Annotated in this window: 84 protein-coding genes; 36 read left to right on the top strand and 48 right to left on the bottom strand. The window is 64.2% G+C overall.

Going from position 1 to position 102,458, the window contains the following annotated elements:
- On the bottom strand, positions 1-2,155 hold a 2,155-nt coding region (locus HYH07_RS27575), incomplete at its 3' end, for an efflux RND transporter permease subunit (RefSeq protein WP_220005431.1).
- The gene (locus HYH07_RS27570; protein ID WP_220005430.1) at positions 2,152-3,417 is read right to left on the bottom strand and encodes an efflux RND transporter periplasmic adaptor subunit; all 1,266 of its coding nucleotides are present in this window, start codon (positions 3,415-3,417) and stop codon (positions 2,152-2,154) included. The genes HYH07_RS27575 and HYH07_RS27570, both read right to left, overlap by 4 nt.
- 272 nt (positions 3,418-3,689) lie before the next feature.
- On the opposite strand from HYH07_RS27570, the gene HYH07_RS27565 reads away from it, so the two are divergent.
- From HYH07_RS27565 to HYH07_RS27535, 7 genes are all read left to right on the top strand, one after another.
- Positions 3,690-4,844: an iron-containing alcohol dehydrogenase gene (locus tag HYH07_RS27565; protein ID WP_220005429.1), complete on the top strand. Its 1,155-nt coding sequence runs from the start codon at positions 3,690-3,692 to the stop codon at positions 4,842-4,844.
- 19 nt (positions 4,845-4,863) lie between these two features.
- Positions 4,864-6,414 carry an AMP-binding protein gene (locus HYH07_RS27560; protein ID WP_220005428.1) on the top strand — a complete coding sequence of 517 codons (1,551 nt, stop codon included), beginning with the start codon at positions 4,864-4,866 and terminating at the stop codon, positions 6,412-6,414.
- A 273-nt stretch (positions 6,415-6,687) separates the two neighbouring features.
- Positions 6,688-8,286: an ABC transporter substrate-binding protein gene (locus HYH07_RS27555; protein ID WP_220005427.1), complete on the top strand. Its 1,599-nt coding sequence runs from the start codon at positions 6,688-6,690 to the stop codon at positions 8,284-8,286.
- 41 nt (positions 8,287-8,327) lie between these two features.
- On the top strand, positions 8,328-9,275 hold the full coding sequence (locus HYH07_RS27550; RefSeq protein ID WP_220005426.1) for an ABC transporter permease: 948 nt from the start codon (positions 8,328-8,330) through the stop codon (positions 9,273-9,275).
- A 9-nt stretch (positions 9,276-9,284) separates the two neighbouring features.
- Positions 9,285-10,178: an ABC transporter permease gene (locus tag HYH07_RS27545; protein ID WP_220005425.1), complete on the top strand. Its 894-nt coding sequence runs from the start codon at positions 9,285-9,287 to the stop codon at positions 10,176-10,178.
- Positions 10,178-11,185, top strand: a complete 1,008-nt coding sequence (locus HYH07_RS27540; RefSeq protein ID WP_220005424.1) for an ABC transporter ATP-binding protein — start codon at positions 10,178-10,180, stop codon at positions 11,183-11,185. Before HYH07_RS27545 ends, HYH07_RS27540 begins: the two co-directional genes overlap by 1 nt.
- Positions 11,182-12,177, top strand: coding sequence for an ABC transporter ATP-binding protein (locus HYH07_RS27535; RefSeq protein WP_220005423.1), 996 nt, complete (start codon positions 11,182-11,184; stop codon positions 12,175-12,177). The genes HYH07_RS27540 and HYH07_RS27535 overlap by 4 nt, the downstream gene beginning before the upstream one ends.
- A gap of 77 nt (positions 12,178-12,254) precedes the next feature.
- On the opposite strand, the gene HYH07_RS27530 is transcribed toward HYH07_RS27535, so the two are convergent.
- The 6 genes from HYH07_RS27530 to HYH07_RS27505 form a co-directional block, all read right to left on the bottom strand.
- A complete protein-coding gene (locus tag HYH07_RS27530; RefSeq protein ID WP_220005422.1) occupies positions 12,255-14,246 on the bottom strand; it encodes an acetyl-CoA carboxylase biotin carboxylase subunit in 1,992 nt (663 codons plus the stop codon).
- Positions 14,243-15,859, bottom strand: a complete 1,617-nt coding sequence (locus HYH07_RS27525) for an acyl-CoA carboxylase subunit beta (RefSeq protein ID WP_220005421.1) — start codon at positions 15,857-15,859, stop codon at positions 14,243-14,245. Before HYH07_RS27525 ends, HYH07_RS27530 begins: the two co-directional genes overlap by 4 nt.
- Before the next feature lie 113 nt (positions 15,860-15,972).
- On the bottom strand, positions 15,973-16,839 hold the full coding sequence (locus HYH07_RS27520; protein ID WP_220005420.1) for a 3-keto-5-aminohexanoate cleavage protein: 867 nt from the start codon (positions 16,837-16,839) through the stop codon (positions 15,973-15,975).
- A gap of 200 nt (positions 16,840-17,039) precedes the next feature.
- Entirely contained in the window at positions 17,040-17,843 is an 804-nt protein-coding gene (locus HYH07_RS27515; protein ID WP_220005419.1) for a helix-turn-helix domain-containing protein, read from the bottom strand.
- A gap of 181 nt (positions 17,844-18,024) precedes the next feature.
- Complete coding sequence (locus tag HYH07_RS27510) at positions 18,025-18,681, bottom strand: glutathione S-transferase family protein (protein WP_220005418.1); 657 nt, start codon at positions 18,679-18,681, stop codon at positions 18,025-18,027.
- Positions 18,682-18,818: 137 nt separating this feature from the next.
- Positions 18,819-19,955, bottom strand: a complete 1,137-nt coding sequence (locus tag HYH07_RS27505) for an acyl-CoA dehydrogenase family protein (RefSeq protein ID WP_220005417.1) — start codon at positions 19,953-19,955, stop codon at positions 18,819-18,821.
- Positions 19,956-20,219: 264 nt separating this feature from the next.
- Between HYH07_RS27505 and HYH07_RS27500 the strand changes: the two genes are divergently transcribed.
- Entirely contained in the window at positions 20,220-21,770 is a 1,551-nt protein-coding gene (locus tag HYH07_RS27500) for a long-chain fatty acid--CoA ligase (protein ID WP_220005416.1), read from the top strand.
- Positions 21,771-21,822: 52 nt separating this feature from the next.
- On the opposite strand, the gene HYH07_RS27495 is transcribed toward HYH07_RS27500, so the two are convergent.
- Both HYH07_RS27495 and HYH07_RS27490 read right to left on the bottom strand, forming a co-directional pair.
- Complete coding sequence (locus HYH07_RS27495; protein ID WP_312016696.1) at positions 21,823-23,277, bottom strand: hypothetical protein; 1,455 nt, start codon at positions 23,275-23,277, stop codon at positions 21,823-21,825.
- 3 nt (positions 23,278-23,280) lie between these two features.
- A complete protein-coding gene (locus HYH07_RS27490) occupies positions 23,281-24,051 on the bottom strand; it encodes a helix-turn-helix transcriptional regulator (RefSeq protein WP_220005415.1) in 771 nt (256 codons plus the stop codon).
- A gap of 186 nt (positions 24,052-24,237) precedes the next feature.
- Here HYH07_RS27490 and HYH07_RS27485 point away from each other — a divergent pair, with 186 nt between their 5' ends.
- The 5 genes from HYH07_RS27485 to HYH07_RS27465 all read left to right on the top strand — a co-directional run bounded on the left by HYH07_RS27485 (position 24,238) and on the right by HYH07_RS27465 (position 31,686).
- The gene (locus tag HYH07_RS27485; protein ID WP_220005414.1) at positions 24,238-26,511 is read left to right on the top strand and encodes a marine proteobacterial sortase target protein; all 2,274 of its coding nucleotides are present in this window, start codon (positions 24,238-24,240) and stop codon (positions 26,509-26,511) included.
- A 103-nt stretch (positions 26,512-26,614) separates the two neighbouring features.
- Positions 26,615-27,196: a class GN sortase gene (locus HYH07_RS27480; RefSeq protein WP_220005413.1), complete on the top strand. Its 582-nt coding sequence runs from the start codon at positions 26,615-26,617 to the stop codon at positions 27,194-27,196.
- Between the two features lie 160 nt (positions 27,197-27,356).
- Entirely contained in the window at positions 27,357-28,349 is a 993-nt protein-coding gene (locus HYH07_RS27475; protein WP_220005412.1) for a glycosyltransferase family 2 protein, read from the top strand.
- Positions 28,350-28,482: 133 nt separating this feature from the next.
- On the top strand, positions 28,483-30,702 hold the full coding sequence (locus HYH07_RS27470) for an acetate--CoA ligase family protein (protein ID WP_220005411.1): 2,220 nt from the start codon (positions 28,483-28,485) through the stop codon (positions 30,700-30,702).
- A gap of 153 nt (positions 30,703-30,855) precedes the next feature.
- Positions 30,856-31,686, top strand: coding sequence for an MlaD family protein (locus tag HYH07_RS27465; protein ID WP_220005410.1), 831 nt, complete (start codon positions 30,856-30,858; stop codon positions 31,684-31,686).
- An 8-nt stretch (positions 31,687-31,694) separates the two neighbouring features.
- On the opposite strand, the gene HYH07_RS27460 is transcribed toward HYH07_RS27465, so the two are convergent.
- The 8 genes from HYH07_RS27460 to urtA form a co-directional block, all read right to left on the bottom strand.
- Positions 31,695-32,735, bottom strand: coding sequence for an aliphatic amidase (locus HYH07_RS27460; RefSeq protein WP_220005409.1), 1,041 nt, complete (start codon positions 32,733-32,735; stop codon positions 31,695-31,697).
- Between the two features lie 43 nt (positions 32,736-32,778).
- Complete coding sequence (locus HYH07_RS27455) at positions 32,779-33,156, bottom strand: zinc ribbon domain-containing protein (protein ID WP_220005408.1); 378 nt, start codon at positions 33,154-33,156, stop codon at positions 32,779-32,781.
- Between the two features lie 176 nt (positions 33,157-33,332).
- Positions 33,333-34,562: a formamidase gene (gene fmdA, locus HYH07_RS27450; protein WP_220005407.1), complete on the bottom strand. Its 1,230-nt coding sequence runs from the start codon at positions 34,560-34,562 to the stop codon at positions 33,333-33,335.
- A 26-nt stretch (positions 34,563-34,588) separates the two neighbouring features.
- Positions 34,589-35,278: an urea ABC transporter ATP-binding subunit UrtE gene (gene urtE / locus HYH07_RS27445; protein ID WP_220005406.1), complete on the bottom strand. Its 690-nt coding sequence runs from the start codon at positions 35,276-35,278 to the stop codon at positions 34,589-34,591.
- 12 nt (positions 35,279-35,290) lie between these two features.
- Positions 35,291-36,046 (bottom strand): urea ABC transporter ATP-binding protein UrtD, encoded by a 756-nt coding sequence (gene urtD, locus HYH07_RS27440; RefSeq protein ID WP_057749908.1) that lies wholly within the window; start codon positions 36,044-36,046, stop codon positions 35,291-35,293.
- Between the two features lie 10 nt (positions 36,047-36,056).
- A complete protein-coding gene (urtC, locus tag HYH07_RS27435; protein ID WP_220005405.1) occupies positions 36,057-37,199 on the bottom strand; it encodes an urea ABC transporter permease subunit UrtC in 1,143 nt (380 codons plus the stop codon).
- Positions 37,200-37,217: 18 nt separating this feature from the next.
- Positions 37,218-38,144, bottom strand: coding sequence for an urea ABC transporter permease subunit UrtB (gene urtB / locus HYH07_RS27430; protein WP_057749914.1), 927 nt, complete (start codon positions 38,142-38,144; stop codon positions 37,218-37,220).
- A 131-nt stretch (positions 38,145-38,275) separates the two neighbouring features.
- On the bottom strand, positions 38,276-39,535 hold the full coding sequence (urtA, locus tag HYH07_RS27425; protein ID WP_057749917.1) for an urea ABC transporter substrate-binding protein: 1,260 nt from the start codon (positions 39,533-39,535) through the stop codon (positions 38,276-38,278).
- A 171-nt stretch (positions 39,536-39,706) separates the two neighbouring features.
- On the opposite strand from urtA, the gene HYH07_RS27420 reads away from it, so the two are divergent.
- Positions 39,707-43,078 carry an ATP-binding protein gene (locus HYH07_RS27420; RefSeq protein ID WP_220005404.1) on the top strand — a complete coding sequence of 1,124 codons (3,372 nt, stop codon included), beginning with the start codon at positions 39,707-39,709 and terminating at the stop codon, positions 43,076-43,078.
- Positions 43,062-43,988: a response regulator gene (locus HYH07_RS27415; protein WP_409363918.1), complete on the top strand. Its 927-nt coding sequence runs from the start codon at positions 43,062-43,064 to the stop codon at positions 43,986-43,988. Before HYH07_RS27420 ends, HYH07_RS27415 begins: the two co-directional genes overlap by 17 nt.
- Positions 43,989-44,098: 110 nt before the next feature.
- Here the strand turns inward: HYH07_RS27415 and HYH07_RS27410 are convergent, their stop codons facing one another.
- Both HYH07_RS27410 and HYH07_RS27405 read right to left on the bottom strand, forming a co-directional pair.
- Positions 44,099-45,601 (bottom strand): NAD(P)/FAD-dependent oxidoreductase, encoded by a 1,503-nt coding sequence (locus tag HYH07_RS27410; RefSeq protein WP_220005403.1) that lies wholly within the window; start codon positions 45,599-45,601, stop codon positions 44,099-44,101.
- 124 nt (positions 45,602-45,725) lie between these two features.
- Positions 45,726-46,484, bottom strand: coding sequence for a trypsin-like serine protease (locus HYH07_RS27405; RefSeq protein ID WP_220005402.1), 759 nt, complete (start codon positions 46,482-46,484; stop codon positions 45,726-45,728).
- Between the two features lie 85 nt (positions 46,485-46,569).
- Between HYH07_RS27405 and HYH07_RS27400 the strand changes: the two genes are divergently transcribed.
- Positions 46,570-47,205 carry an HAD-IA family hydrolase gene (locus HYH07_RS27400; RefSeq protein ID WP_220005401.1) on the top strand — a complete coding sequence of 212 codons (636 nt, stop codon included), beginning with the start codon at positions 46,570-46,572 and terminating at the stop codon, positions 47,203-47,205.
- A 95-nt stretch (positions 47,206-47,300) separates the two neighbouring features.
- Here the strand turns inward: HYH07_RS27400 and mtnA are convergent, their stop codons facing one another.
- The 3 genes from mtnA to HYH07_RS27385 all read right to left on the bottom strand — a co-directional run bounded on the left by mtnA (position 47,301) and on the right by HYH07_RS27385 (position 49,857).
- Positions 47,301-48,410, bottom strand: a complete 1,110-nt coding sequence (gene mtnA, locus HYH07_RS27395; RefSeq protein WP_220005400.1) for an S-methyl-5-thioribose-1-phosphate isomerase — start codon at positions 48,408-48,410, stop codon at positions 47,301-47,303.
- Between the two features lie 30 nt (positions 48,411-48,440).
- Positions 48,441-49,316, bottom strand: coding sequence for an S-methyl-5'-thioadenosine phosphorylase (locus HYH07_RS27390; RefSeq protein ID WP_220005399.1), 876 nt, complete (start codon positions 49,314-49,316; stop codon positions 48,441-48,443).
- Positions 49,317-49,584: 268 nt separating this feature from the next.
- Complete coding sequence (locus HYH07_RS27385; RefSeq protein WP_220005398.1) at positions 49,585-49,857, bottom strand: phosphopantetheine-binding protein; 273 nt, start codon at positions 49,855-49,857, stop codon at positions 49,585-49,587.
- Positions 49,858-50,217: 360 nt separating this feature from the next.
- On the opposite strand from HYH07_RS27385, the gene HYH07_RS27380 reads away from it, so the two are divergent.
- From HYH07_RS27380 to HYH07_RS27365, 4 genes are all read left to right on the top strand, one after another.
- A complete protein-coding gene (locus HYH07_RS27380; RefSeq protein WP_057749948.1) occupies positions 50,218-51,435 on the top strand; it encodes an acyl-CoA dehydrogenase family protein in 1,218 nt (405 codons plus the stop codon).
- Between the two features lie 36 nt (positions 51,436-51,471).
- On the top strand, positions 51,472-52,452 hold the full coding sequence (locus tag HYH07_RS27375) for an amino acid--[acyl-carrier-protein] ligase (RefSeq protein ID WP_220005397.1): 981 nt from the start codon (positions 51,472-51,474) through the stop codon (positions 52,450-52,452).
- 36 nt (positions 52,453-52,488) lie between these two features.
- Positions 52,489-53,364 carry an acyl-CoA acyltransferase gene (locus HYH07_RS27370; RefSeq protein WP_220005396.1) on the top strand — a complete coding sequence of 292 codons (876 nt, stop codon included), beginning with the start codon at positions 52,489-52,491 and terminating at the stop codon, positions 53,362-53,364.
- A gap of 177 nt (positions 53,365-53,541) precedes the next feature.
- Complete coding sequence (locus HYH07_RS27365; RefSeq protein ID WP_220005395.1) at positions 53,542-56,409, top strand: PAS-domain containing protein; 2,868 nt, start codon at positions 53,542-53,544, stop codon at positions 56,407-56,409.
- Positions 56,410-56,548: 139 nt separating this feature from the next.
- On the opposite strand, the gene HYH07_RS27360 is transcribed toward HYH07_RS27365, so the two are convergent.
- Complete coding sequence (locus HYH07_RS27360) at positions 56,549-58,243, bottom strand: bifunctional diguanylate cyclase/phosphodiesterase (protein WP_220005394.1); 1,695 nt, start codon at positions 58,241-58,243, stop codon at positions 56,549-56,551.
- Between the two features lie 220 nt (positions 58,244-58,463).
- Between HYH07_RS27360 and HYH07_RS27355 the strand changes: the two genes are divergently transcribed.
- The gene (locus tag HYH07_RS27355; protein ID WP_220005437.1) at positions 58,464-58,724 is read left to right on the top strand and encodes a hypothetical protein; all 261 of its coding nucleotides are present in this window, start codon (positions 58,464-58,466) and stop codon (positions 58,722-58,724) included.
- Positions 58,725-58,915: 191 nt separating this feature from the next.
- On the opposite strand, the gene HYH07_RS27350 is transcribed toward HYH07_RS27355, so the two are convergent.
- From HYH07_RS27350 to mtgA, 3 genes are all read right to left on the bottom strand, one after another.
- Complete coding sequence (locus HYH07_RS27350) at positions 58,916-59,554, bottom strand: hypothetical protein (protein WP_220005393.1); 639 nt, start codon at positions 59,552-59,554, stop codon at positions 58,916-58,918.
- Positions 59,555-59,693: 139 nt separating this feature from the next.
- Positions 59,694-59,876 (bottom strand): 50S ribosomal protein L32, encoded by a 183-nt coding sequence (rpmF, locus tag HYH07_RS27345; protein ID WP_007598106.1) that lies wholly within the window; start codon positions 59,874-59,876, stop codon positions 59,694-59,696.
- A gap of 169 nt (positions 59,877-60,045) precedes the next feature.
- A complete protein-coding gene (gene mtgA, locus HYH07_RS27340; protein WP_220005392.1) occupies positions 60,046-60,720 on the bottom strand; it encodes a monofunctional biosynthetic peptidoglycan transglycosylase in 675 nt (224 codons plus the stop codon).
- 161 nt (positions 60,721-60,881) lie between these two features.
- On the opposite strand from mtgA, the gene HYH07_RS27335 reads away from it, so the two are divergent.
- The gene (locus tag HYH07_RS27335) at positions 60,882-61,805 is read left to right on the top strand and encodes a polyprenyl synthetase family protein (RefSeq protein WP_220005391.1); all 924 of its coding nucleotides are present in this window, start codon (positions 60,882-60,884) and stop codon (positions 61,803-61,805) included.
- A gap of 182 nt (positions 61,806-61,987) precedes the next feature.
- A complete protein-coding gene (locus tag HYH07_RS27330; RefSeq protein WP_220005390.1) occupies positions 61,988-62,674 on the top strand; it encodes a DUF1345 domain-containing protein in 687 nt (228 codons plus the stop codon).
- 51 nt (positions 62,675-62,725) lie between these two features.
- Here HYH07_RS27330 and HYH07_RS27325 read toward each other — a convergent pair whose 3' ends face one another.
- Together HYH07_RS27325 and HYH07_RS27320 are read right to left on the bottom strand one after the other, a co-directional pair.
- Positions 62,726-64,579 (bottom strand): caspase family protein, encoded by a 1,854-nt coding sequence (locus HYH07_RS27325; RefSeq protein WP_220005389.1) that lies wholly within the window; start codon positions 64,577-64,579, stop codon positions 62,726-62,728.
- Positions 64,580-64,854: 275 nt separating this feature from the next.
- Positions 64,855-65,283, bottom strand: coding sequence for a GFA family protein (locus tag HYH07_RS27320; RefSeq protein WP_220005436.1), 429 nt, complete (start codon positions 65,281-65,283; stop codon positions 64,855-64,857).
- 97 nt (positions 65,284-65,380) lie between these two features.
- On the opposite strand from HYH07_RS27320, the gene HYH07_RS27315 reads away from it, so the two are divergent.
- Together HYH07_RS27315 and HYH07_RS27310 are read left to right on the top strand one after the other, a co-directional pair.
- Positions 65,381-65,755, top strand: coding sequence for a nuclear transport factor 2 family protein (locus HYH07_RS27315; protein WP_057749970.1), 375 nt, complete (start codon positions 65,381-65,383; stop codon positions 65,753-65,755).
- Between the two features lie 296 nt (positions 65,756-66,051).
- Positions 66,052-67,662 (top strand): Na+/H+ antiporter, encoded by a 1,611-nt coding sequence (locus HYH07_RS27310; RefSeq protein WP_228749795.1) that lies wholly within the window; start codon positions 66,052-66,054, stop codon positions 67,660-67,662.
- A 79-nt stretch (positions 67,663-67,741) separates the two neighbouring features.
- Here the strand turns inward: HYH07_RS27310 and HYH07_RS27305 are convergent, their stop codons facing one another.
- From HYH07_RS27305 to HYH07_RS27285, 5 genes are all read right to left on the bottom strand, one after another.
- Positions 67,742-68,557 (bottom strand): N-acetylmuramoyl-L-alanine amidase, encoded by an 816-nt coding sequence (locus tag HYH07_RS27305; protein WP_312016695.1) that lies wholly within the window; start codon positions 68,555-68,557, stop codon positions 67,742-67,744.
- Complete coding sequence (locus HYH07_RS27300; RefSeq protein WP_220005388.1) at positions 68,554-69,450, bottom strand: TauD/TfdA family dioxygenase; 897 nt, start codon at positions 69,448-69,450, stop codon at positions 68,554-68,556. The genes HYH07_RS27305 and HYH07_RS27300 overlap by 4 nt, the downstream gene beginning before the upstream one ends.
- A 147-nt stretch (positions 69,451-69,597) precedes the next feature.
- Positions 69,598-70,881: a flavodoxin-dependent (E)-4-hydroxy-3-methylbut-2-enyl-diphosphate synthase gene (gene ispG / locus HYH07_RS27295; protein WP_220005387.1), complete on the bottom strand. Its 1,284-nt coding sequence runs from the start codon at positions 70,879-70,881 to the stop codon at positions 69,598-69,600.
- A gap of 12 nt (positions 70,882-70,893) precedes the next feature.
- Positions 70,894-71,847, bottom strand: coding sequence for a DMT family transporter (locus HYH07_RS27290; protein ID WP_220005386.1), 954 nt, complete (start codon positions 71,845-71,847; stop codon positions 70,894-70,896).
- Between the two features lie 35 nt (positions 71,848-71,882).
- Positions 71,883-72,377 (bottom strand): Fur family transcriptional regulator, encoded by a 495-nt coding sequence (locus HYH07_RS27285; RefSeq protein ID WP_057749983.1) that lies wholly within the window; start codon positions 72,375-72,377, stop codon positions 71,883-71,885.
- Positions 72,378-72,534: 157 nt separating this feature from the next.
- On the opposite strand from HYH07_RS27285, the gene HYH07_RS27280 reads away from it, so the two are divergent.
- The 3 genes from HYH07_RS27280 to HYH07_RS27270 are packed head-to-tail and all read left to right on the top strand — an operon-like array spanning position 72,535 to position 75,763.
- Complete coding sequence (locus HYH07_RS27280; protein WP_057749986.1) at positions 72,535-73,020, top strand: MarR family winged helix-turn-helix transcriptional regulator; 486 nt, start codon at positions 72,535-72,537, stop codon at positions 73,018-73,020.
- Positions 73,013-74,176, top strand: a complete 1,164-nt coding sequence (locus HYH07_RS27275; protein ID WP_220005385.1) for an HlyD family secretion protein — start codon at positions 73,013-73,015, stop codon at positions 74,174-74,176. The genes HYH07_RS27280 and HYH07_RS27275 overlap by 8 nt, the downstream gene beginning before the upstream one ends.
- Positions 74,177-74,206: 30 nt before the next feature.
- A complete protein-coding gene (locus tag HYH07_RS27270) occupies positions 74,207-75,763 on the top strand; it encodes an MDR family MFS transporter (protein ID WP_220005384.1) in 1,557 nt (518 codons plus the stop codon).
- A 131-nt stretch (positions 75,764-75,894) separates the two neighbouring features.
- Here HYH07_RS27270 and HYH07_RS27265 read toward each other — a convergent pair whose 3' ends face one another.
- The 6 genes from HYH07_RS27265 to pcaF all read right to left on the bottom strand — a co-directional run bounded on the left by HYH07_RS27265 (position 75,895) and on the right by pcaF (position 82,604).
- Entirely contained in the window at positions 75,895-76,983 is a 1,089-nt protein-coding gene (locus HYH07_RS27265; RefSeq protein WP_220005383.1) for a phosphotransferase, read from the bottom strand.
- A 49-nt stretch (positions 76,984-77,032) separates the two neighbouring features.
- Positions 77,033-78,724, bottom strand: a complete 1,692-nt coding sequence (locus HYH07_RS27260; protein ID WP_220005382.1) for a methyl-accepting chemotaxis protein — start codon at positions 78,722-78,724, stop codon at positions 77,033-77,035.
- Positions 78,725-78,953: 229 nt separating this feature from the next.
- A complete protein-coding gene (gene pcaG / locus HYH07_RS27255; RefSeq protein WP_220005381.1) occupies positions 78,954-79,556 on the bottom strand; it encodes a protocatechuate 3,4-dioxygenase subunit alpha in 603 nt (200 codons plus the stop codon).
- A 1-nt stretch (position 79,557) separates the two neighbouring features.
- Positions 79,558-80,259 carry a protocatechuate 3,4-dioxygenase subunit beta gene (gene pcaH, locus HYH07_RS27250; protein ID WP_220005380.1) on the bottom strand — a complete coding sequence of 234 codons (702 nt, stop codon included), beginning with the start codon at positions 80,257-80,259 and terminating at the stop codon, positions 79,558-79,560.
- Positions 80,260-80,384: 125 nt separating this feature from the next.
- Positions 80,385-81,278, bottom strand: a complete 894-nt coding sequence (locus HYH07_RS27245) for a dioxygenase (RefSeq protein ID WP_220005379.1) — start codon at positions 81,276-81,278, stop codon at positions 80,385-80,387.
- A gap of 117 nt (positions 81,279-81,395) precedes the next feature.
- Positions 81,396-82,604: a 3-oxoadipyl-CoA thiolase gene (gene pcaF, locus HYH07_RS27240; protein ID WP_220005378.1), complete on the bottom strand. Its 1,209-nt coding sequence runs from the start codon at positions 82,602-82,604 to the stop codon at positions 81,396-81,398.
- Positions 82,605-82,932: 328 nt separating this feature from the next.
- On the opposite strand from pcaF, the gene mutS reads away from it, so the two are divergent.
- The gene (gene mutS, locus HYH07_RS27235) at positions 82,933-85,671 is read left to right on the top strand and encodes a DNA mismatch repair protein MutS (RefSeq protein ID WP_220005377.1); all 2,739 of its coding nucleotides are present in this window, start codon (positions 82,933-82,935) and stop codon (positions 85,669-85,671) included.
- Between the two features lie 148 nt (positions 85,672-85,819).
- Here mutS and HYH07_RS27230 read toward each other — a convergent pair whose 3' ends face one another.
- The 6 genes from HYH07_RS27230 to HYH07_RS27205 form a co-directional block, all read right to left on the bottom strand.
- The gene (locus tag HYH07_RS27230; protein WP_220005376.1) at positions 85,820-87,496 is read right to left on the bottom strand and encodes a PAS domain-containing methyl-accepting chemotaxis protein; all 1,677 of its coding nucleotides are present in this window, start codon (positions 87,494-87,496) and stop codon (positions 85,820-85,822) included.
- Positions 87,497-87,749: 253 nt separating this feature from the next.
- Entirely contained in the window at positions 87,750-88,550 is an 801-nt protein-coding gene (locus tag HYH07_RS27225) for a hypothetical protein (RefSeq protein WP_220005375.1), read from the bottom strand.
- A 178-nt stretch (positions 88,551-88,728) separates the two neighbouring features.
- Entirely contained in the window at positions 88,729-89,238 is a 510-nt protein-coding gene (locus HYH07_RS27220) for an OsmC family protein (RefSeq protein ID WP_220005374.1), read from the bottom strand.
- 54 nt (positions 89,239-89,292) lie between these two features.
- Positions 89,293-90,078 (bottom strand): ABC transporter ATP-binding protein, encoded by a 786-nt coding sequence (locus HYH07_RS27215; RefSeq protein WP_220005373.1) that lies wholly within the window; start codon positions 90,076-90,078, stop codon positions 89,293-89,295.
- A gap of 4 nt (positions 90,079-90,082) precedes the next feature.
- The gene (locus HYH07_RS27210; protein WP_220005433.1) at positions 90,083-90,928 is read right to left on the bottom strand and encodes an ABC transporter permease; all 846 of its coding nucleotides are present in this window, start codon (positions 90,926-90,928) and stop codon (positions 90,083-90,085) included.
- 207 nt (positions 90,929-91,135) lie between these two features.
- Positions 91,136-92,107: an aliphatic sulfonate ABC transporter substrate-binding protein gene (locus HYH07_RS27205; RefSeq protein WP_220005372.1), complete on the bottom strand. Its 972-nt coding sequence runs from the start codon at positions 92,105-92,107 to the stop codon at positions 91,136-91,138.
- A 189-nt stretch (positions 92,108-92,296) separates the two neighbouring features.
- Here HYH07_RS27205 and HYH07_RS27200 point away from each other — a divergent pair, with 189 nt between their 5' ends.
- Positions 92,297-95,086: a [protein-PII] uridylyltransferase gene (locus HYH07_RS27200; protein WP_220005371.1), complete on the top strand. Its 2,790-nt coding sequence runs from the start codon at positions 92,297-92,299 to the stop codon at positions 95,084-95,086.
- A gap of 164 nt (positions 95,087-95,250) precedes the next feature.
- Here HYH07_RS27200 and HYH07_RS27195 read toward each other — a convergent pair whose 3' ends face one another.
- Positions 95,251-95,781, bottom strand: a complete 531-nt coding sequence (locus HYH07_RS27195; protein ID WP_220005370.1) for a methylated-DNA--[protein]-cysteine S-methyltransferase — start codon at positions 95,779-95,781, stop codon at positions 95,251-95,253.
- A 96-nt stretch (positions 95,782-95,877) separates the two neighbouring features.
- Between HYH07_RS27195 and HYH07_RS27190 the strand changes: the two genes are divergently transcribed.
- The 3 genes from HYH07_RS27190 (at position 95,878) to HYH07_RS27180 (ending at position 97,885) form a co-directional block, all read left to right on the top strand.
- A complete protein-coding gene (locus tag HYH07_RS27190) occupies positions 95,878-96,234 on the top strand; it encodes a DUF1304 domain-containing protein (RefSeq protein WP_220005432.1) in 357 nt (118 codons plus the stop codon).
- Positions 96,235-96,382: 148 nt separating this feature from the next.
- Complete coding sequence (locus HYH07_RS27185) at positions 96,383-96,550, top strand: hypothetical protein (RefSeq protein WP_409363917.1); 168 nt, start codon at positions 96,383-96,385, stop codon at positions 96,548-96,550.
- 108 nt (positions 96,551-96,658) lie between these two features.
- On the top strand, positions 96,659-97,885 hold the full coding sequence (locus HYH07_RS27180; RefSeq protein WP_220005369.1) for an ABC transporter substrate-binding protein: 1,227 nt from the start codon (positions 96,659-96,661) through the stop codon (positions 97,883-97,885).
- 56 nt (positions 97,886-97,941) lie between these two features.
- Here HYH07_RS27180 and HYH07_RS27175 read toward each other — a convergent pair whose 3' ends face one another.
- Positions 97,942-98,367, bottom strand: coding sequence for a DUF1330 domain-containing protein (locus HYH07_RS27175; protein ID WP_220005368.1), 426 nt, complete (start codon positions 98,365-98,367; stop codon positions 97,942-97,944).
- Positions 98,368-98,533: 166 nt separating this feature from the next.
- Between HYH07_RS27175 and HYH07_RS27170 the strand changes: the two genes are divergently transcribed.
- The 3 genes from HYH07_RS27170 (at position 98,534) to HYH07_RS27160 (ending at position 102,256) form a co-directional block, all read left to right on the top strand.
- Positions 98,534-100,756: a transglycosylase domain-containing protein gene (locus tag HYH07_RS27170; protein ID WP_220005367.1), complete on the top strand. Its 2,223-nt coding sequence runs from the start codon at positions 98,534-98,536 to the stop codon at positions 100,754-100,756.
- A gap of 356 nt (positions 100,757-101,112) precedes the next feature.
- On the top strand, positions 101,113-101,775 hold the full coding sequence (locus HYH07_RS27165; RefSeq protein WP_220005366.1) for a hypothetical protein: 663 nt from the start codon (positions 101,113-101,115) through the stop codon (positions 101,773-101,775).
- 160 nt (positions 101,776-101,935) lie between these two features.
- A complete protein-coding gene (locus HYH07_RS27160; protein WP_220005365.1) occupies positions 101,936-102,256 on the top strand; it encodes a hypothetical protein in 321 nt (106 codons plus the stop codon).
- The last annotated feature ends 202 nt before the right edge of the window (positions 102,257-102,458 follow it).

Below are 102,458 nucleotides of genomic sequence, written 5' to 3'. Positions count from 1 at the left end.
CGGGCGATTTGCGCGCGGCGGCGACGAGCTCGTCGGTTGCGGAGGCCAGCAGCTGCGGTCCACGGCCCTGCCGGTCCTGGATGCGGATGGCGAAGCCGCCGCCGGTGCCGATGCCGGGCACGGCCGGTGGTGGAATCACGATGATGAAGGCGCCCTGGATCGCGGCGAGGCGCTTGCGCAGCTCGGCCGTGATGGCATTCGCCGTCAGGCCTTTCTTCAGCCGCACCTCGGGCTCATCGAACACAGGGAAGAGCGCGGCCGCATTGCCGGCCTGGGTTCGTGTCGCGCCCGAGAAGCCGGCGAAGGCCGCAACACGGATGATGCCTGGCGTGTCCAGCGAGATCCGCTCGATCTCCCGCACGATCTCGGTGGTTCGCGCCAGCGACGCCGCCCCCGGCAATTGCACCGAGATGATGACGTAGCCTCGGTCCTGGGCCGGGATGAAGCCCTGCGACGTCGTCCCGATCAGCCAGCCTGCGCTGCCGATCAGCACGACATAGATCAGCAGCATCACGACCGCGTGCCGGATGACGAAATTGGCGAGGCCGGCATAGCCATGCGAAAGCCGATCGAACACACGATTGAAGGCGCCGGTGAAGGCGTTCCAACCCCGCGCAAGCAGATTCCAGGCGGCCGGCGGCCGCTTCTCCTCATGCGGGGTGAGGATCTGCGAGGCCAGCGCCGGCGACAGCGTCAGCGAGCAGAAGCAGGAGATCGCGGTCGCAACCGCGATCGTGACGGCGAATTGCTGGAAGAATTGCCCGGAGATACCTCCCAGGAACGCCGTCGGCACGAACACCGCGCAGAGCACCAGCGCAATCGAGACCAGCGCGCCGCCGACCTCCTCCATGGTCTTCAGCGCCGCGTCGCGCCGGCTGAGGCCGTGCTCGAGATGCCGCTCGACATTCTCGACCACGACGATGGCATCGTCGACCACGATGCCGACGGCGAGCACGAGCCCGAACAAAGTGAGGTTATTGATGGAGAAGCCGAGCGCCGCCATCACTGCGAAGGTGCCGACCAGCGACACCGGAATCGCGATGATCGGGATGATCGCCGGCCGCCATCCCTGCAGGAACACCAGCACGACGACGACCACGAGCAGCATGGCCTCGTAGATGGTCTTGATCAGCTCATGGACCGACTGCGCGATGAACTCGGTCGGGTTGTAGCCGATGTTGAAGTCGAGGCCCTTCGGAAAGCTCTGCTTGAGCCTCGCCATGGTGTCGGAGATGTTCCTGGCCGTCGCGAGCGCATTCGATCCCGGCCGCTGCGTCACCAGCATGGCGACGGCGGATTTGCGCAGCAGGAAGCTGTTGGTCGAATAGGCCAAAGCACCGAGCTCGATGCGGGCAACGTCGCGCAGGCGCACCGTGCGGCCGTCCGAGCCGGCCTTGATCAGGATGTCCTCGAACTGCTTCTGGTCTTTCAGACGGCCGGTGAACACGAGGTTGGGCTGGAAGGCGCGGTCGGCAATCGGCGGCTCGGCGATCTGGCCGCCGGCGATCTGCACGTTCTGGGCGCGGATCGCGGCCAGCACCTCGGCCGAGGTCAGGCCGAGATTGGCGATGCGATCCGGATCGAGCCAGAGCCGCATCGAATAGTCGCGCGCACCAAAGATCTGGATGTCGCCGACGCCGTCGATGCGCAGCAGCTGGTCGCGGACCTGGAGCAGCGCATAGTTGGAGATATAGAGCTGGTCGAACGTGTCGTCGGGCGACAGCATGAACACGACCATCAGGATGTCGGGCGAGTTCTTGCGGGTGACGACGCCGTTGCGCTGCACCTCGTCCGGCAGCTGCGGCTGCGCGATCGCGACGCGGTTCTGCACCAGCACCTGCGCCTTGTCGAGATCGGTGCCGAGCTTGAAGGTGACGGTGATGGTGAGCTGGCCGTTCGAGGTCGCCTGGCTGTAGAGATACAACATGTCCTCGACGCCGTTGATCTGCTGCTCGATCGGAGCGGCAACGGTGTCGGACACGGTCTGCGCCGAGGCGCCGGGATATTGCGTGGTGACGACGACGGTCGGCGGCACCACTTGCGGATATTCGGAGATCGGCAGCGTCGAATAAGCGAGCGTACCGACGATCAGGAGCACGATCGACAGCACCATCGCGAGGATGGGCTGGTTGATGGACAGACGGCCAAGATTCATGACTTGTCACCAGCCTTGCCACCGGCCGGGGCTTGAGCGGTCTGCGGGCTGACCTTGGCGCCAACACGGGCGCGCTGGATGCCATTGACGATGACGCGGTCCTCGGCCTTCAACCCTTCGCGGATCACGCGCAGGCCGTCATCGAGGGGCCCGAGCACCACCGGGCGCGCTTCCACAGTATCGTCGGGCTTCACCACGAACACGATCTTGCGCGACTGGTCGGTCGCGACTGCTGTATCCGGAATCAGCAGCGCTTCGTACGGCGCGCTGCCGATCAGGCGAACGCGGCCGAACTGGCCGGGCAGGATCGAGAGATCGGTGTTCTTGACCACCGCGCGGCTGCGCAGCGTTCCCGTGGAAACATCGAGGCGGTTATCGAGGAAGTTGACGGCGCCCTCATGCGACGGTTTTGTTTCGCCTGCGAGCGTCACCTGCACCGGGTTCGCGGTATCGCGCGAGCTCGGGCGCTTACCCTCGAACCACAGCTTGCTGTATTTGATGAAGGTCGTCTCATCCATGTCGAAATAGATGTAGATCGGGTCGAGCGCGACGATCGAGGTCAGCAGCGTCGAGGTGCCGGTATCGCTGCCCTGCACGAGGTTGCCGGGGCTGACGAGGTGGCGGCTGGCGCGGCCGGTGAGCGGCGCGGTGACATGGGTGAACTCGATGTTTAGCCGGGCAGCCTTCAGTGCGCCTTCGGCCTGGGTTTCCGCCGCGTGCGCGGCCTGCAAGGCCTGGCGCCGCTGGTCGACGACCTGCTCGGAGACCGCGCTGGTCTGCACCAGGTTCAGGCCACGATCGAGCTCGCGCTTAGCCAGCTCCACCTTGGCGCGGGCGTCGGAGAGCTGGCCGTCGGCCTGCGCCGCCACCGCCTCGAACGGCCGGGGGTCGATGACGTAAAGCAGATCACCCTGGTGCACGATGGCACCGTCCTGGAATTCGACCGAGTTGACGAAGCCGCCGACACGCGGACGCACCTGCACCTCCTCGACCGCCTCGAAGCGACCGGTGAACTCATCCCAATCAGTGACGGTGCGCTTGACCGGCTGGGCGACAGTCACCGCTGGAGGCGGCGGCGCAGCCGCTTGCGAGGTCGGCTGGCCACAGCCGCTGAGTGCGAAGGCGGCGACGAGAAGGCCGGCTATGGCGCAAGGCTTGGTGTAGGGCTTGGCGTAGGGCTTGTCATGAGGCTTGTCATAAGGCTTGGGCCGAACGAAATCGTGCGTTTTGACAAATTGCTCGCTTCCGTCCGATCCACTCATCCCAGGTCCTCGCATGAAAGCCGCGGAAAATGCAGCGTAGTCCTCTACCCGCGGGCGCCACAAGATGGGTGTCGATGATGAAATCTTCAAGACTACGTCACGCGCAATGCTCCGCCGGATGTCCTAGCCTGATGACGGGTTGACATTGCCTTCGCCTCTCCCCGCACGCGGGCGAGGGAGACGAGCAATCAGCGTCTTCGCACATGACGGAGGCGGCCGGCTTGGCTAGACTACCCCCAACAAAGAAGACAAATTGTCCGGGGAGGACAGGCGTGCACCAGGGACGTGTCGTTTACGGCGCGATCGAGGAGGTCGTGTTCGGCCATCCGGCGGCCGAGGCCGTCCCTGCGCAGATGGACCGGCTGGGAACCCGCCGCGCCTTCCTGATGGTGTCAGGGACGCTGAACCGAGAGACTGGCGAAATCGCGAAGATCGTCGGGGCGCTGGGCTCGCGCTGTGCCGGGCTGTTCGATGCGATGCCCGCGCACACGCCGCGCGAGGCGGTGATCGCGGCCACCAATGCGGCACGCGAGGCCGGCGCAGATCTCATCGTCACTGTCGGCGGCGGCTCGATCACCGACGGCGCCAAGGCGGTGCAGCTCTGCCTTGCCAATGGGATCGACGATATCGCAGGCATCGACCGCATCCGCGTGCGCAAGGGCGTCGCGCCCGAGATGACCGCGCCGACCGTGCGCCAGATCAGCGTGCCGACCACGATTGCCGGCGGCGAGTTCTCCTCGATCGCCGGCGTGACCGACAGCAGCACGCATGTGAAGCAGATGCTGCGGCATCCGCTCACTGTGCCGCGCGCGACCATTCTCGACCCCGCGATCACCGTGCACACGCCGGAATGGCTGTTTCTCTCCACCGGCATTCGCGCCATCGACCATTGCGTCGAGGCGATCTGCTCGCACGAGACCCACCCTTACGCCGACGCGCAATCGGTGAAGGGCCTCGCCATGCTCGCCGACGCGTTGCCGCGGGTGAAGGCCGACCCCAGAGATCTCGACGCGCGGATGGACGCGCAGATCGGCACCTGGCTGTCGATGGGTGCGCTCGCGGCCGGGGTGCCGATGGGCGCAAGCCACGGCATCGGTTACGTGCTGGGCGCGGCCTTCGGCGTGCCGCATGGCCACACCTCCTGCATCATGCTGCCGGCGGTGATGCGCTGGAACGCGAGCGCCAATGCCGAGCGCCAGATGATCGTCGCCGCCGCGATGGGCTTTCCCGGGCACAACGCCGCCGACGTGCTCGACGCCTTCATCCGCTCGCTGGGCATGCCGCGCAGCCTCGCTGAGGTGCGTGTCTCGCCCGAGCATTTCGATGCCATCGCCGAGCAGGCGATGCGCACGAACTGGATTCCGCATAATCCGCGCAAGATCGAGAGCCCGGCGCAGATACGCGAAATCCTGGATCTCGCTGCATGATATTAAGGCAGGAGGACTGATGTACCCTGGTCTGCATGCCCGCCTGCGCCCGCTGCAGCCCGCCTTCATCATGGCGGCCACAGGCGAGGCCGTCACCTATCGCGAGCTGGACGCGCGAAGCAATCGGCTGGCGCATCTGTTTCGCAAGCACGGATTGAAGCGGCTCGATCACTACTCGATCTTCATGGAGAACAACTCCCGATATCTCGAAGCCTGCGGCGCGGGCGAGCGGTCCGGGCTGTACTATACCTGCATCAACTCGTTCCTGACGCCGGGCGAGCTCGCCTATCTCCTCGTCAACAGCCAGTCCAAGATCCTGATCACGTCTGCGGCAAAGCTCGACATCGCGCGCGAGGCGATCCAGGCCTGCCCCGATGTCAAGCTCTGCATCGTCGCCGACGGTCCGGGCGAGAGCGACCGCATCGTGGGCCTTGCCGACGTGACCGCTGACCTGCCGAAGACGCCGATCGCGGATGAATGGCTCGGCACGGCCATGCTCTATTCGTCCGGCACGACGGGGCGGCCGAAAGGCATCTTGCGGCCGTTGCCGGAAGAGCCGCCAAGGCACAATCTGCCGCTGTTCGATTTCCTGACAAGACTTTGGCACTATCGCGAGGGCATGGTCTATCTGTCGCCGGCGCCGCTCTACCACTCCGCGCCGCAGGCCGCCGTCAATCTCACGATCCGGATGGGCGGCACCGTGGTCATCATGGAGACGTTCGATCCCGAGCGTTACCTTCAACTCGTCCAGCAATGGGGCATCACCCACACCCAGCTGGTGCCGACGATGTTCTCACGGATGTTGAAGCTGCCGGAAGAGGTGCGCAAGCGCTACGACCTGTCAACGCTGGAGATCGCGATCCACGCCGCGGCGCCCTGCCCGGCGCTGGTCAAGGATGACATCATCAAATGGTGGGGCCCGATCATCCACGAATATTACGGCGCGACCGAAGGCCTCGGCTTCACCGCCTGCAACAGCGAGGAATGGCTGGCGCATCGCGGCACCGTCGGCAAGGTGCTGCTGGGCGACCTCCACATTCTCGACGAGAATATGCGGGAGTGCCCGACCGGCACGCCGGGCCAAGTCTGGTTCAAGACGGCCTCGCCGTTTGAATATTTCAACGAGCCCGAGAAGACCAAGGAGGCGCGCTCGGCCGACGGCAGCATGAGCACGGTCGGCGATGTCGGCTATATCGACGAAGACCGGTTCCTCTATCTCACCGACCGCGCCACCTTCATGATCATCTCCGGCGGCGTGAACATCTATCCGCAGGAATGCGAGAACTTGCTGATCACCCATCCGAAGGTCGCCGACGCCGCGGTGTTCGGCGTGCCCAATGCCGATCTCGGCGAGGAGGTGAAGGCCGTGGTGCAGCCGATGCCCGGCGTGATGCCTGGCGAGGCGCTTGCGGAGGAGCTGATTGCCTTCTGCGCAAAATCGCTGTCGCGGCAGAAGGTGCCGCGCTCGGTGGATTTCGAGAAGGAATTGCCGCGGCTGCCGACGGGAAAGCTGTACAAGCGGCTGCTGAGGGATCGGTATTGGGGCAACAAGACGTCAAGGATCGTGTGAAGCGTTTGGTGTGCGGGTCTTTGGCACGCACGTGGCCACAAATCGATGTCCTCCCGGCGCAGTTTGTGGAGGCGGCTGCGCGCGACACGCGCTTCGGAACCGTTCGCACCTGCACTCTAACATTGTGAGAGAGTGAAACCTGCGACCTTCCGTCATCCGAATTGCCGAGAGCGCGGCCGCCCTTGCCCGTTGCCTCGCTGCACCTGCCTCGCTATCGTCCTGACAAACAGGCCAGAAAAGGCCCAGAAGACTAAAGTCCAGGGAGGACCGAGGATGCGGAGCGTACGGGCGCTCGCCGCAATGGCGGCGCTATCTTTGCTAGCGTTTTCGACCACGACGTTCGCGGGCGAGCCCAAAGAGGGCGGAATCCTGCGGATGTATCACCGTGACAGCCCGGCCAATGCGTCCATCCTCGAAGGCGCGACCTATTCGGTCAACGTGCCCTTCATGGGGGTCTTCAACAATCTCGTCATCTATGATCAGCACATCGCGCAGAACAGCCCTGATACGCTGAGGCCTGAGCTGGCCGAGAGCTGGTCCTGGGGCAGTGACAACAAGAAACTGACGTTCAAGCTGCGCCAGGGCGTCAAATGGCATGACGGCAAGCCGTTCACGTCGGCCGACGTCAAATGCACATTCGACCTCCTGATGGGCAAGTCGCAGCAGAAGCTGCGGCAGAATCCGCGCAAGGCCTGGTACAGCGAGGTCGAGGACGTCACAGCAAACGGCGACTTCGAGGTCTCCTTCAGCCTGAAGCGGCCGCAGCCCTCGCTGCTGGCGATGCTCGCCTCCGGCTATACGCCTGTTTATCCCTGCCATGTCTCGCCGGCGGACATGCGCACCCACCCGATCGGGACCGGCCCCTACAAATTCGTCGAGTTCAAGGCCAATGAATCGGTCAAGCTGACGCGGAATCCGGACTATTGGAAAAAGGGCCTGCCCTATCTCGATGGCATCGAATACACCATCATCACGAACCGCTCGACCGCGATCCTCGCCTTCGTCGCCGGCAAGTTCGACATGACGTTCCCGACGCATATCACCATCCCGCTGCTGAAGGACATCAAGTCGCAGGCGCCGAACGCGGTCTGCGTCGTCGAACCGACCAACGTCTCGACCAACATCATCGTCAATTCGGCCTCGGCCCCGTTCGACAACATCGATATCCGCCGCGCGATGTCGCTGGCGCTCGATCGGAGGGCGTTCGTCGATATCCTGTTCGAAGGTCAGGCCGACATCGGCGGCACCATGCTGCCGCCGCCGCAAGGCATCTGGGGCATGCCCAAGGACAAGCTCCAGACCATTCCGGGTTACGGTCCGGACGTGAACGCGAACCGCGAGGAAGCGAAGAAGCTGATGCAGAAGGCGGGTTACGGCCCCGACAAGCATCTGGCCGTAAAGGTTTCGACGCGCAATCTGGCGGAATATCGCGATCCCGCGGTGATCCTGATCGACCAGCTCAAGAGCATCTATATCGACGGTGAACTCGATGTGGTGGAGACCGCAAACTGGTTCCCGAAAGTCGCGCGCAAGGACTACATGCTCGGCCTCAATCTGACCGGCAATTCCGTCGACGATCCGGACCAGTCCTTCTACGAGAACTATTCCTGCGGTTCGGAGCGGAATTACACCAATTACTGCAACAAGGAGATCGAGAAGCTGTTCGACCTGCAGTCGCAGGAGATCGACATCAACAAGCGCAAGCAACTGGTCTGGGACATCGACAAGAAGCTGCAGGAGGACGTCGCCCGTCCGATCATCTTCCATGCGCGGGCCGGCACCTGCTGGCAGCCTTATGTCAAGGGGATCACGATCATGTCGAACAGCTCCTATAACGGATTTCGCTACGAGGATGTGTGGCTCGACAAATAAAGCGGCAGGCTGAAGATTAGCAGTTTCGGCGGAGGGCGCGAATGTTTGCCTATCTGGTGCGGCGCCTGTTCCTGATGCTCGTGACCCTGTTCGGGATCTCGATCGTCATCTTCTTCCTGCTGCGTATCGTGCCCGGCAACATCGTCGACATCCTGTTCGCCGCGGCCGGCTACGTCGATCCCTCCGACAAGGTCGATCTCGAGAAGCAGCTCGGCATCGACCAGCCGCTGGTGGTGCAATATCTGCACTGGATCGGCGGTTTGCTGCGCGGCGATCTCGGCTACTCCTACGTCTCGGAGAAGCCGGCGCTGCAGGAGATCCTGCCGCGGATCCCGATCACCGCCCGGCTCGCCGGGCTCGCGCTGCTGTTTTCGGCGTCGATCGGCATTCCGCTCGGCGTCATCAGCGCGGTGAAGCAGGGGACGCGGATCGACTACGCGCTGCGCGTGGTGAGCCTGAGCGGATTGTCGCTGCCCTCGTTCTGGCTCGGTCTCTTGGTTCTGACCGCGTCCGTCGCCATGTTCGGGCAGATGCCGATCTTCAATCCCAATCCTCAGAGTTTTGCCGAGGCCTTCGCAACCTATTGCATCCCGGCGATGGTGGTCGGCTTCCGCAGTTCGGCGCTGACCATGCGCATCACGCGATCGTCCATGCTGGAAGTGCTGCGGCAGGATTATATCCGCACCGCACGCGCCAAGGGCGCATCTGACGCGGCCGTGAACTATCACCATGCGCTGAAGAACGCGATCCTGCCCGTGATCACCGTGATCGGCATCGAGGCGGCGTTCCTGATCGGCGGCCTCATCGTCACCGAGACCGTGTTCAACATCCCCGGCGTCGCCCGCTTCCTGGTCGAGGCGATCCGCTGGCGCGATTATCCGATCGTGCAGAACCTCGTGATGTTCATCGCGGTCGTGGTGGTGTTCGCGAATTTCACCGTCGACATGCTCTACGCGGTGTTCGACCCGCGGATCCGGTATACGGATTAGGAGATCAGCTTGGCTGCGATCGACTTCGACGTTGAACTGAGGCGGGCGGGCGCGCATGCGACCGGCGGCTGGCGGCGCGTGCTGTTTTTGGCGCAACGGCATGTGCTGGGCGCCGCCGGGCTGACCATCATGACGGTGTTCGTGCTGACCGCGATCTTCGCCGATTTCATCGCGCGCTATGACCCCTTGAGCGTCGATGCCGCGCATGCGCTGGCGCGCCCGAGCTGGGCACACTGGATGGGCACGGATTCCTTTGGTCGCGACGTGTTCAGCCGTATCATCCACGGCGCGCGGATCTCGCTCGCGGTCGGAATCGGCTCGACCGCGCTCGGCGGCACCATCGGCGTGATCGTCGGGCTGACGTCCGGCTATCTCTCGGGCTGGGTCGATCTCATGTTCCAGCGCGTCTCCGACATCCTGCAGGCGCTGCCGCTGCTGGTGCTGGCCCTGATCATGACGGCCGCGCTCGGCCCGTCGCTGCCGAACGTCATCCTGGCCATCGCCATTCCGCTGATTCCAACCGTGTCGCGCGTCACCCGCGCCAACACGCTGGCGCTGCGCGAGCAGCCGTTCGTCGAGGCGGCGAAATCGATCGGCATGAGCGAGATACGGATCGCGCTGCGTCATGTGCTGCCGAACACGCTGGCGCCGCTGATCGTGCTGGCGACCGCGCAGCTCGGCTCAACCATTTTGACCGAGGCTTCGCTCTCTTTCCTCGGCCTCGGTATCCCCGAGCCGTACCCGTCATGGGGCCGTATGCTCTCCGAATCCGCCGCCGAATATGTCCGCACCGCACCGTGGCTGGTGATCTTCCCGGGCATCGCCATCAGCCTCGCCGTGTTCGGCGCCAATCTTTTTGGTGACGCCCTGCGCGACATCCTCGATCCCCGGCAGCGCGGCTAATGGCTGATTCCTCCGATCTCGTGCTCGAGGTGAAGAACCTGAAGACGGTGTTCTTCACCAATTCCGGCCTGTTCAAGGCCGTCGACGACGTCTCCTTCACCGTGAGCCGCGGCGAGACGCTCGCGATTGTCGGCGAATCCGGCTGCGGCAAGAGCGTCACCGCCTTGTCCTTGATGCGGCTCGTGCCCGATCCGCCCGGGCGGATCGTCGGTGGCTCCGTCTCACTGGAAGCCACCGATCTCTTGGCCCTGAGCGAGGCCGAGATGCGCAAGGTCAGGGGCAATCGCATCTCCATGATCTTCCAGGAGCCGATGACATCGCTCAATCCCGTTATCAGGATCGGCGACCAGATCGTCGAGGCGGTGCGGCTGCATCGGAATCAGTCATCGAAACAGGCCCGCGACATCGCCGTCGAGATGCTGCGGCTGGTACGTATCCCGGAGCCGGCGCGGCGCGCGCGCGAATATCCGCACCAACTCTCAGGCGGCATGCGCCAGCGCGCGATGATCGCAATGGCACTGGCGTGCCGGCCGGCGCTGCTGATCGCGGACGAGCCGACCACCGCGCTCGACGTCACCATCCAGGCGCAGATCCTGGCGCTGATCCTCGATCTGCAGAAGGAGCTAGGGACCGGCCTCGTGCTGATCACGCACGATCTCGGCGTCGTCGCACAGACCGCGCAGCGCGTCATCGTGATGTATGCGGGACGGAAGGTCGAGGAAGCCAGTGTCGAGGCGCTGTTCGCTGCGCCAAAGCATCCCTACACGCGCGGGCTGATGGCCTCGATTCCCGCCGTGCCTGCGCCCGGCGTTGCCGCGCAGGAACGGCTGAACGAAATTCCGGGGACCGTCCCCTCGCTGGTGCGGCTTCCCGCGGGCTGCGCTTTCGCCCCACGATGCAAGCTCGCGATCAAGCGCTGCGAAGCCGAATATCCGCCGCTGATCGATTGGGGCGGCGGCCATCTTGCCGCCTGCTGGCGCGCGGCTGACGTGGCGGAAGTGGCATGAGCAAGGTTCTGCTCGAGGTCACCGACCTCAAGAAATATTATCCGGTGCGTGCCGGCGTGCTGCGCCGGCAGGTCGGCACCGTGCATTCGGTCGACGGCGTCTCGTTCTCCCTTGGTGCCGGCGAAACGCTCGGCCTTGTCGGCGAGTCCGGCTGCGGCAAGTCGACGGTGGCACGCAGCGTGCTGCGGCTGGTCGAGCCGACCTCAGGCCGGATCCGTCTCGACGGTGAGGACATCACGCATCTGTCCAAATCGGCGCTGCGCCCGCATCGCCGTTCGATGCAGATCGTGTTCCAGGACCCGTTCGCCTCGCTCAATCCGCGCATGACCGCCGGCGATATTGTCGGCGAGCCGATCGCGGTCCATGGTCTCGCAACTGGCAAAGAGCTGGAGACGCGGGTCGCCAAACTGTTCGAGCAGGTCGGTCTCCGCCCCGACCAGATGGGCAACTTCCCGCATCAATTCTCCGGCGGCCAGCGCCAGCGCATCTGCATCGCGCGCGCGCTCGCGCTGGAGCCGCGCCTGATCGTCTGCGACGAACCGGTGTCCGCGCTCGACGTATCGATCCAGGCCCAGGTGATCAATCTGCTGATCGATCTGCAGAAGCGGCACGGCTTCTCCTATCTCTTCATCGCCCACGACCTCGCCGTGGTCGCCCATATCAGCCACCGCGTCGCGGTGATGTATCTCGGCCGCATCGTCGAGATCGCCGACAAGGATGAGCTGTTCAGCAATCCGCGCCATCCCTACACGCAGGCGCTGCTCGCCTCGGTGCCGGTCGCCAATCCGCTGGCCAAGAAGCTCGCGCCGCTGGTCGACGGCGACGTGCCGAGCCCGGTCAATCCGCCGCCCGGCTGCGCGTTTCACACCCGCTGCCGGTTTGCGATGGAGCGATGCAGGACGGAGCGGCCGGTGCTGATGGATGCAGGTGACAGGCACCAGGTGGCGTGCTTGTTGAACGAAGGTACGGGGCGGCCGGCCCAGGTGCCGTAGGGTGGCAAAGCGGAGCGTGCCCACGATCCCTCAATCATGGAAAGATGGTGGGCACGGCGCTTTGCCCTTTGCCCACCCTACGAGACTGGATTCGCCGCGCTAGCGATCTCCGCGATGATCCTGCCCGTAGTCACCTGCTCGCCCTCGACCACATCGATCGCAGCGACAACACCATCGATGCCAGCCTTGTGGACGTGCTCCATCTTCATCGCTTCCAGCGTCAGCACCGGCTGGCCTGATGTGACGCGGTCACCCGGCTTGACCAGGACGGCAACGACGCGGCCGTTCATCGCGGCGCGGACTTTGCCATCGCCGCCATTGGTTGCCGCCGCCTTGGGAGCCGCGAGGGTGAGATCGGCGACCGCAACCGGGATGCCGCGGTGCTGGAGGTACAACCGGTCGCCCTCGCGCAGGAATTTTGCGCTGTCCATCACGCCATCGTGGCGGAAGCGGATTGCGTCCACATCGAGCTGCTCGATCTCGAACTTGTCCTGTTGACCATTGGAGACAACGATGTAGCTGCCATCGCGCTCGCGGGTGGCTTCGAGCTCATGCACGTGACCGGCGATCTCGATCTTCGCGGGCAGAGGAAACGTCGCTGACAGGCTGCGGCCGCGTCGCCATGCCGGCGCGCGCGGATTGGTGACATAGAGCAGCAGGCCCGCCAGCGCCGTGTTGAATGCAGCATTTCCCGACGACGCCAGCAGCTCGTCGCGATGCGCAGCGATGAAGGCCGTCGTCGCCTCGCCCCTGGCAAAGCCGGGATGACGCAGGCACGACATCAGGAATGCCTGGTTGGTGGTCACGCCAAGCGCCGTGAGTTGCTCCAGCCCGACGATCAGCCGCCCCCTCGCCTCCTCGCGCGTCGCGCCGTGGCTGATCACTTTGGCGATCATGGAATCGTAGAACGGCGGGATTTCCGTGCCCGATTGCAGCGCGTGCTCGACGCGGATGCTATCAGGCACCTGCCAGCGCGCGATGCGGCCGGATTGCGGCATGAAATCCTGCGCGGCATCTTCCGAGCAGAGCCGCACCTCGATGGCGTGGCCGGAGAATTTGATGTCCTGCTGCTTCAGCGGCAACGCCTCGCCACGCGCGACGCGCAATTGCAGCTCGACCAGATCGAGACCGGTGATCGCTTCCGTAACGGGATGCTCGACCTGAAGGCGCGTGTTCATCTCCATGAAATAGAATGCGCCGCTGGCATCGAGCAGAAATTCCAGCGTTCCGGCGCCCTCATAGCGCAGCGCCTTCACCGCCGCGACCGCCACCTCGCCCATTTTCGCACGCAGCTCGGGCGTCACCGCCGGTGACGGCGCCTCCTCGATGAGCTTCTGATGCCGGCGCTGCACCGAGCAGTCGCGCTCGCCGAGATGGATGGCGTTGCCGTTGATGTCGCCGAACACCTGGAACTCGATGTGGCGGGGATTCTGGATGGCGCGTTCGAGGATGACGGTCGGATCGCCAAACGCTGCCTTCGCTTCCGACCGCGCGCTGCGCAACGCATCGGGGAACGACGCCGCATCGGTGACGAGCCGCATGCCACGCCCGCCACCGCCCGCGACCGCCTTGATCATCACGGGGAAGCCGATGTTCCTGGCCTCCTGGAGCATCACTTCCTCGCCCTGCTCAGCGCCCTGATAGCCGGGCACGATGGGAACGCCGGCCTTTTTCATGATCTCCTTGGCACCGGCCTTGTTGCCCATCGCCTCGATCGCCTGCGGCGACGGGCCGATGAAGACGAGACCGGCATCCTTGCAGCTTCTCGCAAACTCCGCGTTCTCGGCGAGGAAGCCGTAGCCGGGATGCACGGCATCCGCGCCACTGGCCCTGGCCGCGGCAATGATCGCGGGGATGCTGAGATAGGATTGCGCCGGCAAGGCCTCGCCGATCCGCACCGCTTGATCGGCCTGCTTCACATGCAGCGCATCGCGATCTGCATCCGAATAGACCGCGACGACGCCGAGGCCGAGCTGCCGCGCGCTGCGCATGACGCGCAGTGCGATCTCGCCACGGTTCGCGATCAAGACCTTGACGAACGGCCGGTGCTGCACAGATCCGTTCCTCATGGGCGGGCCACCGAGAATTGCATGCGCTGGGGCGTGCGGACATCGCCCTCGCGGCAGATCGCGAGCACCTCGGAAAGGACCGCGCGGGTATCGCGCGGATCGATCACGCCGTCATCGAGCACACGGGCGCTGGTTGCGAACACGTCCATCTGGCCGTCGAACACGCCAACGATCTGTGCCTTCATGGCATCGAGCTTTTCTTTCTCGACCGGCTTGCCGCGGCGCGCGGCGGCGGCCTCGGTCACGATCGCCATGGTCTCGGCGGCCTGCTCGCCGCCCATCACCGCGGTCTTGGCGTTGGGCCAGGAGAAGCAGAAGCGCGGATGGAAGCCGCGCCCGCACATGCCGTAATTGCCGGCGCCGAACGAGGCGCCGCAATAGATGGTGATCTGCGGCACCGTCGCCGAGGTCACCGCCTGGATCATCTTCGAGCCGTGCTTGATCATGCCGGCTTCTTCATAAGCCTTGCCGACCATGTAGCCGGTGGTGTTGTTGAGATAGAGGATCGGCGTGCGGGTCTGGCAGCAGGCCTGGATGAAATGCGTCGCCTTGTTGGCGCCGGCAGGATCGAGTGGGCCGTTATTGGTGATGATGCCGATCGCCTGGCCCTCGATGCGGGCATGGCCGCAGACGGTGGCCGGACCGTAATTCGGCGCCATCTCGGTGAAGTCGGAATCGTCGATGATGCGGGCGATCACCTGCTTCATGTCGACCGGGCGCTTGTGGTCCATCGGCATGATGCCGAGCAGCTCGTCCTGGTCGTAGCGCGGCGGCTTGAACTCTTGAGCCGACCTGCCCGGCCGCTCCCATTGCAGCGCCGCCATGATCTCGCGGGCGATGCGCAAGCCATCGCGGTCGTCCTCGGCAAGATAGTCGCCAAGACCGGAAACCTGCGTGTGCATCTCGGCACCGCCAAGCTCTTCCTCCGTCGCGATCTCGCCGGTCGCGGCCTTCAGCAGCGGCGGCCCGGCGAGAAAGGCGCGGGTACGGCCACGGACCATGACGATGTAATCGGACAGGCCGGTCTGATAGGCACCGCCCGCGGTGGACGAGCCATGCGTCACGGTGACGACCGGAAGGCCCGCCGCCGAAAGCCGCGCGAGATTGCGAAAGATGTTGCCGCCGCGGACAAAGTCCTCGACCCGGTAGCGCAGGAGATTGGCGCCGGCGCTTTCGACGAGCTGGACGTAAGGCAGTTTGTTCTCCAGCGCGAGCTCCTGCACGCGCAGCATCTTGTCGAGGCCGAAGGGCTGAAGCGCACCGGCATCGATGCCGGAATCGCTGGCGCTGACCATGCAGCGGATGCCCGAGACGAAGCCGATGCCGGCGATGACGCCGCCGCCGGGCACGCTCTTCGCAGCATCCGGCACGTCGAACATGTAGCCGGCGAGCGTCGACAGCTCGATGAAGGACGCGCCGGGATCGAGCACCAATGCGACGCGCTCGCGCGGCAAGAGCTGGCCGCGCTTGTGGAAGCGGTCCTTTGCTGCGGCCGACGCGGCACGCGTGCGCTCTTCCAGCGCACGCATGCGGTCGATCAGCGCGAGCATGCCGTCGCGGTTGGCATGGTAGGCGGCGCTGCCGGGGGAGATGGTGTTTTCGAGAATGGACATGATTCTATCCTACCCGTCATTGCGAGGAGCGAAGCGACGAAGCAATCCAGTCTGTTTCCGCGGATACACTCTGGATTGCTTCGCTTCGCTCGCAATGACGGCTGAGGCTACCTTCAGCGATTCGTCCCAAAGATCTTCCGCGCCTCTGATGGGCTCGCGATCTCGCGGCCGGCGCGCCTTGCGCAGGCGGCGATGGCTTCGATCAGCCGACCGTTCGAGGTCACCTTCTTGCCGTCGGCGAGATAGAAAGTGTCCTCGAGACCGGTGCGCAGATGACCGCCGAGCTCGGCGCAACGCTGGTGCAGTGGCCAGATCTCTTCGCGGCCGATGGCCGTGACCTGCCAATGCGCCTCAGGGCGCTTCAGCTTGAGCAGGATCGGCAGCAGTTCCGGATCCGACGGCATTCCTGACGCGACGCCCATCACAAAGTTATATTCGAGCGGACCCCTGTACATGCCAACCTGGTGATACATGCCGACGCAGCGGACGATGCCGACGTCGAAACATTCGAACTCGGGGATGGTGCCGACCGCATTCATGACGTCGAGATAATCCTTCACCTTCTCGACCGCGTTGTCGAACATCATGGGCGGCCAGGCCCAGCTGTTGTCGGCCTTCACCTTCAGATAATTCAGCGAGCCGGCGTTGCATGCGGCGATCTCCGGCTTGGTCTCGCGGATGCAGTCGAGTGCGCCCGAGTAGTTCGGCCCTGAAACGCCCGAGGTGTGGTTGATGATGACGCCGGGGCAGGCTTCGCGGATCGCCTGCTGGATCTCCCTGCTGATGCTGACGTCCCAGGACGGCAGATGCCCCTTGTTCGGCGCCTGCTGGCGCAGATGGATGTGCATGATGGACGCGCCGGCATCGAACGCAGCCTTGGCCTCGCGCGCCATCTGCTCGGGCGTCACAGGCACGTTGTGCTGCTTGGGGTCGGTGAGCACGCCGTTCAGGGCGCAGGTGATGACGGCCTTGTCGCTCATATCACTGATGTCTCGCAACGCTAGGAATTCAGCGGCTGCGATCATCTGATGCTGGGCATGCGGCTTCTTGCGCGGAGAAGCTAGTTAAAGACGAGTTATCGTAGGGTGGGCAAAGCGTAGCGTGCCCACCATCCTTGCCCGTTGCCGAGAGGTGGTGGGCACGGCGCAAGTGCGCCTTTGCCCACCCTACGAGACCAAGCCTAGCCCGCCTCGGCGAGCTCCCTCACCGTCTCGGTGCTGCGATAGATCGCAAGATCCCGCGAACCGACGAAGATCGCGCGCGGCTTCAAGCCATAGAAGCGGCGGATCGAGTGGCTGAAATGGGTCGAGTCGGGATAGCCGATGTCCTGCGCGAGATGGGCGAGGTTGAGGTTCTGGTTGGCGAAGTGCAGCAGATGCCGCGCGCGCTTCCAGGCGCGGAAGGAGCGGAACGAGATGCCGGTCTCTTCCTTGAACAGATGCAGGAAGCGCGAGGCGGACAGACCTGCTTCGGCCGCGCACGTATCCGCTGTCACCGGCTCGCCCGAAAAGCGCCCGATGCGGGCGACTGCACGCACCACTCTGGGGTCAAGCACGCGGCGCGGCAGCGCTTCGCCAAAACTCATCTCGTCGAACTCGGCGGTGGTGATGTCGCCGTAGCGGCGCTGGCGCAGCAGCGCGTAGGCAGCGAGGATCTTTCGGGCATAGGCCGCGCGGTCGGATCCCATCAGGCGCTGGGCCAGATCTTCCAGCACGCCATCCGGCACGCTTTCCGGCTCCAGCGTCACGCTGATCGCAGTACGGTAGTCGCTGGCAATGGAGTGCCGCTGGTTCGGCAGGGTGACGAACAGCTCGCCGGTGGCGAGCACGTCGTCGATGGTCATATACAGGCTGCCCTTCACGGCAACATAGACGTGACAGCAGCCGGGAGTTCGCTTGCGGGGCCGGCCGAGCAGGCCGGCATAGAAGACCCGCTCCGGCGTGATCAGCATCAAATGGTCGGATTCGCGACCCATGTCTTCCATTGGGGATCCTCCTCGCGCGGCTCTTTGGCCGCTGCGGAACAAAGGTCACCTTAGCGGAAATCTGGGCGCTGTCACGGCGGGATAGCGCTGTCATCGCGCGCAAAAGATTACCATTCCGGGACGGTTGAGCGGCCAACCGGGAACTCACCTACCGTCGTCCCGGCGAAGGCCGGGACGACAATCACGCCCTCACCCTTGGCGCAACATTCTGTTCGGCGCCGGCCTTCTGCTCCGCAGCAACCGCGCGCTTAAAACCGTCGCGCTGCTGCAGGCGTGCCCAATAGGCTGCGACATTCGGGCCGAAATCCTTGGCAAGGCCGATATTGTCGGCAAGGCGAAGCGCGTAACCGATGACAATGTCGGCGGCGGTGAAGCGCCCCGCGCACAAGGCCTCCGTGTTGGCGGTCGCCGCCTCGACGGCGCGCAGCCGTCCCAAAAACCACTTCGCATAGTCGGTGGCGACCTGCGGATTGCGGCGCTCTTCCGGCTCGAGCTGGGTGTAGCGGAGCACCAGGGTTTGCGGGAAGGTTAACGTAGCGTCGCTGAAATACATCCAGTTCAGGAAGGCGCCATAGGCGGGATCCTCCGGGCCGACCATCAGCGGCGTCGGGCCGTATTTGATGCCGAGATAATGGCAGATGCCGGAGGATTCCGTCATCCTGGTCTCGCCGTCGATCAGATACGGAATGGTGCCGAGCGGATTGATGCCGAGATACTCCTTGGCGAAGACGCGAGGCGGAAATGGCAGCATCTTCAATTCATAAGGCAGCCCCATCTCCTCCAGCATCCAGAGCGGACGGAACGAGCGCGCGGCATCGCAGTGATAGAGCGTGATCATCAGGCGTTTCCTCTACTTCTCCCCCTGTCATTCCGGGGCGCGCGAAGCGCGAGCCCGGAATCTATTCCTCTGCGGAGTCTGGCGCCCGATGGATTCCGGGCTCGACGCTTCGCGTCGCCCCGGAGTGACAGTGACCATTACAATCCCATCTGCCTTGACGCCAGATCCTTCATGATCTCCTCGGTGCCGCCGCCGATGGCGTTGACCTTGACCTCGCGGTAGATGCGCTCGGCCTTGATGCCGCGCATGAAGCCGGCGCCGCCAAAGATCTGCACGGCTTCCGAGGCGCAGAACGCCATGGTCTGCGTCGCCTGGTTCTTCATCATGCAGATTTCAGCGACCGGGCTCTCGCCTTGCTCCAATCGCCAGGCCAACATCTCGAGCATTGCTTGCGAGGCTGCGACCTTCTGCGCCATGTCGACGATCTTGTGCCTGATGACCTGGTGCTGGGCGAGCGGCTTGCCAAAGGTCTTGCGCTCCTTGGCGTAGGCGATGGCTTCATCGAGGCAGACCCGCGCGAAGGCGGTGCAACTCGCCGCCATGCCCATCCGCTCGCTATTGAAATTCTGCATGATGATCTTGAAGCCGTGCCCCTCCTCGCCGATCAGGTTTTCGGCCGGCACGCGACAATCATCGAAATGCAGCGTCGCGGTGTCGGAGGCCCACCAGCCCATCTTCTTCAGCTTGGTGCGGGACAGGCCCGGCGTATCGCCCTCGATCAGGAGCAGGCTGACGCCGCCGGCGCCCTCACCGCCGGTACGCACCGCAACGGTCAGATAATCGGCGCGGACGCCTGAGGTGATAAAGGTCTTTTCACCGCTCACGACGTAGTGGTCGCCGTCGCGCCGCGCCCTGGTGCGGAGGTTCGCGACATCAGAGCCGCCGCCCGGCTCGGTGATCGCGAGCGCGGAGATCTTCTCGCCCGACAGCACCAGCGGCAGCACGCGTGCCTTGATCTCCGGCCGCGCCGCGCGGGCGATCGGCGGCGAGCCGATGGTGTGGCTCATCAGGCTGGCGCTGACGCCGCCGGCGCCGGCGTGCGCCAGCTCCTGGCTTGCCACGATCTTCATGAACTGGTCGGCGGCGATCCCGCCATATTCCTCGGGAAATCCGAGCCCCAACAGCCCGATCTCAGCTGCCTTGCGATAGAGCGCGCGGGGGAATTCGCCGGCCTCGTCCCATTCATGGGCGAACGGGGCGATCTCCCTGTCGACGAAGCGGCGCATCATTTCACGAAAGGCGTCGTGCTCGGCGGTATAGAATGGGCTCTTCATTGCGATATTGCTTTCGACGACTCCTGCTGTTCCACCATGGCTGGAACACCGGCGGCTCACTTGCGCGGAGTGGCTGGATTCGCCGAGCCGCGGCGGCAAGCCGTGATCTAGCAACTCAACGCAAGACGATTTTCGCCCATCGCAGGCCAACTCCAAATCAAAAAAGACTGCTGCACAAACTCCGGCTGGCCTCCCAGGGCCATGCCGGGCATGGTGCACAGCAATAAGAATGCAGACGACACAGGACCGCAGAGGGAGGGAGTGTTGGCCGTTCGCTATTACGATTGGATCGCTCATCACGCCCGCCGTGCGCCTTCCAAGGTCGCGGCCATCGACCTCTCAAGCGGGCGCCGCTTCACCTATTCGGAGTTCAACGCCCGCATCTCGCGCCTGGCTTCGTTCTTGCGTCACTCGCTGAAGGTCTCGCGCGGCGACCGCGTCGCCGTGCTGGCGCCGAACACCACCGATATGCTCGACGTGCAGTTCGCCTGCGGACGGCTCGGCGCCGTCCTCGTGCCGCTGAACATCCGCCTCACCGTTCCCGAGCTTCAGTTCATCACCGGCGATTGCGCGCCTGACGTGATGATCTACGACACCGAGCTGGCCGAGACAGCGCTCGCCGTCGCAAAGCTCTGCAACGTCGCGACCAGCCTGCCGCTCGGCTCCAGCGGAGCCTATGAAGCCGGCATCGCCGCGGCCAAGCCGCTCGACCGCGCCGAGGAGGTCACGCTCGATGATGTCTCGACCATCATGTACACGTCGGGCACCACTGGTCACCCCAAAGGCGCGACCATCACGCATGGCATGACCTTCTGGAATTGCGTCAATCTCGGCGGCCCCGCCTGTATCGGGCCGTCCTCGGTGGCGCTTACCGTGCTGCCGATGTTCCACACCGGCGGACTGAATTGCTACACCAATCCCGTGCTGCATGCCGGCGGCACCGTGATCATCATGCGCGCCTTCGATCCCGCCGCGGCGCTCGGCCTGATCAACGATCCCGCACACGGCATCAACGCGTTCTTCGGCGTGCCCGCGATCTACCAGTTCATGGCGCAGCATCCGGCCTTCGCGACGACCGATCTCTCCAGACTGATCGTTTGCGGCGTCGGCGGCTCACCGATACCGATGCCGCTGCTGAAGGCCTGGGAGGCGCGCGGCGTGGCGCTCCAGCAGGGCTACGGCATGACCGAGACCTCACCGGCCGTGCTGGTGCTGGACCGCGAGGACGCGGCGCGCAAGGCCGGCTCCGCCGGCAAGCCAGTGCTGCACACCGAAGTGCGCATCGTGCGCCCCGACGGCAGCGATGCCGATGTCGGCGAGCTCGGTGAGCTCTGGGTCAAGGGACCGAACATCACGCCGGGCTACTGGAACAGGCCCGAGGCCAACAAGACGTCGTTCACCGACGGCTGGCTGCACACCGGCGATGCCACGCGCGTCGACGAGGAAGGTTTCTACTACATCGTCGATCGCTGGAAGGACATGTACATCTCCGGCGGCGAGAACGTCTATCCGGCCGAGGTCGAGAACGTTCTGCATCAGATCGCGGCGGTTGCGGAAGCCGCGGTGATCGGCATTCCTGACGCGCAATGGGGCGAGGTGGGCCTTGCGATCGTTGCAGTGAAGCAAGGCCAACAGCTGACGGAGGCCGATGTCTTCGCGCATTGCGCGGCCAACCTGGCGCGCTTCAAATGCCCGCGCCAGGTCCGCTTCGTCGATGCCCTGCCGCGCAACGCCACCGGCAAGATCCACAAGCCGACCCTGCGCAAGGAATTCTCGGTGGCTTCGGAGGTCGACAAGAAGGTCGCCAAGGCCTGATCAAAGCGCTCGTCGCGATTCCGCGCCGATCGAGCAGCTGAAGATGTGGGGTTCAAGGCTGTTCAACCTCGATGCCAACGACAGGCAGGCCGAGACGACGCGCATCGCCGATACCTCTGAACTCGGGGCAGGCCCAGGCCAGGATGGCGATGCCTGATTGCGGCAGGTCGAGGCTCAACATGTAACGGTCCACGCCGACCTCGATCGCGGCGCGATCGAGAGCTGCACCGTCGAGATAGAATTGCGCACCGATCTGGTCGAGCGGCTCACGCAGGGCGGGACTGCGGATGCAGACCGTGCTGCGTCCCGGCGCGCCCTTGATCCGAACGGCTGCCTGCGGCTCGCTCCAGCGAAAAGCATGGCCGGCAGCCGATTCCAGCTCGTGAAAGCCGAGCTGCGCGAGGACCTGATCGCCAAGCAGCTTCTTCGCCGATCTGGTGTGCCCGCGAACACGACGGATAGATGCGAGCCGCTGAAGGTGGATCAGCGATGCGATGTAGCGCTTCATCCACCGCGCAATGGCGTCGCGCGAGCCGAATGCTGCCAGCGCTGATAGCACCAGGCGCGCATGAGCGGCGGCAAGGAAAGCCGTGACGCGCGCACGGAGATCGCCGAACAGCGCCGGCCCGCTCCAGCGCCACAGTGCACGCAGTTCCTCGTCGGGCCATTTCCGACCGAGACGCGGCAGGCTGTAACGCAGCAGCGCGTTCAATGCATTGAACGCAAGCGGACGATCCAAATTGTCCCGGTCTTTCCATTCAAAGGGAATTTCGATCAGCTCGTTGCCCGGATCGCGCCGATCCTCGCTGAGAAACCGGCTCTCGCCCTCGACGAAATCGAGCGTGAACGTCTTCAGCTCACCGATCCGGCCGATATAATAGTGGTGGAAGCGCGCTTCCTCGAGATAGCCGATGGCATAGCCTCGCGCATGGTAGGCGGCGGCGAGCACCCATTCGGCGAAATGACCGAGCTCTTCGCGCAGGCCCCCGCACTCCCGATAGACGTCGCGCCGCGTTACGAAGCACTGGTCGAGCACCTTGCGCCAGGGATGCTGCTTCATGCCGAACTCGATGTCGGCCTGGTACATCGCGGCCTCCGCCTCGGACAGGCGGTTGTGGCAGATCGGGACCGAGCGGCAGGAAAATCCGGCCCAGTCGGGATGATCTTCGATGGCGCGGATGCAGAGCGCGATGACGTCGGACTCGGGCCAGCAATGCGATTCCGTGAAGAACAAATAGCGGCCGCGAGCCCTGGCGGCGCCGGCCGCGCAGAGCCCGATATCGTGCACGGAATCCGCGAATTCGAGGCGGGCCTGGCCTGCGGCAAGCGCGTTCAGCTCCGCATGCGCTGTGAAGTCAGGTGGCACGACCAGAATGATCTCGTAGAGAGACCTGTCAGCCGTCTGTGACGTCCAGCCAAGCCAGGACTGCTCCCACTGCCCGCGGTGAAATTCGAGCGGGATGATGACCGAGAACAGTGGGCACGCGACGTCGGATGTTACAGCCACGTCCTATACCGACAAGAGCAGCGCGAACGATTCCTCCACCGTGCGGCGCAGGTGGCTCAGATACAGCGCATGGTTGGCATGGTCAGGCATGATCCGTCCGAGCGCCGGCTCCTTGACGTTGTTGATCGGAACATAGGCGATTGGCGCCGCGACCGGCATCAGCTGTGAGCCGGCGCCGGCGCGCAGCGTCGAAATGATGCCGTACATCGCACCTGTTACGGTCGGCCGCGACACCGTGATGACGCGATGCTGCCCATGCTTGTTGATGACGAGATAGATGAAGCCGGATTGATGCGGCACCGCAACTTCGCCGGTGTGCTCATAGGCGGCATCGGTTCGCTCGCCCTCGCGGAAAACCAGCGAGGACACTTTCGGCTCCCAGGCGATTTCGGTGCGATAGGCGAAGATCGCATCCCTGTCGCCAAAGGATGGCCGCAGGGTCAGGTAGACGCCCTCGATCCAGGTCACCGCACGATGTGAATAGGAGCCGAGGCCGTCGGGTGCGACGTCATTGCCCCCCGCGGGCGCCGGCGCGGCAGTGCTCTTTCGCAAGGACACGCCCAGGGCCTGCTCCAGCCGGACCGTGGTCGCCAGCGTGAACGGGCGCCGGCCGCCGAGCGCCTTTTCCAGGGTCGACAGGCTGAGCTTGGCCTGCTCGGCCAGCGCCTGCCGCGAGATCCGGCGCCTGGCGATTTCCTCGCGGATCATCTCCGCGACCTCGCGGCTTTGCTCGTCCGAAAGCTGCCTGTCGGAGAGCTTGTCTTGCGTCTGCATCGTTAACCCCGCTCCACGGCGTCCAGTCTAGCAGGGCGGACAAGTCAGCACAAAACCGGACATCGCCGCCAAGCGGCTGATGGCTCCGACCGGCCGTGGCGGAACATTACCGATCATTCTGCTCGCGAAATCAGGCCCTCCCGACCGATGCTCGGCGGCATCAAACATGCTTCGGGAGCAGGCCAAATGGTCAATTACGACACGGTGGAAAGCGACGAACACCCTGACGAAAATCCTTGGCTCGGCAGGCTGATCAAGGTCGGGCTGTTCCTTTTGGCGCAAAGCATCGCCGTACTCCTGGTCAGTTTCGTGGCCCTGCTGGTGAGCTTCGAGACCTCCTGGTCGGCGACGACGGAGCAGGCCAGCCTGCTCCAGCCCGGCGATGCCAAATCCGGCACCCTGCTCCTGGAGGAGAATGGCGCCACCACCGAAGCCATCCGGCTCGGGATCGACGTCGACATCACGGTCTCAGGCCCGACGCTCCGCACGCGCGTCACCCAGGTCTTCCGCAACCCGACCAAGGACTGGGCCGAGGCGACCTATGTCTATCCGCTGGGTGCTGACGGCGCCGTCGACACGCTGAAGATGGTGGTCGGTGACCGCGTCATTGTCGGCGATATCAGGGAACGGCAGCAGGCCCGCGTGATCTACGAGGAAGCGCGCCGCACCGGGCAGAAGGCCGCGCTCACCGAGCAGCAGAGGCCCAACATCTTCACCAATTCGGTGGCCAATATCGGTCCCGGCGAAACCGTGCTGGTGCAGATTGAATATCAGGAGCCCGTGCGTCAATCCGGCAACGAATATTCGCTGCGCATTCCGCTCGTGGTCGGGCCCCGCTATCATCCGGCGCCGATCGTGCAGAGCGTCGATTTCCGCAATGACGGCTCCGGCTGGGGCGCGACCCGCTCAGATCCGGTGCCCGATCGTGAGCGCATCTCGTCACCCGTTCTCGATCCCGCCAGGAATGTGCCGGTCAATCCGACCAGCATCACAGTACACCTGAAAGCCGGCTTCGCGCTCGGCGAGGTGAAGAGTCACTCCCACAACGTCAAGATCGAAAGTCCTGATGACGCGACGCGTGTCGTGACGCTCGCGGACGGCGCCGTGCCCGCCGACCGCGACTTCGAGCTGACTTGGAAGCCGGCCGCCGAAAAAGCACCGTCAGTCGGGTTATTCCGTGAGCGTGTCGGCGACGCCGACTACCTGCTGGCTTTCGTGACGCCGCCGGCTGCCGAGCAGACGGCGCAGAAGCCGCTGCCGCGTGAAGTGGTGTTCGTGATCGACAATTCAGGTTCGATGGGCGGCACCTCGATCGAGCAGGCCAAGGCGAGTCTGCTTTATGCGCTCGGTCGCCTGCAGCCGAGCGATCGCTTCAACGTGATCCGCTTCGACGACACCATGGACGAGCTGTTTCCGGCCTCGGTTGCGGCCGATGCCGCGCATGTCGGTGAGGCGACCTCCTTCGTCAGCGCATTGCAGGCGCGCGGCGGCACCGAGATGGTGCCGGCGATGCGCGCCGCGCTGACCGACAAGATCGCCGACACCGGCATGGTTCGCCAAATCGTGTTCCTGACGGACGGCGCGATCGGCAACGAGCAGCAATTGTTCGAGACCATCACGGCGATGCGTGGCCGCTCGCGCATCTTCATGGTCGGCATCGGCTCCGCGCCCAACACTTATCTGATGACGCGTGCTTCCGAGCTCGGCCGCGGGACCTTCACCCATATCGGGTCCGTCGATCAGGTCGAGGAGCGTATGCGCGGCCTGTTTGCCAAGCTGGAGAACCCTGCCGTGACCGGCCTCACCGCGAAGTTTTCCGATGCCAAGGCCGACGTCACACCGGCAATCATCCCGGACGTCTATCGCGACGAGCCCTTGGTGCTTGCAGCGAAGCTCGACAAGCTGGCGGGCTCGCTGGAGCTCAAGGGTCATGTCGGCGACCGGCCGTGGTCGGTGACGCTGTCGTTGAAAAATGCCGCAGAAGGCAAGGGCCTGTCGAAGCTTTGGGCCAGGCGCAAGATCGGCGATGCGGAAGTGGCGCGAACGCTCCGCGAGATGACGCCGGAGGACACGGACAAGATGGTCCTCGCACTGGCGCTCGACCATCAGATCGTCACGCGGCTGACGAGCCTCGTCGCCGTCGACAAGACGCCGAGCCGTCCCGAAGGCGCGCCGCTCAAGCTCAGCGAGCTTCCGATCAACCTGCCGGCGGGCTGGGATTTCGCCAAGGTGTTCGGCGAACGGCCGCAGCAGACCCCGGCACATCTGCGCGAGCGCCGCGCCGATGCGGGCCAGCCCGCGGCAAGACGGCCAGCACCTGTCACCTCGGATACGATCCGCCTGCCCAAAACTGCGACCTCTGCAGAACTGAAGATGATCGCAGGTCTGATCCTGATCGTGCTCGCCCTGATCCTGCTCGTGTTCAACCGGCGTCAGACCTTGCTCACTGACGCCGCTTGAGAGAGGAGCCCCCCAACTCCTCTTGCTTGGCGCGCGCGGCTGCCCGTCCCGAAACCAACGGCCGCGCGCGCCTTTTTCCTGGAATGACGACAAGAGATACGCCATGCCCCGCCTCGTCTCTCCTCTGGTCTTGGCGCTGGTCTTGGCGCTGGTCGGATCAATCCTGTTCGGTGACGGCGCCTACATCCACGCCAAGGCGTGGCTCGCGCAGGTGCTGCTGGAGCATGCGTTCGAACGGAGCATTGCGACCGGCCAGCCGGTCAAGCCATGGTCCTGGGCCGACACCTGGCCGGTGGCGCGGATCGAGATCAAGCGGATCGGCGCAAGCGCGATCGTGCTGGAAGGCACGAGCGGCCAGGCGCTCGCCTTTGGGCCCGGCCACGTCGACCGCACGGTTGACGCCGGCGAGCGCGGGGTTGCCGTCTATGCGGCACATCGCGATACACATTTCCGCTTCCTGCGAAACGTCGTCATCGGTGATGTGATCGACGTCACACGCAGTGACGGCAACCATTTTCGCTATCGCGTGGATTCCTCGACGATCGTCCATTTCGACGCGTCTGACATCGATCCCGAAACTCAAGGTTTAGAGCTTGTCCTTGCGACTTGCTGGCCGTTCGACGCTCTCACCTCCGGCCCGGAGCGCTACCTGCTGCATGCGACCTTGATGGATGATCGTGAATAGCCGTTCGCAATTGCGAAGTTTGGGATTGATCTCGGGCTCGCAAGGCTGACTGACGTCGGCAACAACGACGTCGTCAGCCGCCGAACTGGCGCTGCCGTCAGTAGACCTATAAGAAGGCCTGCGGATCTTTGTGGCGGAGCCGGGCGGGAACACGGGGTAGATGGACGAAGACTTCAGGCAGCGTCTCGAATACCGATTGGAACAGCTGGAAAACCGCGTCGCGCTGTTGGAGCGCAACCTGGGTCTCGTTGCGGCCGGTCAGAGACGGGCCTCGTTCCGCGGTCTTTGGCGGCGTCCGCCAATGTGGACCTTCGAGCAACATCTGCCGCGCCCGCTCAACCTCAACGCGTTCAAGTCCCCGCCTGCGATCCCTGCGAACGCACCGCGGATCGCAATGGTCACGCCAAGCTACAACCATGCGGATTATATCGGCGCCACGATCGACAGCATCGTCGGCCAGGCTTACCCGAATCTCTATTATCACGTGCAGGACGGTGCCTCGATCGACGGCACGGTCGATCTCCTGAAGAGCCGCGGCAACAGCATCAGCTGGAGAAGCGAGCCGGACAACGGCCAATCCAACGCCATCAATCTCGGTTTTGCCGGCGTCGAATGCGAGATCATGGCCTATCTCAACAGCGACGACATGCTGCTGCCTGGGACGCTCGCTCATGTCGTCGACTATTTCATGTCGCATCCCGATGTCGACATTGTCTACGGCAACCGCATCTTCATCAATCGTGATGGGCTTGAGGTTGGACGCGCGGTGCTGCCTCGCCACGATGACAAGACGCTACAATATGCCGACTACATTCCGCAGGAGACGATGTTCTGGCGCAAGCGCGTGTGGGACAAGATCGGTCCAATCGACGAAAGTTTCCATTTCGCGATGGACTGGGATTTCATCCTGCGGGCACAGGCCGCCGGCTTCAAGTTCGTACGCCTGCCGCGGTTTCTTTCCTGCTTCCGGATCCATGACGCACAGAAGACGACGGCAACCTACGCAATCGGTGTCAAGGAAATGGGCATCCTGCGGCGTCGCGTCCTCGGATTCGATCCGACGCAGATGCAGATAAGGCGCGCCATTGCGCCTTATCTGCTGCGGCAACTGGCCTATCACTACAGCTACAAATTGGGTCTGCTGCGCTACTGAGAACGGCGCGGTTACGTGCGATCCGCCGCGCATTCCGCCACGCGGCATGCAGCGCCGCCGGTTGCCACTCCTGTCAACTCACCCTACGATCAGCTGACGCGCCGCCAAGAAGAACAACAGGTGAGGTCACGCCATGGAAGCTCAGGTCTCAGTCGCGTCGGTTCCTGGCCGCCCATGGTCGCCACCGCCCGATGCCGGCGACATCGTCAAGCGCATCCACGCCATGCTGCATCCACACAACATCGTGCTGGTGGGCGCGACCGACAAGCCGGGCAATTACGCCGAGCGCATCTGGAACAATCTGGTCAAATACGGCTACGAGGGCGGGCTCTATCCTGTCAACGCGAGGCGCGAGAGCATCTGGGGCGTCACTTGCTACAAGGACTTTGCGAGCCTCCCGGAAAAGCCCGACCATGTTCTCGTGCTGGTGCCCGCGCGCTTTGCCGTGCAGGTGATCCGCGACGCCGCCGCTGCCGGCGCGCGGTCCGCGACCATCGTCACCTCGGGTTTCAGCGAATTGCAGGATGAGGAGAGCCAGAGGCTCGCCACCGAGCTGCAACAGGCGGTGCGCGAGACGGGGCTCGCCGTCACCGGTCCGAACTGCCTCGGCAATTTGAGCGCCGGCGAAAAGCTCTTCACCAATATCGACGACCGAACCGTCACCATGGAACAGGGCGCGGTGGCGATCGCCGGGCAGTCGGGCGCCATCGTCATGGCAATCAGGCAGGCGCTGGAAGATCGCGGCGTCGGTGTCGGCTACATGGTGACAACAGGCAACGAGACCGGGCTCGAGACACCGGACCTGATGCGCTATTTCGCCGAGGATCCGAGCATCAAGGTGATCGTGGTCTATCTCGAGGGCGTGCGCAACACCAGAGCGTTTCGCGATGCCTGCAAGGCCGCGCGTGCCGCCAGCAAGCCTGTCATCGCTCTCAAGCTCGGGGCATCGGAGGGCGGCCGCGCCGCCGCGATGGCACACACCGGCGCGCTCGCGGGCTCGATCGAGACATTCGACGCGATTGCAACGCGCGAAGGCGTGATCCGCGTCGCCGGGCTCGACGAGCTGATCGAGACCACCGAGTGCTTCGTCCACGCCATCGTGCCCAAGGGCGACCGGCTCGCGGCGGTGACGCTGTCGGGCGGCAAGCGCGGCATGCTGATCGATGCCTTCTTTGCACAAGGCCTGAGTTTCGCGCCGCTCAGCCCGCATGTCAGCCGCGAGCTCAGCAAGATGCTCGGACCGGGCTCGATCGTGGGCAATCCGCTCGACGCCGGCTTTGCCGCGGTGGTTGATCCCTCCGTCTACATGAAGTCGATCAAGCTGATGATCGACGATCCCGATATCGACATCGTCATCGTCGACGCCGAGTTTCCAAAGGCGCCGCACGAGCAACGCGAGCGGAACTTGCGCATCGTCAACGAGATGGCGGGCCGGGCCGGAAAGCCCGTGATCTATATCAGCGCGATGTCGATCGGCTTCACCGAGTTCACCAAGGGCTTGCGAAAGTCGCTGCCACATCTGACGGTGATGCAGGGCATGGACCGCGCGGTGACCGCGATCAAATCGCTGCTCGCCTATGCGAAGCTGCGCAAGGAAGTGCCCGACATCGTCTCGAGCTCGAAGTCGGCGGCACGCGCCTTGCTGGAGAAGACGCTGAAGTCGGCGCACGGCGCCGCGCTCGACGAAGTCGCGTCGAAGAAGCTGCTGAAGGCCTATGGCATCCCAGTCTCGAAGGAGGCAATCGCGCAGACCGCCGCAGAAGCCGCCGACATCGCCAGGCAGATCGGCTTTCCGGTCGTGGCAAAGGTCGTCAGCGCCGAGATCCTGCACAAATCCGACATCGGCGGCGTGGTGCTGAACCTCAACAGCGCGGCCGAGGTGAAGAAGGCGTTCGCTGACATCACCGCGCGGGTGAACAAGCTGAAGGGCAGGCCGAAGCTCGACGGCATCCTGATCGCGCAGCAGGTCAAGGCTGATCTCGAGCTCGTCGTCGGCGCCTCGCTCGATGCCGAGATGGGCCCCGTCGTGCTGTTCGGCACCGGCGGCATCGACATCGAGCTGATGAAGGACGTGGCGCTATCAGGCGCACCGCTCGACCAGGCCGAGGCGCGGCTCTTGATCGGCCGGACCAAGGCCGGCGTCAAGATCCGCGGCTATCGCGGCAAGCCGGCGCTGCACGAGGCCTCGGCCGTCAAGGCGCTGGTCGGCCTGTCCAATCTGATTGCGGATGCCGGCAACCGGATTGCCTCGATCGACGTCAATCCGTTCCTGATCAATGCCAGGACGGGCGTGGCCGTCGACGCGCTGATCGTGCTGAACAATGCCGCCGCCAAGCGCGCCGCCGGGCATTGACGTCGCGTAGAGCCGTAGGACGGATTAGCGCAGCGTAATCCGCCAATTTTGCACCACTGGAGACAAAAACGGCGGGTTACGCTGCGCTAACCCCTCCTACGTACCATGACTGCGTCCTTCCAACTTCCCGGCATTGGCCGTAGACTCCACTTCATGGCACGCGCGAGCAATCTTGTGATCGGAACGGCGACGCTGACGGCGATCGCCGTCGCGTTCGGCGGCCTGCTCGGCGTGCAGAAATGGCGCGCCAGCCAGAGCCGCAGCCAATTGCGCGTCGTTTTCGAAGGCGGCTCCGCGAGCGGCCTGCGCCGCGGCGGTCCGGTCAATTTCGACGGCGTGCCCGCCGGCCAGATCCTGTCGATCAAGCTGGAAAGTCCGCGCAAGGTCGTGGCGCTGGTGTCGCTCGACAACACCGCGCCGATCCGCAAGGACACGGTGGCCGGCATCGAGTTCCTGGGCCTCACCGGCGTTGCCGCGGTCTCGCTGATCGGCGGCGCCCCGTCGGCGCCACCGGTGCCGCTGGACCCGGATGGCATCCCCGTGCTGACCGCCGATCTCAGCGACGCTGAATCCATCGTCGACACGCTGCACAGCGTCGACCGCACCATCGTCAGCAACGCACCTGCGATCAAGGACGGCCTGCGGACGTTCGAAAACTACACAGCCGATCTCGGCGCCAAGGGCGAGGAGATCGACGCCGTGATGCTCAAGGTCGACACTGCATTTGCGGGCTTCGACAAGGCGGTCTCGAAAATCGAGGGTGCGGTGCCGGGTTTCGTCAACGGCAAGGCCGACGAGCTGTTCGAAAAGGTGAAGGGGCTGCACGAGCTCGCCGACACCATGAAGAAGAAATCGGCAAGCTTCCTTGAGGAGACCCGTCGCTCGCTGCTCGACGTCAGCGAAGCCGCCAACAAGATGAGCGGGCTGCCTGCGCCCGCCGCGGCCCCGCGCCCGCCGCGCAAACCGGCGCAGCCGAAGCGATAGGTCTACCCCTAATAGTTGCTCGGCGCGGCCTCGTTCGGGATGCCATCGATTGGGCACTCGGCGGTGCCCGGCGTGGCGCGTGTCATGGCCTCGACCATGTCGCGGGTACCCTCGGGGTCCTTGATCCAGTTCTTGTAGAAATCATACGGGCAGGCCGCGACGCCGCGCGGGCTGTCGCCGGAATTGATCATGCCGGTGTAGCCGCGATGGACCAGCTTGTAGAGATGGTTCTGCGACTGGCCGTTGCGCCGCGCATCGCGGATCAGGTGTTTCGAGAGCTGGGCGTACTGGATCCCGTAATCCTCCTCGCCACACTCGCCGAGCGTACGGCCATCGAAGCCGATGATCGCGGAATGGCCGAAATAGGAATACACGCCGTCGAAGCCGGCAGCATTGGCGACCGCGACATAGACATTGTTGGCCCAGGCCATCGCCTTGGAAATCATGACCTGCTGCTCCTTGGCCGGGTACATGTAGCCCTGGCAACGCACGATCAGCTCGGCGCCCTTCATGGCGCAGTCGCGCCAGATCTCCGGATAATTGCCGTCGTCGCAAATGATCAGGCTGACCTTGAGGCCTTTCGGGCCCTCGGAGACATAGGTGCAATTGCCGGGATACCAGCCCTCGATCGGCACCCATGGCATGATCTTGCGATATTTCTGCACGATCTCGCCCTTGTCATTCATCAGGATCAGCGTGTTGTAGGGCGCCTTGTGCGGATGCTCCTCGTGACGCTCGCCGGTCAGCGAGAACACGCCCCACACTTTCGCCTTGCGGCAAGCCTCGGCGAAGATCGCGGTTTCCTCGCCCGGCACCATGGACGCCGTCTCGTACATCTCCTTGGAGTCGTACATGATGCCTTGCGTGGAATATTCCGGGAAGATCACGAGATCCATGCCGGGCAGGCCGACCTTCATGCCCACGATCATGTCGGCGATCTTGCGGGCATTGTCGAGCACCTCGGCCTTGGTGTGCAGGCGGGGCATCTTGTAGTTGACGACCGCGACGCCGACGGTGTCGTTGCTGCTGGAAATATCGCCGTGAAGCATGTTGAGCGCTCCTGTACTTTATTTGATTGATATTGGCGTGGCGTTAGTGGCTGATCATCCATGGCCGCGCGGTGGGAAAGCCTTTGGCGCCGCTTTTGCTCTTGGTGATCAAACGCGCGGGCTTCTTCTTGTCCGCCGCGTTCTTATCCTTGACGGTCTTGCCCGATGAACAACAACCGCAGCCGGGGCCGTGCGAGGCCTTGTATTGTGTCAACGTCTGCGGCGCGTGCGCACTGCGCTCGTTGACGGCGTGCGCCTTACGCTTGTCTGCCGGCATGCAGAAGAAATTCGGTGCGGTCAGGATCACGCGCGGCGCCATCGTTTCGCAGTGCGGACAGTTTTGCGGATCGTCGCATTCGGCCATCGGGCGGAGGTCCTTGAAAGGTCCGCAGTCGTCGCAGAGATATTCATACACCGGCATCGGGATGTCCTTCGTGTTCTTTGATCCGTCATCTGAGGCGCTTTAGATGGGCCGCGTTGCGCCTCATCTAGAGCCTCGAGGGATGTACGGCCGAGATGCAGCCGAGCCGTCGTCCTTCGAGGCTCGCCTTGCCTTGCAAGGCGAGCACCTCAGGATGACGGGGAAAGAACGCACGATCATTTGTCCGGCGAGATCGGCATCTTGATATCGCCGGTGATGTGCTTGATCGGGCCTGCCGCCGACGGCATCACGTCGAAGTCAAAGATCTCGGTCGGCAGCCACAGCGTGGCGCAGGCGTTGGGCACGTCGACCACACCGGAGATATGGCCCTGGCACGGCGCGGTGCCGAGGATCGAATAGGCCTGGGCGCCGGAGTAGCCGAACTTCTTCAGATATTCGATGGCGTTGAGACAGGCTTGGCGATAGGCGATGTGGACGTCGAGATAATGCTGCTTGCCGGCCTCGTCGACCGAGATGCCTTCGAAGATCAGATAGTCCTTGTAGTTCGGCGTGATCGGCGACGGCTTGAAGATCGGATTCTTGATGCCGTATTTCGACATACCATCCTTGATCACCTCGACCTTGAGATGCAGCCAGCCGGCCATCTCGATGGCCCCGCAGAAGGTGATCTCGCCGTCGCCCTGGCTGAAATGCAGATCGCCCATGGAGAGACCCGCGCCGGGCACATAGACCGGGAAGTAAATCTTCGAGCCGCGCGAGAGATCCTTGATGTCGCAATTGCCGCCATGCTCGCGCGGCGGCACGGTGCGCGCGCCTTCGGCGCCGATCCTGGCCTTGACGTCGCCCTTGGCACGGCCGCCATGCGCCGTCGCCGCGAACGGCGGATTGGCGAGACCAGGCACGCGGGTCGGGTTGGTCGAGATCAGCTCGGCCTCGCGCTTGTTCCAGGTCTCCAGCATCTTCGGATCAGGTAGACAGCCGATCAGGCCGGGATGGATCAGGCCGGCGAAGTTGACGCCGGGCACGTGGCGCGACGAGGTGTAGAGGCCCTTGATGTCCCAGATCGACTTCTGCGCCAGCGGGAAATGGTCGGTGAGGAAGCCGCCGCCATTCTGCTTGGAGAAGAATCCGTTGAAGCCCCACAGGCTCTCCTTGAGCGGGCCGACGTCGAGCAGGTCGACCACGAGGAGATCGCCGGGCTCGGCGCCCTTGACGCCGATCGGTCCGGAGAGGAAGTGCACGATCGACAGGTCGATGTCGCGCACGTCGTCGGCGGAATCGTTGTTCTTGATGAAGCCGCCGGTCCAGTCATAGGTCTCGATGATGAAGTCGTCGCCGGGATTGACCCAGGCCACGATCGGGATGTCCGGGTGCCAGCGGTTGTGCACCATGTCATTTTCGTAAGCCGACTTGGTGAGATCGACCTTGATCAGTGTCTCTGGCATCGAGATGCTCCCCTTTACTAGGTTGGTTAGACGGACAGATATTTCGAGACCTGCGCGGCATCGACAGCATCGCGGGGGTCGTCACGCACGATCTCGCCGTTCTCGATCACCAGCACGCGGTCGGCGATATCGAGCGCGAAGCTCAGGACCTGCTCGGAGACGACGATCGACAGCCCCTTTTCGTCGCGGATGCGTTTCAGCGTCCGCGCCATGTCCTTGATGATCGACGGCTGGATGCCCTCGGTCGGCTCGTCGAGCAGCAGCACCTTCGGCTTGGTCGCGAGCGCCCGCGCAATCGCGAGCTGCTGTTGCTGACCGCCGGAGAGATTGCCGCCACGGCGGCCCTTCATCTCCAGCAGCACCGGAAACAGCTCATAGATGTCGCTTGGTACTTCCGATCCGCCGGAGACGACGAGGCCGGTCTCGATGTTTTCCTTCACCGTCATGGTGGAGAAGATCATGCGGCCCTGCGGCACATAAGCGAGGCCCTTGGCGACGCGCTCATAACTCGGCAGGCCGCCGAGCTCCGCGCCGTCCATGGTCACCGAACCGCTTCTAGCCGGCAGGATGCCCATCAGCGATTTCATCAGCGTGGTCTTGCCCATGCCGTTGCGGCCCATGATCGCAACGATCTCGTTGGGCGCGACCTTGACGTTGAGCCCGTGCAGCACCTCGCTTTGGCCGTAGGCGACGTGAAGATCGGAAATTGCCAGCATCGTCACGCCTCCTTAGTGGCCGAGATAGACTTCGATGACCTTGGGATCGTTCTGCACTTTCTCCATGGTCCCCTCGGAGAGGATCTGGCCCTGGTGCAGCACGGTGACCTTGTGCGCGATGTCCTCGACGAACTTCATGTCGTGCTCGATCACCAGCACCGACCGGTTCTTGATGATGCGGTTGAGCAGCTCGGCGGTCTTGGCCCGCTCGGACACGCTCATGCCGGCGACGGGCTCGTCCAGCATCAAGAGGTCCGGATCCTGAATCAGGAGCATGCCGATCTCGAGCCATTGCTTCTGACCGTGGCTGAGCAGATCGGCGCTCATGTTCAGCTTGTCTTTCAGGAAGATCATCTCGGCGACCTCGTGGACGCGATCGCGCACGGCGGCATCGCGGGTGAAGGTCAGCGCGCCGAACACCGAGCGTCCACGCGGATAGGAGATCTCCAGATTCTCGAACACCGTCAGATCGTCGTAGATCGACGGGTTCTGGAACTTGCGCCCGACACCGGCCTTGACGATCTCGTTCTCCTTCATCCGCGTCAGCTCCTTGCCGCGGAACTGGATCGAGCCTGAGGTCGCTTTGGTCTTGCCGCAGATCAGGTCGAGCACGGTGGTCTTGCCGGCACCGTTCGGGCCGATGATGACGCGGATCTCGTTCTCGTCGACGTAGAAAGAGAGATCGTTGACGGCCTTGAAGCCGTCGAACGAGACAGTGAGAGCTTCAACGGCCAGAAGGAATTCCTTGGGCTGGTGTCCTATGAGCATGATGATCTCCTCACTCTGCCGGGGCGCCGTCGGCGACCGAGCCGTCGGTCCAGCCTTCGGGCTTGGGTTTGCGCGAAGCGATCACGCGCTCGATGCGTGGCTGCACGTAGTCGCCCCAGATCCCGGCAAGACCGTTCGGGAATGCGAGCACCACGGCGATGAACAAGCCGCCGAGACCGAACAGCCACAATTCGGGGAAGGTTTCCGACAGGCTGGTCTTGGCGAAGTTCACCAGCAGCGTGCCGTAGATCGCACCGAGGATCGACAGCCGGCCGCCGACGGCTGTGTAGATCACCATCTCGATCGAGGGCACGATGCCGACGAAGGACGGCGACATGAAGCCGACATTGAGCGCGAACATGGCGCCGCCGACGGCGGCGAACACAGCGGCGATGCAGAAGGCGAAGATCTTGAAGTTGGCGACGCTGTAGCCGGAGAACCTGACACGGTCCTCCTTCTCGCGCATCGCGACCAGAATGCGCCCGAGCTTGGAGTGCCGGACGAACTGCGCGATCATGATGCAGACGAACAGGCAGCCGACCTCGAAGAAGTACAGCGCGATCTTGGCGTGGTCGGGCCGGATGTCCCATCCTTTCAGGGTGCGCAAATCGGTCATGCCGTTGATGCCGCCGGTGTAGCCCTGCTGGCCCACGATCAGGATGGTGAGGATGGCCGCGACCGCCTGGGTGATGATGGCGAAGTAGGTGCCGCCGACGCGGCGCTTGAACATCGCGGTGCCGATGATCAATGCGAAGATGCCGGGCACCAGAACAATCGCCGCGATGGTGAAGGTGAGGCTGTGGAACGGCTTCCAGAAGAACGGCAGCGCGGTCAGCTGATTCCAGTCCATGAAATCAGGGATACCCGGCGTCGACTGGATCTTGGTGTTCTCCACGCTCGAGGCTTCGAGCTTGAGGAACATCGCCATGCAGTAGCCGCCGAGCCCGAAGAACACGCCCTGGCCGAGACTCAAGATGCCGCCATAGCCCCAGCAGATGACAAGGCCCAGCGCAACGAAGGCGTAGGTCAGGTACTTTGCGACCAGGTTGAGCCTGAAGACATCGAGCGTGAGCGGCAACACCACGACCAGAAACACCGCGAGCACCAGAATTCCGATCAGCTCCGATCGATTGAAGAACCTGTTGTCGGTCATTGCATCAGCCCCACATTCTCATTTGCGGACCTTGAGGGCGAAAAGCCCCTGCGGCCGCAGCATTAGGATTCCGACAACGGCGAGCAGCGTCAGCACCTTGGCCATCGAGCCCGACATGAAGAACTCGAGGGTGGACTGCGTCTGCGAGATCGAGAAGGCCGAGGCGATGGTGCCGAGCAGGCTGGCGGCGCCGCCGAACACGACGACAAGGAATGTGTCGACGATGTAGAGCTGGCCCGAGGTCGGCCCGGTCGATCCGATCATGGTGAAGGCGCTGCCGGCGACGCCCGCGATGCCGCAGCCGAGGCCGAAGGTGTAGCGATCGACCTTCTCGGTGTTGATGCCGACGGCGCCAGCCATGATGCGGTTCTGCACCACCGCGCGGACCTGGCGGCCCCAGCGCGATTTGAACATGACATAGGCGACCACGATGGTGATCAGCACCGTCAGGCACATCACGAATACGCCGTTGATGGGGACTTCGATGCTGCTGGTCACTTGCAGAGAGCCGAGCATCCATTGCGGCAGCTCGACGCCGACCTCGCGCGCGCCGAACACGGAGCGATAGGCCTGCTGCAACATTAGGCTGAGGCCCCAGGTCGCCAGCAGCGTGTCGAGCGGACGCTTGTAGAGGTGGCGTATCAGCACCCATTCTACCAGCATTCCCAGCGCCCCTGAGGCGAGGAAGGCGAGGATCATGGCGAGGAAGAAGTAGCCGCCGAACAGACCAGGCATGTAGGCCTGGAACAGATTGGAGGTCATCCAGGTGACATAGGCCCCGAGGATCATGAACTCGCCATGGGCCATGTTGATGACGCCCATCTGGCCGAAGATGATCGCAAGCCCGAGCGCCATCAGCACATAGACCGAGAACAGGATCAGTCCTGCAAAGCCCTGCATGACGAAGATGGAGCCAAGATCACCAAGCGAGTAGTCGCCGAACATCGATGTCCTCCGTCAGGGAATAGGGTCCCGCGCCGCGCGCAAATGCGCGACGCGGGGGTCTTGGGCATGGACTTGCAATCCACGCCAGGGAGAGGCTTGAGCTTGAGGGTCGTTGCGGGCGAGGCCGCGACTTACTGGTAACCCTTCGGGAACGGATCCGGCTCGACGAGGTCGGCAGTCTCGTAGATCAGCTCGAACTGGCCATCGAGCTTGGCGCGGCCGACGCGGGTCTTCGACCAGAGGTGATGATTCTCGTGGATGCGGACATAGCCTTCCGGCGCGCCCTTGAACTCGACGCCGGGCGAGGCCGCCGCGATCTTGTCGACGTCGAAGGAGCCGGCCTTCTCGACCGTCAACTTCCACAGCCACGGGCCGAGATAGGCAGCCTGGGTGACGTCTCCGATCACGGTCTTCTCGCCCCACATCTTCTTGAACGCGGGCACGAAGGCCTTGTTGTTGGGATTGTCGAGCGACTGGAAGTACTTCATGCAGGCATAGGCGCCCGCGATGTTCTCGCCCCCGATGCCGTCGATTTCATCCTCGGTGACCGAGATGGTGAGCAGCGGCTGCTTGGCGAGATCGATGCCGGCGGCCTTGAGCTGCTTGTAGAAGGCGACATTGGAGCCGCCGACGACGTCGGTGAAGATCACGTCGGGCTTGGTCAGCTTGATCTTGTTGATGACCGAGTTGAACTGGGTGTTGCCGAGCGGGTAGTACTCCTCGCCGACGACCTTGCCCTTCAGCACGTTCTCGACGTGCTTGCGCGCGATCTTGTTGGAGGTGCGCGGCCAGATGTAGTCGGAGCCGATGAAGAAGAAGGTTTTCGCACCCTTTTCCTTGGCGATCCAGTTGAGGCCGGCGAGGATCTGCTGGGTCGCTTCCTGGCCGGTGTAGATCACGTTCTTGGACTGCTCGAGGCCTTCATAGAAGGTCGGGTAGTAGAGCATGCCGTTGTATTGCTCGACGACCGGCAGCACCGCCTTGCGCGAGGCCGAGGTCCAGCAGCCCATGATCGCTGCAACCTTGTCGTTCACGAGCAGCTTCTTCGCTTTCTCCGCGAAGGTCGGCCAGTCGCTGGCGCCGTCTTCCTGGATGAACTTGATCTTGCGTCCGAGCACGCCGCCGGCGGCGTTGATCTGCTCGATCGCGAGCTTTTCGGCCTCAATCGAACCGGTCTCGGAGATCGCCATGGTGCCGGTCGCCGAATGCAGGATGCCTACCGTCACCTCGGTGTCGGTGACCGCGAGACCGGTGGTGTTGACCGCCGAGGTCGCCGGGGTCTGCGCAAACGACGTCCGCGGCAGCATCGTGATGGCAGGGACGGCCGCCATTCCCATCAATAGTTTGCGCCGGAGCGGCGACAACAAGCCCTTGTTGGTTTCGTCTGACATGAGCACCCCACTGTTTGTTCGAGGACACGCGATTGGTGTCGTGAGGATGGCTCGAATTTGTGCACCGCAAGCATACGCAAGATCGCGTATACTGCACCGCAAAATACCGACGTAGGCTTTTGGTACGGGATTTGCGAGGGCTCCGGGTCCGCATCGGGAGTGGGGTAAAGCGTGGCAGGGCGGCAGCGAATAGACCGCGTCAGGCGCCAGTACAACCAATGGGTCGCCAACCAGACGCTGGAAGACTACGCGCTACGCTTCACCGCCAAGAGCGCGCGACGCTGGTCCGCCGCCCGCGTCGCCAACACCGCGATCGGCGCGATCTCCTTCCTGGTGCTGGAGGCGATCGGCGGCACCATCACCCTCAACTACGGCGTGACCAACGCCGCATCCGCAATTCTCGTCGTCTCCGCCATCATCTTCTGCTGCGGGGTTCCGATTGCCTACTATGCCGCCAAATGCGGCATCGACATCGACCTCCTCACCCGCGGCGCCGGCTTCGGCTATATCGGCTCGACCGTCACCTCGCTGATCTACGCCTCCTTCACCTTCATCTTTTTTGCGATCGAGGCGGTGATCCTGGCAACCGCGCTGGAGATGTGCCTCGGGATTCCCCGCCCGATCGGCTACCTCATCAGCGCGATCGCGATCATTCCGCTGGTGACCTACGGCATCACGCTGATCAGCCGCTTCCAGCTCTGGACGCAGCCGCTCTGGGTCGTGCTGCACATCCTGCCCTTTGCCGCGATCGCGTGGGCCAACCCGCACTCTTTCACGGAATGGCACAAATTCGCAGGCGAGCACGGCGATCTCGGCGGCCATTTCGATCTGTTGCTGTTCGGCGTCGCATCTTCCGTCGTATTCTCGCTTGTGGCGCAGATCGGCGAGCAGGTCGACTTCCTGCGATTTCTGCCGCGCGACCGTCGCACCTCCAAGGCGTCGTGGTGGATCGCGCTGATGAGCGCGGGGCCGGGCTGGATCGTGCTCGGTGCGCTGAAGCTGCTGGCGGGGTCGTTCCTCGCCTTTTTTGCGCTCAGCCACGGCGTGCCGCCCGAGGAAGCCGCGGAGCCCGCGCACATGTATCTTGTGGCGTTTCGCTACGTGCTGTCGGATCCGGATCTTTCACTGGCGCTGACCGGCTTCTTCGTGGTGCTGTCGCAGATCAAGATCAATGTCACCAACGCCTATGCCGGCTCGATCGCCTGGTCGAACTTCTTCTCGCGCCTGACGCACAGCCACCCCGGACGCGTGGTGTGGCTGGTGTTCAACGTGATGGTCGCGCTGCTGTTGATGGAGATCGGCGTCTACAAGGCGCTGGAGCAGACGCTCGCGCTCTATTCCAACGTCGCGATCGCCTGGGTCGGCGCGCTGGTGTCCGATCTCGTCGTCAACAAGCCGCTCGGCCTCCGTCCGCCGCAGATGGAGTTCAAGCGGGCGCATCTCTACGACATCAATCCGGTCGGCGTCGGCGCGATGACTCTCGCGATCATCGTTTCCATCGCGGCGTTCTACGGCCTGTTCGGCCCGACCATGAAGGCGTTGGCGGCCTTCGTTGCGCTGACCGTGGCTTTCGTCACCGCGCCGATCATCGCCTGGCTCACGGACGGAAAATTCTACATCGCCCGCAAGCCGAAGCGGAGCTGGGCCAATATCGAGGCGATCCAGTGCTGTATCTGCGAGCACAGTTTTGAGCCGGAGGATACCACCTCCTGCCCCGCTTATGCCGGCCCGATCTGCTCGCTATGCTGTTCGCTCGATGCGCGTTGCCACGATCTCTGCAAGCCGCATGGGCGCGCGCAGGCGCAGTTCTCCGAGGCGCTCGGCAAGATCCTGCCGCAGCCGATCTATCAGCGCATCAACTCGCAATTCGGGCACTATATCGGTGTCTTCGTCGTCTCCGCCGGCCTCGTCGCGCTGGTGCTCGGGCTGATTTATCTGCAGACCTCGGCCAGCGTGCATGGCGAGAACGCGCTGGTCTCCAACGTGTTGTGGAAGGTGTTCTTCTCGCTCAGCATCATCATCGGCGTGGTCGCCTGGCTGTTCGTGCTGGCGCAGCAGAGCCGCCGCGCCGCGGAGGCCGAGACGCGCCGGCAGACCGCGCTGCTGATCCAGGAAATCGACGCGCACAAACGCACAGACGCCGAGCTGCAGCGCGCCAAGGAGGTCGCCGAATCCGCCAACCTCGCCAAGAGCCGCTACGTGGTGGGGCTGAGCCACGAGCTGCGCTCGCCGCTGAACGCGATCAGCGGCTATGCACAGCTGCTGGAGCAGGATGCGTCGCTCAATACAAAGCCGCGCGATCAGGTCCGCGTCGTCCGTCGCAGCGCCGACCACCTCTCCGGCCTGATCGACGGCATTCTGGATATTTCCAAGATCGAGGCTGGCAGGCTCTATCTCTCCCGCGACGAAGTCCGCCTGAGCGAATTCCTCGATCAGCTCGTTGGCATGTTCCGCCTCCAGGCCGGCGCCAAGGGCGTCGACTTCGTGTTCCGGCGTCCGGCTACACTGCCGACAGTGGTCTATGCCGATGAGAAGCGGCTGCGCCAGGTGCTGATCAACCTCCTCTCCAATGCCATCAAGTTCACCCAGACCGGCAGCGTGCAGTTCGTGGTCCATTACCGCAGCCCGGTCGCCGAGTTCGAGGTGATCGACACCGGGCCCGGTATCCAGAGCGACGATCTTGAACGCATCTTTGCACCCTTCGAGCGCGGCGCGCTGGGAGTCTCGCAGCCGCAGACGGGCACAGGGCTGGGACTCACCATCAGCCGGTTGCTCGCCGGCGTGATGGGCGGCGACATCAAGGTCACCAGCACCGTCGGCCGCGGCAGCACCTTCAAGGTGAAGATGCTGCTGTCGGAGGTCACCAATCCCAGGCGGACCGCGCCGGTGGAGGCGCCAATCTCGGGCTATCACGGCGCGCGCAAGACCATCCTCATCACTGACGACGACCCTGTTCACCGCGATCTCCTGCGCGAGGTGCTGACGCCGCTCGGCTTCATCCTGCTGAGCGCCGGCGACGGTCCCGGCTGCCTCGCGCTGGCGAAGCATTGCCGGCCCGATCTGTTCCTGCTCGACATCTCGATGCCGGCCATGGACGGCTGGACCGTCGCGGAACAGCTGCGCGCCGACGGTCATCACCAGGCCCGTATCCTGATGGTGTCGGCGAGCGCGCTGGAGGCGCACGGCGCGCCGCTGGCACAGCCGTTCCACGACGGCTACCTGATGAAGCCGATCGACATTCCCCGATTGCTGGAAACCATTCGACAGTTGCTCAAGATCGAATGGCAGTACGGCTCCGACGAGACGGCCGTGCCGTTGTGGCGGCCGGAGAGCGGCTCGCGCCCCCCGGTCAGGCACATCGAGGCGCTGATCGGGCTCGGCCAGATCGGCTACGTCAAAGCCATCCAGCTCAAGCTGGACGAGATCGGCAGCGAACACCCTGAACATGCCGACTTCGTCGCGGAAATGCGATCGCTGGTGGACCGCTTCGACCTCGACCAATACATGAGAACATTGAAAAACCTGCATGCTTATGAGCATTGAGCCGAAAAAGCGCGACGTCGCGCTCGTTGTCGACGACTCGCCGGAGACGCTGAGGCTGCTGACCGACGCGCTCGACGGCGCGGGGATGACAGTGATGGTCGCGCTCGACGGCGCCAGCGCGATGCGCATCGTCGACCAGATCACGCCCGACATCGTGCTGCTCGATGCCGTGATGCCAGGCATGGATGGATTCGAGACCTGCCGGCGACTCAAGCGCGACACCGGCCTTGCCAATGTTCCCGTGATCTTCATGACCGGCCTCGCCGAAACCGAGCATATTGTGCGAGGACTGGAAGCCGGCGGGGTCGACTACGTCACAAAACCGATCGTCATCGAGGAGATGCTGGCGCGCATCCGCGTCCATCTCGGCAATGCGCGGCTGACGCAGAGCGCGCGCGCAGCGCTCGACGTCTCCGGCCGCTTCCTGTTCGCAGTCAACCGTCAGGGCCACATCCTCTGGGCAACGCCGCAGGCCCAGAAGCTTCTCGCCGATCACCATGGCATGCAGACGGACGACTTCGTGCTGCCGCCGTCGCTGCTGCAATGGCTGGAGCAGGCGAAAGGCAAGGGCATTGCGAAGTCGCAGACCGCTTCGCTGCCCGACAATCCGCAGCTCCGCTTCTACTACATGGGCGAAACCGCGCCGAACGAGTTTCTGTTGCGGTTGTCGAAAGAGGCCGGCACCGCGCTGCCGCCGGAATTCACCAGCGAACTCGGCCTCACCACACGCGAGGGCGAGGTGCTGGCCTGGCTCAGCAAGGGCAAGACCAACCGCGACATCGCGCAGATTTTGGGCCTCAGCCCGCGCACGGTCGACAAGCATCTGGAGCAGATCTACGCGAAACTCGGCGTGGAGAACCGGACAGCGGCGGCGGCGATCGCGACGAATGCGACAAGGAGGAATTCGTGAGTGGGCTGCGGGTGAGTTGAGGAGCGGCCCACCCAACAACCAGTGTCGTCCTGGACAAGCGAAGCGCAGAGCCAGGACGACATTGGAGGGTGCAGCACTGTCGGCTCTAATCACCCATACACAAACGCCTTGTCATCCAGATCCGTCTTCGGGATCTCGTCCTTCTCGGTCCAGTAATCCTGGCTGTGCTGCCATTCCGGCTTGTCGCCACGCTTGGGCAGCAGGTTCATGTTGCGCATGATATAGCCGGGATTGAAGTTTTCCGGATCGATCCAGGGCAGGATCGGCATGTTGTGATCTTCGGGCCGCAAGCTCACCTCGACCTTCTTCGCCCCCTTCGCCTTCATGTGACTGAGCAGGCGGCAGACAAAATCGGCGACCAGATCGACGCGCAAGGTCCAGCTCGCGCGGAAATAGCCGAACACCCAGACCATGTTCGGCACGCCCGTGAACATCATGCCGCGATAGGTGACGGTGTCGCCGAAAGCGAGCGGCTTGCCGTCGATCTCGAAGGCGATGTCGCCGAGCGCCGAGAGATTGAAACCGGTCGCGGTGACGATGACATCGGCCTCCAGCAACTTGCCTGACTTGAGCTGGATACCGTTCTCGACGAAGCATTCGATCTCGTCGGTGACGACCGAAGCCTTGCCGCTGGCGATACCCTTGAACAAATCGGCATCGGGCACGAAGGCGATGCGCTGTCGCCACGGCCGGTAGCTCGGCGTGAAATGCGTCTCGACGTCGTAATCAGGACCGAGCACCGCGCTGATCTGGCCGATCAGCTCCTTCTTCACCTGCTCGGGCTTGGCCAGACAGAGCTTTGTGAATGCGTCTTGCTCGAACAGGATCTTGCGCCGGACAATCTCGTGGATCCAGGCTTCATCGACCTGAAGCCGGCGCAATTCCTCGGCGATCTCGATGGCGTTGCGCCCGAGGCGGAAATAGGTCGGCGAGCGCTGCAGCATGGTGACATGCGCGCAGTCGTCCGCGATGTTCGGCACCAGCGTCGCAGCAGTCGCCCCCGAGCCGATCACGACAACCTTCTTGTTCTTGAGGTCGATCTCGTCAGGCCAAGTCTGCGGATGGACGATGCGGCCCTTGAAGCGGTCCATGCCCTTCCATTCCGGCGTGTAGCCTTCGGAATGGCGATAGTAACCCTGACACATCCAGAGGAAGTTTGCGGTGAAGGTCCTTGCCTCGCCGGTATCCGTCGTCACCGCCTCGATGGTCCAGAGATTCTGCTCGCTCGACCAGCTCGCCGACACGATCTTGTGCTTGTAGCGAATGTGGCGAGCGATATCATTGTCGTCGATCACCTCCTTCATATAGGCGAGGATCTCCTCGGCGGTCGCGATCGGCGGCCCGACCCAAGGCTTGAAGCTGTAGCCGAAGGTATGGAGATCGCTGTCCGAGCGAATGCCGGGATAGCGATGCGTGCTCCAGGTACCGCCGAACGTCGCCTGCGTCTCCAGGATGACGTAGCTGGTGCCCGGCAGCTGCTTCTCGATGTGATAGGCACTGCCGATGCCGGAGATGCCGGCGCCGACGATCAGCACGTCGAAATGTTCTGAGGCCTGTTGAGTGGCGGCGTGACTGCGAACAGCGACATTCATTTTTGCTTCTATGCCTTGTCTTTTTCAGGTCGCCATTGTGCTTGGCGACGCGTTTCCTCCGCGACGGGCATGGTTGCCAACCGCGCGTCCCTTGCAAAATGACATAGATCAAGTCGCGATCAAACTACAACGCCGCGCCCCAGCTCCGCGCCGTCTGCAGGATCCAGTCGCGATAGAGCGTCAGCGGCGTGACACCGGTCAATCCGCCGCAGCCCGCGGCATTATTCGGCCCTGTCGACCAGCTGATGACCCCGACAAGCACCGCGCCACCAGGCTTGTCCTCAAACACGGGACCACCGGAATCGCCGGTGCAGGCGCCGATTCCGTCGCGAACACCGTTGGTTACGGGATCGACCAGACGGATCTGGAACGTGCCGGGCTGGCCGGTAACAACGAGGCCCGCAACGCGAATCGTGCCGCCACTCTTGCCGTCGCCGCGCACGGTGACGCCGATCCCGGCGATGGTGAAGCGACTGCCGACCTGGACTGGAATAGTCGGCGCGCCGACCGGCACCGTCGATTTTCCCTTGAGTGGAATTTCCAGTTGCAGCAATGCCACGTCGGCCGTGGCGCGATGCGCCAGCATTGCCTGCATGTTGAAGCCCGGATGGATCGCAACGGTGCGCACGTTCAGCAGTTGCGGCTGACCGTCCGCGCCGCGCTCGACGATCTTGTAGTCTGCGCCCGGCTGCACGCAGTGCGCGACCGTGAGCACAAGCATCGGAGCGATCAAGGTGCCGGTACAGAAATTGCCGCGCGAGCCGACGATGGTGACAACCGCGCGGGCAACGCCTTCCGTTTGCGGCGTGCCGCCGCCGACGATGGCATGACCGGGCGTCGTAACCAGCAGCGCGGCTATGGCGAGTATGGCAAGCTTCTTCATGGAACAGGTTCGGGCATCGGCAGGACTGGTCCTTGCCGATAGCGCATGCTAGCCGTCTTGGAAAGCAATTGACGAGGGCGGGACATTGGCGATCGAGGCGGTGATCTTTGATTTTGGCGGCGTGTTGACGAGCTCGCCGTTCGAGGCGTTTTCGCGGTTCGAGACGGACCGTGGCCTGCCCGTCGACATTATCAGGCGCACCAACGCCGCCAACCATTTGGAAAATGCCTGGGCCAAATTTGAGCGCGCCGAGGTCGACATCGAGACGTTCGACAAATTGTTCGCGGCGGAATCACTGGCGCTCGGCGCCGAAGTGCGCGGCCGCGACGTGCTGCCGCTGCTCCAGGGCGATCTCCGTCCCGAGATGGTCGAGGCGCTGAAGCGCATCAAGACCGGGTTCAAGACCGGCTGCATCACCAACAACCTGCCGGCCAACGCCATCGGCAGCATGACCGGGCGCTCGCTCTATGTCGCCGAGGTGATGGTTTTGTTCGACCACGTCATCGAATCCGCCAAGATCGGCCTGCGCAAACCGGACCCGCGCATCTACCAGTTGATGGTCGAAACTCTGAAGGTCGATCCGAGAAAATGCGTCTATCTCGACGACCTCGGGGTCAATTTGAAGCCCGCGCGCGAGATGGGCATGACCACGATCAAGGTGACGAGCGGGGCGCAGGCGATCGCTGAGCTCGAGGCGGCGACGAAGATGAAGCTGGGATAGTTCGCCAATGCCGTAGGGTGGGCAAAGCGGAAGCGTGCCCACCAAAAGCATGTGGCGGGCACGGCGCTTTCGCGCCTTTGCCCACCCTACGAGAGCTACTCTGCGGCGGCAGCGATGCGCTCCGGAAACGCAGCCGCCAGCGAAGCACGATCAGGCTTCAGCACGCCGCGTTCGGTGATGAGGCCCGTCACGAGGCGCGCCGGGGTCACATCAAAGGCGTAATTCGCAACAGGTGAACCCTCCGGCACGATGCGCACGGTCTCGAGCCGGCCATCGGCCGTGCGACCGGTCATGTCCGTTACCTCGGCTCCGCTGCGCTGCTCGATCGGGATATCCCTGATGCCGTCATCGACCGCGAAATCGATCGTCGGCGAAGGCAGCGCGACATAGAACGGCACGTTGTTGTCGTGCGCTGCGAGCGCCTTCAGATAGGTGCCGATCTTGTTGCAGACGTCGCCATTGGCGGCGACGCGATCGGTGCCGACGATGGCGAGATCGACCATGCCGTGCTGCATCAGATGGCCGCCGGTGTTGTCGGGGATCACGGTGTGCGGCACGCCGTGATGGCCAAGCTCCCACGCGGTGAGCGAGGCGCCCTGGTTGCGCGGACGGGTCTCATCGACCCAGACATGGATCTTGATGCCGCGCTCATGCGCGAGATAGATCGGTGCGGTTGCCGTGCCCCAATCGACAGTCGCGAGCCAGCCGGCGTTGCAATGGGTCAGCACGTTGACGGTCTCGCCCGGCTTCTTCCTGGTCACGCTCGCCTCGATCAGCTTCAGCCCGTTGCCGGCGATGCCGCGGTTGATCTCGACATCCTGTTCGACGATCTGGTCGGCGCGCGCATAGGCCGCTTCCGCTCGCTCGACCGGATCGATCGGCGCGAGCGTCGCCCGCATCTCATCGAGCGCCCATTTCAGATTGATCGCGGTCGGCCGCGCCACGACCAGCGTGTCGTAGGCACGCTTCAGTCCGGCGTCGGAGGCGTCCTCGCGCATCGCCAGCGCCATGCCATAGGCGGCGGTGGCGCCGATCAGCGGCGCACCGCGCACCAGCATGTCGCGGATCGCGACCGCAGCGTCCTCGCATGAGGTCAACCGCGCAACGACGAATTCATGCGGCAGCCGGCGCTGATCAATCGCACTGACCGACCAGCCGTCGCGCTCGCGCCAGATGCTGCGGAAATGCTTGCCGTCGACCTTCATGGCGTTCTGCCTTTTCGATCTTGTTGCGTCTCAACCGCGCAGGATGCGCCCGGCCACCGCATCGAGCTTCTTCAACAGCTCGGGATCGCGCGCCTCGGGCGCGGTGATCAGCGCGCTGTCGAGCGCCCGGTCCGATCCGATCGGACACGGCTCATGCTCGCGCGGAAAATCCCTGGCCAGTCGTGCCACGAGTGACTTTGCCTTGTCGGCGTTTGAGGTCAGCACGCGGATGATGTCCTGCACCGTGACGGCGTCGTGATCGGGATGCCAGCAATCGAAATCCGTCACCATCGCCACGGTCGCGTAGCAAATCTCCGCCTCACGCGCGAGCTTGGCCTCGGGCATGTTGGTCATGCCGATCACGGAATAGCCCAGCGTCTTGTAGGTCATGCTCTCCGCATAGGTGGAGAATTGCGGTCCCTCCATGCAGACATAGGTGCCGCCGCGCGCGATCGCGATACCCTCGGCCTCGGCCGCTGCGGCGAGATGAATGCGCAGGCGCGGCGAGACCGGATGCGCCATCGAGACATGCGCAACACAACCCTTGCCGAAGAACGAGCTCTCGCGCTTGTGGGTACGGTCGACGAACTGGTCGACCAGAACGAAGGTGCCGGGCGGCATCTCGTCCTTGAAGGAACCGCAGGCCGAAAGCGAGATCAGATCGGTGACACCGGCGCGCTTCAGCACGTCGATATTGGCGCGGTAGTTGATGTCGGAGGGCGACAGCCGATGGCCCTTGTCATGGCGCGGCAGGAATACGACCGGCAGGCCTGCGATGGTTCCACGCCGCACCGGTGCCGACGGCTCGCCCCAGGGGCTCCTGATCACCTCTTCGCGTGCGCCCTCGAGACCCGGCAAATCGTAGATGCCGGAGCCGCCGATGATGCCCAATACCGCCTGAGTCATGCCTACTCACCCCTGTCCGCCACGTGCGACATGGTTAAGCTATGCCAGTTTTGCGGCGAATTTGGAACGGGGGTGTGGGAGCGGCTGGAGGTGTCGTGAGGTGCGCTGGCGCTTGCCGCTCACTCAGTGTCGTCCTGGCGAAAGCCAGGACCCATGCCGCGGGGTCTGTCGATGGGGCGCTATGTCAATCCAGAACCGCCGGTCTTCGCCAAACTTCTCCCTGGGACAGTGGGTCCTGGCTTTCGCCAGGACAACCCCGGAGAACGAATCAAGCCGCCGCCGCCAACTTCAACTGCGCCGCGACCATGCGCTCCAGCGTCTCGACGGACTGGAAATTCTCCGGCGTGATCTCGGTCTGCGGAATGGTGAAGTCGAACTCGGCTTCGACACCCAGCATCAAATTGACCATGTCCATCGAGGTCAGGCCGGCATCAACGAGCTTCGTCGATGGCGTGACGTCAGCGCTGAGCGAGTTCTGCTCGAGGATGCCCTTCACCAGCTTGATGATGCGGTCACGCACGTCGGTGTCGAAGGCCTGCATGGTTAAATTTCCCGTGTGTCCAAAATCGCTCGAACCCGTCGCCCGGTACGATGGGCGCGACGGGTCGATCTCACAATGGTCGCGACCATTACTTCGCGTTTCTTAGTAAACGATGACTCAGATTGTCAGGAATTTGGGCTTCTTCCAGAACCCTAATGCGATCGCGGAAATCCGGAGGATGCGAAAAACCGGCCTTTAACTGTTCGTTCCGAATTGCGGTCCGTTTACCCTGTATTTCATCGACGAATTTGAATTAAATCCGTAGCCTCGTCTCACAAGCAAAGATGGTCGGAGGATCTCTTTCAGCGACATCGCGAATGATGCCGGCGATCCCGAACGACGAAGCGGAGGCGGACGAGTATGAACGTGCGTGAAGCGGTCCAGACTTTCGACGAAACGCGGCCGAGCCTTTTCGAGCATGGCCCTTCCCTGATCGAGCGCGCAGCGCGCACCGCCAGCGTGGCTGCGGCCGAGGCCGACGGCGTCGACCGAGACGCCAGCTTCCCGCACAAGGCATTCGATACCGCGCGTGAGCAAAAACTGCTCGGCGTCATGATCCCGGTCGAGTTCGGCGGCTTCGGCGCCTCGATCCATGACGTCACCGACATCTGCTACACGCTCGGGCGCGCCTGCGCCTCGACCGCGATGATCTACGCGATGCATCAGACCAAGGTCGCCTGCATCATCAGGCATGGCCATGGTATCCCCTGGATGGAAACCATGATGCGCCGGGTCGCCCGCGACCAATGGCTGCTCGCCTCTTCCACCACCGAAGGCCAGAACGGCGGCAACATTCGCGCCAGTGCGGCCGCGGTCGATCACGCCGGCGACACTGTGTCGCTGGTGCGCGATGCCACCGTGATCTCCTACGGCGCACAGGCCGACGGCCTCGTCACCATCGCCCGGCGGGCCACCGATGCGGCTGCTTCCGACCAGGTGCTGCTGGCACTCGCCAAGGATGACTATTCGCTGAAGCAGACGCAGGGCTGGGAAACGCTGGGCATGCGCGGCACCTGCTCGACCGGCTTCGAGCTCAAGGTCGACTGTCCTGCCGATCGCGTCTTCCCGGAAGCCTATGACAAGATCCACGCCCAGACCATGACGCCGTTTGCACATCTGTGCTGGTCGTCGACCTGGGCCGGCATTGCAGCTGCCTCGGTCACGCGCGCGCAGGCTTTCGTCCGCAAGGCCGCCCGCTCTTCAGGTGGCCAGATGCCGCCGGCCGCCGCGCACTTCACTGCCGCAAAGATGTCGCTGGCCAAGCTGCGTGCTTTGATCGCTGCCAATCTCGATGCTTTTGCCCGCGCCGAGCATGACGAGCGCGCGCTCGGCTCGCTCGACTTTCAGTCCTCGATCACGCTGCTGAAGGTGCAGGCCTCCGAGCTCGCGGTCGAGACCGTGATGCATGCGATGCGTACCGCAGGCCTCGCCGGTTACCGCAATGACGGCGAGTTTACCATGGGCCGCCACCTGCGCGACGTCCTGTCGTCACCCATCATGATCAACAACGACCGCATCCTGGCCAATGCCGCCACCTCGACGCTGATGAGCGGCGTGCCGGCGAGCCTTCGTGACTAATTCAACGAGAAATTTGAGATAACAGGACATCGGACCATGAACATTGCCGTCTTCCCCGATTCGCCCGAGACCGCGCCTGACATCGCGGATCCGCTCGATCATCTCGCCGACAAGCTGTTCCACCGCATGGGCGCGGACGGCGTCTATGCGCGCACCGCGCTCTATGAGGGCGTCGTCGAGAAGCTCGCCGCGCTGATCACCAGCCATCGCGAAGCCAGCACCGAGGTGATGCGCTTTCCGCCGGTGATGAGCCGCGCCCAGCTCGAGAAATCCGGCTACCTCAAGAGCTTTCCGAACTTGCTTGGCTGCGTCTGCGGTCTGCACGGCACCGAACGCGAGATCAACGCCGCGGTGAGCCGCTTCGACGCCGGCGGCGATTGGACTTCGTCGCTCTCGCCCGCGGACCTCGTGCTCTCGCCGGCCGCCTGCTATCCGGTCTATCCGATCGCGGCGAGCCGCGGACCCCTGCCCAGGGGTGGCCTACGCTTCGACGTCGCAGCCGATTGCTTCCGTCGCGAGCCATCGAAGCATCTCGACCGGCTGCAATCGTTCCGGATGCGCGAATATGTCTGCATCGGCACGCCCGATGACGTCGCCGATTTCCGCGAGCGCTGGATGGTGCGCGCGCAGAAGATCGCGACCGATCTCGGCCTTTCTTTCCGCGTCGACTATGCCAGCGATCCCTTCTTCGGCCGCGTCGGCCAGATGAAGGCGGTCAGCCAGAAGCAGCAGCAGCTCAAATTCGAGCTCCTGATCCCGCTGCGCTCGGAGGAGCAGCCGACCGCCTGCATGAGCTTCAACTATCACCGCGAACATTTCGGCACCACCTGGGGCATCCAGGACACCAACGGCGAGCCTGCCCACACCGGCTGCGTCGCCTTCGGCATGGATCGTCTCGCCGTCGCCATGTTCCACACCCACGGCACCGATCTTTCCGCCTGGCCCGCCAAGGTGCGGGAGATGCTGGATATCCAGCCGCAAATCGCGGCCGACGCCCACGGCGAAGGTTGGCGCTAAAAAAAGAGGCTTCCTATTTCTACGGGCAAGACGAGCGTGATCCATACCAAGGTCCGATGTCGCGAGATCACCGAGTCCGATGTCGAAGGCATCGCGGACTTGCTGACGCGCGGCTTCGTCGGCCGCTCGCGCAACTACTGGATCCAGGGCCTGCGCCGGCAAGCCTTCCGGCCGGTGCCGGACGGCTATCCGCGCTTCGGCTACATGCTCGACAATGACGGCGAGCCGGTCGGCGTGCTGCTGCTGATCTATACCGCGCGCAAGGAGGGCGAGGAGACCGCCATCCAGTGCAACCTGTCGAGCTGGTATGTCGAACCAGCCTATCGCAACTACGCGCCGCTGCTGACCAAGATCGCGCAGCGGCACAAGCACGTGACCTATCTCAACATCAGCCCGGCATCGTGGACCTGGCCGATCGTCGAGACGCAGGGCTTCAGAGCCTATTGCCGCGGTCTGTTCGTCTCGGTTCCGGCACTGTCGCGCGCGCCGCGCCGGAGCAAGATCGAGGTCATCTCGCAGCACGCCAAGACGATCGAGGGGCTTTCCGAAGCCGAGACCGAGCTCCTGACACGGCATGCGCGCTACAATTGCCTCAGCCTGGTCTGCCGCACGCCGAAGGGCGTATTCCCCTTCATCCTGCAACCGGTGCGCATCCGCCGCGGTTTCATCGCACCGCCGGTGATGCAGCTGATCTACTGCCGCGGCGCCGCCGAATACGCCACCTGCGCCGGTCGCATCGGCCGGCTGCTGCTGCGGCTCGGCAAGATCTCAGTGCTCGTCGATTCCAACGAGCCCATTCCCGGCCTTGTCGGCATCTATACCGAGCAGCGCGGCCGCAAATATTTCAAGGGCCCGCGTCGCCCGCGACTGGCCGATCTCACCGATACGGAACTCGTGCTGTACGGGCCGTAGGTGCGACACGCGCTTACGACAGCGCGAATTGTCGTGCGGTCTGGGATCAACACTTTCAGCATCAGTAGACACCCTCCGTAAACTACGGCGCTTAAGGGAATTTTCCCGCCTCTTCGCTACGCTTAGTGGCTGAATTACGCTGTGTTAAGTTTATTGCCACCGAGATCCGCTGATCCCATGATGTCGACCTGCGACAACGAGCTCGGTGCGCGCCGCGAGCAAGGCCAAGAGGCCCTGCTGTCGCTGAGTCAGCTTGCGCTCGACGGCATGGAACAGGGCGTCTGCGTCTACGACGCGGACAACCGGATCGTCCTGGTCAACCGCCGGTACAACGAGCTGTTCGATTTGTCGCCCGACATCGTCCGGCCTGGAACGTGCTACCGCGACGTGCTCGCCCACAGCGCAGCGCGCGGCAATATCCCGGCGAGCGAGCTCGACGCGCTCTACGCTACGCGGATCGCGTTGATTGCGGCCGGCAAGCCGTTCCAGACCCGGCAGACGCTCGCAAGCGGCCTTGTCATCACGCTCGAGCTGAAGCCGCTTCCCGCTGGCGGCTGGATGACGATTTGCGACGACGTCAGCCGCCTCGCCCGCCTAGAAGCCGAGTTACGGCTTCAGACCGAGCGCAGCCAGCACGCGCTCGCGAACATGTCTCACGGCCTCATCATGTTTGACGCCGATAGCCGCCTCGTCGTCTGCAACGAACGTTTCCTGCACCTCTACGACCTCGATCCCAACATCCTGAAACCGGGTATTACGCACAGCGAGTCGATCGACCTTTGGCTCGCCCGCGGCAACCGAACGGACATGCCGGGAGACGAATTCCGCAATGCCCGGATCAACGATGTCCTGACCCGGAATCCCAAATCCGTTTTGGTGACGCGCTACGACGGCCGGAAGATCCAGGCCGTATCGCGGTTCATGCCCGACGGCGGTTGGGTGACGCTGCATGAGGATGTTAACGAGCGGCTGCAATCCGAGGAGACCCTGAAGCAGCAGAACCTCATGCTGGATGCCGCGCTCGAGAACATGGCGCATGGGCTCGCGTTCTACGACAGCGACATGCGCCTGCGTATCTGCAACTCCACCTATCAGAAGATCTACCGGCTGTCGCCGGAGGAGAGCAAACCGGGTACCCACCTGTCCGAGCTGATCGAACGATCGATGGCGAACGGCGCCTTTTCATCCGAATACAGCCCGCAGCAGATCCTTGAAGCCGCGCGCGAGCGGATCGAGAATAACGATTCCTCGCCGATGCGCCGGCGCATGACCAACGACACGATCATCTCGGTGCGCTATTGCGCGCTGCCCGAAGGCGGATTCGTCGCGACCTATGAGGACATCACCGAGCGCGAGCGCGCGGTCGAGGAGCTGAGCGAGCAGTACCGCCGCTTCGACGCCGCGCTGAACAACATGGGCCAGGGCCTGTGCATGCTCGATGCCAGCCTGCACGTGATCGTCTGCAACCGCCGCTACACCGAGATGTACGGCCTGTCGTCCGACATCGTGAAGCCCGGCGTCTCGATGCGCGAGATCATGGAGCACAGCTGCGATCTCGGCATCCATCCGAACACGACCGCCGCCAAGCTCTATGCCGACTATGTCGAGCGGCTGCGCGAGGGCGAACACACGCTGCACCGCCATTTGAGCGACGGCCGCATCATCAAGCTCAACCACAAGCGGATGGAGCATGGCGGCTGGGTCGTCACCTACGAGGACATCACCGAGCGCCACAAGGCCGAGGCCCGCGTCGCGCATATGGCGCGGCACGATTCCCTGACGGATCTGCCCAACCGCACGCTGTTCCGCGAGAAGATGGGCGAGGGACTGAACCAGGTCGCGATCGCCGGCGGGTCCACGGCCGTGCTGTGCTTCGACCTCGACAATTTCAAGACCGTCAACGACCGGCTCGGCCACGCTGCCGGCGACCGGCTGCTGCGCTGGGTCGCGGCGCGGCTGAAGGAGAATGTCGGCGAGCATGACACCGTCGCCCGCCTCGGCGGCGACGAGTTCGCCGTGCTCCAGCGCGGACCGCAGCCGCAATCGGCCGAGCGGCTGGCGCGGCGCCTGATCGAGATCATCGGCCACCCGCCGCCGCTGGAAAGCCAGTCGATCCATGTCGGCGTCTCCGTCGGCATCGCGATCGCGCCCGACCACGGGCTCGATGCCGACGAGCTGATGAAATGCGCCGATCTTGCGCTGTACCAGGCCAAGGCCAAAGGGCGCGGCGCCTATCAGTTGTTCGAGCCGCGGATGGAAGAGGAGGCGCGCAGCCGCCACGCGCTCGAGCACGATCTGCGCGGCGCGCTGGAAGATAACCAATTCCATCTGGTGTTCCAGCCGCAGGTGCGGCTCGACAGCAGCGAGCTGACCGGCTTCGAGGCGCTGCTGCGCTGGAAGCATCCCTCCCGCGGCCTGGTCTCGCTGGCCGAGTTCATTCCGATCGCCGAGGAGAACGGGCTGATCGTTCCTATCGGCGAATGGGTGCTGCGCACCGCCTGCGCTACGGCCGCCTCATGGCCTGAGGTCATCGTCGCGGTGAACCTGTCGCCCGTGCAATTCCACTCGCGTGGACTGGTGGCGATGGTGACGAACGCGCTGGCGGAAGCCGGGCTGCCGCCGCAGCGGCTCGAGCTCGAGGTCACCGAGACGGCGCTGCTCGACGACAGCGAAGCGACGATCGAGATGCTGCATCAGCTTCGCGCGCTCGGCGTGCGCGTCAGCCTGGATGATTTCGGCGTCGGCTATTCCTCGCTGAGCTATTTGCGCAAGTTCCCGTTCGACCGCATCAAGATCGACCGCTCCTTCGTCGGCACGCTCGGCGAAAGCCCGGAGAGCGTCGCGATCGTCCGCACCATCGCGAGCCTCGGCTCGGTGCTCGGCGTCGAGACCACGGCGGAGGGCGTCGAGACGATCGAGCAGCTCGACTTCGTGCGCGAATGCGGCTGCACCGCCGTGCAGGGCTATTATTTCGGCAAGCCGTGTCCCGCGGCGGAGGTCGGGCTGACCATCGAGACGCTGAACGCGGTTCGCCGCGTGGCGTGAACTCGGTCCCGTCTCGTCAAGTTTCGAAAACAACCCCATGCACAGTAGAACGGGTGTTGATTTCACAGGAGAAATTCGTTGGATTCGGCGCGAGGTGGTGGGCACGGCGCAAGTGCGCCTTTGCCCACCCTACGGCACCTCAGCTTACCGCCGGCAGCGCGTCGTTCGGCGGCTGACACCACGGCCGGTCGGCTGAGGCGAGGCCGATCAGGCGGCCCTGGATGTAGTCGCAGCCCCAGTCGCGCAGCATGGTGGCGGCCTCTTCGTCCTGCACCCATTCGGCGACGGTCTTGATGTCGAGGCGGCGGGCGAGGTCGATCAGGGTCTGGACGAAGGCACGGTCGTCGGCGGAACGGATGATGTTCTGCACGAAGGCGCCGTCGATCTTGACGATGTCCACGCCGAGCTTGCGCAGGTTTCGGAACGAGGTGTAGCCGGCGCCAAAATCGTCGATAGCGATGCGGCTGCCGAAATTCTTGAGCCGGCTGACGAAGGCGCGGACGTCATCGATGTCCTGGATCGCGACCGTCTCGGTGATCTCCACGATCAGCCGCTCGGCAACGCCGGGATGGGCGCGCATCAGCGATTCGATTCCGGCCCACCAGTCGGGATCCATCGTGGTATCGGGCGAGATGTTGAGGCTGAGCCTGACATCGGGCGCGGCCGCGAGCTCGGCGACCACGAGCTCGAGCACGCGGTGATCGACCAGGCGGATCAGGCCGAGCCGTTCGGCGACCGGCACGATGTCGGGTGCGAGCAGCACTTGGCCGTCGCCCTGGTCCATCCGCACCAGGCATTCGTGGAACGCGCCCTCGCGCGTGGCGGCCGACACCACCGGCTCGTAAGCGAGCCTGATGCGGCGCTCGTTCAGCGCGGTGACGATCTCGTCGGTGACGCGGATGTTGACGCGGCGCTGAGCATCACGGGTCGCATCCGGGCGCCAGGCGGCGAACGCACCGGCACGGCGGCGCTTGGCGGCGTCGAGCGTCTCATGGGCTCGATTGATCGCCTCGTCGGTGTTGCGGGCATAGCGCGGCAGGCTGACGGCGCCGATCGAGACCGTGACAGACACCGGCCCCGACTTGGTCGGCACCACCTCGTCGCGGACACCGGCGAGGAAGCGCTCGGCGGCGACGTTCATGTCGTCGACGGTGCAGTTCTTCAGGATCAGGCCGAACTTGTTGCCCGAGAAGCGGCCGAGCACGTCGCCGCCGCGCAAGCGCACGCGAATCCGCTTGGCGACGTCGAGGATCACGGCATCGGCCACGTCGAAACCGAAGGCGTCGTTGACGCGGGCCAGATGATCGATGCCGACCAGCATGAAAGCCGCGGTCGAGCGGAAGCGGCTCGTCTCCTCGATCGCTTCGGCCAGCGCCGCGATCAGGTGCGAGCGGTTGAGCTCGCCCGTCAGCGGATCGAGCCGCGCAAGCCTGGTCAATTCCTCGTCGCGGGCATGCCGTTCATTATTGATCCTGATAGAGCCGATCGCGCGCGTGGGGCGACCGTCAGAGGCGGCAAACCAGCGGCCGGTCTCCTCGATCCAGACCACGGGATCGGAGGCGCTCATGCGCACGCCATATTCGACCCGGTAGGGCGTGCCGTCGGCGCCGTGCACGGCGGAGGTCTGCGCCAGCGCGGCGCTGCGCAAGCCTTGCGCGGGCTCGATCAGCTTGGCGAACTCGGCCCCGGTGGCAAGCCGCTCGGCCGGAATGCCGGGGAAGATGGCGCCGGCCTGCTCGCCCCAGACGATCGCGTCGCTGGCGAGATCCCAGACGAACAGGGCCTCGCCGAGGGCGGCGAGGATTTCGGAGGCTTGCGGCAATGCTGGGGTCAAAAGCGCCTCGTTTCGGGACAGCGGGGGAGTCCTGAGCCGGCACAGAATAGGGCCAGAATCGTCTCCGACCCTAGGCAAAGTTCATAAACAATTTGGAAACCACGTTCCCGAACCGCGCGGAACGGAGTAGGTTCGAACGGCATAGGCCTTGCGAGACCATCACATGCACCGACGCCAGCGTCCCAAAACGCGCCAGTTCATCAGGATCAGCGGTGTTGCGATGGTGAATGCGGATCAGATCGAACAAACAACGCGGGAAGCGAGTACCGCGCTGGTCCCGCTTGCGCCGGTTTTACAGCTGGTCCGCAAGGTGCCGCTGACGCGCCCCGATCCGAGCTTCGTCACCCAGCTGATCGCCAATGCCGAGCACCTGCCCCAGGCGAGCCGTCTGCGCCGCGGCTCGTCCGAGGACGCCCGCACGGCCTATGGTGGCAAGCGCCCGCTTCCCAGCGTGAGCTCGCGCACGCGGCAGGTGGCTTAACGCCCACAGGACGATTGTCGCCTCACGCTCAATGCATCGACAGATTTGTCATGCCCGGGCTTGTCCCGCCTGCGCGGCCGAAGCCGCTTCGGCGCGAAGGCCCGGGCATCCACGAACTTCGTTTCCGCGCGGCGAGGCGTGGATGGCCGGGACAAGCCCGGCCATGACGATGTGGAGGCTTAGGCGCTCAATCAGCGCGGCTCTTCGGGCGAGGACGGTGTGCCGTTGCCCGGCTGCAAATGCGGCGAGGGAATTTCCGGCGACGGTGTGATGCCCGGCTTCGGCGCGGGGTGATCCATCAAGACGGATTCGGCCACCGATTGCGCCGAGGGGGCGGGCCGCTCAGGTGGCGGTGCAGGCACAGGATCGAGCTTCGGCTCGAAGGTTGACGCCGGCGACGGCGCCTCGGCCTGGCGCTTCGACTTGCGCGGCACTGTCACCGTCTCCGTGGCGACATAGGCAATGCGGCGGCGTGCGCGTTGCGCGATGCCGCCGAGGAAATCGGCCATCGAAAGCAGCACCAGAAGAAAATAGGTCGAGTTGCCGAATTTGGGCCACATCACGAATTCGGCCGCAGCCGCGCCGAAGATGATCAGCGACAGCAGATGATCCATCAGGAATTTCGCGCCGGGCCGCGCGCCCTTGACCACTTCGAGCAGCAACAGCAGCACGCCGAGCGCCAGCAGCAGATCAGAGAGCGTGACCGGCCAGGTCTCGCCCGTGATCATCGGCACCTTGAACAGCACGTCCGAGAAGGACACGCTGGGCATCAGGAAGGCGATGATGTTGTAGACCGCGAGCGGAATCAGAAGCAGCGGGAAACCGACCATCGGCAAAGCGCCTTCTCGATCAAGATGTCCAGACAGAACAATGCAGCGGCGAAGCATTCGCTCCGCCGCCGTCACCGTCATATCTCATGGGTTGGCAATCAGGCGGGCGCAATGCCCGCCTGGAGAAGAGTCCTTAAGCTCAGGACTCTTTCTTCTTCAGGACCTGACGGCCCTTGTACATGCCGGTCTTGAGGTCGAGATGGTGCGGACGACGGAGCTCGCCTGAGTCCTTGTCTTCCACATAGGTGGGCTTCTTGATGGCGTCTGCCGAGCGGCGCATGCCACGGCGCGACGGCGAAGTTTTACGTCTCGGAACGGCCATTTCGATATCCTCTAGGGATTGGTGTTCATCCGGGCATCGTCCGCCAGGGACGGCTCAGCACCCGCAATACGAGGCGAGCTGAATGCCGATCAAGGCCGGGCTTATAGAGGAAGGCTGGTCGTAAAGCTAGGGTTCTGGAGCGGAAAAACGGTACGAAAAGGGCCCGAAATCAGCGATTTTCCCGCCAGCAGGTCAAAAGCGAAGTGGCCTGCGCCCTTGCCACGTAGGTCCCGGCCAGCCGCCTCACCCCCGGTCCCGGGACCCTGGCGCTGCGTTTGACCGGATTCGGCAGGATCGCGGCCAGAAGGGCCGCCTCCCGGGGGGAGAGATTGGCGGCCGACTTGCCGAAGGCATAGGTGCTGCCGGCCTCCGCCCCGAACTGGCCCTGGGGCCCGAGCTCGGCGACGTTGAGGTAGATTTCAAGGATCCGCTGCTTGGGCAGGACGAGATCGATCCAGAGCGCCAGCGGAAATTCCAGCGCCTTGCGGACGAAATCCCGCCCCTGCCAGAGGAACAGGTTTTTCGCCACCTGCTGGGTGATGGTGGAGGCGCCGCGGAACGCGGTGCCGTCCTCCTGCGCGTCGTTGATCGCCTCGCGCAGCGCGCCCCAATCGATGCCGTGATGCCGGCAGAAATGGGCGTCCTCGGCCGCCACCACCGAGCGCGGCAGGTAAGGCGACATCTCGGCCAGGTCGATCCATTCCCGGTGCATCGGCGCGGCCGTCAGCGAGCGCCAGGCCATCAGGGTCGAAACCGGGCGGCCGGTGCGGTAGAACGGCGCGACCACATAGGGCACGAGAGCCACGATCGCGAGCGCTACCAGCAGGATTTTGACGATGCGCAAATCGACCTTTCCGGCGCGAAACCAAACGCGGCCACGGATGGCCGCATTAAGTCTGTGATAATTCGGGCCTTTTCCAGCACTTTTTAGGCCTTGCAAACGATTGACTGGGGCGGGCGCATAAAGGATTGTCCCGCCGAATTTTAGTTCTGGAGCCTTTCTTGATGACCGGCACGTCCCCGTCCGATTTCGCCAAACGTCTGGACAAGACCGCTGATGACACCGAAGCCTTGCTCGGGCGTTTGCTGTCGGACGACATCCTGCCCGATGAGATCGCCCGCCCCAAGCGGCTGATGGACGCGATGCGCTATTCGAGCCTGAATGGCGGCAAGCGGTTGCGGCCGTTCCTGGTGGTCGAGAGTGCGGCCGTGTTCGGTGTTCCCCGCGAGGCCGCGCTGCTCGTCGGCGCCGCGCTCGAATGCATCCACTGCTATTCGCTGATCCATGACGATCTGCCGGCGATGGACAATTCGGACCTGCGCCGCGGCCGCCCCACCCTGCACAAGCAGACCGACGATGCGACCGCGATCCTCGCCGGCGACGGCCTTTTGACGATCGCTTTCGACATCGTCACCCGCGACGAGGTGCATCGCGACGCCAATGTACGACTGCTGTTGACGCGCGCGCTGGCGCGCTGCGCCGGCATCGGCGGCATGGTCGGCGGCCAGATTCTCGATCTCGCCGGCGAAGGCCGCTTCGGCGGCCATGAGCCGATCGATGTTGCCCGCATTCAGCAGATGAAGACCGGTGCGCTGCTGCGCTATGGCTGCATCGCCGGCGCGATCCTCGGCCAGGCCTCGCAGAAGGAATATCAGGCGCTCGACGATTATGGCCGCGCGCTCGGTGAAGCCTTCCAGATCGCCGACGACCTGCTCGACGTCGAGGGCGACGCGGCTGCCCTCGGCAAACCCGCCGGCGCCGATGCCGCGCTCGGCAAGACCACCTTCGTGACCCAGCTCGGCATCGACGGCGCCAAGCAGCGCGTGCGCGATCTCTTGGCGCGCGCCGACAGCGCCATCTCGATTTTCGGCGACCGCGCCGCCGTGCTGCAAGCCGCCGCGCACTTCGTGGCCGAGCGGAAGAACTAGTAACCCCAGGCTCCTCACCTCTCCCGCTTGCGGGAGAGGTCGGATCGCGACAGCGATCCGGGTGAGGGCTCTCTCCTCTTGGGGATTCCTGAGGGTGGAGACACCCTCTCCCCAACCCTCCCCCGCAAGCGGGGGAGGGAGCAGACCGCCGCTGCGGCAATAGCGAGGGAAGCGTCGCCATCATGGCCAATGACAAAGAAGATCCCGCCCTCGCCCGCTTCCGCCGGATGTCGCGGCCGATGCGGCTGGTCTATGCGCGGCCGCGGACCTTCATCTCGCTTGCCGTCGGCATCCTTGTGTGCCTGCTGCTTCCCGGTTCGTACCGGCTGGCGACGCGACTGCTGTTCGGCTGGGATGCGCTGATCGCGGTCTATCTCGTGCTGGTCTATACGATGATGCTGTGCAACGACCACCAGCACATCCGCCGTGCGGCTGCGATGCAGGACGACGGCCGTTTCGTGATCCTGCTGGTGACGGCGACCGGCGCGTTCGCCAGCATTGCCGCGATCGTCTATGAGCTCGGGACGCCGCACCGCGGCGCCATGGAGCTGACCGTTGCGATCAGCACCATCGCGCTATCCTGGGCCGCCGTGCACACGACCTTCGCGCTGCATTACGCCCATGACTATTATCGTCACCCGCCGGGCGGCTTGCAGTTTCCGAGCGGCGACACCGAAGACCACGCCGACTATTGGGACTTCGTCTATTTCTCGTTCGTGATCGGCATGACCGCGCAGGTCTCCGACGTCGGCATCACCGACAAGACCATCCGCCGCACCGCCACCGCACACGGCATCGTATCGTTCATCTACAACACGGCCCTGCTGGCGCTGACGGTGAACATCGCGGCGAGCGCGATCGCGACATGATCCCCGCAATATTGTCCCGGCTTCGCCAGGACGATATTGCGAGCGACGCTCTCAGTTGCAGACTTCGTAATTGGCATCGTTGTGAGGGCCGCCACCGCCGCGATACTCAAGATGACAACCGCGCCTGACAGGACGGCATAGCAGATCGTTGCAGAAAATCTGGCCGCCACCGCCCGAGGCGCGACCGGCGCCAGCCGCAACGGCAGCGCCGCCCGGCGCTCCGGCCCCAGCGCTACCCGACTGACGACGCTGCCGTGCGGCACGGTCATCGCTGTCGTCGCGCGTGGCGGTTGCGGGCTTGGAGGTTGCGGGCTTGGCGGTTGCAGGCTTGTCAGTTCCGGGTTTGGCCGGCTTGGCGGCGCGCTGCTTCTCGCATCGATTGTCGTCATTCAGCACGTAGCCGTCGTCGCAGACGATCTTGGTGCAGACGTCGCCATCGGCCTTGAAGCCGTGATCGCAGACCAGCGGGCAGACGCGTGACTGCCTTGACTTGACCGTGTCGAGCGCATCCGTGCTCGCCACCTTCACGTCGAGCTTGGTGCCGGCATAGCGATTGAACTGCGACAGCGACCGCTGCGAGGACGTGTTCCAGACGCCGTCAGCCTGTCCCGAGAAACAGCCGACGCGACCGAGCTCGGTCTGAACCGAGCGATTGAGATCAACAGGCGTTGCAGTCGGCGTCAGCGCTGCGACGTTGGTCCCGGCAGGGCTTGCGGTGCCGGCCGGCGCAGTGCTCGGCGCCGCCGCGAGATTGACCCGCTGCTGCTCGGCAGCGGCGGCCTGCTGCTGCGCCTGCTCCTTCGCTTTCTGCGCGGCGAGCTGGGCCTGCTCGGCCGCCTTCGCCTCGGCCGCCGCCCTGGCTTGCGCATCCGTCTGCGCGCCGATCGCAGCGAGACGGTCGCGCTCGGCCTCGGCCTGCCTGGCCTTCTCGATGGCGGCGGCATGAACCTGCTCGGCCTGGATCTTGTCGATCTGAAGCTTGGCAAGGTTGGCGTAGAAGCCGTCCGGGTGCTGGGCCAGGAAGGCTTCCCATGCCGCCCTGTTGCCGACCTGGAGCGCAAGCTCATAGTCGCGGCGCATGTCGGCCTGCGGATTGATCGCGGGCGCGGGTGCTGCTGCCGGCGCGGCCTTGACCGGCACCAGCGGCACATCCTCGCCGCCGAGCGAGCCGTAGACGAACGGCTCCTGCTTGTTGCCGGTCGCCTTGAGCACGTCGTCCCGCACGAAGCCGAAGGCGCGGCGGACGTCGAGGCCCGGCGTGGTCAGATGCTTCGACAAAGCGATGGTGAAGGGGCTGTTGGCGCCGTCGCCATCCTGCGCGGTGAAGCCGGCCTTGGCCGAATAGGCGATCAGCGTGTTGGTGCTGGCCGGCTCGACCTGGGCCAGACCGCGGCCGATACCGCGCGAGGCCAAAGTGCGCTTCATGGTCCTGCCGAACGGATTGTCGCGGCAGGCATCGAGGATCACCAGGCGAAGCTGCTTGGCCGGCTCGACCGCGACCAGCACGCGATCCAGCGAGAGCGCCTCGTCATAGACGTCGGTGTCGCGCTCGAGCTTGGCATCGACAGGGATCAGATAGTTGGAGCCGTCGACCTCGATGCCGTGGCCGGCATAGTAGACCAGGGCGATGTCGGCATCGCGGGTCGCATCGGCGAAGTCGCGCAGCACGCGCCTTGTATCGAGCGCGGTCAGGTCGTGGCGGGAATCGACGACATCGAAGCCGGCCTCCTTCAGCGTCTTCGCCATCACCGCACCGTCATTGACGGGATTGGCGAGCGAAGGCGCGTTCTGATAGGCCGAGTTGGCCAGCACCAGCGCGACGCGCTTTCCGGCAAAGGCGGGATCGGCGCCAAACAGCAGCGCGACGGTGAGGAGCAATGGGCTAAGCCTGAACAAATTGCGCATGACCACTTCCAAAATTTCGGGGCAGTTCACACCCTCGGGGACAGCCTTAGCAAGATCCGCCGCCTGCGCTTGTGATGGAGGTCACCAAGACGGCGCGAGCAACCGGCTAAGGAGCCCCTTTTGTTAGTCGCGCCAGTGCGTTGGCGGTTCGCCGCCAGCCGCCTCGGCCCGTTTTCGCTAGAGCCCCGTTCCGATGGAATCGGAACGGGGCTCTAGGATGTAGTTTTGACGCGTTTTCTTGACGCGAACCGGTATCCACTTCGCTCGAAAACGCTCTAGCCATCCCCGACGTGCCCCCGATATTGCGGCAGATTGTCCGTGATCTCGTGCCACGGCGCCTTGGAACCCACGAAAATATGCGCAGTGGGGCGGATCGTGGGGGCATCGACCAGGGTTCCCATGGCGACGTGAGCCCATTTGCCGTCGCGTACGCGGGAATAAAGCAGCGAGCCGCAGCGGGCACAGTGTGCGTCATGGGTGATGTCGTCGCCGTAGATGACCTTGCTGTCCTCGCCCCTGACCAGGCGAAGCTGGCCATATTCGATGCCGGCAAACGGCTTGAAGGCGGAACCGGTGGTACGACGGCAGTTCGAGCAGTGACAATTCAGCGCATAGGAGAACGCGTCCGCCACTTCGTAGCGGACCGCGCGGCAATAGCATTCGCCGGCAAGGATCGGAGCGTTCTGATGTTGCGAGCCCGTCATGATGATGCCCTCGCGCAAATGGCGGAAGACAGCCATAGCGCAATTTGATCTGTCCGACTAAGTTTCCCGTCAAGCCATCATTCAAAGGGATGACCCCATGAGCCAAAATCGGTCGAGCGTCGAAGCCGTCGTGCAAACCTATTTTGACGGGCTTTACGAGGGAGATGCCGACAAGCTCGGCGAGGTCTTCCACCCCTCAGCCGATCTGCGCTGGGTGGACAAGGGCGAGCTGAAGATCCTGACCGTGCCTGACTGGCTCGCCTGGGTGCGCAAGCGCCCCTCCGCCAAGGCGGAAGGCAAGCCGCGCGAGGACTTCATCATCACCATCGACCGCTCGGACGACAAGACCGCCTTCATCAAGGTCAAATGCCAGCTGCCGCCACGCTTCTTCACGGACTATCTGGTGGCGATGAAGCTGGCCGACGGCTGGCAGATCGTGTCGAAATCGTATCGGTACGATCTGAGAGAGTGAGGGTCCGCGGCCTGAAATCGGGCACGCTCGTCCCGCATTTCTCCGTCATTGCGAGCCAGACTCTCGCCACACCTCATTGCGAGGAGCCCTTGCGACGAAGCAATCCAGAATCTCTCCGCGGATCGATTCTGGATTGCTTCGCTTCGCTCGCAATGACGGCGCGTGTGGCGCGGGTTGATCGCGGCGAGGAAAAGCTGGCCGCCATGATCCCCTACGGCAAGGACGATCTCCTGGCAGCCACCCCACATTGACCACTCCACATTGACCTCTTGGCCGCTTCCGGGCCAAGACAGGTCATGATCGCGGCGAAATTCCAGACCTTCCTGATCCTGCTCGCGGTGCTGGCCGGCACCGCGCTCGTGGCCCGGCGCTTCAACCTGGCGCCGGCCATCCTGCTGATGCTGTCGGGCGTCGGCCTGGCTTTCGTGCCGGGGATGCCGCCGGTCGAGCTGCCGCCGGAACTGGTGCTGCTGATGGTGCTGCCGCCGCTGATCTATTCGGCGAGCGTCGCCATGAGCTGGCGCGAGTTCAGGAACAATCTGCGCCCCATTGTGCTGCTTGCGGTCGGCGCCGTGATCTTCACGGCGGCGCTTGTCGCGGCCGCCACCCATTACATGATCGGCCTGCCCTGGAGCATCGGTTTTCTGCTCGGGGCCATCGTTGCGCCGCCCGACGTGGTGGCGCCGCTCGCGATCGCCCGGCGGCTCAACATGCCGCGCCGGCTGCTTGTCATCCTCGAGGGCGAAGGGCTCGCCAACGACGCGACCGCGCTGATCCTCTACCGCTTCGCGCTCGCCGCGATCATGGTCGGGCATTTCTCGATGCCGCTGGCAGCGGGCGAATTTGCTCTCATCGTCGCCGGCGAGATCGCGTTCGGAATCGGTGTCGGCTGGCTGTCGCTGCGCTTCCGCAAATGGTCTTGCGATCCGCAGGTCGAGCTGACGCTGTCGCTGATCACACCCTATGTCTCCTATTGGCTGCCGGAGCATGTCGGCGGCTCCGGCGTGATCGCCACCGTCGCCTGCGGCCTTTATGTCAGCTGGAACGGACCGCTGCTGATTTCGGCATCGACGCGCCTGCAGGGCATCTTCTTCTGGGATCTCATCATCTACCTGATCGAGGGCCTGCTGTTCCTGCTCACCGGCTTCCAGATGCGCGCGCTCTATGAGAAGTCGAAGGCGTTTCCGCTCGACGACATCATGATCGCGACGGCAGTGGTCATGCTCGTCATCGTTCTGGCGCGCTTTGCCTGGCTCTATCCCGCGACCTATCTGCCGCGGATGCTGAGCAAGTCGCTGCGCAAACGCGATCCGTCGCCGCCCTGGCAATGGCCGTTCGCGCTCGCCTTCACCGGCGTGCGCGGCGCGGTGTCGCTGGCGGCCGCCCTGGCGCTGCCGTTCACGCTGCCTGACGGCAACGCCTTCCCCTATCGCGACCTGATCCTGTTCGTCGCCTTCGGCGTCATCTTCATCACGCTGATCGGCGTCGGCCTGACGCTGCCGCCGGTGGTGCGCTGGCTCGGCATCGCGCAAGCCGGCCGCATCGAGCATGTCGCCGAGCACGAGGCCGAGATCTCGGCGCGGCGCCAGGCGCTCGACGCCGCATTGAAATCGCTGGATGCGCTGACCGAGGAGAAACAGGTCTCGGACGAGGTGATGCGGCTCTTGCGCGCCCGCCACGAGATCCGCGTCAACCAGCTGCCTGACTCGCTCGATCCCGCCCATCACGACGTCTCGGCCGCCGGCACCGCGCTGACCCGCGAGCTGATCGAGGCCGAGCGCAAGTTCATCCATGATCTCCTGCGCGACGGGCAGATCACCGACGAGACGCGGCGCAGGATCGAACGCGATCTGGATCTGGAGGAGGCGAGCCTGGCGAACCGGGAATATCGCGGGGCGCCGCTGTAGCGGTTTTCGTCATTGCGAGCCAACGGGTCCGCGCGGACCCGTTGGCTCGCAATGACGGTTGTTGAAACAGCGGAGCAAGCTACCGCTTCTCGCAATAGGCTCGCATCGCCCGCGTTACAGCCGCTGCAATCAGCTCCCGTCGCTCCGGCGAGTTCATCGCCATCTCCTCGTCGCGGTTGATGATGGAGCCGGCTTCCAGCAGCACCGCGGCGCTTCGGGTCTTGGAGAGCACGACGAGGCCGTCATAGCGGTAGACGCCGACATCCTTGTCCAGCAACGGATGCCGGTAGCGCCCCATCAGCGGCAGGGAGTATTGGGTGGCGTATTGCAGGCCTTTGTCCTTCAGCTCCCGGCCCAGCAGCTTGGCGAAGGCGAGGCTGGCGGAGAAATGCGGGTTGCGCTCCGACACGAACAGCGAATGACCGCTGAAGCGATCGCTGAAATAGCTCTTGGCGCCGTCGAATTCCCACGTCTCGAGCATCTTGTCGGGCACGGAATCATGATGGATCGACAGGAAGAAATCCGCATGCGCAGCATTGGCGGTTCCGACGCGCTTGAGCAGGCTCGCTTTCGCCTGGCCTTCGGTCACCAGCACGCGAGTTGCGGCGAAGCTTGCCGACTTCAATCTCTCGCCGATCAGCTTCGCCAGCTGCAGGTTGAAGCCGAATTCGACATCGTTGCGCGCGCTGGTGGCGCCTTGCGATTCGGAGGTGTGTCCGACATCGAGCATGATCCGGAATTTGTGCGGATCGCATGTTTCCAGTGCGGGCGAAGGCTTGGGCTTCGCGCTCGCGACCTTGCGGGCCGGTGCCGCCTCGCCATGCTCAGCTGGCAGAGACAAGAGCGGGATCAGCGACACGGCAATAGCGGCGGTGATGCGCCACGATATCGTCACACCGGCCGTTCTCCCTTCACCGTCACGCGCGTGCCCGAGCGCGTGTGCGGCCAGTAGTCCCACATCGCGCGGTGCTGGGTGCAGCGGTTGTCCCAGAACGCGATGGCGTTCTCGGTCCAGCGGAAGCGGCACTGGAACAGCGGGTTCTCGGCGTGCTGGTAGAGATAGGCGAGCATCGCGTCGCTCTCGTCGCGCGGGATGCCGTTGATGTGCCTGACGAAGCCGCGGTTGACATACAGCGCCTTCCTGCCCGTCACCGGATGGGTGCGCACCACCGGATGCTCGGCGTGCGGATAGGACGGGCGGTCGGCGACGCCGTAATTCGCATAAAGCCCGCGATAGATCGGCTCGCCGTCGTGCAGCGCGGTGAGGCCGTCGAGATAGGCTTTCATGCGATCCGACAGCGCCTCATAGGCGGCGTACATGTTGGCGAACAGCGTGTCGCCGCCGCGCGGCGGGCACTGCTTGATGTAGAGGATCGAGCCCATCGGCGGCTCGAGATCGCAGGACACGTCGGAATGCCAGCCCTCGCCATTCGCGCGGGGTGAGTTCTTGTCGGCGTAGATCTTCATCAAGGCCGGATCTTCATCCTCGTGAGGCGCTGCGGGATGAAAATGCAGCTCGCCGAACTTGCGGCCGAAGGCGAGGTGCTGCTTGGCCGTGATGTGCTGGTCGCGGAAGAAGATCACGAGGTTTTCGGCCAGCGCGCGGCGGATCTCGTCCATCTGCCTGTTGGAGCGCGCATCGCCCTCGACCAGCTGACCGATGTCGACGCCGGAGATTTCCGCACCGATGATGGGGGTGAGCTTTTCGACCGCGATGGTTTCGTAGGGCGCGCCGTCGTCAGCCGTGTGGCGATAGCGCGGACCTTGCTTGCCGGCGAGTGAGCTCATGGGTGTTGCTCCCGATCATCTTGATTGGGAAGCATCGTAGCAACGTAGGGCGGGTTAGCGAAGCGTAACCCGCCACTTCGCGCGCGCAAAAAATAAGGCGGGTTACGTTACGCTAACCCGCCCCACGCTTCGATAATTGAAAGACACCTACTCCGCCGCAGTCTCCGGCACCTTGGCGCCCTGGCCGTAGCGCTGGTCGATGTAGTCGATCACCAGCGCCTTGAAGTCGGCGGAGATGGTGGGCCCACGCAGCGTGCGGAACTTCTTGCCGTCGACGAAGACGGGCGCGGCCGGCGCTTCGCCGGTGCCGGGCAGGGAGATGCCGATATTGGCGTGCTTGGATTCGCCGGGGCCGTTGACGATGCAGCCCATCACCGCGACGTTGAGCTCCTCGACACCGGGATATTTGGTCTTCCAGGTCGGCATCTCGTCGCGGATGAAATCCTGGATCGAGCGCGCCAGCTCCTGGAACGTGGTCGAGGTGGTGCGGCCGCAGCCGGGGCAGGCGGCCACCAGCGGCACGAAGGTGCGGAAGCCCATGGTCTGCAGCAGCTCCTGGCCGACCTGCACCTCGCGGGTGCGGTCGCCGCCGGGCTCCGGCGTCAGCGAGATGCGAATGGTGTCGCCGATGCCCTGCTGCAACAGGATGCCGAGCGCGGCGGCCGAGGCCACGATGCCCTTCGAGCCCATGCCTGCTTCGGTCAGGCCGAGATGGATGGCGTAGTCGGAGCGCGCGGCGAGATCCTGATAGACCGCGATGAGGTCCTGCACCGCCGACACCTTGGCGGAGAGGATGATGCGGTCCTTGGGCATGCCGAGCTCTTCGGCGCGCGCGGCCGAGAGCAGCGCGGACTGCACCATCGCCTCGCGCGTCACCGCGCGCACGTCGCGCGGATTGGCGGAGGCGGCGTTCTCGTCCATCAGCTTGGTCAAGAGCTCCTGATCGAGCGAGCCCCAATTGGCGCCGATGCGCACCGGCTTGTTGTTCTTGTTCGCGATCTCGATGATGTCGGCAAACTGGGTGTCGCGCTTGTCCTTGAAGCCGACATTGCCGGGATTGATGCGGTATTTCGCCAGCGCCTCGGCGCAGGCCGGATAGGCGGCCAGCAGCTTGTGGCCGATATAATGGAAGTCGCCGATCAGGGGCGTGGTGATGCCGCGCTTGGCGAGACCATCGCGGATGTGCGGGACAGCCGCGGCGGCCTCCTCGCGATCCACGGTGATGCGGACCATTTCGGAGCCGGCGCGCGCGAGCGCTGCGACCTGGGCGATGGTGCCGTCGATGTCGGCGGTGTCGGTGTTGGTCATCGACTGCACGACAATCGGCGCGCCGCCGCCCACAGCGACGTTGCCCACCTTCACCTGGGTGGTCTTGTGCCGGGGCGCGGGGCCGGCGATGTCGGAATCGATGGTGTTTTCGAGCTTGTTCATGGGGTCCAAATATCAGGTTTTGGTGACGTTCAGCAATGCATCAGCTGGCGCCGCGGCCTCTCGGCTCGGACGGTTAACCAGGAAAAGCCCAGCAATTACAAGGACGGCTGCCGCCCCAAAGGCCAGACTTAGGGTGTCGTGCATGATGAAATAGCTAGCCACCACGCCAAACAAAGGGGTGATGAAGGTAAAAGCCGACAATTTGCTGGCCGAATAGGTCTTCACCAGCGCGAACCAAAGCGTGAACGTCGTTCCCACCACCCAGACCGTCTGGAACACCATCAGCCCGATCGAGAGCGGGCGCGGGGCATGAGGGATGGTCTCCCCGAACAGATAGGCGGCGAGCCCCAGGATCGGGATCGACATCGCGACCTGGTAGCCCAGCGCCTTCTCCGGCGGAGCAAAGCGCAGCCGCGTCGCCTTGGCGACCAGCGTGGTCGCGGCCCAGAGCGCGCCGCCGCCGACGACCATGAGATCGCCGAGCAGCACTTTGGCATCGACATCCGGCTGCGGCACGCCGATCGCGAGCGCGACGCCGGCAAAGCTCAAGGCCAGCCCCAGCCATTGCGAGCCCCTCAGCCGCTCCCCCAGCACCTGATAGGAACCGAGCGCGACGAAAAACGGCGCGGTGTAGAGGAACACGACCGCGCGCGAGGCCGGCGTGAAGCGCAGACCTTCATAGATCAGCACGAATTCGATGCCGAACATCAAGCCGGCAAACAGACCTGCGGCGAGCGTGCCGTCGCGCTCGAAGAACTTTGCCCCGCGCAAGCTGCCGATGATGAACAGCACCGGCAGCGCGCCCATCGAGCGGATGGTCGCCTGCAACATCGGCGGGATGTCGGGGATGACGAGCTTCACCGCGATCTGGTTGAAGCCCCAGGTCAGGCACAGCATCAGCATCAGGGCGATGGCGCCGGCGCTGAGAGGGCGGCCGGCGGACGGGGTGGCTTCGGTTGCGGACATTTCTTCCTGAGGTCCGGCTTTGCGCCGTTGTTGCTTTAGGACTTCTTCTGACAATGGGTGCAGACGCCCGTGATCTCCACCACGGACAGCTTTGGTGCGAAGCCTGAGCTGCGCGCCGCGGCGTTGAGTTCCCCGGCGAAAGATCCTGACGGGATCTCGCCGACCAGGCCACAGCGCTCGCAGATCAGGAACGCCACGGCCGAGGTCGCGTCATGGTCGTGGGCGGCGCAGGCGAGATAGGCGTTGCGGCTTTCGATGCGGTGCACGAGGCGGTTCGCCATCAGGAAATCGAGAGCACGGTAGACCGTGATCGGCGCCGGCCGCGGCATCGACTTGGCGAGCTCGTCGATCACTTCATAAGCGCCGAGCGGGCGATGGCTGGAGAGCAAAGCCCCCAGCACCTGGCGGCGAATCGGTGTGAATTTCTGCGCGCGCTGCTCGCAAACCGCTTCCGCATGCGCCAGCGCGTCCGCGGTGCAGCGTCCGTGATCATGGTCGGGCGTCGGAAAGGCCGGCTTGGCGAGGGTCATTCGGCCCGCTTTCTAGCATTTCGGCCGGGGAACCCAAAGCACGACCCGGCGCCGCGGCGGTCAGCCATGCTTTTGCGGCGGGACAGCGTCCCGTTAACCCGCCATCAAATAATCATAAGCTTGCTTATTATATCCAAGCTTATTGGAGACCAAGCTTATGACCCGCGGGTCGTCCGTCGACCAGAATTTCCTGTTCACGCTCGGCGAGCTGTACCGGCTCTTGCGCGTCTATGCCGACAAGGAGGCCTCGCGCTTCGGCATCACCCGCGCACAATGGGCGGTGCTGGCCAAGGTCGAGCGCAGCGAGGGCATGAAGCAATCGGAGCTCGCCGAGCTGCTCGAGATGCAGCCGATCACGCTGACGCGGCTGATCGACAAGCTCTGCGACAACGACTGGATCGAGCGCCGCAGCGACGCCACCGACCGCCGCGTCAAGCGCCTCTATCTGAAGAAGGCGGGCCGTGCGCTGCTGGGCAAGATGAGCGGGCTCAAATCCGAGCTGACCGCGAACGCGCTTGACGGCATCAGCCCGTCCGACGCCCACCGTCTCCTCACCCAACTCGAAACCATCAAAGAAAACGTGCGAACTGCGATCCAGACGTCTGGCGCGGAACAAGCACGTAAGGAGCAGCGCTATGGCTGATCAGGTTCTCAAATTCCAGCCCGAGCAGAAGGCCGACAGCGGCAAGCCGACCAAGAAGGCCGGCACCGATCCACGCCGCCGCTTCGTCGCCGGCCTGCGCCGCTATCGCCGCTTCCTGCTGATGGTGGTGCTGCCGATCGTGGCCGTCATCGCCGGCCTGGCCTTCTATCTCAATGGCGGCCGCTATGTCGGCACCGACGATGCCTATGTCGGCGCGCAGAAGGTGCTGGTGACGCCTGATATCTCCGGCAAGATCCAGAAGGTGGTCGTGAAGGAAGGCCAGGCGGTCAAGAAGGGCGACGAGCTGTTCGAGATCGATTCCGTGCCGTTCCGCCATGCGGTGGATGAGGCCAAGGCACAGCTCGCCCAGGCGCAGACGACCTATGACAATCTCGTCGCCAACATCAAGATCTACGGCGACATGCTCAACCTCGCCCAGCAGGGCGTCGACCTGAAGCAGCGCGACGTTGAGCGCAAGCAGGCGCTGGTGAAGAATAACTACGGCTCCCAGCTCGATCTCGACAACGCGGCCAACGCACTGGTGACGGCCGGCGCACAGACGCAATTCGTCAAGCAGCAGCTGTCCAACGCCAAGACGCAATTGCTCGGCAATCCCGAGCTGCCGCTCGAGCAGTTCCCGCCCTATGCGCAGGCCAAGGCAAAGCTCGACGACGCCCAGCGTAATCTCGACCACACCGTGCTGCGGGCGCCGATGGATGGCATCGCGACCCAGGTCGAGCAGATCCAGCTCGGGCGCTTCGTTGCCGCCGGCACCGCGGTGTTCTCCATCGTCGACATCGCCCATCCCTGGGTCGATGCCAATCCGAAGGAGAGCGACCTCACCTATGTCACGGAGGGCCAGCCGGTCACGCTCGAGGTCGACGCGTTTCCCAACCATGTCTTCAAGGGCAAGATCGGCTCGCTGTCGCCCGGCACCGGCGCGCAATTCGCGATCCTGCCGCCGCAGAACGCCACCGGCAATTTCGTCAAGGTGGTGCAGCGCGTGCCGATCAGGATCTATTTCGACGAGAGCGACAAATACGTCAAGAAGCTGAAGGCGGGCATGAGCGTCTATGCCAGCATCGACACCGGCCATCAGCGCTCGCTCGCCGGCCTGCTCGGCCTGTCGGCGACCGCGGGCCAAGAGAAAGAGTAAGACGCAAAGAGCAAGACAAGGACCAAGCGTATGTCCGGCCCTAATGCCCATTTGATGGTCCCCGGCCTGCGCCGGAACATGGTGACGATCTGCGCCATGACCGCGACCATCATGCAGGCGCTGGACACCACCATCGCCAACGTCGCGCTGCCCTACATGCAGGGCACCCTGTCGGCCTCGCAGGACCAGATCAACTGGGTGCTGACCTCCTATATCGTCGCCGCCGCGATCATGACGGCGCCGGTGGGATGGATCTCCAACCGCTTCGGCCGCAAGCGCATCTTCATCATCTGCGCCGGCGGCTTCACCTTCGCCTCCGTCCTATGCGGGCTGGCGCAGGACATCAACCAGATGGTGCTGTTCCGCCTGCTGCAGGGCGTGTTCGGCGCAGCGCTGGTGCCGCTGTCCCAGTCGGTGATGCTCGACTATTACACGCTCCAGGAGCGCGCCAAGGCGATGTCGATCTGGGGCATGGGCGTGATGATGGGCCCGATCATGGGCCCGTCGCTCGGCGCCTGGCTCACCGAGACCTATTCCTGGCACTGGGTGTTCTTCGTCAATCTGCCGTTCGGTGCGATCACCGTGTTCGGGCTGATGGTCTTCATGGATGAGACCAAGAAGGACCTTAGCCTCAAGTTCGACTGGTTCGGCTTCGGCGCGCTGGCGATCGCGATCGGCGCGCTCCAGCTCGCGCTCGACCGCGGCGAACAGCTCGACTGGTTCGAATCGGTCGAGATCGTGACCGAGTTCGTCATCTCCGGCATCGCCTTCTATTACTTCTTCGCGCATTCCTTCACGACGTCGCGCCCGTTCATCCAGTTTGCGCTGTTTAAGGATCGCAACTTCGTCACCGGCTGCATCTTCATGACGGTGATGGGCCTCGTGCTGTACTCGACCATGGCGCTGGCCTCGCCTTACCTGCAAAACGTCATCGGCTATCCCATCATGACGGCCGGCGGCCTGCTCGCGAGCCGCGGCTTCGGCACTTTCTTTGCCATGATGATGGTCGGCCGCATCATGAAGTACATCGAGGCCCGCACCCTGATCATCTCAGGCCTGACGCTGACGGCTGCCTCGCTGTTCCAGATGACCGGCTGGACCGACCAGACCCAGGTGCCGGAGATCGTCATCGTCAGCGTGATCCAGGGTTTTGGCTTCGGCCTCGTGTTCGTGCCGCTCTCGACCGTGTCGTTCCTGACGCTGCCCAATCATCTGCGCACCGACGGCACCTCGATGCTGACGCTGTTGCGCAATGTCGCAAGCTCGGTCGGCATCTCCATCGTGATCGCCCAGCTGACGCAGGGCACGCGCAAGACCTATGCGATCCTCTCGGAGCACATCAATCCGTTCAACCACGCGCTGCAGATGCCTGATGTGCGCGGCCTGATCAACCTCTCCACCGACGCCGGCCGCGCCATGGCCGACCGCATGGTCAGCGTGCAGGCGCAGATCATCGCCTTCGCGCACGACTACCAGCTGGTGATGTTCTTCATCCTCTGCACCATCCCGCTCGCCCTGATGATCGGCTCGACCAAGGCCGTGCTGCGCAAGCAGGCGGCGGGGCCGGAACATGCGGTGATGGAGTAACCACGGCTGTCATTGCCCCGGCTTGACCGGGGCATCCAGTACGCCGCGGCCCATCTCTATCCCACAAACGTCTCTGGAATACCGGGTCGCCCGGTCAAGCCGGGCGACGACAGCGAGTGCGTAGCGAGCCCCTACAACAACTCCTCGCACCCCAGATCCTCGACCGCCATCATCACGCGCTCCAGATTGTTCCACCAGATCCCCGGCGGGAGGTTGATGGCCCATTGCCAGACCGGCTTGGTGATGTGCCACAGCACCGACCAGCGGTAATCCTGGTCAAGCGCGCCGCGGGTGTAGCCGGTCACACCGCGTGCGAGCAGCGTCTCGTAGTAACGGTTGAGCAGCACCCGCTCGAGCGCCTGGCGGCGCTCCGGGTACCATTGGATCGCCATCATATAGGCGAGGTCGTTGGTGGGGACATTGATCCCCCACAGATCGAAATCGAAAATGCGTACGGTGTCCGCGACGCCGGCCCGCGGCAACAGGAAATTCCATGTATGCGCATCGCCGTGAACGATGGTGACGTGGCGGCGCGAATGATAGCGCTGGGAGAGTCGGCCAGACTGCTCGATGAGACGGCGGTAAAGGATACGCCGCTCCTCACTGAGGCGATCGCCGAGCTCGTCGGCAAAGCGGTCGTAATGACCGGCGAAGGTGTCCATGCGCGCCGCGCTGTCCTCGGGACTCGCCCAGGTGCCGACGGTCTCGCCGAGATCGGGATGATTCCACCACACCGCATGCATGCCCGCCAGCGTCGTGACGATGGCCATCGACTGGTCGCGCGACGGCGGCAGCGTCGGCACGGTCGCGAGTTCATGACTATCGGTGAGGTCTTCGAGCAGGAGATGCCAGGTCCCGCTCTCTGCGTCGAAGCGCCCGTCGAAACAGCGCGATACGAGTCCCCGGGGCATGTTGGGCGCGAGCCGCAAGTAAAATTCGACTTCGTGCTCGCCACGATCTGCGGGTGTTTTGGCAAATTCGCCATGCGGCGTCTTGAGGATCAGCGTCTGCGGGGAGCCTGAGGACTCCCCGACATAGCGCAGGCCGAGCCGGGTGATATGCGACACCACGGTGTCGCGCTCATGCAGCACAGTCACCTCGCGCACGGCGCCGGCGTCCAGCGCGCGGGCCTTGCGCAATGCAGCCGTGAGGTAACCGGGGTCAGCGACCGCCGGCAGTTGTGGAGGTGTCATAGCCATGATGCCCCTGCCCCGCGCCATACTGCACGATCACACCCCGACGCGCCAGCGGCCGAGCTGATGCCGGGCTTTACGCCGCGGCGGTTGATTCGCGCACGGTGCGGACCACGACCGATCGCAGCGATTCCAGATTGGCCGCCATGCCCGCGATGGCCTGCCTGACCTCCGCTGCGCGATCGTCCACCGAAGCGGCGTCGCGGCTGACATTGCCGATCTTGGCTGAGACCTCCTTCGCGGCGGACGCCGATTCGGAGATCGACCGGGCGATCTCCCGCGTCGCGGCATCCTGCTCCTCCATCGCGGCGGCAACCGAGGACGCCACGCCGTCGATCTCGGCGATGTGGCCACCCATGGTCTCGACGGCGTCGACCGCGGCCTGCGTCGACGTCTGGATCTCCGCGATCAGGCGCCCGATCTCCTCGGTGGATTTCGCGGTCTGGTCGGACAGGGATTTCACTTCGGCCGCGACGACGGCAAAACCGCGGCCGGCCTCACCGGCGCGCGCCGCCTCGATCGTGGCGTTGAGCGCGAGCAGATTGGTCTGGCCGGCGATGCCGCCGATCAAGTCGGAGACCTCGGCGATCTTTTTCACCGCGCCGGCCAGCGCCTGGATGGTCGAGCGCGCCTGCTCGCGGCCTGCGACCGCCGACTTGGTAACAGTCGAGGTGCGTCCGACCTGCGTTGCGATCTCCCGGATCGAGGCACTCAGCTGTTCGGCGGCGACCGAAACGGTCTGCGAACTGCCGAGCGCCTGGGTGGAGGCGGCGGCGACCGCCTGCGATTCCGAAGACAGGGACCGCGCAATCTCGGACAGGCTCAAGGCGGCCCGCTCCACGCCTTGCGTCGCAGAGCTCGCGGTAGCGACGGAGCGGCCGGTCTCGCGCTCGACGGTCTCGGCCATCTGCTGCAGGGCACCGCGCTTGGCAAGCGCCGCTTCCTGTTGCTTCTGCAATTGCTCCTCGCGGAGGCGCGAATTCTCGATCGCTCCCTGCTTGAACACCTCGAGTGCGCCCGCCATCGAGCCGACCTCGTCCTGACGTTGCGCGGAAGGAATGTCGGCGGCGAGATCGCCGGCCGCGAGCTTCTGCATCGTGTCCGTCATGCGCACGATCGGACGCACCACGCCAAGCGCGACGCCGAGCAGGCCTGCCGCAACGAAGGCAAGCACGGCCGCGGAGACGCCGAGCAAGATGGTGAGCATCGCGCTGTCGCGATCGGCGGCCAGCTTCTCCATGTCGGCGTTCTGCTTGTTGGCGCTGTCGACGATGCTGTCGATGACGGCACGATGCGCGGTGTAGGCGTCCTTCAGCTGCGCATAGGCGCGTTCGGACGCGGCCGCGTCCCTGGTCTTGAGGGCCGGCAGGAGCTGATCGGACAACAGCTTCCAGAACTTCTGCACCTCAGCGTCGGACTTGGACACCAGGGCCGTCTTCAGGTCCGCCGAGAGGCCGGAGGCGGTCCAATAGGCCTTGCGCTCGTCGTAATCCTTGCGGAGCTGGACCAGGCGTTCGCCATGAGCCGCCAGTTGGTCCGGCTCACGCATGGCCAGAGTGGCTTCGAGATAGGCCTCGATGACATATTCCGGCGGCGGCAGGATGTCGGCGATCAAATCGTTGCCGAGCTTGATATCGGAATAGAGCGGACCACCGACCTTGAGCTCGCGCAGTGCATACAGGCTGGTGGACACGACCGCCGTAAAACCGATCGCAAGAACAATCCCAAATGCAATGATCGCGGAAGACAACGACAGGCGAATCTTCATGGAGCAATCCGGGCGCGAATCCAACTCGGCACTGACCCTAGATCACTACGGTAAATACGGGCTTTCCTCTCGGACTGGTTGCAGAGCGAAAAAGCTCCGCAGAACTACGGGATGTGATATTGGTCAATCGATTTTGGGTCAGCGGGACTGACACTTAAACGCAGCGCCGGCTGCAACTGCGCTCAACGAGGAGCGTAGCGGCGACCAGGCGCCGCCGCCACGCGCTGCTTCACATGTCGAAGAACACCGTCTCGTTGTCGCCCTGCAAACGCAGGTCGAGCTTGTAGACGGCCTTGCCGGCCTCGCGCACCGCAATCAGCGTGGCGCGGCGGTCGGCGGGCACCAGCGCCAGCACGGGATCGGCGGCGTTGCCGGCCTCGTCGCTGAAATAGATGCGGGTATAGAGATGCCGCAGCATGCCGCGCGCGAACACCGCCAGCACGATATGCGGCGCCTGCGGCTTGCCGTCGGCATCCGGCACCGCGCCCGGCTTGATGGTATCGAACGAATAATTGCCGTCCTTGTCGGTGCCGCAGCGGGCAAAGCCCCGGAAGCTGGCGTTCGGCAGCGCGCGCTTGTCCTGCGGGTCGGCGTAGCGCCCCTGCGCATCCGCCTGCCAGATCTCCAGCATGGCGTCGGGCACGGTGGCACCGTCGCCATCGAGCACGCGGCCCTCGATGCGGACGCGATCGCCGGAGACGTCAGGCGTCAGCGTCGAGTTGGTGAAGGCGTCGTTCCAGGCGTAATCGCCTGTCGGCGTCAGGCCGTATTTGAAGAACGGGCCGACGGTCTGCGACGGCGTGATCCCATCGGGCTTCACAGAATCCTGCACGTTAGTGGTTCTCCATGGGGGTGGCGTTCTTGCCGCGCAGCACGATGTCGAAGCGGTAGCACAGCGCCCATTCGGGCTTGGTGTTCTCCAAATCGAACGACGAGACCATGCGCATCCGCGCCTTCTCGTCGGGCACCGAGTTGAAGATCGGATCGAACGGGAACAGCGGATCTCCAGGGAAATACATCTGAGTCACCAGGCGGCTGACAAAGGAATGGCCGAACACCGACAGATGGATGTGGGCGGGGCGCCAGGCATTGTGGTGATTGCCCCAGGGGTACGCGCCGGGCTTGATGCTGACGAAGCGGTAATAGCCCGATGCATCGCTTAACGTGCGGCCCGCGCCGGTGAAGTTGGGATCGAGCGGCGCCGGATGCTGGTCGCGGACATGGACGTAGCGGCCGCAGGCATTGGCCTGCCAGATCTCGACCAGCGTGTTGGACACACCGCGGCCGTCCTCGTCGCGGACATGACCGTGCACGATGATGCGCTCGCCGAGCGGCTCGCCCTTGTGCTGGGTGGTGAGGTCGTTATCCCCTTGGCGGACGGTCTCGTGGCCGTACACAGGTCCGGTCAGTTCCGACAGCGTGTGGCGCATCGGGATCAAGGGCTTGCTCGGCGCGCGCTTGATCGAGCTCTTGTACTCGGGCGACAGCGGCAGCGGGTGTGCCTTGTTGCTGTCAGTGGGATAGATGAATGTCATTGGCGGACTCCTCCCCGGCCATTTCGGTCCGGCCGGACCAACTTTGCGACAATCATTATAGAATATAACTAATTTTGGGAAGCGGCTTTGGCACCCTTTCCGCGCCCCGGCATTGGGGCCGACACCTATTTGATCGGCGCACGCGGCAGCACGGCCTCCCCGGCCTCGAGCCGGTAGGTGTGGTCGAGCGAATACCAGGGCGTCGAAACGTCAGCTGCGCTCGGATGCGGCGTCTCGTGGCGCACGAACTTGCCGATCAGCGCCCGTGTCACGCCGAACTGCACGTCGCTGTCGATATGGGGATCGTTGGGATCGTAGACCTGCGAGATCAGCACCTTGAAGCCGGGCTTGAAGATCAGGGCGTGCAGATGCGCAGGACGATAGGGGTGCCGGCTCTGCGCCGCCAGGAGGCGGCCGACGGCGCCATCGGTCGGGATGGGATAGCCTGTCATCATCACCGAGCGGAAAGCGAAGCGCCCGTCGGCATCGGTCGTGAACTTGCCGCGCAGGTTCATGTCGGCCTGCTCGGGGTCCTGGTTCTCGTAGAGACCAACCGGCGAAGCGTGCCAGACATCGACCTCGGCGCCCGCGACGGGGCGACCGTTCTTGTCGACGACACGGCCATTGACGAACAGCGGCGCACCCGGCGTCTCGGAGCGGACGATCGATCCGCCATTCTGCACCCGTGGCGAGTTCAACCGCCAGAACGGCCCGAGCAGCGACTGATCGGTTTCGGTATTGCCCTGATCGCCATTGTTGAGCAGGCACACCAGCGACGAGACGCCGAGCGAGCCCGCCATCAGCACGACTTCGTTATGCGTGTCGGTGGTCAGCTTGCCGAGTTCGGCAATGATGGCGGTGGCGTCGCGGAATTCCTTCTCGGTCAGGCGCACGTCACGGACGAAGCCGTGCAGATGCTTGACCAGCGAGACCATGATCTGCCGCATCCGCGGATCGGATGTCCGCTCCATCACCGCCAGGGCGGCGGCCGTGACGTCCTGCTCGCGTTCGATGATCATATAACGATCCTATCGTCTGTCATTCCGGGGCGATGCGCAGCATCGAACCCGGAATCTCGAGATCCCGGGTTCGGTGCAAGTGCACCGCCCCGGGATGACGGGACGCGTAGCGTCCCGTCAATTCACCTTCTCGATCGCAACGGCCACGCCCTGGCCGACGCCGACGCACATGGTGGCGAGCGCGAGCTTGCCGCCGCGCTTTTCCATGCCATGGATGGCGGTGAGCGCGAGCCGGGCGCCGCTCATGCCGAGCGGATGGCCGAGCGCGATGGCGCCGCCATGCGGATTGACGTAGTCGGCATCGTCGGCGACGCCGAGCTGGCGCATGCAGGCGATGCCCTGCGAGGCGAAGGCCTCGTTGAGCTCGATCAGGTCGAAATCGCTGATCTTCTTGCCCAGACGCTCCATCAGCTTGCGGGTCGCCGGCACCGGGCCGATACCCATGATGCGCGGCGGCACGCCGGCCGAGGCGAGGCCGAGGATGCGCGCCCTCGGCGTGAGGCCATGCTTCTTCACGGCAGCTTCGGAGGCGAGGATCATCGCGGCCGCGCCGTCATTGACGCCCGAGGCATTGCCGGCGGTCACCGTGCCGGGATTGCGCACGATCGGCTTCAGTTTTGCCAGACCTTCCAGCGTGGTCTCGGGCCGCGGATGCTCGTCCTTGTCGACCGTAACAGGGCCGGCCTTGCCGCCGGGAATGGTGATCGGCGTGATCTCCTCGGCGAAATAGCCTGACGCGATCGCTTGGCCGGCGCGCTGCTGCGAGCGAATCGCGAAGGCGTCCTGGTCGGCACGCGAGACCTGGAATTCCTCGGCGACGTTCTCGCCGGTCTCCGGCATCGCATCGACGCCATACTGCGCCTTCAACAGCGGATTGATGAAGCGCCAGCCGATGGTGGTGTCGAAGATTTCGGCCGAGCGCGAAAAGGCTTCCTGCGCCTTGCCCATCACGAAGGGCGCGCGGGTCATGGATTCGACGCCGCCGGCAATGGCAAGCTCGATCTCGCCGGAGCGGATGGCGCGGCCGGCGGCGCCGACGGCATCGAGGCCGGAGGCGCAGAGCCGGTTCAAGGTCTGGCCGGGAACCGAATCGGGAAGACCTGCAAGCAGCAGCGCCATGCGCGCGACGTTGCGATTGTCCTCGCCGGCCTGGTTGGCGCAGCCGAAGAAGACTTCGTCCACCTGCGCCCAGTCGAGATTGGGGTGCTTGGCCATCAGCGCCTTGATCGGAGCGGCGGCGAGATCGTCGGCGCGCACCTTGGCGAGCGAGCCGCCGAAACGGCCGATCGGGGTCCGCACGGCATCGCAGATAAAGACGTCACGCATCATCGTTCTCCCTGAATGCCGCGGTCCGGCGAAAATTCTTCAATGTCGGCGGAGTTTTAGGAGGGCGGCCGCGGCAGGTCAATTGACGGTTTCGCGGGCCGCATATTCGAAACCCTCCGTCATTCCGGGGCGCGACGAAGTCGCGAGCCCGGAATCCATTTGCCGGCATGACGTGCGGCCCGATGGATTCCGGGCCTGCGCCTGGCGGCGCATCCCGGAATGACGACTGAGAATGTGGCAGCGCCTCATTGCGGACAACGTGGAAAACCTCCTCTGTCAGGCCAAACCGATAGGACCACGCGGCGAAATTTTGTAGGTTGCGCCGCCCATGACGATGCAACAGCCCATTCCCGTCCCGCCCCCTGACGAAACGCCGGCTCCGCAGGCAGAAGCCGCCGCGCGCGTCACGCCGATGATGGAACAGTATCTGGAGATCAAGGCGGCGCATCAGGGCCTCTTGCTGTTCTACCGGATGGGCGATTTCTACGAGCTGTTCTTCGAGGACGCCGAGATCGCCTCGAGGACGCTCGGTATCGTCCTGACCAAGCGCGGCAAGCATCAGGGCAACGACATCCCGATGTGCGGCGTGCCGGTCGAGCGCTCCGAGGATTATCTGCACCGACTGATCAGCGCCGGCCACCGGGTCGCGGTGTGCGAGCAGACCGAGGATCCTGCGGCGGCGAAAGCGCGCGGCAACAAGAGCGTCGTGCGCCGCGGCGTGGTGCGACTGGTGACGCCAGGCACGCTGACCGAGGACACGCTGCTCGATGCGCGCGCCAACAATTACCTGCTGGCGATCGCGCGGGCGCGCTCATCCGCCGGCGGCGACCGCTTCGGGCTTGCCTGGATCGATATCTCGACCGCCGAATTCACGGTCACCGAATGCTCCAGCGGCGAGCTCGCCGCAACGCTGGCGCGCATCAATCCGAACGAAGCGATCGTCACTGACGCCCTTTATGGCGACAACGAGCTCGCCCAGACGCTGCGGGAGCTGCCGGCGGTGACGCCGGTGACCCGCGATGTCTTCGACGGTGCCACCGCCGAGAAGCGCCTTTGCGACTATTTCGCCGTCGCGACCATGGACGGGCTGGCGCAGCTGTCGCGGCTGGAAGCGACCGCCGCTGCGGCCGCGGTGACCTATGTCGACCGCACCCAGGTCGGCAAGCATCCGCCGCTGTCGCCGCCTGCGCGCGAAGCCTCCGGCGCGACCATGGCAATCGATCCCGCTACCCGCGCCAATCTCGAGCTGACGCGGACGCTCGCGGGCGAACGCCGCGGCTCGCTGCTCGATGCCATCGACTGCACCGCGACCTCGGCCGGCTCGCGCCTGCTGGCGCAGCGGCTCGCGGCGCCCTTGACCGATGCGCCGGCAATCGCTCGGCGGCTCGACGCCGTCAGCGCCTTTGTTGCGGATTCGGCGACGCGCGAGGACATCCGCAGCATTTTGCGCGGTGCGCCCGACATGTCGCGGGCTCTGGCCCGTCTCTCGGTCGGCCGCGGCGGCCCGCGCGATCTTGCAGGCTTGCGCGACGGCATCATCGCTGCCGACCAGGTGCTGACGCGGCTGTCCGAGCTCGACCAGCCGCCGCAGGAGATCGCTGCGGTGATGGCGGCGCTGCAACGCCCTTCGCGCCAGCTCGCCGCCGAATTCGCCCGCGCGCTCGACGAGCAATTGCCGCTGCTCAAGCGGGACGGCGGCTTCGTGCGTGCCGGCTATGAGCCGGCGCTCGACGAGGCGCGGAACCTGCGCGACGCCTCGCGCCTGGTCGTCGCCTCGATGCAGGCGCGCTACGCCGACGACACCGGCGTGAAGGGCCTCAAGATCCGGCACAACAACGTGCTCGGCTATTTCGTCGAGGTCACCGCCCAGCACGGCGACAAGCTGATGTCGGCGCCGCTGAATGCGACCTTCATCCATCGCCAGACGCTGGCGGGCCAGGTGCGGTTCACGACCTCAGAGCTTGGCGAGATCGAAGCCAAGATCGCCAATGCCGGCGACCGCGCGCTCGGCCTCGAGCTCGAGATCTTCGAGCGGCTCTGCGCCAAGGCGCTGGAGATCAGCGACGATCTGCGCGCCGCCGCGCAAGGCTTTGCGCTGCTCGATGTCGCAACGTCGCTGGCCAAGCTCGCGGTCGACGAAAACTATGTGCGGCCCGAGGTCGATGGCTCGCTCGCCTTTGCGATCGAGGCCGGTCGTCATCCCGTGGTCGAGCAGGCCCTGAAGCGCAACGGCGAGCCGTTCATCGCCAACGCCTGCGATCTCTCGCCGAGCCCGGCGCAAAGATCCGGCCAGCTCTGGCTGCTGACCGGCCCGAATATGGCCGGTAAATCGACCTTCCTGCGCCAGAACGCGCTGATTGCGCTGATGGCCCAGATCGGCAGCTTCGTGCCGGCGGCTCGCGCGCGGATCGGCATCATCGATCGCCTGTTCTCGCGCGTCGGTGCCGCCGACGACCTCGCCCGCGGCCGCTCCACCTTCATGGTCGAGATGGTCGAGACGGCGGCGATCCTGAACCAGGCCGGCGAGCGGGCGCTTGTCATCCTCGACGAGATCGGCCGCGGCACCGCGACCTTCGACGGCCTCTCGATCGCCTGGGCCGCGATCGAGCATCTGCATGAGAGCAACCGCTGCCGCACGCTGTTCGCGACGCACTACCACGAGCTGACCGCGCTCTCGGCCAAGCTGCCACGCATGTTCAACGCGACCGTGCGGGTGAAGGAATGGCAGGGCAATGTGGTGTTCCTGCACGAGGTGCTGCCGGGCTCGGCCGACCGCTCCTACGGCATCCAGGTCGCCAAGCTCGCAGGCCTGCCGCCGGCCGTGATCACGCGTGCCAAATCGGTGCTGGCGAAGCTCGAAGCGCAGGACCGCGGCCAGACGGCGCGAGCGCTCGCCGACGATCTCCCGCTGTTCGCCGTCCCCTCGCGCGCCGCCGCGGAAGCCGCCCCGCCCACCGAGGCCGAGCTGCTGATGGACGCCGTGAAGGCACTCCATCCGGACGAGATGTCGCCGCGCGAGGCGCTCGACGCGCTCTATGCGCTGAAGGCCAAGCTGCCGAAGCAATAACGGCGCCGTAGGGTGGGTTAGCCCTGCAGATGTGCGAAGCGCATCTGCTCGGCGTAACCCACCAGTTCTTTGCCGCGTAGACGAAGCTGGTGGGTTACGCTGCGCTAACCCACCGTACGATTCCCGCTACGATTCCTGCGCGCTTCGCCTACGCCCTCGCCGCGATCGCGGCCGCTTCCGCGGCGGCGCGCTGCATGCTGGTCGACATCTCGTTCGTGACCGTGCTCTGCTCCTCGATGGCGGCAGCGGTCGAGGTGACGTATTCGCTGACGTTATTGATCGCCTGCTTGATCGAGCTCAATGCGCTGACGACGTCGCCGGAGATGCCGTTGAGGCTGCCGATCTCCTGGCCGATCTTGTCGGTGGCCTGCTTGGCCTGGTTGGCGAGGCTCTTCACTTCGGACGCCACCACGGCAAAGCCGCGGCCGGCTTCACCTGCGCGGGCGGATTCGATCGTGGCGTTCAGCGCGAGCAGATTGATCTGGCCGGTGATGTTGTTGATCATCTCGACGATGCCGCTCATCGCCTGCGCGGCTTCGGTGAGGCGCTGGGCCTGCGAGTCGGCCGCGGAGACCTGATCCACCGCGCTCATCGCGGTCTCGCGCGACTTGGTCATCGCCTCGGAGATCTCCCGCACCGACGCGTTGAGTTCCTCCGAGCCGGCGGCGACCGATTCCATCATGCCGCGGACACGCTCGTTGCCCATGCGGACCAGCACCTGCTTGGTGGTGTCGGTGGCATATTTCACGACCTTGAACGGCTTGCCGTTGAGGTCGAAGATCGGATTGTAGGAGGCCTGGATGTAGACTTCCTTGCCGCCCTTGCCGATACGCTTGTACTCCCCCGCCTGGTATTCGCCGCGGTTGAGCTTGGCCCAGAATTCGCGATAGCCGGCGCCGTCGCGCTCGCTGGGCTCGACGAACATGCTGTGATGCTTGCCCTTGATATCGGCCAGCGAATAGCCGAGCGCAGCGAGGAAGTTGGCATTGGCCGTGATGATCGTGCCGTCCATGTTGAACTCGATCACGGCCTGCGCCTTGTCGATCGCCGCGATCTGACCCGCCAGATCGGCGCTCTTCAGCTTCTCGGCCGTGATATCGGTTGCGTATTTGACGACGCCGAACGGCTTGCCATTCTCGTCGAACATCGGATTGTAGGAAGCGAGAATCCAGACCTCGCGGCCGCCCTTGCCGGTGCGCTTGAACTCGCCGGCCTGGTATTCGCCGCGGTTGAGCTTGGCCCAGAACTCGCGATAGGCGGCGCCATTGCGGTCAGCCTCAGGCACGAACATGCTATGATGCTTGCCCTGGATCTCGGCGAGCGAATAGCCGAGCGCCTTGCAGAAATTCTCGTTGGCGGTGACGACTGTGCCGTCGAGCTTGAATTCGATCACCGCCTGGGCACGGCTGCTGGCGGCGATCTTCGAGGCGTCCGTCATGCTCCGGACCTTCTTCTCGGTGATGTCGGTCGCGATCTTGGCGACCATCACCGCCTTGCCGTTGCCGTCGAGCACCGGATTGTAGGATGCTTCGATCCAGATCTCGTGGCCGTCCTTCGCGATTCGCTTGAACTCGCGCGCCTGATATTCGCCACGGTTCAGTGCGGCCCAGAACGCCCTGTACTCGGCGGTATCGCGCTGCTCGGCCGGCACGAACATCGAGTGATGCTTGCCCCGGATTTCGTCGAGCCGATAGCCGAGGGCATCGAGAAAATTCTTGTTGGCCGTGATGATCGTTCCATCGAGGTTGAATTCGATCATCGCCTGCGAGCGGCCAATGGCATCGAGCCGCGCCTGTGCATCACTTTGGGACTTGCGACCGAACATCCGAACGTCTCCTCGATGAGAAATGGTTTTTGCATGACGCAGGCGGCGTAGCCGTCACGCCCGAAAATTTTCGGCTCGCACATCACTCGGGGGTTTTGGAACAACGGGCCCGCATTGAACGTGGGCGCCTCAACAGCCGATGAGTATATTTGCGGGCAAAGCGCAAAGATTAAATTAACGACGCTATCGAAATCGCGCAGCCAAGCACCGCAGAACTACTGTCCGCTCCCCGCAAAAAATCCGTGCGGAATGCTTACGCTTCAATGCGCCGTCTTCGGCGTCCATACCACCACAGCGTCAGGTTCCACGTCACGCAGGTTGCAAGCGCCAGAAGAAGACCAACCAGCGATCCAAATTCCACGACCGCACCGTGCATCACCGCGATCGCCGTTCCGAATCCGAGCAGACCCCACGCGGAACTCGCAAGCACGGCAGCGGTCGGCGGGCCGCCGATGCGGGGATGCAGGATCACCATCATGCTGGAGAACACCACGGGAAACAGCGCAATGATGCCGCTGATGCGAGGGCCGACCCAATTCGACGTCGAAACGACGATGGCGACGAGGGTCGCGACCAATGCGGCCCGCATCGGGATGTCGTACCAGCGGCGCGTCACCAGCGGCATCTTCACGTGGCGATAGCCTGAGAGCAATGGAATGCAGATGCCGAAGGCAATGAAGTTCGCGGCAAGGCCGGCGGTGAGCGTCCAGTCGAACAGGCGGATAACGGAGGCGATCGCGATCCAGACCGCGAACGCGCTGCCGCAACTGACCGCCATGCTGTGCCGCTGCGCCAGCACGACATAGGTAAGCCCCATGAAGATCGTCGCGGCGTTGACCGGCAGGCTCGACAGCGCACCCTGCGCGATGAAGGCGGCGTCATGATCGATGGCGAGGAAGACGTAGGAGGGCCCGGCGGAAACCGGCAGCGTCGCCACCAGCGCTCCGATCGCCGGCCCCGAGCGCTCGGTGATGATCGAGGCCGACACGACGAACGCCGCCGCGATTGCCATGCGCAGGAAGAGGAAGAGGAGGAAGTGGAGGTCGAGGGGCATTTTTTGTTGTCATCCCGGACAAGCGCGCGGAGCGGCGCGCAGATCCGGGATCCATAACCACAGGCTTCGCTGCGTTAGACGGTCGGAGTGACCAGTAGGACGAGACAGTCGGCGTCAGGGATAATGGGTCCTGGCTTTCGCCAGGACGACACCAATTGCGGAGTAGAGACTTCGCCCCTCACATCCGCTGCATCGACACCGAAACTTTTGGGCCGTTCTTGATGGTCTGATAGACCACGCAATAGCGCTCGGTGAGCTTGAGCAGGAGATCGAGCTTGTCCTGCGGTGCCGGCGTGTCGACCTCGAAGCGCAGGCGGATCTCGGCGAAGCCGACCGGTGTCTCCTTGTCGACGCCGAGCGTGCCGCGGAAATCCAGATCGCCTTCGGCATAGACGTTGCCGGTCTTCAAGGGCACCTCGAGCGCGGTCGCGACCGATTTCAGCGTGACGCCGGCGCAGGCAACCAAGGCTTCCAGCAGCATGTCGCCGGAGCAGAGCTCGAGGCCGGAGCCTCCTGTGGCGGGATGCAGGCCTGCGACTGCGAGCGCGCGGCCGGTCTCGACCTTGCAGGCGATGCCTTCGCCGTCGGTGGAGCCCTTCGCCTTGAGCGTGATCAGCGCTGCCTTGGGATCGGTCTTGTAGCGCTCCTTGATCGGGGCCTGCATCTGGCGCAGTTCGGCGGCGTCCATTTTGTTCTCTCCCGGGACAATTGCTCCTTGATGTACCGGCTCGTGGCGAAATTGTCACCACCACATGGCCTGACCGGGACCCTGGGTTGCGTCACGGTCGGGCACATTGCGGTCGAGCGAACGGTCGAGTGACGTCAGCACGCTTCGCTTGAAAGTCTCGAACAGCAGCGAGTTGCGGTCGCGCGGACGGGTCAGATTGATCTCGATCTGGTCGAACAGCCGTCCCGGCCGCGGCCGCATCACCAGAACGCGATCGGCCAGCACGACGGCCTCGTCGACGTCATGCGAGACGAGGATCAAGGTCGGACGCGTGTCGGCCCAGAGGTCGAGCAGATGATCCTGCAAATCCCGGCGGGTGAAGGCATCAAGCGCGGAGAATGGCTCGTCGAGCAGGAGCACCTCGGGCTGCGGCACCAGCGCCCGCGCAATCGCGACCCGCTGGGCCTGCCCGCCCGAGAGCTCGCGCGGCCAGGCCTGCGCCTTGTCGGCGAGGCCAACGCGCTCCAGCGCGCGGGCCACCTTCTCGCGCCGCTCGGCCCCGGGGAGATCGGCGATGCCAAAGCCGATATTGTCGGCAACGCTGAGCCAGGGCAGCAGCCGCGGCTCCTGGAAGATGATGCCGATCTTGGCGTGCGGCGAAGCGATCGCCTCGCTGTCGAGCGTCACCGTTCCGGAACTGGCGCGGTCGAGGCCGGCGATGGCGCGAAGCAACGTGGATTTGCCGCAACCGGAGCCGCCGATGATGGCGATGATCTCGCCCTGCCCGATCTCGGCGGAGAAGCGGGCCAGCGCCTCGACGCCATTGGGATAGGTCTTGCTGACCCGGTCGAGCGCGAGCATTGCGTTACGCCCCCTTGGTGCGGGAGAAGGCGTCCTGCCAGCGCAGGAACGGCGCCGCGGCGAGCTCGATCAGCCAGTCCGTCAGCTTGCCGAGAATAGCGAAGATCACGATGGCGGCGAGGATCTGCGCCGGCTTGCCGAGCTGCTGGCCGTCGAGCAGGAGATAGCCGAGCCCTTCGGAGGCGCCGATCAATTCGGCGGCGACCACGAACATCCAGCCGAGACCAAGGCCAACACGCAAGGATACGACATAGGCCGGCAGCACGGCAGGCAGCAGGATGCGGCGGATCATCGCAAAGCCGGAGAGGCGGAAGGTGCGGCCGACCTCGACGATCTTGCGATCGACCGAGAGGATCGCGCCCATTACGCCGAGATAGACCGGGAAGAACACGCCGGCCGCGATCAGCGTGATCTTCGAGGTCTCGAAGATGCCGAGCCACAGGATGAACAGCGGCACCCAGGCGAGCGAGGGAATCGCGCGCAGCGCCTGCACGGTCGGATCGAGCAGCCGCCGCGCCAGTGACCAATAGCCGGAGATGGCACCGAGCAACGTGCCCGCGACCACGCCGAAGGCGAAGCCGAGCCCGACCCGCCACAGCGTCGCGGCGATGTGGCGGAGCAGCTCGCCGGAGCGGGCAAGATCCGCAATGGCGGCGAACACCCGCGAGGGCGGCGGCACCAGCCGGCCATTGGACCAGCCGAGCCAGACCACAAGCTCCCAGCCGAGCGCGAGCGTCGCCGGCAACAGCAGCCCCAGCACGGGCCGCGCATAGCGCGACAACCGCGAGGGCGCGACGGCGTTTTCGGCCGGTTCCGATGATTGCTGCAGCACTGGCGCGTCGGAGATCATGGCCGGTAGGAAGCGCGTCTGGGGCGGGAACGCAACCGTGTTGCCAAGCTCTCCGCCGTCGTCCCGGCGAAGGCCAGCGGCGGCCTCGCCTGTCCATCCTCCCGCCACCTCCGTAGCCCGGATGGAGCGAAGCGCAATCCGGGAATCGAGCCGCGGATAGAGTGGTCCCGGATTTCGCTGCGCTCCATCCGGGCTACGAGACCGCGATCAATTCGTCGGCAGTGGGACCTGGTCGTCAATGAGCGCATCCAGCGTCGCCTTCACGTCGACCTTGGCGTCGACAACGCCGGCCTGTTGCAGCGCGAGGCCGGCAGCGAGGATCGACTCGCGCTGGGGCGCGCCGATGCGGCTGTGGGTCAGCTCGGTGCGCTCCTTGAGCTGCTTGTCGACGACGGCTTCGGGAAGCTTCGTCACGGCGATGAAGGTCCTCTTCAGTTCGTCGTAATTCGCCAGCGAATATTTGCGCGCCTCTTCGTAAGTTGCGAGCACGCGGCGGGCGATGTCCGGATAGTCCTTCAAGAACTGCTCGCGCACATTGAGGATGCCCCAGGTGTTGGCGTCGGCCTTGCGATAGAACAGCTTTGCGCCTTCCTCGATCTCGGCCTGCGCCATCATCGGATCGAGGCCGGCCCAGGCGTCGACGTCGCCGCGGATCAGCGCGGTCTTGCCGTCGGCGTGCTGGAGCAGCACCGGCGTGATGTCCCTCTCAGTCAGCCCCGCGCCCAGCAGCGCGCGCACCAGGAAGATGTGCGGATCGGTGCCGCGCGTCACCGCGACGCGCTTGCCTTTGAGGTCGGCAACGCTTGCAATCTTGGAATCCTTTGATGCGACGAGCGCCGTCCACTCGGGACGCGAATAGACATAGATCGACTTGATCGGGTTGCCGTTGATGCGCGCGACCAGCGCAGCCGAGCCCGCGGTCGAGCCGAAATCGATCGAGCCGGCGTTGAGGAACTCGAGCGCCTTGTTGGAGCCGGCCGACTGCACCCAGGTGATGGTGATGCCGTCCTTGGCGAACTCCTTCTCCAGCAACCCCTTCTGCTTCAGCACCAGCGACACCGGATTGTAGGTCGCCCAGTCGATGCGGATTTCCTTGAGCGGGTCGGCCGCCCGTGCCGCGGGGGACACGGCGAGCACAACAGCTCCCGCCAGCAAGATTCGTCGTGTGATGTCGGCCATGCCCAGGATCCTCTAAAACTTCATTGTTTTTCAATGAGTTATGTCTAGAGGTCAACGAGAAAATCCCACCCTTGAAGGCGCGGGACTTGAGAACAATTTTGCGCGACGTCGGCGATTTCCAGCATGGAACGACTATTGCTGGCGAATGGCTGATGACAGCGCCTGCCGCCTCTTATATCCGGTGGAGACATGGATAGCGTTGCGACCGAGCATAAGCCACCGCTGGATGACCGTTTCGACACTGCGCGGATCACCGTTGCGGTCGATGGGCTTGCCGAAAGGCATCAGGGCCGCGAGGACGCGTTCCGCACCGCACTCGCGCAACTGCTCAAGGCGGAACTGATCGCCGCGCGCGCCGCAGCACAAGCGATCCTGCTGAAGGACCGCCACGGCCGCCGCTGCGCCGAGCGGCTGTGCCACGTGCAGGACGAGATCATCCGCATCCTCTACTCGGCCGCGACGCGTCACCTCTACCGCTCGCCGATCCCGAGCGGCGCCGAACGCATGGCGGTGGTGGCGACCGGCGGCTACGGCCGCGGTCTGATGGCTCCGGAATCGGACATCGATCTGCTCTTCATCCTGCCCTACAAGCAGACCGCCTGGGGCGAGCAGGTGGCTGAGGCCATTCTCTATTGCCTCTGGGACATGGGTCTGAAGGTCGGCCACGCCACGCGCTCAGTCGACGAATCGATCCGCCAGGCGCGCGGCGACATGACCATCCGCACCGCGATCCTGGAGACGCGCTTTCTCACCGGCGACCAGCCGCTCTATAACGAGTTGGTCGAACGCTTCGACAAGGAAGTGGTGCAGGGCACCGCATCCGAGTTCGTCACCGCCAAGCTCGCCGAGCGCGAGGAACGCCATCGCCGCGGCGGCCAGTCGCGCTATCTGGTCGAGCCCAACGTCAAGGACGGCAAGGGGGCGCTACGCGACCTGCACACGCTGTTCTGGATCGCCAAATACGTCTATCGCGTCCGCGACACCGACGAGCTGGTCGAACGCGGCGTGTTCGACGCACAGGAATATCGCAGCTTCCGTCGCTGCGCCGACTTCCTCTGGTCGGTGCGTTGCAATCTGCATTTCTACTGCGGGCGACCCGAGGAGCGGCTGTCGTTCGATCTCCAGCGCGAGATCGCGATCAGGCTCGGCTACACCTCGCATCCCGGCATGCAGGATGTCGAGCGCTTCATGAAGCACTACTTCCTGGTCGCCAAGGAAGTCGGCAACCTCACCGCCATCCTATGCGCCAAGCTCGAGGACCAGCAGGCCAAGCCCGCCCCGGTGCTGAGCCGAATGATGGCACGCTTGCGCCCCACGCAAGTGAAGCGGCGCGTGCCCGACAGTGACGACTTCATCGTCGACAACAACCGGATCAACGTCGCCGCGCCCGACGTCTTCAAGCACGATCCGGTCAATCTGATCCGCATTTTCCGCCTGGCGCAGAAGAACAACCTCGCCTTCCATCCGGACGCGATGCGCGACGTGACGCGCTCGCTCGGCCTGATCAACGCGCAGATGCGCGAGAATCCCGAAGCCAACCGGCTGTTCATGGAGATCCTGACCTCCGACAATGCCGAGATCGTGCTGCGACGGATGAACGAAACAGGCGTGCTCGGTCATTTCATCCGCGCCTTCGGCAAGATCGTCTCGATGATGCAGTTCAACATGTATCATCACTACACGGTGGACGAGCACCTGATCCGTTGCATCGGCTTCCTCCAGGAGATCGAACGCGGCGTCAGCGAAGAGTTCACGCTGGCCAGCGACCTGTTTCGCAAGATCCGGGCCGAGCACCGGCCGGTGATCTACGTCGCGACCCTGCTGCACGACATCGCCAAGGGGCGGCTGGAAGATCATTCGATCGCAGGCGCCAAAGTGGCGCGGCGGCTGTGCCCGCGGCTCGGCTTCAGCGCTGCTGACACCGAGCTCGTGGCCTGGCTGATCGAGGAACATCTGACGATGTCCACGGTGGCGCAGTCGCGCGACCTCTCCGACCGCAAGACCATCGAGAATTTTGCCGCCGTGGTGCAGTCGGTCGAGCAGATGAAGCTGCTTACCATCCTGACCACCGCCGACATCCGCGGCGTCGGCCCCGGCGTGTGGAACGGCTGGAAGGCGCAGCTCTTGCGCTCGCTGTATTACGAGACCGAGCCGGTGCTGACCGGCGGCTTCTCGGAGGTCGACCGCGGCAAGCGCCTCACGGCCGCCTATGCCGAATTCCGCCACGCCTTCGCCGAATGGCCGGCCGACGAGCTCGACGCCTATATCGGCCGGCACTATCCCGCCTATTGGCTCAAGGTCGAGTTGCCGCGCAAAATTCGCCACGCGCGCTTCGTGCGATCGAGCGAGCAGGCCGGCCACAAGCTCGCGATCAATGTCGGCTTCGACGAGGTGCGCGGCGTCACCGAGCTCACGATCTTCGCCGCCGACCACCCCTGGCTGCTCTCGATCATCGCAGGCGCCTGTGCCTCCGCCGGCGCGAACATCGTCGACGCGCAGATCTACACCACGACCGATGGCCGCGCGCTGGACACGATCTCCATCTCCAGGGAATACGACCGCGACGAGGACGAAGGCCGGCGCGCCACCCGGATCGGCGAGATGATCGAGGACGTGCTCGAAGGCAAGCTGCGCCTGCCCGAAGTGGTGGCGCGGCGCACCGTGCGCAGCAAGGCGCGGCCCTTCGTGATCGAACCTGAAGTGACCATCAACAATCAATGGTCAGATCGCTACACCGTGATCGAGGTCTCCGGCCTCGACCGCCCCGGCCTGCTCTACGAGCTGACCACGGCGATCTCGAAGCTCAACCTCAACATCGCCTCGGCCCATGTCGCGACCTTCGGCGAGCGCGCCCGCGACGTGTTCTACGTCACCGATTTGCTGGGCGCGCAAATCAACGCCCCGACTCGCCAGGCCGCGATCAAGAGCGCATTGACCCATGTGATGGCCGGCGACAAGGCGGTTCAGCCGGCGGCGTGATTTTCGTCTGTCATTCCGGGGCGCGCGAAGCGCGAACCCGGAATCCATTCATCGGTATGATCGACGACGCCTGATGGATTCTCAGGTGCGCAATTGCGCACCATAGTTCGCCGCTTGCGCGGCGCCCCGGAATGACGAGCTAGGAATTGACGCGTACTATCGCTTCAAACCTCCACCCCCTCATGCCGCAGCAGCCACCTCTTCCGCTGCAGCCCACCGCCATATTTCACCAGCGAACCGTCCGCGCCGATCAGGCGATGGCATGGCAGCACCACGCTGATCGGGTTGGAGCCATTGGCGTGGCCGACTGCTCTGATGGCCCGGGGCATCTCGATCTTCGCCGCCAAGGCGCCGTAGCTCATCGTGGTGCCCGCTGGAATCGCCGCGAGCGCCGTCCAGACTTTTTGCTGGAACGGCGTGCCGGCGATGCGCCAATCAATCCGCATGAGCTGACCGAGGTCACCTTCGAAATATGCGGACAGCGCCGTCTTCATTGCCGCTGGCGCAGGCCGATCGACCAGCTCCACCGCGCCATGATGCAAGCGCAGCAGCTCGCGCATGCGAGGCTCGTAATCGTCCCAATCGAGCGCGCGCAACGCGCCATCGCTGTCCGTGACCAGCAGCGCGATCCCGATCGGCGTCGCGAGCCGATCGAGGCCGAAGCGTTCGGGAGTCCTGGTTGATCGAGCAGGCATTGCGGCACCATCACTTCGAAACACACGTCGCACTTGCCATGCCGGCCGTGCTAACGTCCACCCGAAAGCTGACGCTTCTGGGGGCTCAACTTGATTCTGATCGCCAATGTCCTGGTGGCGCTCGTCGCCGCACTGCACGCCTATTTCCTGATCCTGGAGATGTTTCTCTGGGACAAGCCGCTCGGCTTGAAGACATTTCGCAATACGCCCGACAAAGCCGAGATCACGAAAGTGCTGGCGGCCAATCAGGGACTCTACAACGGCTTCCTCGTCGCCGGCCTGATCTGGGGGTTGCTGCATGGCAACCCGGCCTTCGCGTTCCAGATCAAGGTGTTCTTCCTGCTCTGCGTGATCGTGGCCGGCGCCTATGGCGCGGCAACAGTCAGCACGCGCATCCTGATCGTGCAGGCGGTGCCGGCCGCGATCGCGCTGATTGCACTGTTCCTCGCCTAAGTCCTTGGCCTGAGACGCTCCGGCGCAGCGCCGCGATCCTTGGGCGCGGCCTGCCCTTCCTCCACACTCTCCGGCAGCAATGGCAACCGTTGCAAGCAACGGGAAAAGACCATCGGCCGGAAAATTCCGTCAGGAGGAACAACCCAACATGAGCGCTCGCGGAGCCTTCATAGTTGCCACGGCGGCGCTCGCCTTCGCGTTCTCCGCCCGTCAAGCCTTCTCCAGTCCAGCCCTGGCCGAGAAGAAATACGACACCGGCGCGAGCGACACCGAGATCAAGATCGGCCAGAAAGTCGCTTTCCCGCCCTGCAAGTAATCTTGCGTCGCAGTAACGGCTCCGCCACACTGCGGCCCAGCGATGACGTCCGCCCGCCGCCGCGGTGACGGAAAGACCATCGGCGATAACAAACGGAGGAAATTGCGAATGAGGAACGGATTTTTGCATCTGGTCACTGGCACGGCGCTGGCCCTGGCGCTGTCAGTCTCGGCGGCCAATGCCCAGAAGAAATATGATCCCGGCGCGTCGGACACCGAGATCAAGATCGGACAGACCAACCCGTTCAGCGGCCCCGCCTCCGCCTATGCCACTATCGGCAAGACACAGGCTGCCTACATGAAGATGATCAACGACCAGGGCGGCGTGAACGGCCGCAAGATCAACCTGATCCAGTACGATGACGCCTATTCGCCGCCGAAGGCCGTCGAGCAGGTGCGCAAGCTGGTCGAGAGCGACGAGGTGCTGCTCACCTTCCAGCTCCTCGGCACGCCGTCGAATGCCGCCGTGCAGAAATATCTGAACTCCAAAAAGGTGCCGCAGCTCTTCGCAGCCACCGGCGCCTCGCGGTTCACCGATCCGAAGAATTTTCCGTGGACCATGGGCTTCAATCCCAACTACTTCGTCGAAGGCCGCATCTACGGCCAGTACATTCTGAAGGAGCATCCCAACGCCAAGATCGGCGTGCTCTATCAGAACGACGACCTCGGCAAGGACTATCTGAACGGCCTCAAGGCCGGCCTCGGCGACAAGGCCGCCAAGATGATCGTGACCGAAGCATCCTACGAGGTCTCCGACCCGACCGTCGATTCACAGATCCTCAAGATCAAGGACGGCGGTGCCGACCTGTTTTTCAGCGCCACCACGCCGAAGCAGGCCGCGCAGGCGATCAAGAAGATCGCCGAGCTCGGCTGGCACCCGGTGCAGATCCTCGACATCAACGCCACCTCGGTCGGCGCAGTGATGAAGCCCGCCGGGCTCGAGGCTTCCAAGGGCGTGATCAGCGTCAACTACGGCAAGGATCCGCTGGACCCGACCTGGAAAGACGACCCCGCCATGAAAAAGTACTTCGATTTCATGGCGAAGTACTATCCGGAGGGCGACAAGGATTCGAGCTTCAACTCCTATGGCTACATGACGAGTCAGTTGATGATTGACGTGCTGAAGCAGTGCGGGGACGATCTGACTCGTGAAAACGTGATGAAGCAGGCGACCAACCTGAAGAACGTGCAGCTCGATCTCCTGCTGCCGGGGATCACCGTCAACACCTCCCCGACCGACTACCGCGTCAACAAGCAGCTTCAGATGATGAGGTTCAACGGCGAGCGCTGGGAGCTGTTCGGCCCGATCCTCGAGGATGCGGGCCCGGCGGGCTAGGGGTTACATTCTGGACTGCAATCGGCGGCCTGCGGGCCGCCGATTTTTTGCAGCGTCTATCCCGGTATCTCGCCAAAATTCTTCCCCACCGGCAGCACCGCGTGCCGGATCAAACGCGAATCCTCCACTGCAGCCTGGCGGTGCTTGACCGCTTCCCGATAGACGGGGTCGCGGATCATCTCGACGAAGGCGGCGACGCTGGGGTATTCGGCGATGAAGCAGTGGTCCCAACGCTCCTCTTGCGGGCCGATCAGCATCAGCTCGAACCGGCCCTGCCAGACGATGCGGCCACCAAGGCGCGTGAACACCGGACCGCTCTCGCGGCCATACGCCGCATAGGCTTCCGCGCCGCTCGCCTTGCGGCCGTCGGGATAGGCCGCCTCTTTGCGTAAGCGCACCAGATTGAGCATGTGGATCGGGCCGGGGCGGTCGTTCTCCCGGAATTGCGCAAAAATCTCCTTGGTCGGATCGATGTGGCCCATGGGTGATTCCTCTTCTTGTGCCTTCGATCCTAACGCCCGCGCCCTCGAAGCGGAACTGCGGCAGGCGAATGCCGCACCTCCTAATCACGCGTTAACCTCGGGGTAACCGGGCCTTAAACAGCGACCGCTAGCGTGCGGCGGGGCGGGGTGACCGGGCGTTTTGCGTATGGGGTCGGCAAAGAAAAAGGGTGGGCGGAAGGAGCCGTTGTTCGGCTTGCCCGCGGCGCTTGCCGATCTGCGCCTGACGGCGGCCGATCGCATTCCCGGCGGCGACGACAAGCCGAAGAAATCGACCGGCAAGCGCAAGACCGAGCCCTCCGACGACGAGCCGCCGCGCGAGCGCAAGGCACCCGCCAAGAGCAGCGCTGCCAAGAGCAGTGGTGCCAAGCGCCGGTCGCGATCATCGATCAGCGCCGGCCTCGGCCGCCTCGTCTATTGGGGCGCCGTGCTGAGCCTCTGGGCCGTGATCGCCGTCATCGGCGTCGTGATCTGGGTCGGCGCCCATCTGCCGCCGATTCAGTCGCTGGAAATTCCAAAACGCCCGCCGACCATCCAGATCGTCGGTATCGACGGCAGCCTGCTGGCGCAGCGCGGCGAGATGGCCGGTGCCAACGTCTCGCTGAAGGATCTGCCGCCCTATCTGCCGAGGGCCTTCATCGCCATCGAGGACCGCCGCTTCTATTCGCATTTCGGCATCGACCCGGTCGGCATCCTGCGCGCCCTCGTCACCAATGTGCTCCATCGTGGCGTGTCGCAGGGCGGCTCGACGCTGACGCAGCAGCTGGCGAAGAATCTGTTCCTGACCCAGGAGCGCACCATGGCGCGCAAGCTGCAGGAGGCGGAGCTCGCGATCTGGCTGGAACGCAAGCATTCCAAGAACGAGATCCTGGAGCTCTATCTCAACCGCGTCTATTTCGGCTCCGGCGCCTACGGCGTCGAAGCCGCCGCGCAGAAATATTTCGGCAAGCCGGCCAAGAACGTCACGATCGCGGAAGCCGCGATGCTGGCCGGGCTGGTCAAATCGCCCTCGCGCCTTGCGCCGAACCGCAATCCGGAAGGCGCGGAGGCGCGCGCTCAGGTCGTGCTGGCGGCGATGGCCGATGCCAAGTTCATCACTGACGCACAGGCGCAGGCCTCGATCGGCCACCCCTCCTACGTCGTGAAGCCCGTCGGCGCCGGAACCGTGAACTACGTCGCCGACTGGATCGGCGAGGTGCTGGACGATCTCGTCGGCCAGATCGACGACAGTATCAAGGTCGAGACCACGATCGATCCGAAACTGCAGGCCTTGGCGGAAACCGCCATCATCGACGAGCTCGCGGCCAAGAGCGTGAAGTTCAATGTCAGCCAGGGCGCGCTGGTGGCGATGACACCTGACGGTGCGGTGCGCGCCATGGTCGGCGGGCGGAACTATTCCGAGAGCCAGTACAATCGCGCGGTGACCGCAAAACGCCAGCCCGGCTCATCCTTCAAGCCGTTCGTCTATCTGACGGCGATGGAGCAGGGGCTGACGCCCGACACCATCCGCCAGGACGCCCCGATCGAGGTCAAGGGCTGGAGACCTGAGAACTACACCCACGAATATTTCGGCCCGGTGACGCTGACCCAGGCGCTGGCGATGTCGCTCAACACCGTCGCCATCCGCCTCGGCCTCGAGGTCGGACCGAAGAACGTGGTGCGCACCGCGCACCGGCTCGGCATCGCCTCCAAACTCGATCCCAACGCCTCGATCGCGCTCGGCACCTCTGAAGTTTCAGTCGTCGAGCTGGTCGGCGCCTATGCGCCGTTCGCCAATGGCGGCTTCGCGGCGACGCCGCATGTGGTGACGCGGATCAGGACTCTCGACGGCAAGCTGCTCTACATGCGCCAGCCCGACGAACATAATCAGGTGATCGAGCCGCGCTACGTCGGCATGATGAACACGATGATGCGGGAGACGCTGATCTCGGGCACTGCCAAGAAGGCGGAGATCCCCGGCTGGCAGGCGGCCGGCAAGACCGGCACCAGCCAGGACTATCGCGACGCCTGGTTCATCGGCTACACGTCGAACCTCGTCACCGGCGTCTGGCTCGGCAACGACGACAACTCGCCGACCAAGAAGGCAACCGGCGGCGGCCTGCCGGTGGAAGTCTGGACCCGCTTCATGCGCGCGGCGCACGAAGGCGTGCAGGTCGCGGCCCTGCCGCAAAGCAATTGGGGGCCGTCGAACCTGGTGCAGATCTCGTCGCAGATATCGCCGCCGACGCAGGTCGCACCCGGAGCTTCATCGGCGCCGGCCAGCAATGGCGGCTACCGCGCCCCGCCGCCGACGCGCGCCAATGTGCGGCCGGAGCCCGCTGCAGGGCTTGATGGCTGGCTGATGGACCGGCTGTTCGGCGGCAATCGGTAGCTTCTGCTTGAGGTCATCGAGTCCTCAAAACAAAAACTGCGAAAACAACCCCATGCACAGTAGGCGGCGGCTCTCGGCACGATGTGCGCTGGATGCTGCGAAACGCTTGAGCTGGCGAGGCTAAGCTGGCGCGCGGCGCAATCGTCGCGACGTTTGGCGAGGGTCGACAAAGCGCACCGCGAGCCGTCCGTGTGGCGCCACGTCTTCGGCAAGTCCTTCCCAACACGGCAAGATTTACCGAGGCCGGAACCTCCTTAGCGCCAAAACACCAGTCCCATCAAACCCCGAGAGCGGCCCGAGATTTGCTCTTATAGGTTGAGCCCCGAAGATTCGGGTTTGGTGGGAAGGAGAATTCCGTGATTTCAGGCCTGTCCAGCGCGTTGCCCTATCTGCGCCCTGCATCGACGTCCGATTCCAATGCGACATCGACGCCGAAGCTGCATCCGGAGATGTCGGCTGCAACCGATGCTGCGACCAGTAGCCCCGGAATCAGCGTCTCTCAATTGAAGCCGCTGCAAGGTGCCAAGCAGATATCGGTGGCGGATCATCCGGATTTGCGCGACCTGATGGCGACGAACTGGCTGAGGACCCACGGCGCGAGCGCCAGTCAACCGGCCCTCTCGGACGATGCACCCGAGAATACCTATGCTCAGGTGAAGGTCGACGGCAAGGTGCTGGCCACCCTGTACAATGGCGGTTCGTCGACGATGACCAACGCGGCGGCCGCAAAGATCGGCAAGCTGGAGGATCCTCCCGGTCTGAGTGGACCCGATTTGGCGCAATGGCGAGCCGACACCTACGCCAAGCTGCTCGGTGGTACCGTTGAAAAAGCGTCCACCGCGATCACGCAATCACAATGGGCCCCGCGTGAGAGCAGCTCTGCGACCTATAGCCGCGAGCAACTCGACGCCGCCTTTCAGGCGATGCTGGCCGAGGGCCGAAAGGCCGCGGCACAATTGCAGTCATCCTATCTCGCCTCGCGCGCGCAGTCCGGGACCAGCGCAGATATCAGCGCCTGACCCGGGCAGCAGCTCCACCGCATGATCTGACGCATCGGCTTCCGAAAAGATCGTGTTCAAGCAAAGGCCTGAAGCGCGTGACGATTCGTTCCGAATCTCATCGCGCTTTCGTCGCGTTCAGCGGATTCGCGATGACGCGTGACATGATCTCGCCCTAACCTTGCTCAACGCGTCGAACGATATTGACGGCGATGACCTTGGCTCGGCTGCGCGATCAAAGAGCGCACAATTAAATAAGCTGCTTAAGTTGACTCCCTCACAACTCATCAACAGCGGTGCGTCGATCCACCATTTCTTCCTGGGCGGCAACAACGTCATCGAATACGCCATCGGTAGCGATGGCAACGGCTACAACCTGACGACGCTGCTGTCGCCTTCGGCAAGGCCGGCACTCTCGACTGAGCACGCCCCCGTCTCGTTCGACGGTCATGAACTCCAGCAGGTGCATGCGCTTCCGCTGCAGCACGATCTTCTAGTCTAGCCAGCGGCCGGACGACGATCCGCAAAATCCCGGCGGCCGGCAAATCCCACCGATTGGCCGGCCGTTCGCGTTTCAGATCGTTGGGACCGGATGCGCACGTCGCATGGATTTCGCCTCGTTCTCCGCTGTCATTCCCGCGAAAGGGCAATCCAGTACGCCTCGGCTTCCCGGCTAAACAAGAAGCGTCTCTGGAATACTGGAT

This window comes from Bradyrhizobium sp. BR 10261, from assembly GCF_019455395.1.
In the GTDB taxonomy this organism is placed as follows: Bacteria; Pseudomonadota; Alphaproteobacteria; order Rhizobiales; family Xanthobacteraceae; genus Bradyrhizobium; species Bradyrhizobium manausense.
Note: the sequence above shows the minus strand (reverse complement) of the source record. Positions and strands in the feature narration are given on the sequence as shown.

Coding starts and splice junctions, on each gene's coding strand:
- HYH07_RS27470 (WP_220005411.1), top strand. CDS start 28,483: ATGGAAGCTCAGGTCTCAGTCGCGTCGGTTCCTGGCCGCCCATGGTCG.
- HYH07_RS27410 (WP_220005403.1), bottom strand. CDS start 45,601: ATGAATGTCGCTGTTCGCAGTCACGCCGCCACTCAACAGGCCTCAGAA.
- HYH07_RS27455 (WP_220005408.1), bottom strand. CDS start 33,156: ATGCCGGTGTATGAATATCTCTGCGACGACTGCGGACCTTTCAAGGAC.
- HYH07_RS27525 (WP_220005421.1), bottom strand. CDS start 15,859: ATGTCCATTCTCGAAAACACCATCTCCCCCGGCAGCGCCGCCTACCAT.
- HYH07_RS27350 (WP_220005393.1), bottom strand. CDS start 59,554: ATGGTCGGTTTCCCGCTGCTTCTGATTCCGCTCGCGGTCTACAACATC.
- mtnA (WP_220005400.1), bottom strand. CDS start 48,410: ATGAAGGTCGACGGCAAGCATTTCCGCAGCATCTGGCGCGAGCGCGAC.
- HYH07_RS27265 (WP_220005383.1), bottom strand. CDS start 76,983: ATGGCGCGGGGCAGGGGCATCATGGCTATGACACCTCCACAACTGCCG.
- HYH07_RS27475 (WP_220005412.1), top strand. CDS start 27,357: ATGGACGAAGACTTCAGGCAGCGTCTCGAATACCGATTGGAACAGCTG.
- ispG (WP_220005387.1), bottom strand. CDS start 70,881: ATGAACAAGCTCGAAAACACCATCGATTCCGACATCGCCGGCCCCGCG.
- HYH07_RS27530 (WP_220005422.1), bottom strand. CDS start 14,246: ATGAGGAACGGATCTGTGCAGCACCGGCCGTTCGTCAAGGTCTTGATC.
- HYH07_RS27185 (WP_409363917.1), top strand. CDS start 96,383: ATGAGCGCTCGCGGAGCCTTCATAGTTGCCACGGCGGCGCTCGCCTTC.
- urtA (WP_057749917.1), bottom strand. CDS start 39,535: ATGTCAGACGAAACCAACAAGGGCTTGTTGTCGCCGCTCCGGCGCAAA.
- HYH07_RS27200 (WP_220005371.1), top strand. CDS start 92,297: ATGGATAGCGTTGCGACCGAGCATAAGCCACCGCTGGATGACCGTTTC.
- HYH07_RS27325 (WP_220005389.1), bottom strand. CDS start 64,579: ATGCGCAATTTGTTCAGGCTTAGCCCATTGCTCCTCACCGTCGCGCTG.
- HYH07_RS27285 (WP_057749983.1), bottom strand. CDS start 72,377: ATGACCCTCGCCAAGCCGGCCTTTCCGACGCCCGACCATGATCACGGA.
- urtB (WP_057749914.1), bottom strand. CDS start 38,144: ATGTTCGGCGACTACTCGCTTGGTGATCTTGGCTCCATCTTCGTCATG.
- HYH07_RS27390 (WP_220005399.1), bottom strand. CDS start 49,316: ATGACTCAGGCGGTATTGGGCATCATCGGCGGCTCCGGCATCTACGAT.
- HYH07_RS27515 (WP_220005419.1), bottom strand. CDS start 17,843: ATGGAAGACATGGGTCGCGAATCCGACCATTTGATGCTGATCACGCCG.
- HYH07_RS27270 (WP_220005384.1), top strand. CDS start 74,207: ATGTCCGGCCCTAATGCCCATTTGATGGTCCCCGGCCTGCGCCGGAAC.
- HYH07_RS27195 (WP_220005370.1), bottom strand. CDS start 95,781: ATGCCTGCTCGATCAACCAGGACTCCCGAACGCTTCGGCCTCGATCGG.
- urtD (WP_057749908.1), bottom strand. CDS start 36,046: ATGCTCATAGGACACCAGCCCAAGGAATTCCTTCTGGCCGTTGAAGCT.
- HYH07_RS27480 (WP_220005413.1), top strand. CDS start 26,615: ATGCCCCGCCTCGTCTCTCCTCTGGTCTTGGCGCTGGTCTTGGCGCTG.
- HYH07_RS27290 (WP_220005386.1), bottom strand. CDS start 71,847: ATGTCCGCAACCGAAGCCACCCCGTCCGCCGGCCGCCCTCTCAGCGCC.
- HYH07_RS27275 (WP_220005385.1), top strand. CDS start 73,013: ATGGCTGATCAGGTTCTCAAATTCCAGCCCGAGCAGAAGGCCGACAGC.
- HYH07_RS27175 (WP_220005368.1), bottom strand. CDS start 98,367: ATGGGCCACATCGATCCGACCAAGGAGATTTTTGCGCAATTCCGGGAG.
- HYH07_RS27220 (WP_220005374.1), bottom strand. CDS start 89,238: ATGGACGCCGCCGAACTGCGCCAGATGCAGGCCCCGATCAAGGAGCGC.
- HYH07_RS27310 (WP_228749795.1), top strand. CDS start 66,052: ATGATCGCGGCGAAATTCCAGACCTTCCTGATCCTGCTCGCGGTGCTG.
- HYH07_RS27330 (WP_220005390.1), top strand. CDS start 61,988: ATGGCCAATGACAAAGAAGATCCCGCCCTCGCCCGCTTCCGCCGGATG.
- HYH07_RS27355 (WP_220005437.1), top strand. CDS start 58,464: ATGGTGAATGCGGATCAGATCGAACAAACAACGCGGGAAGCGAGTACC.
- HYH07_RS27205 (WP_220005372.1), bottom strand. CDS start 92,107: ATGGCCGACATCACACGACGAATCTTGCTGGCGGGAGCTGTTGTGCTC.
- pcaF (WP_220005378.1), bottom strand. CDS start 82,604: ATGCGTGACGTCTTTATCTGCGATGCCGTGCGGACCCCGATCGGCCGT.
- HYH07_RS27550 (WP_220005426.1), top strand. CDS start 8,328: ATGTTTGCCTATCTGGTGCGGCGCCTGTTCCTGATGCTCGTGACCCTG.
- pcaH (WP_220005380.1), bottom strand. CDS start 80,259: ATGACATTCATCTATCCCACTGACAGCAACAAGGCACACCCGCTGCCG.
- HYH07_RS27365 (WP_220005395.1), top strand. CDS start 53,542: ATGATGTCGACCTGCGACAACGAGCTCGGTGCGCGCCGCGAGCAAGGC.
- HYH07_RS27225 (WP_220005375.1), bottom strand. CDS start 88,550: ATGCCCCTCGACCTCCACTTCCTCCTCTTCCTCTTCCTGCGCATGGCA.
- HYH07_RS27505 (WP_220005417.1), bottom strand. CDS start 19,955: ATGAAGAGCCCATTCTATACCGCCGAGCACGACGCCTTTCGTGAAATG.
- HYH07_RS27570 (WP_220005430.1), bottom strand. CDS start 3,417: ATGAGTGGATCGGACGGAAGCGAGCAATTTGTCAAAACGCACGATTTC.
- urtE (WP_220005406.1), bottom strand. CDS start 35,278: ATGCTGGCAATTTCCGATCTTCACGTCGCCTACGGCCAAAGCGAGGTG.
- HYH07_RS27460 (WP_220005409.1), bottom strand. CDS start 32,735: ATGCTTCACGGCGATATTTCCAGCAGCAACGACACCGTCGGCGTCGCG.
- HYH07_RS27335 (WP_220005391.1), top strand. CDS start 60,882: ATGACCGGCACGTCCCCGTCCGATTTCGCCAAACGTCTGGACAAGACC.
- HYH07_RS27405 (WP_220005402.1), bottom strand. CDS start 46,484: ATGAAGAAGCTTGCCATACTCGCCATAGCCGCGCTGCTGGTTACGACG.
- HYH07_RS27510 (WP_220005418.1), bottom strand. CDS start 18,681: ATGATCACGCTCTATCACTGCGATGCCGCGCGCTCGTTCCGTCCGCTC.
- HYH07_RS27180 (WP_220005369.1), top strand. CDS start 96,659: ATGAGGAACGGATTTTTGCATCTGGTCACTGGCACGGCGCTGGCCCTG.
- HYH07_RS27415 (WP_409363918.1), top strand. CDS start 43,062: ATGCTTATGAGCATTGAGCCGAAAAAGCGCGACGTCGCGCTCGTTGTC.
- HYH07_RS27485 (WP_220005414.1), top strand. CDS start 24,238: ATGGTCAATTACGACACGGTGGAAAGCGACGAACACCCTGACGAAAAT.
- HYH07_RS27210 (WP_220005433.1), bottom strand. CDS start 90,928: ATGATCTCCGACGCGCCAGTGCTGCAGCAATCATCGGAACCGGCCGAA.
- HYH07_RS27315 (WP_057749970.1), top strand. CDS start 65,381: ATGAGCCAAAATCGGTCGAGCGTCGAAGCCGTCGTGCAAACCTATTTT.
- HYH07_RS27520 (WP_220005420.1), bottom strand. CDS start 16,839: ATGAGCGACAAGGCCGTCATCACCTGCGCCCTGAACGGCGTGCTCACC.
- HYH07_RS27380 (WP_057749948.1), top strand. CDS start 50,218: ATGAACGTGCGTGAAGCGGTCCAGACTTTCGACGAAACGCGGCCGAGC.
- HYH07_RS27320 (WP_220005436.1), bottom strand. CDS start 65,283: ATGACGGGCTCGCAACATCAGAACGCTCCGATCCTTGCCGGCGAATGC.
- HYH07_RS27465 (WP_220005410.1), top strand. CDS start 30,856: ATGGCACGCGCGAGCAATCTTGTGATCGGAACGGCGACGCTGACGGCG.
- HYH07_RS27215 (WP_220005373.1), bottom strand. CDS start 90,078: ATGCTCGCGCTCGACCGGGTCAGCAAGACCTATCCCAATGGCGTCGAG.
- HYH07_RS27490 (WP_220005415.1), bottom strand. CDS start 24,051: ATGCAGACGCAAGACAAGCTCTCCGACAGGCAGCTTTCGGACGAGCAA.
- HYH07_RS27375 (WP_220005397.1), top strand. CDS start 51,472: ATGAACATTGCCGTCTTCCCCGATTCGCCCGAGACCGCGCCTGACATC.
- HYH07_RS27535 (WP_220005423.1), top strand. CDS start 11,182: ATGAGCAAGGTTCTGCTCGAGGTCACCGACCTCAAGAAATATTATCCG.
- HYH07_RS27170 (WP_220005367.1), top strand. CDS start 98,534: ATGGGGTCGGCAAAGAAAAAGGGTGGGCGGAAGGAGCCGTTGTTCGGC.
- HYH07_RS27385 (WP_220005398.1), bottom strand. CDS start 49,857: ATGCAGGCCTTCGACACCGACGTGCGTGACCGCATCATCAAGCTGGTG.
- HYH07_RS27260 (WP_220005382.1), bottom strand. CDS start 78,724: ATGAAGATTCGCCTGTCGTTGTCTTCCGCGATCATTGCATTTGGGATT.
- rpmF (WP_007598106.1), bottom strand. CDS start 59,876: ATGGCCGTTCCGAGACGTAAAACTTCGCCGTCGCGCCGTGGCATGCGC.
- HYH07_RS27230 (WP_220005376.1), bottom strand. CDS start 87,496: ATGTTCGGTCGCAAGTCCCAAAGTGATGCACAGGCGCGGCTCGATGCC.
- HYH07_RS27280 (WP_057749986.1), top strand. CDS start 72,535: ATGACCCGCGGGTCGTCCGTCGACCAGAATTTCCTGTTCACGCTCGGC.
- HYH07_RS27555 (WP_220005427.1), top strand. CDS start 6,688: ATGCGGAGCGTACGGGCGCTCGCCGCAATGGCGGCGCTATCTTTGCTA.
- mutS (WP_220005377.1), top strand. CDS start 82,933: ATGACGATGCAACAGCCCATTCCCGTCCCGCCCCCTGACGAAACGCCG.
- fmdA (WP_220005407.1), bottom strand. CDS start 34,562: ATGCCAGAGACACTGATCAAGGTCGATCTCACCAAGTCGGCTTACGAA.
- HYH07_RS27540 (WP_220005424.1), top strand. CDS start 10,178: ATGGCTGATTCCTCCGATCTCGTGCTCGAGGTGAAGAACCTGAAGACG.
- HYH07_RS27560 (WP_220005428.1), top strand. CDS start 4,864: ATGTACCCTGGTCTGCATGCCCGCCTGCGCCCGCTGCAGCCCGCCTTC.
- HYH07_RS27245 (WP_220005379.1), bottom strand. CDS start 81,278: ATGATCATCGAACGCGAGCAGGACGTCACGGCCGCCGCCCTGGCGGTG.
- HYH07_RS27300 (WP_220005388.1), bottom strand. CDS start 69,450: ATGAGCTCACTCGCCGGCAAGCAAGGTCCGCGCTATCGCCACACGGCT.
- urtC (WP_220005405.1), bottom strand. CDS start 37,199: ATGACCGACAACAGGTTCTTCAATCGATCGGAGCTGATCGGAATTCTG.